Raw genomic sequence first — 115,343 nt, 5'->3', positions numbered from 1 at the left:
CGAAGAAGCGAACGCAAAGATAGCACGGTTCTTCCGGCAGAATCCCATGCTCTTACTCGCAAGAAGTTCGCTGCTTTGAGCACAAGATCGTGGGTGCGTAAACGTTCTACATAACGAGTGCAGGCTCGTCCAAGTCCAAAGAACCGTACTCCGACGATGGCGACCATGAGGTACATAATGGCAGGCTGTTCTGCGGCTCGTACGATGAGCCAGCCAGAAAGTGCCGTCAGCATAATAGAAAATGATAATGCTAGAGCAGACAGGACAATAGGAATGAGGCTCTGTTTAAAAGTGATACCGGTCAGTGAACGAATATCTCTCAACGTTTGAAGGGCAGAACCATATTGTTGCCGGTATGCCCCCGTATCAGGACGGTGAGGCTTTTTCTCTGCTGTTTGCGGGCTCTCGGCGGAATGCTGTCGTAGAGATTCTTTGAAGCTCTCAACGTTCCACCCCATGGAAGTACTACGACTCATGGTCCATGATGTTGCGGTTCCGCGTTCGTCCGTTGTAGCGTCAAGGCGGAAGTCTGTTCGCCGTGCAAGGTCTTCGTCATGGGTGACGATAAGTAAAGTAGCGCCCGTGGTAGCTAAAGCTGCCAATGAAATATTGACGCGGTCTGAGGCGATTGCATCAAGGTGAGCTGTTGGTTCGTCTACAAGTACGGTGACCTTTTCCCCCACACGTTCTAAAGCATCAACACGTGCTAATGCCCGTGCAATGGCTAGACGGCGCATTTGTCCGGCGCTCAAAGATTCTGGTGCAAGGTCGGCGAAATCTTCCAACCCCACAACTCGTAGGTATTGACGGTATCGTTCACGTCCGCGGGCAGATAGAGAAAGTGGTCCGGTTTCGCTCAAGAGTTTGAGTACGGCGGCAAAGTCTTCTTCACTATCAACGACGGCGGGGAATCCGTAAAGTGCAACTTCGTTAATCACTGAGGTTGCGATAAAGGCTGGTGATTGGCTGACCCATACGATGGATCCGGTACCGCTGACTTCACCACTGACCTGTAGGGGTTTGCGAGATCCGGTAGGGATTAGCCCGTCAGCGACAGAACCGTTGATAACCCCCAATAAGGTAGATTTTCCGCAACCAGAAGGTCCGGTAATGCTGACGGTACTTCCATGCGGAACGGTAAAGCTCACGTCGTGTAGAACTTGGCTTCGTCCGGGATATGTGACGCAGACGTTTTGGATGCTTAGTTCTTCTCCGTCAAAGAAGGTTTTCTCTTCGGGGAGAGGACGGTCGATGATACTCTGGGCACGTCGTAGAGCGGCTACGCCATCTTCAGACTGATGGTAGGCGCTACCTACGTCGCGTAATGGCTGATAGCATTCGGGAGCTAAAAGTAATGCTAGTAGTGCTACGTCTAGACCCATATTTCCGTGGACTAGGCGTACGCCGATGAGCACCGCAATGACGGCGATAGAAATGGTGGTGAGCAGTTCAAGCCAGAAAGATGAAAGAAACGCTGAGCGTAGGGTGAATACTGTTGTTTTGCGATAACGCTCCCCTAGTTCTGCTAGAGCTTTTGATTGGGCACGAGCACGTCCAAGTCCAACGAGCACAGGCAATCCTTTGACAAGCTCTACAATATGGTCAGACAGACGCAGTAATTCTTGTTGGGCTTTTTCAGTGTCTTTTTTCGTGGTTTTACCGATGAGTACCATGAAGACTGGAATGAGGGGCAGCGTCGCGATAATGACGATGGCGGAGGTTAAGTCGTAGAAGCCCAGTACACAAAGAATCATGATGGGGGTTACCGCGGTGCTAACAAGTGCGGTAAGAGTTTTGGTGTAGTAGTCGTCGATAGCGTCGAGCCCTCGAGAGATCAGAACTGCTGTTCCGCCAGTACCATCGGGGGTGTCTACTCCTCCAGTGGCAAGGACTCTTTCAACCAGTTGTGCACGGATAGTTGATTTTGTTCCGGTGGCTGCACGTTGCGCGAAATAGCTCAGCGCCCAGTCGCTTGCTGCACGTAATACTAGTGCGATGAAAGCAACGAGTAACAGCATCATAACGGTTGGTTTTTGCCCAAAAGTTGCGAGCCAGATACCGTCTAGGTGGGCTTCAGCGTTGCCACCAAAAACTGCTTGCTGACGGTCATAATCACTGGTGAAGATTTGGTTACGGTGTATCGCAGCATAGGTGAGTCTAGCCATGTAAGCGATAGCTGTACCAAGAACGGCGGCAAATAGTACTGTCGCACTCGTTTTTATGATGGTGATGAGCGCAAAGATGCCGAGGTTAGTTGTGGCGTTGGGCCCCAGTGGAGGACGCTTATCCATAGGTAACGGTGAACTTTCGGGTATGAAGGTATAGACAGATGTTCTTTTGAGTCTACCTTTGAAAAATATATTTTTCTGGTGAATGGGCAGAAGGTTTTATTGTGATGTCAATGATGGGGTGGTAGATGAAAGCGGGTGCGTCTATGGTTGATAGACGCACCCGCTTTTTTGTGAAGGAATGAGATATCTCGTTCCTTCTGAACCAGTGTTTAGTGGCTTCCCTTAGACATAGTTGCTAGCTCGGTAGCATCATGTGCGTCAGGGATATGTTCTACTGTCATGCGTTTGCGGAACATGTAGTATCCCCATGCCTGATACAAAATGATGAAAGGCAACATCAAACATGCTAGCCACGTCATGATAGTCAAGGTATAGGGAGAGCTTGAGGCATTAGCAATATTCAGGCTGTAAGCTGGGTCCAATGTTGAGGGGAAAACATTGGGGTATAACGCTAGGAAGATAGCTAGAGCACCAGTCGTGATGAATAGTGAAGTTCCGACAAAGGTCCAACCTTCACGTCCTGCACGTGCTTTAAGGTATGCAAATGCACAGCTAATGACAGCAAAAATAACCATGGCCCAAGAGAGTATTCCGGAGCTCATGCCGGTGAATTGTAGGTAAAGCACCCAGATAACACAGGGCAGAACACCTAATGGCATGAGCCGTACTAGTGTTTTACTTGCACGGTAACGTACTTCTCCGTCTGTTTTGAGGGCGATAAAGGCAAGCCCCTGTAGATACGAGAAGAGAACAATTCCGAGTCCACCGATATAGGTGAAGGGGTTGAACACCCATGTGAAGGCTCCAACAACGTCGCCGTTCTCATTGATCGGCAAACCGGTGGAGGTAATTCCGAGCAGTGCACCAACGAGGAAGGCAATGAAGAAGGAAGATACGGAGATGGATGCATTCCAGAAGTTGACCCATTTTTCGCTATGGTGTTTTCCGCGGTAATCGATAGCGACGACTCGCAAGATGAGGAATACGAGTGCTAGGGTTAGCGGAATGTAGAGCGCGGAGAAGAGTGAAGCGTACCAGAAGGGGAAAGCTGCAAAGGTTGCGGCACCTCCGGTTACAATCCAGACTTCATTTCCATCCCATACAGGGCCGATGGTGTTGAGAAGAAGTCGTTTTTCTTTTTCATTTTTTGAAAAGACTTTTGACATCATCATGCCGACTCCGAAGTCAAATCCTTCGAGGATGAGGTATCCAATCCAGAATACGCCGATGATGATGAACCATATGGTAGGAAGCAGAGGCTGGTCAGCGAAGATGTTCATAGTGTTCGTCCTCTCTTCTTAGTATGCAAACGCGAGGACGTCGCGTTTTTCATCGTGGTTGGTGTCTTCGTCGTCTTCGAGTAGTTCAGGCATGGATGCCACGATACCGGAACGAACGTATTTGGTGAGCAGGTATATCTCAACGATTGCAAGGACTCCGTAGAGTAGTCCTAGTGTAATCAGTGAGAAAAGAATGGTTCCTGCTGATACTTCTGGTGAGACACCGGCAGCGGTGAACATCATAACAGCGGTGTCGCCTTGGAAGTTTGGTGCAACAACGAATGGTTGACGTCCCATTTCGGTGAAAATCCAGCCAGCTGCATTGCCAAGGAACGGGAACCATAGTGCTACAAGCTGTAGGTTCTTAATACCGTTGGATGCGGGAACTGTGCCGGTACCGTTTTTGCGGGTTATCCATAGCGCGTAGATAGCCATCAATGCGCTCATACCACCGAGGGTGAACATGCCACGGAAGCCGTAGTAGGTAACTTCAACCAGCGGTGTGTATTGAATTTCTTGTCCTGCGTACTCGCCGTAGACTTCTGGCTGGTTAGGGTAGTGAGTTCCTAGCTGTTCGCGGTATTCCTTGAGGAGGGTTTCGACGCCGGGTACTTCTTCTGTGAAGTTTTCGTGAGCAAGGAAGGAAAGCAGACCAGGAATTTTTAGGACAGTATGGATATCTGCACAGTTCTGGCTACCGGGGTTGGTGCTGTAGGAGAAGAGGGAGAACGCTGTGGTGTCTTCGCAGGCGGCTTCTGCAGCTGCCATTTTAAGTGGCTGTTGTTGAATCATCAGCTGGGCTTGTGCGTGGCCGGTAAAGGCGGTTCCGAGGAATCCGACGAGGGCTACGATTGCACCAAAGCGTAGGGCGTAGCGCCAAGCGTGAAAATCTTCTTTGTCGCGAACGCCTTCAGCGCGCTCACCGATGACAACTTTTCCGTCAACGACGGTGTCGATTCCGTCTTTACGGCGTTTCCAAAGATGCCACCAAGAGATACCGACGAGGAAGGCTCCACCGACGAGGAGTGCACCGGTAATAACGTGTGGGACGGTGAGTACCGCGGTGATGTTAAAGAGCACGGCGAGGATGTCGGTCATGACGGGGCGTCCGTCAACCATTTCTACACCGACGGGGTGTTGCATCCAAGAGTTTGCTACAAGGATGAAGTATGCGGAGATCCAGGTACCGATAACGGCGATGGTGATAGTCCATGCGTGAATTTTAGGTGAGAGTTTACCCCAGCCGAAAATCCATAGTCCGATGAAGGTGGATTCGAAGAAGAAAGCAAAGAGGCCTTCCATTGCTAGGGGGGCACCGAAGACGTCGCCGACAAATCGTGAGTAGTTGCTCCATGCCATACCGAATTGGAATTCTTGGACGAGGCCTGTTGCGACGCCCATGGCAAAGTTGATCAGGAAGAGTTTTCCCCAGAATTTGGTGAGACGTTTAAATCGTTCACTTCCAGTTTTGACGTATTTCCAGTGGAAGTACGCGACAAGAGGGCCGAGACCTAGTGTCAGAGGCACCATGAAGAAGTGGTATACGGTGGTGATGCCAAATTGCCACCGTGCTATAAGTAGTGGATCCACTGCTTGTATCCTTTTATAAACCTTAATGTGTGAGCCGTGAGTTGTTGAGACTCACGCTTTATCACATTTAGATTACGGTGTGTTGCAAGGTTTGTCTTATAGTCGTTTACACCCTGTCATTTACTCTTTTAAGTTGGGGACTTGACGTTGCTCTAAAGGTTATTTTCACAGTAAGCACTTTTTATGTTTTGGGCTTTTTTCAACAATTGACAACACTCCCCTAAGTATCAATATTTACCCTAGTCAAATAGCATTATTTGGGTTTTTCAAAAAGTTTTCAGCCAATGAGAAAAAGTAGATTTGAAACTATCTCGTAAAGATTTCTCACCCGTATATTGACACCTTTATATAATCTGTCATGAAACACCATAGAGAATAGTGGTGATTTTTTTCATAAAAATTATTGCACTTTATCTCTACTCAAACACCAGCGTGTCGCAAAGTAAAAGGACGCAAGCACTTATCCACGCGGACCAAGAAGCCCTAAACGAGCAACACTCTCGCGCTCTAAAAATAATTCATCGATAGAACGACGCACATACTCTCTCGAGAACTCATCTTCTAACAATCCCGGAACAATCTGCCATTACCCTCGAGAACACAACACAGGAAAAGAACAACAAGACACTAACTACACATCAATTTGGTCATCAGATAATTTATGGGCACTGTTAATAATAAATTCCTTGCGAGGAGCAACCTCTGAACCCATCAACAAAGAGAAAGCCTGCTCAGCAGCTTGCGCATCTTCAATGCGAATACGACGCAACATTCTATGGCGAGGATCCATCGTCGTCTCCGCGAGCTGGTCAGCATCCATCTCACCCAACCCTTTATATCGTTGAATCGGCTCTTTATAGTTCTTTCCTTCATCTTCTAAACGGCGCAAAAGTTCTTCTAACTCACGTTCAGAATACGTATAAATCATCTCGTTAGCCCGTCCACGATGGATGACTTCAACTCGATGCAAGGGAGGCACCGCAGCATAGACTCGACCGGCTTCAACCATAGGGCGCATATAACGATAGAACAAGGTCAAAAGCAAAGTACGAATATGTGCGCCGTCAACGTCAGCATCCGTCATCATCACAACCTTGCCGTAGCGGATACTTTCGACGTCAAAGGTTCGACCAGAGCCTGCACCAAGAACCTGAATAATTGCGGCACATTCAGCATTAGCTAACATGTCCGTCAGTGAAGCTTTCTGAACGTTCAGAATCTTTCCGCGAATCGGCAAAAGAGCCTGATAACTTGACGAACGAGCCAGACGCGCTGTTCCTAGAGCAGAGTCTCCCTCAACAATAAAAAGTTCAGAACGAGCGACATCGTGAGAACGACAATCCACAAGTTTCGCGGGCATAGAACTGGTTTCTAAAGCATTTTTTCGCCGCTGAGTCTCTTTATGAACTCGCGCTGAGATACGTGATTTCATCTCAGCCACAACTTTTTCGCTTAAGGAATGAGCTTGCTGTTTATCAGCACGAGCTGTCGCTTTAAGTTTCTGGGCTAGTTGAGTACTCACAATTTTCGAGACAATCTGACGTACCGCAGAGGTACCAAGAATCTCTTTTGTTTGTCCTTCAAATTGCGGTTCCGCTAAACGAACAGTGAGTACCGCTGTTAGTCCAGCAAGAATATCGTCTTTTTCAAACTTATCTTGAGCACCAACTTTATATTTTCTGGCATTATCACTCAGATGTTTTCTAAAGGTCTTCAAAAGCCCTTGTTCAAAGCCTGTGAGGTGAGTGCCGCCTTTAGGGGTAGAAATAATGTTAACGAAAGAACGAACAGTTGTGTCATATCCAATCCCCCACCGCAGGGCAATATCAACTTCACATTCACGTTCCACTTCTTGAAGCTGAGAATGCCCTTCTTCATCCAGAACAGGAACAGTTTCAGTAAAGGTGTCACGCCCTTGAAAACGCCAAATATCTGTCACAGATGAATCATGCCCAAGATACTCAACAAATTCAGAGATACCGCCATCATGGTGGAACACTTCTTCGTAGGTGTCGTGTTCGCCTGGAGTGCCAGCTAGCCGACGTTCATCACGAATGGCGATGCGTAGACCCGGAATGAGAAATGAGGTTTGGCGAGCACGCTGAGCAAGTTCCTGATAACTGAACTTTGCATCTGATGTAAAAATCTGTGGATCAGCCCAGTAGCGTACGCGGGTTCCGGTCACACCTCGTTTAGCCTTGCCGATAACAACTAAGGAATCGTTTTCTTTTTGTGAAGGGGTAAAAGAGGCTTGTGGTGTTGGTGTTCGCCCGTCTTTAAACACTCCAGGGATGCCGTGACGGAAACTCATTTGGTAGGTTTTCCCACCACGGTCTACTTGCACATCTAACCGGCTTGATAAAGCATTAACAACGGAAGCGCCGACACCGTGCAGACCACCAGAGGCAGCATAGGAACCTCCACCGAATTTTCCACCAGCATGAAGTTTGGTGTACACCACTTCCACACCGCTCAGTCCGGTGCGAGGCTCGATATCGGTCGGGACACCTCGCCCGTCGTCACGAACTTCTACTGAGCCATCACGGTACAGAACAATGTCGATGGATTGCCCGTATCCGGCAAGAGCTTCGTCTACAGAGTTATCAATAATTTCCCAGAGGCAATGCATTAAACCACGAGAATCGGTTGAACCGATATACATACCGGGGCGTTTACGTACGGCTTCGAGCCCTTCGAGGACGGAAAGGTTTCGAGCGGTATATGAAGAGGTTGCCACGGTGTTCTCCCTAGTTGAGCAGAGTGGTTACTAACCTACCTATTTTAGGTTCTTTATTCTATCTATGCACCTCAAATTTTTTGGGTGTTTCAACGCTATTTGTTCTTTTCTTCAGAGACGCTAAAAGCCGGTGGCCATCTATCTATGAGATAGCCACCGGCTTTTCTCTCAATGAGTTCAAGAGATTTTAGGTGTTCAATGTTGAGGTACTCGATGTTTTAGGACTCTAATATGTTGCTAAAATCCTCGTCATCGTCTTCTTAGTCGAGGTAGTCTCGTAGTACCTGAGAACGTGATGGGTGACGAAGTTTAGACATCGTCTTAGACTCAATCTGGCGGATACGTTCACGGGTTACACCATAAACTTTACCGATTTCATCGAGAGTTTTAGGTTGCCCATCTGTCATACCAAAGCGCATGGCAACTACTCCTGCCTCACGTTCAGACAAAGTGTCTAAGACAGAATGAAGCTGTTCTTGCAATAGTGTAAAGGACACTGCATCAGCAGGTACAACGGCCTCTGAATCTTCAATCAAATCGCCAAACTCTGAGTCTCCGTCCTCACCCAAAGGCGTGTGCAAGGAGATAGGTTCACGTCCGTACTTCTGTACTTCAATAACCTTCTCTGGAGCCATATCGAGTTCTTCACCTAGCTGTTCAGGGGTAGGTTCGTGACCTAAATCCTGAAGCATCTGACGCTGCACACGAGCCAATTTGTTAATGACTTCAACCATGTGCACAGGAATACGAATGGTGCGCGCTTGGTCAGCCATTGCACGGGTAATTGCCTGGCGAATCCACCATGTTGCGTATGTTGAGAATTTAAAACCTTTAGAATAATCAAACTTTTCAACAGCACGGATTAGACCGAGGTTTCCTTCTTGAATCAAGTCCAAGAACAGCATTCCTCGTCCGGTGTAACGTTTCGCTAGAGATACGACCAAACGTAGGTTTGCTTCAAGAAGGTGGTTTTTGGCACGACGTCCGTCGTGGATGACCCAACGAAGTTCTTTTTTAAGCTCACGGTCCATTTGTGGGTTTTCTTTGAGCTTATGTTCTGCGTAAAGTCCAGCTTCAATACGCATCGCAAGGTCTACTTCTTGCTCAGCGTTCAGAAGAGATACTTTACCAATTTGTTTGAGATAATCTTTGACGGGGTCAGCGGTTGCGCCGGGTGCGATAACGCGCTGGGCAGGGGCGTCGTCTTCATCATTTGACGTAAGAACAAAGCCGTTACGTTTAGCAGCAGTTTCTTCGGTCTGCTTCTTTTCTTCTTTTTTGGCGTTCTCTTCATCATCGACGTCCTCATCGAGGTCATCGGTGTCTAAAATTTCATCGCTGACGTCGATGTCGAGTTCTTCGGCTTCGATGTCTTCGTCGAGAATTTCGTCTTCTTCGTTCGCAGCTTTTTTAGAAGTTGCTTTGGTTTTGGTGCTCTTTGTAGTAGAAGTTTTCTTAGTTTTGCGCTGAGCTTTAGGTTGAGTGCCTTCAGTTTCTTCTACAGCAGTAGCTTCGTTAGGTTCTTGAGCAGCCTTAGCAGTTTTAGCGGTTGTTTTAGTCCGAGTAGTTTTTTTCTTTTGAGCAGTAGCGGTTTGTGTAGCGTTTTCTTCCGCTTCATCAACCTTCTTACGTGCAGCAGGTGACACAGAGTACCTTTCTATTTGACAGACTACAGACAGTGGGGGTGTCTTGTAGTCAAAACACCTAAGACCCTGTCAAGTCTGCTTATCACGATAAGCATCATCAGACGAGGGTTCTACCATAGATAACAATGGTCATCTGTAGATTATTCCAACTCGTTGATACTGTCTTATCGCAGACTCGTACGGGGTCAGTAATAGAGTATGTCAGATATTTACGGCTCCTTGCGGTAGGTTATCGGTGTGGCGTTGATTCTGTTTTTCATAATTCGCACCACATAAACTCAGATTTCAGCTCTATTGTCAAGAGTTTTTAACGTTCTTTTAAAATTCTCCGCCTAGCCACGGTGGAAGTTGTTCTATATTTTTGAGAAAAAGTTCTTCCGTGGGAAGTTGTTCCTGCACTTTTCGAAGATATTCACGAGCCTTAGTGCCTTGTCCAATAGCCCAACTCCCCCATGCCAAAAGAACGTAAGCTCGCGCAGTGTCAGGTTTTTCATATGCGCGAAGAATCAGAGCACATAAAATCTCCATGGCAGCAATTCTCTGGGGGTCAGGTTTTATACGATGTTTCCCTAGGAGTACTGACGCAAATTTCTCAAGTGAAAGATTAAGCATATCTCTATCTTGTTGTTGAGATTTTTTAGTCTTTTGTTTCATCATTCTTTTAGCCTGCCTCAGATATTGTTCGTACCCAAGTGGGCAAAGAATCTCATGCGTCGGATAGTTCTTATATGCGCTGGATAATTTCTGGTACAAAGAAGATGTTTCGTCTATGCCTAGAGCTACGGTATATATAACAGATTGTGCGCTAAGTTCAGACGTTAATGTTGCCCCAAGAAAAGCAATAAGGTGTGGGTCTAGTATTTTTCGTATGGCATCAGCAAACTCTGCTGAGTCTGTTCGCTGATATTGGTTTATTGTTTCTATTACGTGGATAAGGGCGTGGTTCCACAAAATATTCTCATAGTATTTTTGAGTTAAAAAATCTTGTGCATAGGCGCTATCTGGCGTTTTAATGTGTTGGAGGTATTCCTTCAGCCATAACACCATTTCTTCCTCCCACCAGTTCTTAGACTCTACATCACGGCTTTTCTCTAGCGAAGGTAAATAGTGTTTCTGTGCTTCTAGCTCACAGGGCGCAACACAAGAACCAGCAAGTAGCAAGTTAAGGTAGACATCGGTTCGTTGCACCTCATCGATGAATCCGCTCAACATCATTTCGTGGGTATCTCGATGAGCTCTCCAATACGAAACTTCTCCAATATATAAGACGTCAAGGAGCGTCTTTTGATGCACCGATGCAACCTCTATACCGACGTGTTGCCAGTAGGCACACAGCGCAGATGCTAATCGATCAGTTTCAATCTCTTCGATACAAGGAGGTTGGTTAAGATTATTTTCTAGTTGTCTTCTACGAGTGGGTGTGTTCGGCCCAAAAACGGCAAGTAAAAAATACGGTAGCTTATCCTCGGTTATGGGTTTTTCGGAAAGCGTCTGAACAAAATGGGTTATCAATGCTATCGATTCTTGGCGAGAACATTCTTGCCTGCTATCGATACGTACTAAAGGCCCGAGCGTTGTGTCAGCAAGAACGAGAACAACGGAGTCTTCAGGCCAATAACCTAGTTGGTGCACGATGTACGACACGGCATGAGCAGGTGAGCCAGGGTGAGGTGCTAAGGATTCGAAAAAATAAGGGTGATGTGAAGATGCCATATCTCCACTGTGCATGAGGATTATGGCTAAAAGTACTGGGTATCAGAAAACTGTGGATAAGACGTGACGAATGAAAGAGGGCAATACCCCAGCTCCTGCAATCATCGAGAAAAGCTACTTGTATTTTTAGGTTAAGGAGAGACTTCATAGGTCTCCAGCAATTAAGTAGGCTCTCATCAGAGTTGTTAGTTCATGATGTCGATAGGTATCGACATCATGAACTACGTTTTATCATCATGAGGTTCTCGGCGAATCAGGTTTATCAGCATTCGATGAGTCAGAAGAAGAGCTTTCCCCTAATTCTTCAAGATATTTTTCAATTTCTTGACCTATCGTCTCGCGATTAAGTAAAGAATCATTTTCCTGAACATCTAGCTCCAGCATGTTGAGAGGATAATGCTTCATATACCTGTCATACTCTTCTTCAAATTTTTTAATAAGGAAGGCAATTTCCTGGTTGTCTTTGAACATCTCGTTAATACTTTTTTGAGCTTGTCCTGAAGCCACCACCATTTTTTCAAGAGGTAGAGACAATTTCGAGACCAACGTAATGTGTTCCAATGCCCGTAATACAGCTTGCGGTAAAAAGTTGTCTCCTAGGTATCGTGGCACATGCACATTAAATTTCACTGTTTTAATGTTCTGACGAGCAAGCATATATTCTAAGAAATCAGTATGTGACTGATGCATCTCAAAAACATGGTTGACGGTACGCAGAGGGGCAACAACTTCCTCATAGGAGCCACGAATCGTCACGACGATAGGGCGAGTATGAGGAAAGGACATCGCGTACCCAGACACAAGCATGACATAAGAGCTTTTAACTTGACGGATGATACGCAGTATAGCTTGGACAAATCGTTGCCACTGATAGTCAGGTTCAGCACCGGCAAGAAGCAAAAATGGCTGTTTGAGGTGATCTTCCATGAGGTACAAGTTCACCTCAGGTAGAGACATCTCGTCAAAGAGGCCTTTACGGAATAAAGAGTGCAAGCTTCGTTCTCTGTAGCGGCATAGCTGGTCAAAATCGAATTCAGCGAGCTTAATATGTTCTAGTTCTTTGCGTAACACGTCGGCTACCCCATAGGCGGTTCCGCCAATATCATGTGGAGGCTCTAGAGACACCAGCAGAGGAAGCCCTTGAATACGCGGATGGCTGAGCATCCCAGATTGTTCCTCATATAAGTCTTCTGGATTGAGCATATTCCCTCCCTCATTTTCTCGTACCGTTATGCTCTTGAGTTCTTGAAACACTCTAGTATATCTACACGTTCAAGAAGGCTGAACCTGTTCTGTATTAGAGCATGTCTTAAGTTAGTGTAATCAGAGAAATCGGCAAACTCTCTGTTTCTTCTCTGTTGTATTAGTTCAAACAGCTGTCTTCTGGTCATGGTGCAAGATAGTATGAGATACAACTCTTATCTATCTCGCCTTTGATTATGTCTCTATAAACGGTAGGAACATTATCGACTTAAAGATCTTTAAGAGTCCAAACACTACCATCTATCTTGATGAGGAGAATAATGTCTGATTCATCCGATCTTACTTTTTCAGTCGCTTCCCCCGACCTTGAAGCTATTGAGGCTCAGATTCTTGTCCTAGGAGTTTATTCTTCTACAGAAGGTCCAGTTCTTGAGCGCGGTCCTTTGGGCGAAGAAACAGCGCAGGGGCTTGAAGCAGTTCTTGAGGATCTGGGAGTAACCGGTGCTGCAGATCAATTACATCGTTTACCTGGTGTCGATGAGACCAATGCTGATGTTCTTGCATTAATCGGTCTAGGAGCACGTCAGGAAGATACTCAAGCACATATTGATGCGTTACGTTACGCCACAGGTTCTGCTATCCGCCAGCTTGCAGGATTCTCAGATGTTGCTCTTGCTCTACCAGCACAGAATGTTGCTGAGGTAGCTGCTATCGCTGAAGGTGCTGCGCTGGGTGCTTTTAGCGATCCACAGTTGCGAGTTCGCACTGCAGATTCTGTTAAGACTGCGGTCGAGAATATCACCATTGTGACCGAAGTAGAATCTGATGCAGCTTCTGATGTTCTCACTCGTGCACTGATTCTTGGTCAAGCGGTGGATTCTACACGTCGTTTGGTGAATACACCCCCATCTTCCCTTTACCCTGAAACGTTTGCTCAGAAAGCTACAGAACGTGTTGCTGACCTCAAAGAGGTAACAGTTAAAGTTTTTGATGAACAAGAACTCAAAGATGGCGGTTTTGGCGGCATTGCAGGCGTAGGACAGGGCTCCGCACGACCTCCACGTATGGTCGAGGTAAAGTACGCTCCCGAAGGCGCTCAAAAACACGTTGCTTTAGTTGGCAAAGGCATCACTTTTGACTCTGGTGGAAACTCCATCAAGCCAGGCAATGCAATGATGACCATGAAAAGCGATATGGCTGGTGCAGCAACCGTACTGAATGTTGTTGCAGCTGCTGCTGAACTTGAACTGCCTGTAGCTGTTACAGCAATTTTGTGCTTGGCAGAGAACATGCCCGGTGGTACAGCTATCCGCCCTGAAGATGTTTTGACGATGCGTGACGGGCAAACTGTTGAGGTTCTCAATACTGACGCAGAGGGACGTCTTGTCATGGCTGATGGTTTAGCATACGCTTCTGAGTCAGCACCTGATGTTCTTATTGATGTTGCAACACTTACGGGAGCTCAACTCGTTGCTCTAGGTGCTCGTTATGCGGCAGTTATGGGCGATGAGAAGGTTCGTGAAGATATTGTTCAGGCTTCACGTCAGGCAGGAGAAACCTTCTGGCCTATGCCTTTACCAGAACATCTTCGCGCAAGCTTGAACTCTCCCGTTGCTGATTTGAAGAATATCGGTGGCCGTTATGGTGGAATGCTAAGCGCTGGGTTGTTCCTCAAAGAGTTTGTTGGCTCTGTTGATGAACAGCAGATTCCTTGGGCACACCTTGATATCGCTGGTCCTTCTTTTAATGAGGAATCTCCTTATGGATTTACCCCTAAGGAAGGCACTGGCATGTCGGTTGCAACACTTTTGACGTTTGTGGAGTCTCTAGTTTCCTAACGTCGTTAAGATAGGTTCAAAGGCGAGGGTCGGGCTTTTTGCACACGCAAAAAGCCCGACTTTGTTAATACATAGAACTTTTTGGGGTGTTTTTAAACGTGACCTCTACCCCAGTGTGATGTGTTCTTCCTAAAACATGTGTAACACTTTCACCTTTGTACACTCCACACATCTGAGTTGCGGTACGGTAGAGAGGAGAGTTCATAGGCTATCTGCGCTCTTTCTGAGAACTTTGTAAGAGAGCAGACTTTTAGGTCGATGAACCGAAACCTTAAGCAAAATGGATTTATTCCAATCTACGCAAGGGAGCGCAAAAGTGCCCGATACGGCAACAGCTCAAGAATTTGATATTCTCATCCTCGGTGGCGGAAGCGCTGGTTATTCAGCAGCTCTTCGCGCAGTTCAGCTAGGATTCACCGTTGGTCTTATCGAGAAAGAAAAACTCGGTGGCACCTGTCTTCACACCGGTTGCATTCCGACCAAAGCGTATTTGCACGCAGCGGAATTAGCTGAGGAATCTCGTGAAGCATCCAAATACGGCGTTAACGCAACCGTGGAATCCATTGATATGGGTAAAGTTCGCGATTACAAAGACGGCATCGTTGCAGGAAAGTTCAAGGGACTTTCTGGTCTTTTGAAGATGAAAAAAGTCACCGTTATTTCTGGTGAAGGTAAACTGACCGCTACCGATACCATCACTGTTGATGGAACTGCTTATAAGGGCAAGCACATCATCTTGGCTTCTGGTTCTGTATCAAAGACTTTTGGCTTAGAGATTCGTGACCGAGTTCTTACCTCCACCGAAGCACTTCAGATGGATTACCTGCCCAAGAGCGCTATCGTTCTTGGTGGCGGCGTCATTGGTTCTGAGTTTGCGTCTATGTGGAACTCCATGGGCGTTGAGGTTACTATCATCGAGGGTCTACCTCACCTCGTACCTAACGAAGATCCTTCCATCATTAAAGTTCTTGAACGTGAGTTCAAGAAGCGTGGCATCAAGTTTAACACCGGAACTCTTTTTGAGAAGGTTGAACAGGATGCTAACGGCGCTAAAGTTACTTTGGCTGACGGAAAAGTCTTTGAAGCAGATATCGTTCTTGTCGCTGTTGGTCGTGGCCCCAACACTGCTGGTTTCGGTTATGAAGAGCAGGGGCTTACCATGGACCGCGGTTTTGTTATCACTAACGAGCGTCTACACACTGGTGTTGGCAATATCTACGCTATTGGTGATATTGTTCCTGGCGTTCAGTTGGCACACCGTGGCTACCAGCAGGGTCGTTTCGTTGCAGAAGAAATTGCTGGTTTGAACCCTCAGATTGTTGAGGATGTTAACATCCCTAAGGTTACTTTCTGCGAACCTGAAATCGCTTCTGTCGGCTATTCTCAGCCTAAGGCTGAAGAAAAGTTCGGTGCTGAAAATATCGAAACTACTGAATACAACTTGGCTGGTAACGGTAAGTCAGCGATTTTGGGTACTGGCGGCATCGTTAAGGTTGTCCGCCAGAAAGATGGCCCTATCGTCGGTGTTCATGCTATTGGTAAGCGCATGGGCGAGCAAATCGGCGAAGCTCAGATGTGGGTTGTTTGGGAAGCTTTCCCTGAGGATGTAGCACAGTTCATTCACGCACATCCAACTCAGAATGAGTCTCTTGGCGAAGCTGCTATGGCACTTGCTGGGGCTCCCCTACACGGCTAATACTTCTCAGTATTTTGTGTTGGCGTATCAGCTAAGGTTGTTACGCCTTCACCTCCACTTTTTTATAATTTCCGAATTCACAAGGAGAACGGGAAGATATGTCCCACACAGTAGAACTGCCCGCATTGGGCGAATCCGTAACCGAGGGTACCGTTACCCGCTGGCTCGTTGAAGTTGGCGATACCGTAGCCGTTGATGATCCCCTTCTCGAAGTTTCTACCGACAAGGTAGATACTGAGGTTCCTTCACCGGTAGCTGGCGTTGTAGAGCAGATTCTTGTTGAAGAAGATGCTGACGTTGAAGTTGGCGCTCCTCTCATCGTGATTGGCGATGGTTCTGGTGTTGCCGCTCCTGCTGCGCCTGCAGCTGCCGCAGAAGAATCTGCTCCTGTTGCTCAGCAGGAAGAAGCTCCTGCTGTACCGGCTGAGCCAGCTGCTACTGGTTCTGCAGAAGGACAGGAAGTTGTTCTTCCTGCACTTGGTGAGTCTGTTTCTTCTGGTACGGTCACTCGTTGGCTCAAAGAAGTAGGCGAGACCGTTGAAGTTGATGAACCACTTCTCGAAGTTTCTACCGATAAGGTTGATACCGAAGTACCTTCCCCTGCTGCAGGTACTCTTCTAGAAATCCGTGTTGAAGAGGACGAAGAAGCTGAGGTTGGTCAGGTTCTTGCTGTTATCGGTAGCGCGTCTAGCGCACCTGCTGCACCAGCTTCTGCACCAGCTTCTGCACCAGCTGAGCCAGCGGCTGAAGCTCCTACAGCTGCTCCTGCTGCTCCTGCTGCTCCTGCTGCTCCTGCTGCTCCTGCTGCTCCTGCGGCGCCTACTGCTGAAGCTCCTACTACTGCACAGGGCGAAGTATACGTCACTCCACTTGTTCGCAAGTTGGCAAAGCAAGAGGGCATTGACCTTTCAACTATTAAGGGCACTGGCGTTGGCGGACGTATCCGTAAGCAGGATATTCAGGCAGCAGTAGAGGCAAAGAAGTCCTCCGCTCCTGCTGCACCTGTTGCTCCTGCTGCACCGGCTCCTGTTGCTGCGACTGCCAGCCCAGCTACCGAACAAAAGAGCGCTTCTGCACCTAAGGTCTCCTCAAAGCGTGGAACAACTGAAAAAGCTCCTCGTATCCGCCAGACCATCGCAAAGCGTATGGTGGAGTCTTTGGCAACTTCTGCTCAGCTCACTCAGGTCGCTGAGGTTGATTTGACTCGTCTTGTTGCTCTTCGCAACAAAGCAAAAGATGGGTTTGCTGCACGTGAAGGTGCTAAGCTCACCTTCTTGCCGTTCTTCACTAAGGCAGTTACTGAGGCTCTTCAGCAGTTCCCTCAGTTCAACGCTTCTATGTCTGAAGACCTCAAGGAAATTACCTACCACAACACTGAGAACATCGGTATTGCTGCAGATACTCCTAAGGGTCTGCTTGTTCCTGTTATTCAGGACGCAGGCAACTTGAACGTAGCTGGCTTGGCAAAGAAGATTGGTGATGTTGCTTCTCGCGCACGTACCGGTCAGATTAACCCTGAAGAACTTTCTGGCTCCACTTTCACCATTTCCAACATTGGTAATACCGGCGGTGTATTCTTCACTCCGATTATTAACCAGCCTAATGTTGCTATTTTGGGTATTGGTGCAACAGTTAAGCGTCCTGCAGTGATTCAAGATGCAGAGGGTAACGATGTCATTGCTATCCGTAGCATGGCTTACCTCTCCTTGACCTATGATCACCGCGTCATTGATGGCGCAGACGCGGGCCGTTTCCTCCACTTCTTGCAGACTCGCCTCGAGGGTGCTGCATTTGAAGCTGAGGTCGGTCTCTAAAAACTAGCGATAGTTTTTATGATTTAGGGTAAAACCTGAGTTATGAGTCGGTGGGTATGAGCCACACACATTGTGTGGTTCATACCCACCATTGTTTATCTGCGTGTTTTTGAGCACTGAACAGAGTTTTACTGTCAATGTGTCTGCAAAATATTTGTTTGTTCCGTAGACTAGAGACATGAGTACGGTCATTGCATTCTTAGTTTTCTTACACATCGTCGGAGCAGCATTAGTCTTTGGAATTTGGGTAGCACATTTTAAACAGGCAATCGTCCTGCCCGGACAATTTCATGCAGCTCTTCTCCAGCTAGCAACAGGTTTTGCCCTGTACTTTATTCAGATGTCCCAGCACGCAGAGTTAAACCATATGAAAATTGGCATCAAAATTCTCTTGGCAATCGTTATCTGCGTAGCCGCTTTTGTGGGCCAACGTCAATATAAAGCAGCACGAGCTGCTGGCACGCTTGAAAAAGCACGCAATATCCCCTTAGCTCACGCTGTTGGTGGACTTGCCCTCATCAATATCGCGCTAGCAACGCTCTGGCACTAAAAATATTTCTACACACAGGTTAGAACGCGCTGTGAGTATCGATGAATAATTCGATGCTCACAGCGCGTTCTTTTATTCTCCATTCAGCGGGAGAGCATCATAGATTTTCCACGTTGTATCATCTGGTAGAAGAGTAAAACGCACTGTTTGTTGCACATGTTCACCCACCGTTTTAATCCCATACCGCTGTTTCTCTTCATCTGTTAAAAGTTTTGCACTGTGAGCAGAAGACACAATATCGGCTTGGACTTCTATACGATTGCTCTCCCCCTGAACCTGCTGTATGTGAGTTAGTTTCACACTTTGTTCTCCAAGTTCTCGCTGAGTATCGCGTTCATGTAAAGCCATATCAGCTAAATATTGTGGAGAGTCCTTCACGGCATATGTATTGACCAATGGATGATTTTGAGAAAAAGATTCCTGACGTTTGTGCAAGAGTTCATCTAAGAGCTCAGCAAGCTCTTCTCCTTCAGGTGGGTCGGGATAAATAGAAGGTGAAGAGTCCTGCTGCGCAGAAGGAGCATCACTATGTTGTGGCAAACTCACCGTTCTTTTATCCTCAGAAGAAGGAGTAGTATGAGTCTTTTCTTGGTGCGGTTCGGCTAAGGGTAATCCAGAGAGCCCACTCACCCCATACATCATCGTTATGATGAATGTGCCGAAGACGGCGACTGCTCCCCATAGAATTTTACGTTGTGACAACAACTGAACAAGGCGTGTTATTTTGCCGGATAAAAACTTTTTCATTCGATGGGATGGTACATCTTGGTTAAGGTCAAGGGCTGAGGGAACCTCTATACTCTTTCGCCCAAAGAATCGCTGAAAAGAAGTTTTCTGTTCAGGGGTAGGCGGGTTCCAAGGGTGCTCAGCAGGTAAGGTTCCATGTGTTTGAGGATGTGCACTAGCGAAAAGATTCACTGGACGAGGAACGAACTCATGTGCCAGTAGGCGATAGATTTCGTGAAGTTGAGGCATCTGTTCACTGTGATCGATAGCGGCTTCTAGACAATACATCAGCTCTTTATTCATCGTCGGATAGAGGAAATGTAGAGGTGTTCGATCACTGGCATTTGCAGGCTCCTCCCCTGTCAAACATCGCCAAATAATAGAGGCAAGAGCTGAAGTATCGTGACGAATATACTCTTCAATAACTGTTTTGGTTGCGCCACGTAACTCTCGTTCTGGAGCATATAGTTTCAGCTTTCCGTTACTGGTAAAACCAATATTTCGAGGGTTTAACGCACGGTATGCCATCTGCTGTTCATGGAGCCAACGTAAACCACGGCAAAGTTGTTCAACCATGCCTGTCACTTCTTCTGGCGTAATTTTTCCTTTTTCACTTAAAAGGTTCTCGAGAGTTCCTGCGTCTGTTTGTTCATACCAGATATATTCGTTGTCTCCTGCCGAGGAAATAGCAAAAACAGTTGCTACGTCTTCGTGGGTAGGTAAAGAACATAGTCTTTCAGCAGGGCGCATTTCAGCTGGGGAGATGTTGAAAATCTCTTCGAGGGCATAATTTCCTTCTGGGATAGAGAGTGGATTATGCCCTTCTTCAGGAAGGTAACTTACCGCCCATAAACTTCGCTGTTGTGTTGCCCCGAGGGAGTATCGGAAAGTAGCGTATTGATCAAGGGAAATGCTACGAGGGTAATTCTCTGGCTGAGTACTCATACCTCTGGTATATCTGATGAAGAATTTTTAGGGCATCAGGTATCCACAAAAGAGCGTTTCGACTAGTCATAAGGCTGTGGACAGAGATGTTATTCGAGAAATATTTCTGTCATATTCATCCAAAAAATTAGGTTATCCTTTGTCTGGTCTCGGACGAATCTCACGTTTGAGGAGTTTCCGAACAGAGAAAAACAAGGATACTGTAGAAGATATGAGCTTAGAGATTAAGCGGGTTGGTTTTGCCCCCGATTACGTAGACTATATTGAAGCACTTTCTTTACAACAGCGCATTCACGATAAAGTCTCCGCTTATGAACAACAAAATACGGTGTTGTTATTAGAACACCAACCTGTTATCACAGCTGGCAAACGCACTGAAGCACACGAATATCCCGCAGCAGATACCAGCACGCCAGTAGTCCCTATTGATAGAGGTGGAAAGCTCACCTGGCACGGCCCAGGGCAATTAGTCGGCTACCCTATCGTACGTCTGCCTGAGCCACTTGACGTTGTACGTTATGTTCGTATCTGTGAAGACATCATGATTAATGTTCTTGCACAACTAGGGATACAGGGGCAAAGAGTTCAAGGGCGCTCTGGTGTGTGGGTTCTCGGAGACGGCAATACTCCAGACCGAAAAATTGCTGCTATTGGTATACGTGTTGCTAAAAATACTACGATGCATGGCTTCGCTATTAACTGTTGCAACGATTTAGCGCCGTTTAGCCAGTTTATTCCCTGTGGAATTAGCGATGCTGGAGTGACGAGCATTAGCGAACAACTTGGCAGACGCTTTACCCCTGAAGAATTATTAGACTCTCTTGAAACTGAGCTTTTACGGTATAGCGACCAATTAGCCGAGTCTTTTGAACCGCGAGCACAATAAACATCACAGACTTCATTGCATCACACACGCAATAAATTATTAATGAATGACCCATATGGCATTAGAATTTCATCAGGTCATTGGAAGAAAAAGGAGCACTAAAGATGAGCGTAGCTACCGAGGGCCGCAAGCTATTGCGCGTGGAAGCACGTAACGCTGAAGTCCCCATCGAGAAAAAACCTCACTGGATTAAAACTAAAGCTAAAGTTGGTCCTGCCTATAAAGACATGATTAACCTCGCTCGTGGCTCTGGTTTGCATACGGTCTGCGAAGAAGCCGGCTGCCCCAATATCTACGAATGTTGGGAAGACCGCGAAGCAACATACCTCATCGGCGGTTCAGAATGTACTCGCCGCTGCGATTTCTGCCAAATTGCCACCGGAAAACCTCTAGCTTTAGACCGTACTGAACCAATTAAAGTTGCGCTATCCGTTAAAAAAATGGGGCTACGTTACACCACCGTAACCGGTGTTGCACGAGATGACCTACCCGATGGTGGCGCATGGCTCTATGCAGAAACCATCCGACAGATTCACAAAGTATCACCGGGAACAGGCGTCGAAATTCTCATCCCTGACTTTAAAGGCACACCAGAAGACGTACAGCAAGTCATCGACGCTAAACCAGAAGTCTTTGCCCATAACCTCGAGACTGTTCCACGAATTTTCCGAAAGATTCGCCCAGCATTCCGCTATGAACGATCCCTTGAAGTGATTCAACAGGGTAAAGAAGCCGGACTCATCACCAAATCGAACCTCATTCTTGGAATGGGCGAAACCGAAGAAGAAATCTACGAAGCCCTTTGCGACCTCTACGATTATGGGTGCGACACTATTACCTTGACACAATACCTACGACCAGGTCCGCTCTTCCACCCCATTGATCGTTGGGTCAAGCCCCAAGAGTTCCTCAAATACTCTGCCATGGCAGAAGAAATCGGTTTCGCTGGAGTTATGGCAGGGCCTATGGTTCGTTCATCTTACCGTGCAGGACGACTCTGGGCACGTGCTATGAAACATCACGGTTACCCTATTCCTCCTGAACTCGCTCACATTGATGACGACGGCGGAGCAATGCAAGAGGCTTCTGCTCTAGTAGCTGCAGGATACTAAGAGAAAACTTATGTCAGTGGCACGTTTTGCTCTGCATATTTTCTTTTTCCAACATCGTCTTAGCCGATACGTCATATAGAATAAATATTTGTACGCTCTCAGCCTGCGTGGTTGGGTGCCCCAGCACATCACCTTAAGCGAAGGACGCACAGTGACTTCATCACGCGACGAAAAGCGCGCACAACAAGAAAAGAAGAAAAAGAATAAAGGTCCTGGCATGTTTGCTCAGATGAAGCAGGTCTATGCTATGACACGCACCTCTGAGCCTCGTATTGGCTGGATTCTTTTCTTCTGGGCAGCAGCTGTTCTTATTGCCTTTGTCCTCATCGGCATCCTCCTGAAAAACTGGATTACTTGGACTATTATCGGTATTCCTTTTGCTCTTCTCGTTGCTGTTATGGTTCTGTCTCGAAAAGCAGAAAAAGCTGCCTTCGGTCAGATTGAAGGTCAGACCGGTGCCTCTGGTGCAGCATTAAATTCTCTACGTCGAGGATGGATTGTAGAACAACAGCCAGTAGCTATTAACCCTCGCACCCAAGACGTTGTATTCCGTGCGCTTGGTCGCCCTGGCATTGTTTTGGTCGCTGAAGGTTCCCCAGCTCGTGTTTCTTCACTTATTAATCAGGAGAAGAAACGCCTTAAGCGAGTGATTCCTAACGTTCCTGTTCATGTGATTCATTCTGGCAACGGTGAAGGACAAACTCCTCTGAAGAAAATTGTTCCTCAGATGAAGAAGCTTCCTAAACAGCTCACCCAGCAAGAAGTTCATGCCGTTAATAATCGGTTGTCTTCATTGCAGAATAATATGTTGCCCATTCCTAAGGGTATTGATCCAAGCCGTATGCGCCCTGACCGTCAGGCAATGCGCGGACGCTAAAAGACCAGTATTAAAAGGGTGGTTGGTGATGTATACATCACCAACCACCCTTATTTAATGTCTGTATCCTCGAAGACATTAACGGATACGTACAAGAATCATATTGCGGACTCTATCGTGAACGCCTCGAGTATCTGCATCCATCATAAAGACAGGAAGAACGAGCATTACTAAGGTAGAACGCAAGATAGCATTTTTAAGACCTACAGGATGACCGTCCACTGTTTGAACCTGCATCCCGCATAAGAAATGCCCTAAGGTATGTCCGTATAATCCGATGGTGATACTTTGATATGCCCAAACAACAAGAAGTACGAATATTTGTAGGTGTGGAACGTTCAAGAGGTATAGCACCGCCCACCACAAGTACCAGTCGATACAAAAAGCAATTATTCTTCGTCCAAAACGGGCGATAGAGCCAGGGCCTTGCTGAGGTCTTCCCATATGTTCGCCCGGGTATTTTTGATCGGTGGGTGGGCCATTAAGCCATGATCCTAAATCTTCACGTTTCATCACGGTTTAAGAGTATCTAACTTTTCACATATGGTCAGAGGAACACCCTAGAGGTGACTTACATCTCTCATTCATGTTACGAACACGAAACATAAAAGATACGTCTGAGCAAAAATATCAGAATATGGTTAACAACAACCACAGGGGATTACCTAAATTTTTACGGTCGCCTCAAAACTCATCTAAGGAGAACAACCGACCATGTTTACCAGCGCACAAGAAGTTCTAGATTTCATCAAGGATGAAGAAGTTGTATTCGTCGACATCCGCTTCTGTGATATGCCCGGCGTGCAACAGCACTTCAACCTTCCTGCTAAATCCATTGATGACGATTTCTTCGTCAACGGACAGCTCTTTGACGGATCTTCTATCCGCGGGTTCCAAGGTATCGCAGAATCTGATATGCAGCTCATCCCCGACGTCAATTCTGCTTACGTAGATCCTTTCCGCGTTGAAAAAACTCTGGTCATCACCTGCTCCATCGTCAACCCACGCACCGGCGAACCATATCACCGTGACCCTCGAGGTGTTGCTGAACGCGCTGAAGAATACCTCAAATCTACAGGTATTGCTGACACCGCGTTCTTCGCATCTGAAGCAGAATTCTTTGTCTTTGAAGACGTCCGATACGACGTCCAGCCTCAAGGCTCCTTCTACGCTGTCGACTCTGACGAAGCGCAGTGGAACACCGGACGCGTTGAAGAAGGCGGAAACCTCGGTAATAAAACCCCCACCAAAGGTGGATATTTCCCCGTATCCCCCGTTGATAAACAAGCAGACCTTCGAGACTCTATCTGTGTAGCACTCGACGAAGTCGGGCTCGAAGTAGAGCGCTCTCACCACGAAGTAGGCGGACCCGGACAGGCAGAGATTAACTACAAGTTCTCTACCCTCACCCAAGCAGCAGACGACCTTCTAAAATTCAAATACGTCGTCAAAAATACCGCTGACGCATACGGTAAGTCTGTGACTTTCATGCCTAAACCAATTTTTGGTGATAACGGTTCCGGTATGCACTGCCACCAGTCACTATGGAACAACGGAGAACCTCTCTTCTACGACGAGCGCGGCTACGCGAACCTCTCCGACACCGCACGCTGGTATATTGGCGGTCTGATTGAGCATTCCTCAGCAGTCCTTGCTTTCACGAACCCCACCGTCAACTCCTATAAGCGTCTAGTCCCCGGCTATGAAGCACCTGTTAACATGGTGTATTCACAGGGTAACCGTTCTGCCGGTATCCGTATCCCTATCACCGGAACCAACCCTAAGGCGAAACGTCTCGAGTTCCGTGCCCCTGACCCCTCCTGTAACCCATACTTCGCTTTTGCTGCTCAACTCATGGCAGGTCTAGACGGTATCCGCAACCGTATTGAACCACCTGCTCCAGTTGATAAAGACCTCTACGAGCTACCTGCAGAAGAAGCTAAAGATATCAAGAAAGCTCCTGCAAGTCTTGCTGAAGCACTTGAAGCTCTTGAAGCAGACCATGAGTTCCTACTCCAAGGTGACGTCTTCACCGAAGACCTCATCAACGCATGGATTGAGTACAAACGAACACAAGAACTTGAGCCTCTCTCTCTTGTTCCTCACCCACTTGAATTCGCCATGTACTACGGTGTCTAACACTCGTATTGCATGAGTATTGAAAGGTCCTCCTCGTTTTATTCGAGGAGGACCTTTCTCGTATTTTTACAGCACTATTCATCGCATAATTCAGTTGCTCTAGAATAAAAAGAACAATATCCTCATTTCTACCCCCCCCGTTGAGAAAGTTAAATCAGCACATGGAATCCGCCTCGAACATCACAACACCTCAATCCTTATTGCGCCCTCACGAAGTATTTCAAACTGGGCTCATGGCACAATTACTCGACGGAGTCTACGAAGGAGAGATGACAGTTGAAGAACTTCTCACACACGGAGATTTTGGCATCGGTACGTTTAACGGGCTTGACGGAGAGATGATTATCCTCGATGGGCAGTGCTACCAGATGCGTCACGACGGTTCTATCAGCCCTGCGCAAATGCACCAAAAGACACCTTTTGCGGTAGTGACTCATTTCAACCCCGTTATCAAACGAGACCTTCCCCACAACATTCTTAGACGTTCAGCAGCTCAGGTACTTGATGATTTCACCGTCTCACAAAACTACATGTACGCCATCAAAATTGTTGGTTCTTTTGAATGGGTTCGCACCAGAACCGTCATTAAACAGTCCAAACCGTACCCCAAGATGGTAGAAGCAACAGAGAACGAAGATATTGTCCAATTCGACCATTGTGAAGGAACCATTGTTGGTTTTAGGACACCAATCTACGAGCAAGGTATCGGTGTCCCTGGGTGCCACGCGCACTTTATTGAAAACAGCTATCAGGCAGGCGGGCACGTTGTCGATTTTAAGCTCAAAGAAGCCCACGTAGAGATATGCCCGGGAACCTCTCTCAAACTACAGTTACCACTCACCCCAGAGTTCTCACAAGCAAACCTGTCTCCAGAAGACCTCGCAGAGCAAATATCTAAAGCTGAAAAACACAGCTCATAAAAGAGGAATCTTCTAGAGCTGGCGAAAATCAGTATCGAAGAAAAGGCGTTCAAAAACTTGTCGAGCTTGCCGCGTCGTCCGTAAATAGTCTTCTTCAAGTTCACGGGTATGCCCTGCAGGGTAAGCACACCAGCGTGCGATTGCTTCTAAATCGGTGCGCATACTGGTCAACACATCAGAAGACCGTCCCGTTCGAAGCACCTGACATCCTCGAATCTTTGTTGCTAGTTTCCAGGCTTGAGCCAAAATATTTGCATCGGAGTCTTTCAAAACTCCAGCTATTCTTGCCTGTTCCAGAGCTTGCAAAGTTCCCGTCACTTGAAGAGCTGGTATTTTAGATGCACAGCAAAGCTGTATCAGTTGGATAACCCATTCCACGTCAGATAAACTACCACGGCCTAATTTGAGTTGCCGGTTTCTATCAGCGCCTTGAGGCATCCTCTCATTCTCAACACGGGCTTTGATACGTCGAATATCCATCATTTGTTGCACCGTCAGTGTTGCAGGGTAACGATACGGACGAATCAACTCCATAAACTTCTGCCCAAGTGTCTGAGAACCGGCAAAAGGACGAGCACGAAGCAACGCCTGATACTCCCATGTATCAGCCCAACGCTCGTAATATTCTCTAAACGATGCCAAAGAACGAACCATCGGCCCTGTTTTACCTTCAGGACGAAGGTTCGCATCAATATCAAGAATTTTTTCTGCTCGCAGAGGTGGTGTACAGGGCTGTTTGAGGATCTGTACCATCCGATGAATAATCTCTGTTGCTTCAGAGGCAGCAACATTTTCATCAATCCCCTCACATGGCTCATGAACGTACATCACATCCACATCTGATCCGTACCCAATCTCAAAGCCGCCATGCCGTCCCATCGCAATGATGCACACTTGAGTTTTCGGTTCTTGTTGAGTATGAGTGTAACGTTCGCGAAGAACAATGTTCAGTGCCGCTTCGACCGTTACTTGGTCAATAGTCGTTAGCGCTTGCATGGTCTGTTCGAGGTTCAAGAAATTGATGGCTTCGCCCATAGCAATACGAAGAATTTCACGGCGACGAATCATCCGCACACTTCGAATTGCGTCAGATGTGTCTTCATGTCGTATCAAGCTGTTGTGAAGAACTTCTTGCAAAGCCTCCACACTACGTGGAAGTAGATCTTCTTGATGATCTAGCCACGCGATAGATTCTGGTGCATCCTCTAGAAGATCCGCAATGAAACGTGAACTCGAGAGAATCTGGCAGACTCGTTCAGCTGCCGCCGGAGAATCTCTGAGCATCCTCAGATACCAAGGTGTTGTGCCCAAAGACTCTGATAATCGACGGAAACCTAATAATCCGGCGTCAGGGTCTACACCTTGTGCGAACCATCCTAAAAGCACTGGCATCAACGTACGTTGTATTTCAGCGCTACGTTTAATACCTTGGGTGAGAGCCTGGATATGTCGCATCGCTGTTCGTGTATCTTTATAGCCTAAAGCTCCAAGACGAGCCTGCGCTTCTTCCGGGGTTAAGGCGACTTCACTTTGAGATAAATGTGAGACAGCCGCCAGAAGAGGGCGGAAGAAAAGACGCTCATGCAAAGAACGAATGGCACGTTTAGTTTTTGTCCAGTCTTTGATGAGTCCTTGTGCTGTCTGCTCACCGATATGTTCAGGAGAAGTGATAGCTCGTGCCAGCACCCGAATATCTTCATCTTTCTCAGGCATGAGGTGTGTCCGTCGCATGTATCGTAGTTGCAGACGGTGTTCCATCAGACGAATCTTCTGATAATGTTCTTCAAAACTCTGTGCGTCAGCACGCCCGATAAAGCTTGCTTTGCTTAATGCTTGTAAAGAATCTGTGGTGGCTTGAGTTCTCACGGAGGGAGTAAAACGCCCGTGGACCAGTTGCAAAAGTTGTACGGTAAATTCAATATCGCGTAGCCCGCCAGGCCCAAGTTTAAGTTGGCGTTCCCGATGCTGTGCAGGAATATTTTCGGTCACGCGAGCGCGCATTTTTTGTACGGAGGAGACGAAGCCTTCTCTATTTGAGGATTCCCAGATGAATCCGGTAATTTTTTGCATCCATCGGTAGCCGAGGTCTGCGTTGCCTGCTATGGGGCGTGCTTTAAGGAGTGCTTGAAATTCCCAGTTTTCTGCCCATCGTTGATAATAGGAGGTATAGGAGTTGATAGTTCTGACGAGTGCTCCGTCTTTTCCTTCAGGTCTGAGGTTTGGATCAAGTTCCCAGAGGGCAGGTTCGCTTGCTGGGGACATAATAACTTTTGAGATGGTTTGAACCATTTCTGAGGCGATTCGTGAGGTGTGTTCTTCGGTAAGTTTTGTCTCAGGCGCTGGTGGGGTTTTGGTGTCGACAACGTACATGACGTCGACGTCAGAGATGTAGTTGAGTTCGCGGGCGCCGCATTTTCCCATACCGATGATGGCTAGTTGTATTTGTTGTGTGTTGTGTGTGCCCCATTTGTTGTTGGCTTCTGCGCGGGCAATAGCGAGTGCTCCGTCGAGGGCGGCAGATGCAAGGTCGGCGAGTTTTCGGCTTACCAGAGGCATAATTTTTTGGGGGTTTTCTGCGGTGAGGTCGCAGATAGCAATTTCGCAGAGGTATCGCCGGTAGAGCGTACGAAGTGTAATATACGCGTTTTTGTCGTAGTTTTCTGCGGTGGGGTTTTCGTCTTCGGGGTTGGCGCCGAGGGTGTTGAGGATAGAACGGCGGTATTGGGTGTCTAGGGGTGCTTGTGGGCAGAGGTGTTCGTGGTCTTTCTCTGGTAATAGTGTGGGTGGGCAGGGTTCTTCTAATAGGTGTTCTTGAGGGGAGGTTAAGACGTCAAGATGTTCTGGGTGTCGGAGTAGAAAATCACCAAGTGCTTCGGAGGCTCCAAGGAGTCGATATATTGCGAGAGGAGTTTGTTCTGCGTTGAGGGTTTTTTCTAGTTGTGGCGCTTTTTCGAGTAGGCGTACGAGGCTTATGAGCGCACTATCTGGTGAGGGGCTGTAGCGTAGTCCCTCAAAGAGTTTTTCTCGGTGAATGTTTTTGAGTTCGGGGGCGTCAAGCCAACGCAGACTTTTTTGGGCATCAAAGAATCCGATGGCGACCATTTGGCTAAGTTGTGCGCGGCGTTCGAGTTCTTCGATGCTCAGTGTTCCTGTTGCCGGTTGTGTCGGTGGCACGGTGTGTCCTTTCCCTGCCCGTTGTTAAAAGGAGGATGCCGGTACTGCTGATAGTGCGAGAAAAATAGGGTAAAGCTAGCATGGGAGTGGTTTTCTGGTGATGCTAGCTCTACCCTATTTTTTAGAGGATTCCTAGATTATTTTTAAGTTCGTATGGGGTTACCTCAGCACGGTATGCTTCCCAGTCGGTGCGTTTGTTCCGTAGGAATTGTTCAAAGACCTGTTCTCCCAGTATTTCTGCCATAAATTCAGATTCTTCTGTTTTATGGATGGCGTCGTGTAGGGAGAACGGTAATGCGTGGTATCCCATTGCACGGCGCTCTGCAGAGCTCATGGCTTGGAGGTCTTCTACTACCGCTGGCCCAAGTTCGTATTCGCCTTCAATACCTTTGAGCCCGGCACCGAGGATAACAGCATACGCAAGGTAGGGGTTGACGGCGGAGTCAATACCACGGTATTCAATGCGCGCTGATTGCATCTTATTAGGTTTATAGAGTGGCACACGCACGAGTGCAGAGCGGTTGTTGTGTCCCCACGATACGTAGCTGGGTGCTTCTCCCCCGCCCCAAAGCCGTTTATAAGAGTTCACGAATTGGTTTGTGACAGAGGTAAATTCTGGTGCGTGTTTGAGGATACCGGCAATAAAGTGCCGTGCAGTACGTGAAAGTTGGTATTCTGCGCCGGCTTCGAAGAAGGCGTTGGTGTCGCCTTCAAAGAGTGAGAAGTGTGTGTGCATGCCAGAACCGGGGTGTTCGGTGAAGGGTTTAGGCATAAATGTTGCGTAGATATTTTGGGAGAGTGCAACTTCTTTGATGACGGTACGGAAACTCATAATGTTGTCTGCAGTTTGTAGTGCATCTGCATGACGGAGGTCGATTTCGTTTTGTCCGGGACCAGCTTCGTGGTGAGAGAACTCGACGGAGATTCCGACTTCTTCTAGCATGGTCACGGCTCTGCGACGAAAGTCTTGGACGACTCCTCCGGGTGTGTGATCGAAATAGGATTCGGAGTCTACTGGTACGGGGAATCCGTTGGGGCCTAGTTCTTTAGATTTAAGGAGGTAGAACTCAATTTCTGGTGAGGTGTAGCAGGTAAAACCCATACTTGCAGCTTTTTCGAGGGTACGTTTGAGGACGCCTCGGGTGTCTGCAGCGCTGGGTTTCCCATCAGGTGTTAGCAGGTCGCAGAACATGCGGGAGGTGGGTTCTTCGTCGCCACGCCATGGAAGAATTTGGAATGTTGCGGGGTCAGGTTGCAAGAGCATATCTGATTCGTAGATACGGGATAGCCCTTCGATAGATGAGCCGTCAAACCCGAGTCCTTCAGCGAAGGCACTTTCGACTTCTGCGGGGGCGAGTGCAACTGATTTGAGTGTGCCGACGACGTCGGTAAACCACATTCGGACAAATCGCACATCGCGTTCTTCGATAGTTCGCAAAACAAATTCTTGTTGGCGGTCCATGGTACTCCTCGTGTTGTTTTCAGTCGTCGGTGACTGTATGGGGTTTCTGTCTACACTGTATAAGCTCTCTCATTTTTTCTCTGCCTTTGAGAGGTGTCATGTCAGAGAATGAGTAGAGTTCTTTCGTTTGGTGTGGGTGGTGGTGTGATGCTTTCTTCACACTCCGCCTCTTGTTATGAGTTTTTGAAGATGTGTTCGGGTCCGGGGTATGTGCCGTCACGAACTTCTTGTCGATAGGTTTTTGCTGCGTCAGTTAGTTCTTCAGCGATATGTGCGTATTGTTTGACAAAGCGCGCCATTTTTCCTTGGCGTAGGCCAAATGCGTCTTGCCAGACGAGGACTTGCCCTGTCGTTGAGGATCCTGCACCGATACCGATGGTGGGGGTGTCTCCTACTGCTTTGTTGACGGCTTCTGCAACGTCTTCTGTCACCATTTCCATGAGGAGGCAGAATGCTCCTGCTTCGGTGAGGGTGAGTGCGTCGTGAAGAATTTTTTCTCGACTATCACCACGCCCTTGGATTCTGAAACCGCCAAGTGCGTGCTCGGATTGTGGGGTGAACCCAATATGTGCCATCACGGGGATACCCGCTTGTGTTATTGCTTTCACGTGTTCGGCGTATGCGGAGCTTGCTTCCATTTTGATGGCGTGTGCACCGCCTTCTTTCATGAATCTGCTAGCAGTCTCAACTGCTTGAGCGGGGGAAGCCTGATATGAGCCGAAGGGTAGGTCTGCAACAACCATTGAGCGCTGTGCTCCACGAGATACAGCAGCAACAAGTGGAATCATCTCATCAACAGTGATAGCTAAGGTAGATTCATATCCGAGGACATTATTTGAAGCTGAATCTCCGACAAGGAGCAATTCGATTCCTGCGGCGTCAAAAATTTGTGCTGTCAGGTAATCGTAGCACGTGAGCATCGCGAATTTTTCGCCAGCTGCTTTCGCCGCATTTAAGTGGACGGTACGAATTTTTCGTACGTTATCGAAGACGCTTGGTGTGTGAGATGTTGGTTCTTCTCGAGGGGAAAGCGTTGTGGTTTCTTGAGCGTTATAGGGCGCGTTTTCTTCAGAAGCAGGTGTAGAACTCATAGATAAAAGTCTACCGCTATCATCGAGTATTTACCTCAGCAGAATCTCAGAATACCTTTCACACTTTAAGTTCAAGCTGGAGGGTACTACCAAGAATCGTTGTTTTCGTCCCATTCTTCGTTACGTTGTTTTGCTTTTTCCATAGCATGTAAGGCTTCCTCATAACTTGGGTAAGGTCCCCACAAATCGGTACCTAAACCGAGGTTTCCTTGTTGTACTTGTTGTGTTCTCAAGTTATACCAGTACTCATTTTCTTCTGGTCCGGGTAAGTAATCTCGACTCATGAGGTCTCTCCTTATAACTCATGCCCCTAGACATTTCTATGACGTCAGAGCCTTATTCTCCACCTGCTGGAGGTATATCTCACAGCCTACCCTAGAACTGTTCTCTAAGATGCCTTATAGATTCTCTATTTTTTTGGCATGAGTAATATTTTCTGCCGTTATTTGCCAAGATACGGCAAAATATCCATTCCTTGAAAGAAGAGCAGAACGGTCAATGAACCTCTTGGACGAGTTAGGATAAACCTATGGCTAAAATTTCCACTTCACATAATCTTCCTGCAACGCCAGGACAAGCACCTATCGGCTGTTTAACCCCTGGAGTAGTTACCCCTATCAGGGCTGTCCCGTCTCATATTGAACGCCCCGAGTATGTGGGAAAGGCCGAAGCTCGTGAAGGCTACGACTCTAATATGTATACGCCTGAAGAGATTGAATTAGTACGTGAGTCTGGCACTATTGCCGCAAATGCTATTGCTGAAGCAGCAAAAGCTGCTGTCCCTGGTGTAACCACCGACGCTCTCGATGTCATTGTTCACGAATACATTTGTGATCATGGAGCGTACCCCTCAACCGTAGAATACCGAGGGTATCCGAAGTCGGTGTGTACGTCACTCAATGAAGTGATTTGCCATGGAATTCCAGATAGCACTGTTTTAGAAGATGGAGATATTCTCAATCTTGATGTCACAGCCTATAAAAATGGGGTACATGGAGACACTAATGTGACATTACTCATCGGTGATGTTGATGAGCAATCACGCCTTCTTGTTGAACGAACTAAAGAATCTCTCGACCGTGCCATCAAGGCCGTCAAACCGGGACGGGAAATTAATGTTATTGGTCGCGTTATTGAAAAATATGCCGCACGTTTTGGGTATGGAGTCGTTCGAGATTTCACCGGACACGGTGTAGGGCGAGAATTTCATTCAGGGCTCATCATCCCTCACTACGATGCTGCACCAGCGTATAACACGGTCATGGAAGTGGGCATGATTTTCACTATTGAGCCGATGCTTACTCTCGGTGGAATTGAGTGGGAGCTTTGGAAAGATGATTGGACTGTCGTCACAAAAGACCGTCAACGTTCTGCACAATTTGAGCATACTCTCGTAGTAACCGAAGACGGTGCGGATATTCTTACCCTTCCTTCTCTTTAGCCCCCCCTCAACCTCTATTAGGAGAATCTATGACTTCAGAGAACACCACAACACACGTATCATGTGAAGATCTCACCATTGGTATTGATATTGGTGGAACCGGTATCAAGGGCGGTATCGTCAACGTTCGTACCGGCGAGCTTGTTTCAGATCGATTCCGTATCCCCACGCCGTCTCCAGCAACGCCAGTAGCTTGTGCAGAAGTTGTTGCTGAGATTGTTCAAGAACTTCAGTCACGTCCTGTAGCGCCGGCTAAGGATTCTCCTATCGGCGTTGATTTTCCAGCTATCGTCAAAAACGGTGTTGCGCTGTCAGCCGCTAATGTAGATAAATCATGGATTGGTGTTAATATCGAACAGCTCATGTCTGAGGCACTTGGCGGACGAACTGTTTATGCCCTCAACGATGCTGATGCGGCCGGACTAGCAGAAGCATACTACGGACAAGGACGAGACAAACAAGGGCTCATCGCTGTTATTACCTTAGGCACAGGTATCGGCTCTGCCCTTATCCTCAATGGACAGCTCATCCCTAACACGGAGTTAGGTCACCTAGAATTAGACGGAGAAAATGCAGAGTCTCGTGCCTCTGCGCGAGCACGTGAACGAGATGACCTTTCATGGAAGAAATACGGTAAACGACTACACCGTTATTTCAGCCACCTCACCTTATTGTTCTCCCCTGACTTGTTTATTATCGGTGGTGGAATCTCTAAAAATCCTGAAAAATTCATGCCATATTTCGAAGATGATCTTGATATCCCGATGGTCATGGCCGCATTACGGAATAACGCTGGCATTGTAGGAGCCGCGCTATGGGCTTTCGGGTTTGTTGAAGGCGAGCGCCAAAGACTAGCAGCTGAACAAGAGAGCTAAAGGCTATCGTTTTCTTCCCCATTCAATGGGGCACATAAAGAACCTTCTGAGGAGACCGCTTTCCTCCTCAGAAGGTTCTTTGTCGTATGTCCTTTATAAAAGGGTTGGTTGTTCTGGTCCCTCGTCTTGTTCGCGGTGATACAAGATATCTTCTGAAGGGTGAGAAGATGTTTCATGTCCCGTAATATCAAGAGTTTGGGGTGTCTCGTCATTGAGTGAGAGGTTAGCAGAATACTTCTTATATGTATCGCGTAGCCCTTCGATAGCTTTCTCAAAATCTTCTAGATTCTCGAAGTTCTGATATACACTCGCAAAACGAAGATAGGCAACAGCATCTAGCCGTGATAGCGGTTCAAGAATAGCTAATCCAACGGTATGAGCTTTTACGCGGTTATCTCCCAAAGAACGAATTTTTTCTTCAACTTCTTGTGAAAGTTTTGCTAAATCGTCTTCGCTTACAGGTCTGCCTTGGCAGGCTTTACGTAAGCCATTCACAATTTTTTCCCGTTTAAAAGGTTCTGTCACTCCCGAACGTTTCACAACAGATATACCCGTTGTTTCATACGTCGTGAAACGGTCTTCACAGTTATCGCATAAACGGCGGCGACGAATCGCGCTGCCGTCTTCAATCACGCGCGAATCAATCACGCGTGATCCTGCCTTATGGCAGTATGGGCAGTTCATCAGAGGCTACCTCCTGATTCAGAAGAATCGCTCGCGCTACGAATGGTAATAGCTTCACCATGCGCAGGGAGATCTTCTTCCTGTGCCAAGGTCACGATGTGGTCGCCAATGTCTTCTAACGCAGGTTGAGAATATTCAATCAGCTGAACAACCTTCATGAAAGTTGAGGTATTGAGACCTGATGCGAAAGAAGCTGTACCAGAGGTTGGTAACACGTGGTTTGACCCCGCAGCATAATCGCCGAGAGGAACTGGAGAATACGGGCCGATAAAAATAGCTCCAGCGTTACGCACACGTTGAGCAACCTCTACAGGATTCTTCGTATGAATCTCAAGGTGTTCAGCAGCGTAAGCGTCAGCAACGCGTATGGATTGTTCTAAAGAATCTGTCAGAATAATTCCTGACTGGGGGCCTTCAAGGGCGGTCTTCACGCGGTCTCGGTGTTTCGTTACCGATGCTTGATGAGCAATAGCTTGAGATACACGTTCAGCGCATTCTGGCGAGTCAGTAATCAAAATAGAGCCAGCATTAGGGTCGTGCTCTGCTTGGGAGATTAAATCTGCAGCTACATATTCTGCGTGAGCAGAATTATCTGCAATCACAGCAATTTCGGTGGTACCTGCTTCACCGTCAACACCGACAACACCTTGTAACGCGCGTTTAGCTAAAGCAACAAAAATATTTCCTGGGCCGGTAATAGTATCAACGCTGATGAGTTCATCGTCAGCATCTTGTATGCCGTAGGCCATGGCTGCGAGAGCCTGAGCACCACCAATAGCCCAAACTTCACGAATTCCTAGAAGCGCAGCAGCCGCCAAAATAGTGGGGTGAGGCAACCCATCAAATTCTTTTTGTGGCGGGCTACATAACACGATAGATTCAACGCCTGCAGCTTGTGCCGGAACAGCGTTCATAATCACCGAAGATGGATAAACCGCTAAGCCACCGGGAACGTATAAACCTACACGTCGAACCGGTGTCCATCGGTTCGTGAGTTGAGCACCGGGAGCCACCTCAATTGTTCTGTCTTGAGGACGTTGTGCTTGAGCGAAAGTGCGGTTACGTTCGATAGAAATCTCTAAAGCTACTCGAACTTTTGGATCTAAGCGTTCTAAGGCATCCTCAAGAGCCGATTCGGGGACACGAAGGGAACTCTGACAAACACCGTCAAAACGTTCTGCCAGTTCACGGATGTATTCTGCGCCGCTGTCTTTAACCCCTGCAATAATCTCTTCAACAGTTTGTTGAGCATTACCAACATACTCTGAGCTTTGACGAGGCATCAAAGCACGAAGCTGCGTATAACTATAATCTTTCCCCCGTACGTCCAAGAGAGAAAGTTTAGGAGGCAAATATTCTTGTTCTTCTGCAGGTCTGCTCATATGCATCATTCTACTGTGTTAGAGCAATAAAACCAGAACAGCGCACAAACAGCACCCATTATTCCAAACAAGTTGGCCCTAAAAGAACTTTTATGTCACCGTAGAAAGACGAATCAGGAGTAACACGCAAGTGGCTACCAAGACGCATCAACGTCTTGCCAGTGCGAGTGCCTAACGCAATACGAACTTCGGCCTCCCCAGGGTGATTCTTAAGAATCTGTTGAAGTTGTAACAAGACTTCTTCAGTTGCTTTATATTCTGGAAGAGAGATGGTCACAGGCCCAACAGCGTCACCGGGGGTAAGTTCAAGGACCTTAATTTCCTGAGCACTAATACTGACAGCGCCATCGTCTCGACGTTGCAAACGACCTTTAACCGTACAAATAAGATCATCGGTCAGGATAGGTGCGATAGGCTCATAAGCGCGTCCAAAGAACATAACTTCGATAGAACCGGTACGGTCCTCAAACTCAACACGAGCATACGGTTTGCCACTCTTTTTTGCCACACGGCGAGTCACAGAAGTTATCATGCCAGCGATAGTGACCATTGAACCGTCTGGTACCGATGATTCTTCATCGAAAAGAGACAGAATTGACGAGCTAGATAAAGCATCAAGCTGGTCTTCTAAACCTCTGAGCGGGTGGTCTGAGATATAGAGTCCCAGCATTTCACGTTCAAAGTTCAGCTTATCCCGCTTCTCCCATTCAGGAATATCGGGGATCTGCAAAATAGATTCGTTTCCTAAGCCCTCTTCTTCAAGTCCTAGGCTACCGAAAAGGTCAAATTGTCCGGTTGCTTCACGACGTTTCACGGAAGCAGCAGAATCTACAGCTTCTTCATGAATCGAAGATAGTGCACGCCGACTCTGCCCAAACTCATCAAACGCCCCAGCCTTAATCAAGGAATCAACGGTACGTTTATTGCACACGGTCAGGGGAACCTTCTTCATAAAATCTTGGAAAGATTCAAAACGTCCGTTTTCAGTTCTTGCACTCACAAGTGCAGCAACTACGGGGGCACCAACGTTACGAATTGCGCCCATTCCAAAGCGGATATCGTCGTTGACAGGAGTAAAGTTCAACTCGGATTCGTTAACGTCTGGAGGCAATACCGTAATGCCCATGTGGCGACATTCGTTGAGATACGAGGCAAGTTTATCTTTATCGTCGCCTACAGAAGTCAGCAAAGCAGCCATATATTCTTGAGGGTAATGTGCTTTCAGATAAGCCGTCCAATAAGAGACTAGACCATAAGCTGCAGTGTGGGATTTATTAAATGCGTAGGCGGAGAAGGGAAGCAGGACATCCCACAACGCTTTAATAGCTTCTTCAGAATACCCATTCGATAGCATTCCTTGATGGAAGCTCTCATACTGCCGGTCAAGTTCTTCTTTTTTCTTCTTACCCATTGCACGACGCAATAAGTCTGCTTCACCCAGAGTGTAGTTTGCTAATTTCTGTGCAATAGCCATAACCTGCTCTTGATACACGATCAAACCGTAGGTGGTATTGAGAATATCAGCCAGCGGCTCATCGAGCTCTGGGTGAATAGGTGTGACTTCTTGTTGTCCGTTCTTACGCAACGCATAGTTTGTGTGAGAGTTTGCGCCCATAGGTCCAGGACGGTACAGAGCCAAAACCGCGGAAATGTCTTCAAAGTTATCCGGCTGCATCATTTTCAGCAAAGAACGCATCGGTCCACCGTCAAGCTGGAATACGCCTAATGTTTCACCGCGCGCTAGCAACTCATAGGATTCTTTATCGTCTAGAGACAACGCATCCAAGTCAAGGAAGAAGTCACGGTTTAGTTTAATGTTTTCAATAGCATCAGAGATGATTGTTAGGTTACGCAGACCCAAGAAGTCCATCTTGATGAGCCCAAGAGTTTCACACGTTGGGTAATCAAATTGGGTGATAATCTGACCGTCCTGTTCACGGCGCATAATAGGAATCAAATCTAGCAAATCATGGCTCGACATGATAACACCTGCAGCGTGTACACCCCACTGACGTTTGAGTCCTTCTAAGCCAAGAGCCGTGTCAAAGACTTTCTGACATTCAGGGTCTTCACGAAGTTGAGTGCGCATATCAGAGGCTTCGCCATAGCGTGCTGACTTCTCATCAATAATTTCTTTCAATGTCATGCCTTTACCCTGAACATCTGGTGGCATTAACTTGGTCAGGCGATCACCCATCGAGAAGGGATAACCCAGCACGCGAGAAGAATCTTTAAGCGCTTGTTTTGCTTTAATCGTTCCGTAGGTAACAATCTGAGCAACTTTATCTTCACCATATTTTTCAGTGACATAGTGAATCACTTCAGAACGGCGACGATCGTCAAAGTCCACGTCGAAGTCAGGCATGCTCACACGCTCAGGATTCAAGAAACGTTCGAAGAGCAAATCATGTTCTAGGGGGTTGAGCTCAGTAATACGCATCGCGTATGCAACCATTGAACCTGCACCAGAACCACGCCCAGGACCAACACGAATACCATTATTTTTAGCCCAGTTAATGAAGTCAGCGACCACCAAGAAGTAGCCCGGGAACCCCATCTTTGAGATGACTTCTACTTCGTATTCTGCTTGTCGGCGCACATCATCGGGTACGCCTTTGGGGAAGCGGAAGTGTAGCCCTTTTTCGACTTCTTTAACGAACCACGATTCTTCGTTCTCTCCCTCGGGAGTAGGGAATGCGGGCATATAGTTTGCTTTTGTGTTGAACTCTACGTTACAACGTTCAGCAATTTCTAGGGTATTATCGCAAGCTTCAGGGAAGTCACGATAGAGTTCTCGCATTTCTTCTGGAGATTTAAGGTAGAAGTTTGAAGCGTCGAACTTAAAACGTTTAGGGTCTTGCAGCGTGGTGCCAGATTGTACGCAGAGCAACGCCGCGTGCGCTTGAGCGTCGTGTTCATGAGTGTAGTGCAAATCGTTGGTAGCCACGAGTGGAAGCTTTAAATCTCGAGCGAGACGCATCAAATCTTCAACAACAACTTTTTCGATGCCGATGCCGTGATCCATAAGCTCACAATAGTAATTCTCAGCACCGAGAATATCTCGAAAATCGGAGGCAGCTTGAAGAGCTTCTTGATATTGTCCAAGACGTAGGCGGGTCTGAACTTCTCCAGAGGGGCACCCTGTTGTCCCAATCAGCCCTTTACCATAAGTTTGCAGAAGTTCACGGTCCATACGAGGCTTATAAAAGTGGCCTTCAAGAGATGCCAAAGAGGACGCTCTAAAGAGATTATGCATACCTTGAGTGGTTTCTGCCCACAAGGTCATATGGGTATATGCACCACCACCAGAAACGTCACCGTATTCAGAGATATTTGGTTCACCCCAACGTACACGGCTACGGTCTGTCCGGTGAGTACCAGGGGTGACGTACGCTTCAAGGCCAATAATGGGTTTAACGCCGGCATCATTTGCTTTTTGCCAAAAGTCAAAAGCCCCAAAGAGAAAACCGTGGTCTGTCGTTGCCATGGCATCCATATTCAGCTCTTTAGCACGGCTAAAGAGTTCGGTCAGGCGCGCTGCACCATCGAGCATAGAATACTCGGTGTGTACGTGTAGATGAGTAAAACCTTTACCGCTCACGTTGTTCTTCTTTCCTCTAGCTTCGATGGTTTATTCTCTTGGAGTAGTCCTAGAACGTTCCTTCTCTTAACGACTCTAAAGCATACTCAAGGTCTTGAGGGTATTCGCTGGTGAATGTCATGTTCTTGCCACTGACCGGATGCTCAAACTCAAGGATATGGGCATGTAGCCATTGGCGAGTAAGCCCTAAATGTGCGCTCAACGAGGGATCTGCGCCGTAGGTCAGGTCTCCGCAACAAGGGTGGTTCAACGCTGAAAAGTGGACACGAATCTGGTGGGTGCGCCCTGTCTCTAAATGTACCTTGACCAAACTCGCACGGCCAAAAGCTTCTAGCACCTGATAGTGAGTAATAGAGTCACGGCCACCTTCAACCACCGCAAAACGCCATTCGTGGCCAGGATGCCTCCCAATAGGAGCGTCAATAGTACCCTCTAATGGATCTGGTATGCCTTGAACTAAGGTGTGGTAGAGCTTTGTGACCGTACGTTCTTTGAAGGCACGTTTGAGAAAACTATATGAATGCTCATTTTTTGCTACCACCATAACACCAGATGTTCCAACATCTAAACGATGGACGATACCTCGTCGTTCAGCAGCTCCAGAAGTTGAGATGCTCACGCCTAATCCCATTAAAGCACTAAGCACGGTAGGCCCGTGCCACCCTGGAGAGGGATGAGCTGCTACCCCAGCAGGTTTATCGATGACGACAATATCTTCATCCTCATAAAGAATAGAAAAACCGTCGACAAGCTGTGGGGTAATATCGCTTAGATCTCGAGGTGCTGGCGCGTCGACCTGTATCTGGTCCCCCAGCGAAAGCTTATAGCTTTTAGCAACTTTGACTCTACGTCCAGAGGCATCAAACACCTGAACATCACCGTTTTTAATCCAAGTTGCAGCTAGAGTCCTTGCCACATCAAGGCTTTCAGATAAAGCAGCGTCAAGACGTAAACCGGCAAACTCTTTAACAACACTCTGGTATGTAATTCTTTGACTCATACGTTGGTTTCGTGACTTTCCTGATCGGTGTTATGTGGGTTCTTCTTCTGAGAATATTCGTACGTTCCGTCAAGACGAACAGAACGAAAATTCTGAAATACAATCAGTGCCATGGCGATGCAGATGCACGAATCAGCGACATTAAAGATGGCAAAGTTTCCGATAGAAATAAAATCTACAACATGTCCAATACCAAATCCTGGCGGGCGAAGAAGCCTATCGGTCAGGTTCCCCAATACGCCACCTAACAATAGTGCTAAGGAGAAAATCCATAGTGTTGATCGTGCTTGGACAAGGCACCATAAGCATATCAGGACGGCAGCTACCATGATGAGGGTAAAAACTAGGGTGTAGCTGGTCCCCAGAGAGAACGCTGCACCAGAGTTAAGAATGTAATACCAACGAAGGAGTCCGGGAATAACTGGAATCTTTTCCCCCAGCGTCATGGTGGTTTCAACGAGATATTTAGTGCCTTGATCTGCTCCGTAAGCAATCAGCACTGTCAGGAATGCTGTCAGTAGTTTGGGGAAGACAGATAAGGTGTGCGCAGATGGATTGGAGTCAGCCGAGTATGAATTCTGCGCATGATGCGTGTGTTCTTCAGACATCCGGTGTTCTTTCCCATCTGCTACAAGTTCTCAAAATGGTTGGTGTGGAGCTTATCCTTATCGGTATCACCGGTTCAAGGTCAGCTCTCATCACTATTTTATATAAACGGACGGGATAGTGAGGCATCATGATGATGCTTCCCACTATCCCGTCAAAAGCTCTAATCTAAGATTTTAGCGCATAAAGGAGCTACCGGTAGGAGTAACTGTTGAGTCAAGTTTGCTCTCAACAGAAGGAGCACTCTCCAAATCCTGAAGTTGCTCTTCGATGTACTTTCGCATACCTTCACGGTATTTCTTCTCGAATCCGCGCAGTTTCTCGACAGTAGCTTCAAGGTTAACTTTATTCTGTTCGAGCTCACCCAGAACTTTGGAACGCTCTTCTTGAGCAGAAGTTAGCAGTCGTGCAGACTCCTCACGTGCTTCAGCAATGAGACGTTCACGCTCTGTCTCACCTTGGAAGACGTAATCATCGTGAAGTTTCTGAGCCATAGCAAGCAATCCAGCCGCACTATTCGTACCCACGCCGAGACCACCACCAGCATTTTCTGCTGCGTCGGTAGCTTCGGGGTCTGTGCTTGCAGCAGGCTGAGGTTCTGCAACTGCTGCAGCAGCAACAGGGGCGTTCTGTTCTTCAGCAGAAGCAACAGCAGAGCCACTTTGAGCTTCTACCTGCTCCAGTTCCTCTTGAGCCTGAGACAAACGACTCTCGACTTCTTCAAGGTTTCGTTTGAGAGTTGCGTTCTCGCTATTGAGACGACGCAATTCAACAACAATTTCGTCAAGGAAGTCGTCGACTTCCTCAGGGTTGTACCCCTCTTTAAATTTGGTTGCCTGGAACCGTTTGTTAATGACGGCTTCTGGTGTAAGTGCCACTAAATATTCACCTCTAAATTCAAGCTTTTGCTGGACTCCCCGACGCAGCGGTGCATCATCCCTAAAACACCGCTACTCTCTGAACATTCTTCCTAGTTTTTTAAACTCAGCAACTAGGATACACGTGAGTTCACGTAAAGTTGCCGTTTTATCGTGGAAAATTCTTCAATTATCCCCAAAAATATGAGAACTATTGTTTTGTACACGACACTCTATCTGCGTTGCACCGTCGTTGGTCTCCGATATTAACGTAGAAGAATCTCGAGCTGAAAACTACCCACCATAAAACATTCCTTGTACTAGATTACTACTCTTATGCCTCAATCAGCTCATCTGCAAAGAGTTTGGTTTAAGAAAACATAAAGATTAATCGGAAAAGGAAGTTATTGATAATCATAATCGCAAAGATAAGAATCAAGAATCCCAAATCTAAGGACATGCCACCCACGCGTAGCGGAGGAACAAGCCGACGCAAAGCCTTCAGTGGAGGGTCCGTTATCGCATACACCGCAGAGGCTACGATAAGGAACACGCCTTGAGGTTTCCAAAAACGTGAAAACATCTGCACCCAGTCAAACACCAAACGTAAAAGCAATGCAAAGTACAGGATGAAGACAAGGATGCTCAGTAAAGCTAAAAGGTAACCAACCATGTGTTTTAGCCTTGGGTAAAGAAGTCGAGAGATTCGCTATCAATCGCCACAGGAACTTCAGTAGCTTTGGAACCGGCAACTTCAACATTTGACGGAGTCAGAAGAAATACTTTTTCGGTTACCCGTTCTAGGCTGCCTTCTAAAGCAAAAGTTAGACCTGCACAAAAATCGATGAGGCGTTTCGCATCAGATTCTGTCATCTCAGTAACATTCATGATAACAGGGATGTTACTACGATAGGTTTCGCCAATGGTCTTAGCGTCGTTATAGGAGCGGGGGTGAACGGTGGTGATGAGGCGCAATTCTTCTTCGCTTTCGTCATTAGGTTGAGTACGCTGAGGAGTACGGCCCACAGCGTTTGAGGATACAAAAGATTTTTCAGTTTTTTGTTCTGAAGGTGTCATATTGTACGTTGGTTCGTACTTTTGTTCAGCTTTCTCTTCATCAGCAAGATATGGGTCTTCTCGCTGGTCAGATACCAAATCATGAGACATGACTCTAGACGCATCCTCTTCTACAGGATACTGGTCGTACTCATCATCAGGGAAATTATAAAGAACATCACGGTTCTGACGGTAGTCATCGTCATACTCTTCTGCATAATCGTCAAAATCATCGTAACGATCTCGTACGCGATCTCGCGCAGGTTCTGCCTGTTCCCCTAAACCAAGGAATGACATCGCCTGATGAAATGTACGCCCTGCCATTTTTCACTCCATCTATAACATCACCGGTTTTAAATAAAGACTCAAAATCCGGCATAGTTGCTTCTTCAATGTTTCACAGTATCAATTCTAGAGTTCTTTAGGGTAGGAAAACGCGCCTAAGAAAGAAAAAGAGAACAATAAACCAACGTGGTTTTTAGTCACTTAAGGACGTGCACCCATAATCTCTGAGCCAACACGAACCCTCGTTGACCCCCAACGAATAGCTTCTTCAAGGTCACTACTCATCCCAGCAGAAATTTCCCGAGCCTGAGGAAAAAACTCTTGCAGCTTCTGAGAAATACCATAAAGTTTCTCAAAACTTTTCTCAGCATCTCCGCCCAAAGGAGCAACTGCCATCACTCCAGAACACGAGAGCCCCTCACATTGTTCAAGACGCTCAGCGATACGAAATATCTCATCACCAGTAGCGCCTCCACGCGAGGAACTATCATCTGCTTCAGACAATAAATTGACTTGTACAAAGCACGATAAAGGACCGGAGACTAAGGATTCTCCCCCATTCTGTTCACATTGAATTTTGGCTTTGTTTAAAGCCTCTACCAAGGAAATCCTGTCAACAGAATGCACTTCATGCGCATAACGAACAACAGACTTCGCTTTATTGCGCTGTAGCTGCCCGATAAAAGACCATCTCAAAGAATCATGCGAATCTAGCATCGGTTCAAGCGTACGAGCTTTCTCATGAGCTTCTTGATCACGGTTCTCACCCACAGAGCGAACCCCCGCATGATAAAGAGCTAAGATATCTTCAGCAGGAAAGAATTTTGTTACAACAGTGAGTTCGACTTTGTGACTTTGAGCAGTTCGGGAGCCAGAATAATCCTGCTCGGCACAGCGGATACGTTCTTGAACACGCATCAGGTTGCTCTTTAACTCTTCTGCACGTTGCATGCTATAGGTTAACACTAGTACCTCTTTCCCTAAGATTTTCAACCCATACAAGACCTGCAAAACGACCTTGAGGTTCACCCCTACGATGAGAGAACAAATGCTGGTTTTCAAAGGTACAACAAGCCATAGATGTGTCAATTTTTATCTCATACGGCAGTTGTCGAAGAGCTTGTTCAGCACCAGCAGGCAAGTCTAAAGCCGTCGTGCCCCAACGAGTCTGAGATCGAACAGCTGAAAGAATTTGAGTAGACTCTTCCTGCATCTTTTCGGGAACTTCATAACATTCACCGCAGATGGATGGGCCTATCCATGCAGTAATTTTTTCTGCTCCTCGGCGCACTAATGATTCCACAGTCTGTTGCAAGACGCCGTCAAGTAGTCCTCTCCGCCCTGCATGTGCAACCGCAGTCAACGGAAAATATGTGGCAGAACATTCAGCAGTAAAAATCACGGGGATACAGTCAGCAACCATAATGGCCAGAGGTTTTCCTTGGGCGGATATCACGGCATCTGCTTGAGGCGCATCAGTAAGGAGGGACTGTGCATACATCAGACGTTCTTGTTCATGGTAAGAATGAGGCATTACCGGTTGAAGATACTGTGTATCAGCGTCGACGATGTCAACACCATGAACCTGATTTACATACGTAAATTGTTCTGAGCCGAGGTTTAAAGACTGTTCAAGGTGTTCACGGTTCTTGAGAACATCTAAAAAATTTTGCCCTACGTGCAACCCTAGATTTCCTGCTGAAGCAGAGCTAAAAGCAATATGGACAGGACGGTCGTGCAATGTTTCAATCGTATGTGCTGCCAGAGGTGAACTCATGGTGTCCTCCAGAAAAAAGAGTGGATATAAAAAGAGCAAAGCTCTTGGCTATAGATACGGTGAGGTTTCTACGCCAAGAGCTTTGCTCTTTTAGATGATTATTTGAGGAAGTCAGGGACGTCCAAAGAATCTTTACGAGGAGCTTCTTCAACAACTGGTGGAAGATCTACATCAAAACCAGCGTTGTGAGGCACGTCGTTACCCTGTGACTGCCAAGAGTTTGCTGCAGGCGCTTGAGAAGGCTGAGCTTTAGCAGTTGCACCAAAAGGTGAGCTCTGCTGTGCAGACTGCTGAACGGATGAGCTATTTCCGTTAGCGTTTGTCTCAGGGTTGACAGAATCAAAGCCAGCTGCAATGACGGTCACACGAGCTTCATCACCGAGTGCATCATCAATAACAGCACCAAAGATGATGTTCGCATCGGGGTGTGCAACTTCCTGAACGAGGCGAGCAGCTTCATTGATTTCGAAGAGACCCAAATCTGAGCCACCCTGGATAGAGAGAAGAACACCGTGTGCACCATCGATAGATGCTTCAAGAAGAGGTGAAGCAATAGCGAGCTCTGCAGCTTTAACAGCGCGGTCTTCACCAGAAGCTGAGCCGATACCCATCAATGCAGAACCTGCTCCTTGCATCACAGACTTGACGTCTGCGAAGTCAAGGTTAATCAAGCCGGGTGTGGTGATGAGGTCGGTAATGCCCTGAACACCAGAGAGAAGCACCTGATCTGCAGATTTGAAGGCGTCTAGCATTGAGACGTTACGATCTGAGATAGAGAGCAAGCGGTCGTTAGGAATAACAATCAAGGTATCAACTTCATCACGCAAAGCTGCGATACCGGTTTCCGCTTGGTTAGAACGACGACGACCTTCAAAGGTGAAGGGGCGTGTTACAACACCAATGGTCAACGCACCCAAAGAACGTGCAATACGAGCAACGACAGGAGCGCCACCGGTACCGGTGCCACCACCTTCACCGGCAGTCACAAACACCATGTCTGCGCCTTTGAGGACCTCTTCGATTTCTTGCTCGTGGTCTTCTGCTGCCTGACGTCCAACCTCGGGGTTAGCGCCTGCACCAAGACCGCGTGTTAGCTCGCGACCAACGTCGAGCTTAACGTCTGCATCAGACATCAACAGCGCTTGTGCGTCAGTATTAATTGCGATGAACTCGACACCGCGAAGACCAACCTCAATCATGCGGTTGACAGCGTTGACACCGCCGCCGCCGATACCGACGACTTTAATGACTGCTAGGTAGTTCTGGGGGGTATTTGCGTCCATGAAGTCCCTCTAACGATTTTAGGAATTATTGATGAATAAATACCAAACCTTCAACTTTATATTGAATGACATTTATTCGATTTATGTGTATTTCAACTAGAAGAGTACCAACACTACGGAGGTTCTGTCGCTTTACATCTCAAAAAAACAGGATATTTTCTCGAAAAAGTAAGAATTGCACCCGAAGTTCAACTTTAAGTTGAACTATCGAGTCGTAGGAACCAAGGGGCTTGAGACATCAAAGACCTTAATCTGCTGATCCTCACCCAAAGCCTTCATAAGTTCAATAAGAACTTTAGCTTTAAGGTCACTGTCTGCTGTTGTCCCCCACAAAACCTGACGATCATCACCCATCATCAATGTAATCGTCGATGTAGAATCAGCTTTCGCCTCAGTCACCATAGACAACAAATCACGAGGCAAAGATTCAAGAACCCGAGTCACCGTTTTAAACTGTGGGGTATTCACAATAGCGCCACCACCAGCAATCAAAGGAACACCACTAGCCTCTAAAGAATCAACGCGAGAAAGCATCACGCCATCACTATCGACTAAAACAAACTCTGAGCCATCGCGAATCGCAGCCACCGGAATACGTTCATGTAGAGTAACAATCAGTTCGTGGGGAGCCCGAGCAGAAATAGAAACACCTCGAAGAATCTGTTGATGACCAATCAAATCAGACACCTCTTGATCACTCACACGAGTTAAAGGAACACCCTCTAAGCCACGTAATTTCTCCTCAACTGACGAACTCGACAACAAAGAAGCACCCTGCACAGTAATCGTTTTAATAGCCAAAAGCGGAGAGTAAAAAACTACACCAACGAATATCGCAGCAATGACCAGAAGACCTAAGAAGGTATAAATCCAGCGTTTAACTGACTCACGAGAAAAAGACCACACGCCAGATGACGAAGAGGAGGATGCCGCAGTATGAACAGCAGAACTGCTCTGTTGCCCTGTAGAAGAGCCTTTCGCCGCAGCGCGATTAGAACGCCATTGAGCAAAACGCCGAGAGTTCGCACTGACCAAAGAATCATCTTCTACAGGCTTCACCTTAGAAGAGTTAATACGAACGACAGGAGCGTCATTCGACGGCTGTCCATCCTTCAAAGTCGAAAGCTGTTCACGATCTTCAGACATACCTATACTTTCGCGCGTTTCGATAGACGCTCAACCAGTTCTGAACCATAAGCTGTTACGTCCCCGGCACCTACCGTCATGATGACGTCGCCAGGGCGAGCTTGAGAAATCATCTTCTCTAAAGCCTCCTCAGGCTGAGCATAATGTACCTCAGAGAAACCCGCCTCAGTAATCAACGCGCTAGTAACACCCTCGATAGGAAGCTCACGAGCCGGATAAATATCCAAAACATACGAGCGGTCTGCAGTCGATAAAGCCTGAGCAAACTCCTGAGCAAACTCCTGAGTGCGAGAAAAAAGATGCGGTTGGAACAACACATAGAGATTATGCCCAGCAGCAACTGTCCGTCCTGCTTCTAGTGCACGAAAAACCTCCGTGGGATGATGCGCATAGTCATCAAAAACTCTAATATCGTTGACAACTCCACGCAGGGTAAAACGACGGTCAGTGCCCTGAAATTGGGTCACTGCTTTGAGACTAGACTCAGCCTCATAACCGGCCAAAACACCGCAAATAAAAGCAGCTAAACCATTTAACTGATTATGTTTACCCGGAACATTGAGCACCAGCTGTCCGGCACCTTGTACGTTTTGCTCCCCTACCATAAAATCCCATGTCACGTGTGAAGAGCAAACGATACCGTCACTGGTAGTTTCGGAAAGACGCACGTGAGCATCTTCAGCCTCACCATAAGTAATCACAGAATAACCGGCTTCACGCGTACATGATGCTAAATCCCGAGCACCTGCATCATCGATACAAGCGATAAGAACACCATCCTCAGGCATCGAAGCAACGAACCGTGCAAAAGCTTCATACACTTTATCTGCTGTTCCATAAAAATCAATGTGGTCAGGTTCAACATTTGTTACCACAGCAATTTGAGGACGATAGCGCACAAAAGAGCCATCAGATTCATCAGCTTCAGCAACAAACCAAGAGCCCTGCTGGTTAGAGCTCAAATGAGCATTCGTACCGTAACCGGCAATCGTGGATCCAACAGCAAAAGAAGGGTCAGCGCCCAAAGCGCCCAGCGTTACAGAAATCATCGAGCTAGTCGTCGTTTTCCCATGAGTTCCAGCTACTGCAACAACTTCAGAAGTACCCATCGTTGCCGCTAAAGCCTCAGAACGGTGAAGTACACGAAGCCCTAGCTCCCGAGCTTTTACAAGTTCTGGATTATCAGCCATAATCGCCGTAGACACCACAACGGTATCAACATTCACAACGTTCTCAGCTGCTTGCGGAGTAAAAATCTCAATACCAAGTTCTCGTAAACTGTCCGTAACCGAAGACTCAGCACGGTCAGATCCAGAAACGCTCACCCCAGCCTGAACCATCAAACGGGCAATTGCAGACATACCGGCTCCGCCGATACCCACAAAGTGAACTTTTCCTAAAGAATCCAGCGATAAACGTTCTGGGAAAGGAGGAGTTAACGGATGTGGAAGATCTAGCTGAAGGTTCATCAAATTGTTAGTCATGCTTTACCGCCTTTAGTACTTCAGTTGCCATCGTAGAAGCCGCATTACGGATTCCTTGAGCATAGGATTTTTCTGACATGTCACGGAGTTTATTCGCATCTGCCAATAAAGCAGGAATATGCTCAACAAACCATTGAGTAGTAAACTCTGCATCTTTGACAAGGACTCCGGCACCGGATTGAATCAAAGAACGAGCGTTAAACTCTTGCTCCCCATTGCCAATAGGCAACGGAACAAAAACAGCGGGAACACCTACAGCAGCGACTTCGCTCACGGTAGCTGCTCCTGAACGAACAACTAAAAGATCCGCAGCAGCATACACATCTTCCATGCTGGTAATAAACTCTCGTTGCACATAACGTGGTGCTTCGAACAACATACCGTCAGGGGTTTTTATTGACTTGTCACGCCCTGTAATATGCAAGATCTGAAAATTCCACTGAGGCAATTCAGAAAGAATACCCTCAACAGTATCGTTTAGGCTCTTAGCTCCCAAAGAACCGCCCGTGACCACTAACGTTGGCAGTGACGGGTCAAGTCCTAAACGCTTTCGAGCGTCTTCTCGTAAGGATTCACGATCTAAAGACTCAATATTCTCACGCATTGGCATACCGACATGTTGCGCTTGAGCAATTTTGGTATCAGGAAAAGCTGTTCCAACAAAAGCAGCTCTCTTCGCTCCAAAAACATTCGCCATTCCTGGTTTTGCGTTAGCCTCATGAATCACGACAGGAACAGAAAGCATTTGAGCAGCAATATACATCGGAGGACACACATATCCGCCAACACCAACCACAACATCAGCCCCCGAAGACATCAGAATCTGACGGGCCTTTTGCACGCCCTGCATAAACTTTACGGGGAACTTCACCGCTGCCAGATTAGGCCTACGAGGAAAAGGAGCACGAGAAATAAAAGCTATCTCATACCCAGCTTGAGGAACGATGTCTGCTTCCAGTCCATCCTCTGTACCGACCATAAGAATTTTTGCGTCAGGTGATTGGCGAGTAACTTCTCGAGCAATAGCCAACATAGGGTTGATATGCCCGGCGGTTCCGCCACCTGCCAAAACAATGGAGGGGCTTATCGTCATGGGTTAAGTCTCCGTTCAATTTGTATGAACTTCAATTCTACGCCGGATCCTCTCACAACCCAAAGATTATTCTTCTCGACGAGTTCTACGGCGAGCTCCTTGAGCAGAACCCTGACGATGATTATTCGTACGTGAAGTCCGTCGTGATGCTTCAAATTCATTTCTACGATCTACGTGAGAACCCCGCTGAGCCCTATGCGATTGTTGTCTGAGATGGAACTGTTCGGACCTATCTCGACGTTGAGGATGCCGGTCTGCCCCACGACTAGCACCAGAGGTTCCTTGACCCACAGGTTTTTCTCGTTGTTCTCGAGACACACGAGGATTGCTCCCCCGACGAGAAGGCTCACCTTGAGGACGTCTCCGTTGAGAGGCCAAAGCCTCCTGGTAGCGACGAGGTTGAGAGCGTTGCGCAGAAGATCGTGAAGGATATTTTGAACCCTGAGGTGACGATGTTGAGACCGCCGCCGGCCCTAAGCCAAAGAAACCTAGTACAGATATAGATTTCTCATAGCGTTCAGTAAAAGGAGCTAACGGTTGGCGAAGACGTCGTTCTTCATCCCGAACGATTCTTCCCAGACGTGCACGACGGCGAGCATCCTTCTCATGAGATTTGGTAGAGAAGAGTTGCTCATTACCCGCTGTAATCGAAAGTAACGGGCTCTGCCGGGCAAAAGCGATAAGTATGCCCACCGCCAAAAGTGAGGTCACCAGTGACGAGCCACCATACGAGATAAAAGGTAGCGGAATACCGATCACGGGGAGGATTCCCGTCACCATAGCAATATTAATAGTTGCTTGGCTTACCAGCCATAGCATAATTCCGCCCGTAGCAAGAATGACGAAACGATCAGCACTACGGAGCATGATACGGACACAGCAGTAAATAAGCCCAAGATATAGAACGATGATCAATAAGGTGCCGACCAGTCCAAGCTCTTCACCAATGACCGCAAAAATATAGTCGTTATGAGCTTCGGGAAGATAATTGTATTTCTGGCGTGAACGGCCTAAGCCGACACCCCAAAAACCGCCCGTTGTCAAAGCTGCCAAACCTGCATCAGACTGATCACAAATTGAGCCTTGGCACTTACCAAAAAGCCCTAAAATACGTTGTAAACGGTTTGAACTCACCAATACTGAAGCAACACCGGAAACAGCAAAAATACCTAGAAGAGTAGCAAAAGACTTGGAAGTAATTCCTGAGAACCACAACATTCCTAAGAAAATAATGGCATAAACAATAACGGTACCGATATCTTTACCTAAGGTAATTGCACCGATAAGAGGCAACCCCCAAAGCACTTTCAAAGGAAAAGGAGATTTAGAATCTTCCGGAGAAAGTCTACGCTGGGATAAGACCCACGCCATCCAGATAACAAAAACAATCTTTGCCAGCTCAGACGGCTGAATTTGAATAAAACCGATATTCAACCAGTTGCGGTTACCACCAATTTCTTTACCAAATTGAGAGGTAAAAAGCTGAATGATTGTCATAATGGCAAGCAAAATATGCAGTATCCAGCCACGACGATAGAGCGTTACTGGTAAGTAAGAGAAAATACTCAAAGCAACGAAGCCAATCACCCCAAAAAGAGCTTGGCGTACCGCTTGGCTAAAAGGTGAAAGTTGAGCAGCAATAGCTTCAACGCTAGAAGCTGAAAGTACCATCATGATGCCAAAGAGTGTTAATCCCACGGCAATCAAAAAAAGCAATAATGCTACGTCACTAATTGAAGAGTTCTCAGCACGTCCACGAACACCCACGTACCAAGAAACTAAACGGTCACGAAAGCTCCTATGAGTGTGCTCTGATAAAGGTTCTGAGGCACCAGAAGAGTGTTCTGGGGTTGTCGTGCTCAAACTATTGTCCCTTCACCTAGCAGTTAACAATCGCTAGGGTTAGTGTTTTCACCTCCGGTTGAGGAAGAAGTGATGTCTTCTTACAAGAACCGGTTTTATTCGTCCTCTGTTGAGCTAAGTTTCTCTACCAGTTGCGTAACGGCCTCAATAAAACAGTCGCCACGGTCTGCATACGACTTAAATTGGTCCATTGAAGCAGCAGCAGGAGCCATGAGCACAGTGTCTTTTTCTGAAGCTAATTCATAAGCTTGAGCAACAGCACGAGACATAATGTCAGCGCCACTAGCAGATTTTTCTAGCTCATCAGTGACATTATAAAGCGGAACGCTGGGAGCATGCTTTGACAAAGCCTCGCGTAAGGAGAGCGTATCTGTACCAATGAGAATCACAGCTTTGAGACGATGTACATGAGAACGTACTAGCTCCTCATAGTCAACACCTTTTGAGAGCCCTCCAGCAATCCAAAGGACTGAATCAAAAGAGCTCAGCGAAGCGTGTGCAGCATGAGGATTAGTAGCTTTTGAATCATTAACCCACAGTACCGAATGGGTGTGAGCTACCGGTTGAATACGATGAGCGCCAGGTTCGAAACTCTTTAAACCGCGTTTAATATCTTGTGGAAGAACGCCAGCAGCACGGCATAAAGCAGCCGCTGCTAAAGCATTCTCAACAGTATGTTTGGTGGGAAGAGCACCAGTATCAGCAATTTCAGCAAGTTCTAAAGCCTCATGTTGACGGTTATCGGTAAACGCACGGTCTACCAATAATCCTTCAACAACGCCTAACATCGAAAGCGCCGGAGAATTTGCGTGGAAGCCGATAGCACGGCACCCTTCGAGAACATCGGCTTCTTCAACCATACGAATAATGTTCTGATGTTCAGCATGGAAAATACACGCCACCTGTGTATTTTCATAGATACGGGCCTTATCCGCAAGATAGTTCTCGTACCCTTCATGCCAATCAACGTGGTCTTCTGCAACGTTAAGCACTACAGAGGCAAGAGGAGACATTGAATGCGACCAATGCAATTGGAAACTAGACAGTTCCACCGCAAAATAATCGTATTCGACAGGATCTCTCAAGGCATCGAGAATAGGTGTTCCCACATTTCCCACAGCAACCGCACGGTACCCTGCCTGCTGAAGGATAGATTCCGTCATGCCCACCGTTGTTGTTTTACCGTTAGTTCCAGTAATACACAACCATTGTGGAGTTTTTCGTCCCTGACGAGTATTCAGACGCCAAGCAAGCTCCACATCACCCCATACCTGAATACCGTGTTCTTGAGCTTCAACGAACAACCCAAGGTTAGGGCGTAGCCCAGGGCTCGTGACAATAAGTTCAGGAAGCTGCCCGTTAACGAGAGGTAGATGATCCATCGCATCTTCAGATAAGAGCGCATCAGCTAGACCAACAATTTTAAGGGTCTGAACTTTTGAACGGTTTTCTTCAGTATCAGCATTATCAATCACTAATACCTCTGCGCCCAGTTCAATCAGAGTATCGGCAACAGAAAATCCTGAAACGCCAAGTCCAGCGACGACGACACGCAGACCTTTCCATGGTGCGTCCCAGCTCGTAAGGTTTTCAAGACGTGAAGATGAGTAGACGGGGTTCTCGTTGGTTGCACGCATAGTTCTAGTTTACTATCCCTCCGTGGCCAATCAGCCAGTCACCATAAAATACGCCAAGACCAAGCATGACAAAGACTCCAGCTATAATCCAAAAACGAATCACAACCTGAACTTCCGGCCATCCACCCAGCTCAAAATGATGTTGCAACGGAGTCATCCGGAAGATACGGTTACCTTTGGTTAGCCTAAAATAAGTTAGCTGCATTATAACGGTCACGGTAATCACGACAAATAGCCCTGCGAGGAGGACAAGAAGCAGCTCAGTTCTTGTCAAGATAGCGAAAGCGGCTAACGCCCCACCAAGCCCTAAGGCTCCGGTGTCTCCCATAAAGATTGAAGCCGGAGAGGTATTCCACCATAAGAATCCGACCAACGCACCGATAAGGGAAGCAGCAATCATCGCTAACTGTTGAGGATCACGAACTTCGTAGCAGACAGATTCGCCCGCTACACCGCTGCACAGGTGCTGGGTCTGCCACAGCGAAATCATCAGATATCCAGAAAACACCAGAATAGAAACACCAGTAGCTAAACCGTCTAAACCGTCGGTAAGGTTCACCGCATTACTCGTGCCGGTGATAATCAAATTGCCCCAAAGGATAAAAAGGAGTATTCCAATAATTGGGCCAAAGGTTAAGAAGTCAAACGCGGTGTCCCTCGTAATAGAAATCGCGCTAGAGGCTGGAGTGCGACCTTGAGCGTTTGGGAAGAGTAGAGCTAGACCGGTGAAGATAGTGCCTACAAGCCCTTGAAGAATAAATTTTTCACGAGGTTTAAGACCTTCAGACTGTTTCTGAGAAATCTTGCGTATATCGTCGATGAGTCCGATTCCTGCCATACCCAACATCAAGAATAAGGCCAATAGCGCGGAGGCAGAAGGTACCCACGAAGATTTGAAAAACACCGCGGTTATCACGAGCGATAGGAAGAATCCCAAAGCAGTTGCCAACATCATCACAAGCCCGCCCATAGTAGGGGTGCCCAGTTTCTTCTGATGCGATTCTGGACCTTCCTCACGGATGAATTGGCCATAACGATGACGGGTTAAATATTTGATGAGTATTGGAGTGCCGAAAATTGAAATCGTCAATCCAAAAGTTGCCGCTAAAAGAATGGGAATCATGCTGTGGTATCGCCTTCCGGCTTGTGTTGCACAAGAGTATTTTCGGTCATGTTCTGAATATCAAAATCTGAGTTTACCTGTTGCGAAGGCTCACCGGCGCTCAACCACTGTGTGGCGTTTGTGTCGCGTTCTTCACTGAGCAACTTCTCAACGGTAGCCACACGTTCTCCCAATTTTCCAAGACCGGCAGAGTGAGAGGATTTAAAGAGAAGAATATCTTCTGGCTGAGCTTCATGACGAATGAGTTGATAGGCCTCTTCTACAGTCGCAACCCACGTTGCCTCTTCTCCCCAGGAGCCTTCAAGGTGTGCTGCATTGTAAATAGGCTGAGCAATATCGCCGACAGCTACAATCTTCGAAATGTTCATCCGTACTGCGTAGCGTCCAAGTTTATCGTGTTCGGCAACAGAGACCTCACCCAGCTCAAGCATGGGCCCAAGAATAGCCCACGTCCGTCGCTGTTGAGTACGACCCAATTGAGCTAAGGCTCGTAAAGCTGCCACCATAGATTCGGGGTTTGCGTTATAAGCATCGTTAATGACGGTAATTCCATCGGGACGGTCCGTACGTTGCATACGCCAACGCGAAACAGCTTGAGAAGTATTAAGGACCTGTGCAATAGCCTCCGTAGAAATTCCTGCCTGATACGCAACACTAGCAGCAGCGAGAAGGTTGTATACGTGGTGCTCACCGATGAGTTGTGAACATACCTTATATGAGGAATGATCGGGGAAGACTAGAGTAAATTCTGGGCACCCATTGTTATTTGTTTGGACGTCTTGAGCGTATACACGCTCATAGTGTTGGTCTGTTTGCTGATTGTTTGTTCCGATACCAAAATAGGTGACGGGTGTTGTGGCTCGTGAGACCATTCGACGTACACGTTGGTCATCATCGTTGAGGCAAAGACTGAGTTTCACGCCTTCAGCAAGTTCGCCTTTAGTCTTTTCGATGTTGTCAACCCCACCAAATTCTCCAGCATGAGCTGTTCCAACTTTGAGGATGACTCCATAATCGGGGCGAACTATATTCGCTAAGTATTCGATATGGCCAAGACCGTCAGCTCCCATTTCAATCACTAAGTAACGGGTGTTCTCATCTGCTCGGAAAACAGTTAGAGGAACCCCAACTTCGCCGTTATAAGAACCAATCGGAGCGATGGTTTCCCCAGCTGTAGCGAAAATCTGAGCGAGAAGATCCTTGGTTGTGGTTTTACCGGCAGAACCGGTAATACCAACCACTGTTAGCTTAGATTTTTCACGCATCTTCTGAACACAGAATTCTGCTAAGCGACCCATTGCGAGCACCATGTCGTTTACCACAATCTGTGGGTATGGGGTACCGTCTTCTTGTTCAATGGGACGTTCAACTAATGCGAGGCTAGCACCGGTTTCAAAAGCAGCGGGAACGAATAGATGTCCGTCGGTCTGTTCTCCGGGCTTTGCAAGAAAGAGTGTGCTTTCTCGTACTTCACGAGAATCGGTTGTTGCAAAGTTGCACGTTATTTGTTGGGCAGCTTCAGTAGAGATTCCTTCTAAGCTACCGTCGGTTGCCTGAGCAATCTCTGTAGCGGTTAACGTAATCATATTGTGTTTATGCCTCCAACATTAGCTGATAGTCAGCAAGTACGCTGTACCCATAGCGGTTAAGTGCCCGAGCTACTTCTACCCTGTCGTCAAGTTCGATATCAACACCAGCAATATCTTGGGCTGTTTCATGTCCACGTCCAGCAATAAGGACAGAGTCCTGTTTGCCAGCTAGCGAAAAGGCATAATCGATTGCGTCAGCTCGAGGGGAAATGTTAAGTATCCGTTGTGCGCGGGCGCCAGATGCTTTTTCTTGTTCTGCGCCATCAACAACAGCTTGACGAATCGGTGTTGGGTCTTCGTCATGAGGGTCGTCGTCAGTGACGATGACAATATCTGCATATTGTGCAGCGATGCTACCCATAATGGGACGTTTTGTTTGGTCGCGGTTTCCGGTGGCACCAAAGACAATAATCACTCGCCCATTCTGTTCAGCAGGGTGTACCGCTTCTAGTGCTCGTTTGAGCGCGTCAGGGTTATGTGCGAAATCAACGATAGCGGTGGGGGCTTCTCCAATCAACTGCATACGTCCTGGAACGACGGGGGTGAGGGTTTGTGCGCATTGCAAAACTTGTTCTAGTTCTGTCGTATTATGGCCTGATTCATAAACCATGACGGCAGCTAATGATGCGTTAGAGACGTTGAAGTCTGCTGGTAATTGTGTTTGTAAGTTCAGTTGGGTTCCATCTGTGCGAACTACGGTAAAACGGTGTCCGATGCCGTGGCGTTCGACGTTGAGAAGTACCCAGTCTTGTGGGTTAAGCCCTGTCGGTGCATGTTCGTATCCTGCGCCGGCATTTGTGTAGAGTGCTACGACGTGGTCAGCTCCCATTGCTTGGCATGCTTGCTGGTAGATGTGTTCACCCCAAGCATCATCAACGGTAATAACGGCCCGAGCTGAACGTTCTGGGGTAAAAAGCTCTGCTTTAGATGCGCAGTAGCTTTCCATATCTCCGTGTAAATCGAGATGGTCTTGAGTCAGGTTAGTAAACCCTGATACGTCGTATCGGATGCCGTCGACACGTCGGTAGTCTAAGGCATGCGAAGAGACTTCCATTGAGGTCGCGCCAATGCCTCGTTCTCTCATTAAGGCAATAAGTGAGTGTACATGTGGGGATTCTGGCGTAGTCAGTTTTGAGGGGATAGATTCTTGTCCTGCAAGAATCTCGATAGTTCCGATAAGACCGGTTGTATTTCCAAGACTTTGCATTATGGAGTTCACCATATATGTTGTGGTGGTTTTTCCATTGGTTCCGGTAACAGCAAAGAGCGTCGGAGCGCTGCCGTCTTGAGGTTGAGATTGGTAGATGTAGCCAGATAATGGTCCGATGAGCTCGCGCAGTTCTTCGCATCGGATAACCCCTAATGTGAGCTCTTGAGCTGACAGATTTTTCGCTTTGAGGATTTCTAGACCTTGTGTATCAGTAAGTATCGCTGAAGCTCCTTGGTTGATTGCGGCTTCAACGAATTTTGCGCCATGAGTTTGAGCTCCGGGGATAGCGACGTAGAGGTCTCCTGATTGGACTTCACGGGAGTCCATTGTGATTCCAGTGATATGTGGTGTATCAGTGAGCAGCTGGGCGGGGTGTCCCACGTTTATTAGGTAATCAACCAATTCTTGTGCGGAGCGTCCGACGATATGTTGCGGTCGGAGGCTCTGAGCGGTTCCTTGACCGGTTGGTTCCTCAGTGCTCATAGTATTCTGCGCTTTCATAATATTCTTATTTTATAAGGTTGCTGGAATTTTCGTGAGTTAAAGACTCTTTTACCCTATCGAGTCTTGTTTTGATTCATCTTTTTCGGCAAATTTTTGGATTTCCACTGGTTCACTGGTTGAGTGCGGAACGTTATAAGTGCTCAGCACTTTTTCCATGATTTGCGAGAACTGTGTAGCAGCACCAGCAAGACCAACGTTATATGCGTTAGCATCTGGACGCTGAATCGTTACGCTGACCAAAAATTGTGGATTTTCTAGGGGTGCTACCCCCACAAAAGAGGTAGTGTACCCGTCGTACCCTGCTTTAGTTTCACTGGGTGCTTCTGCGGTACCAGTTTTTCCGCCCACTCGGTATCCTGCTACTTGGGCACCTTTTGCATTTTGTAGCACCACGTTTTCCATTAGGCTCAGGGTTTCTCGTGCTGCTTTTTCGGAGATGATTCTTTCTCCAGGCTCAATAGGCATCATTTCTTCGGTACCGTCGGCATCGATGATAGCGTCAACAATTCTTGGCTTCAGCTTGATACCTAAATTACCCACAGTTTGGTAAATCAAAGAGGTTTGTAGGGGTGTTTGAGCAACACCTTGGCCAAAGAGTACGGTGTATTGTTGGCGGACATCCCAGTCTTTCCAAGAGGCTACGATTCCTTGGTTTTCGCCGGTTAGCTCAATTCCCGTATATTCGCCCAAACCATATTTCTTAAGCCAGTCATAACGTTGTTCAGGAGTCATTTTCTTTCCCGCAAGAACAGTTCCGGTATTCATAGAGTCGGTAATGATGCCAGAGAATGTGCGTCTCTGGGGAGGATGTTCAAACGAGTCAGTAATGGTCTGCCCATCGATGACGAGTTCGGCAGGTACATCAAATACTGTTGTGGGTGTGACGAGGCCTCTATCAAGTAAGGCTGAGGCTGTAAGAATCTTTTCTGTTGAGCCAGGCTCTGTAGCTTGAGTGATGGCGCGGGGGTTCATGTCAGCGTAAGTGAATTTCTGTGACCCGGGGTCCATAGTACTGGAGTCTGCTAAAGCCAGAATTGAACCATCTGTTACGTTCATAACGACGGCGGTTGCCCATTCAGCTTTAAGTTCGTCGGCTCGTGCTTTTACAACTTGCTGGGCGAAGTATTGGATGTCTTGGTTGATGGTTAGACGCACATTTTTTCCGTTGACGGCGGGGATATTATGTTCGTCGCCAACGGGGATACGCACACCGGTTGCACTAATCTCGAAGCTACGTTCTCCATTTTTTCCGGCTAGAGTTTCGCCGTATACGCGTTCAATACCTACGGAGTTGTTTTGAAGTTCAATCTCATCTGAACCTTCAACTTTAGCTTCAACCATTTGAAAACGTCCAACAACGGAGCCACCTACTGCCCCATTAGGATAAAGGCGCTCAGAGGTAACTTTTCCGTACACAAATGTTGCGCCTAAGTCACTAACAGCGTTATAGACCTCCGGTGTAACGTTGTCTTTAACTACCGAATATTTTCTATCACCGTCAAGTGCAGCTTTAACGTCTGAGTCTGACATTTTTAACAAATCAGCCAGCTCATACACTAATTGGCTCGGAGTAACGAGTTCCGTCTCATTCTGGTCTTTACTGCCTTTAACGTAACGACGAAACGGCGCAACGGCACTCTGATCGACGACAACAGTGTAACGTTGAACGGTTCGAGCAAGAATATTCCCGTTAATATCAAGAATCTGACCTCTTAAGGCCGGAATTTCTTGCGTTCGAATTCTTCGCTCTTTAGCCTTTGCCGCAATACCGTTTGGGTCAAACCCTTGAAGATATAAGAGACGCGCACTGAAAAGACCTAAACCGGCGGTGCCGATTGCACTCGCTAAAAAGGCACGACGGCCGATTGCCCGACGTTCTGTCGGCCGTGAACTAGGTACGGGTTTCCTAGTTTCTTTTTCGTTCATCGCGTTTCCCTTAAACTCTCTCAACCTCTGGTCTTAGCACTACCATAACCGGCTAACACCATACCTATTCTTCCACAGCACTCTCAAGTTCACGCGACAAGTATTTGCCTACTTATAACACGTAGAATCTTTAAACCATCATCCTGCCTGAAAACAACATAGTTGAACCTCTATGACCGTGAGCGAAGGTGTCATATCCCAGTTATTAGTGGTTTGCATCTGGCGCAGAGGGATGAGGGGCAGGCTGTTGTGACGGCGAGGCAGAAGGAGGAGCATTTTCCTGCCGTTCATGCTGCTGACGCTGAGCTTTCTGCTCAGCTTCTTTCTTCTGACGTGCAGCTTCTTCTTTACGTTTCTGTTCTGCACGTTCTTTTTTGAGCTGTTCAGCAGCTCGTTCGCTAGCCTTAGCATACGCTTCGGTGTCATACAAGGCAGGTGGGCTAATCAGATTTTTACGATGGTCTTGACCTTCAACTTTTGCCGCAGGAACAGGAGTTCCGCTCAGCTGCCCTGTTTGCAAGTTCAGTGTTGTTGTCACGTCTGTTGCAACAAGCCCTAGTTGAGATGCACGCACCGCTAAATCTTGAGGTGCTTTATCGTACTCAATTTCTTGAACTAGCGCCTCATTTTTTTCAATCAGACTTTTTTCTTGCGCACGAAGATCGAGAAGTTCGTACTGTCCCTGCGCCGTGAGAATGTTAAGCCATAGGATAATTCCGAGGGCAAAAGGAATAGCAAGGAACCCGAGGATAATCAGCATTCTACGGTTCTTAGGCGCAGCACCTGGAACTAAAGCCGGCCGAGCTTTAGCAGAAGATACACTCACAGAATCAGAGACGAGCCGCAAATGTCGCTTTGACGAAGAATTTTTCATATTCTGCCCTCGACGAGGAAATTGAGGTTCAGCACTCATCTAACGCCCTCCTCCCTGATTCATCTTAACCTTTTCAGCAGCTCGTAATTTTGCACTAGCTGCCCTCGAATTTTCGCTAATTTCTTGTTCACTCGGCGGTTCTGCACCACGAGTAATAATTTTTAGCTCCGGTTTATGTTCTTCAAGCTCAACGGGAAAACCTTTAGGCGCACTAGAAGTCGCTTTTCGTACCATCGCTTTTTTAACAAGCTGATCTTCTAAACTGTGATAGCTCATCGCGACAAGACGCCCACCAAGATTTAGCGCATCGATAGCTGCTGGAATCGCTCGAGATAAAGCATCTAATTCATGGTTAACTTCGATACGCAAGGCTTGAAAAGTTCTTTTTGCAGGGTGCCCGCCCTGACGTTGAGCAGCGACAGGAACAGCACGTTGGATGGCGCTGACAAGCTCTCCTGTTGTTACTAAAGGTTGCTCTTGACGGGTTTTAACAATCTCTGAGGCAATACGTGAGGCGAATTTTTCTTCTCCCCAAGAACGAATGATACGACGTAGCTCTTCAACAGAATATTCATTCACGATACGCTCTGCAGTGAGTTCTTCAGTAGCGTCCATACGCATATCTAATGGTGCATCATAGGAATAAGCAAACCCGCGTTCGCGCTCATCTAGTTGCATAGAAGAAACACCAAGGTCGAAGAGCACACCATCAACAGAACTTAAGCCCAATGATGAAAGAACATCTGGAATTTCATCGTATACAGCGTGGATAGGTTTAAATCGTGAACCAAAGCGTTGGAGTCGCTCCCCCGCGATACGGTGAGCTTCAAGATCACGGTCAATACCAATAACGGTTAGTTTTGGGAAACGTTCAAGCATCGCTTCGGTATGCCCACCCATTCCTAACGTCCCGTCAATAGCATAAGCGTTATCACGGCTGATAGCAGGTGCAAGAAGCTCAAGGCAGCGGCCAAGCATAACGGGGATGTGCCTCTGATGGGCTTCTTTGCCGAGTGCGGCGCCGTCAGTCACTTTTGCTCCTTCACGTTATGACCTATAACGTTTTCATGATGTTGGTGGTTCGTTGAGGCGGTATCTTTAGGTGCTTATAAGATGAAACCTTCTAAAGCTTCTTCATCTGTTGCAGAAAACTCATGTTCCTTCGCTGCAAGGTATGTTTCCCATACTTGAGAATCCCAAATCTCAGCTCTGCTACCGGCACCGATAACAGTTAGTTCTTTCCCCAAACCTGCATACTCGCGCAGGTTCGTGGGAATAGTGACTCTTCCCTGTTTATCAGGTACTTCATCAGAAGCACCCGATAAGAACACACGAATATAGTCACGGGATTGTTTAGATGATATGGGAGCCATCCTCATCCGCTCATGAATTTGTTGAAACTCTTCTAGAGGGAAAACGTAGAGACAACGTTCTTGCCCTCGAGTTAACACGAGCCCATCAGCCAAGGAATCTCTAAAACGTGCAGGGAGGATAATTCTCCCCTTAGCGTCAAGACGAGGTGTATATGTTCCTAAAAACATTAGTACACCTCACATTTCCTTGGTTTCTTCATGCACTTAAAGGATGAAAACTACAACCATGTTGTTTCGCCTTACCCCACTTTACTCCACTTTCCTCCCCAGTCTACCCAAATACCCGCATTTCTCGATGTTTTTAAGAGTTTTCACATATCTTTTGCGACGACACCCAGGTAAGCAACAACAAAGCATCATTCCCCACTCCTACAACACCTCAACACATAAAAAACGGCGGTATGGTCACCCATACCGCCGTTTACTTCAAGAACCTAAGAAAAACTACAATCCACCGTTTTGACGTTTATCCCATTTCTCTTCTAAATCTTTCATAAAACGTGAGGTATTTTTTGAGGAAGAACGCACCTTTGAAGAAGAAGTCTTTACCGCAGCCTTAGAGGAATCTTTTAATGTCGCAACATAAACTCCAACACCGGTAATGACACAACCAAAAACACCAAGAAGAATAAGTTTTGTGCTGACACCAGCCAAGACAATACCAAGCCCAACAAGAGCAATCAAAACACCAAGAACTAAATGCCGAGCAGAATACGTCACAACAGAAGAAGTCTCAGAGGAAGACATGGAGCTTGCAAATTTTGGGTCTTCCGCGTTGAGCTGCTGTTCAAGCTGCGCTAGCAACTGTTGCTCACGTTCCGAAAGTGGCATATTGCTCCCCTGTCTTCATAATTATTGATGGGATACAAGAGACAAAGTATCTCTTTCTCAAACTCTCTCCTCATCATACAGAAGCATTATCTCCAGTGCTATGGATACACCAAGAATAATGAGGGTTATTTTCTTCTCACCCACATCCTACGATGTCTCATCTTTTTCTGAGAGAGAAGAATTCAATAATTTTGCGGGCATGATGCCCTTAACTCCGAAACGTTCATGGATTTGATCCATCATTTCTTCTGTTCGACGCCAGTTGTCTTCCCTTCCGAATGATGTTGAGCCAGAAAGAGAATTCTCGTACTGTGATTCTCGATCAAAGAGAGCGCCTTGAACACCAGTTTCTATATCGCGCAGGTTTTCTGCTCTTACACCAATCAGACGAATCCTTCGATGAGCAATACCGTTACTATCAAAGATAGAAAGCTCCCGCATTTTATCTAAAGCGACAGTATAAATTTTTTGCCCAGAGTTCGTACCTTCTGAAGAAGAGGTGGAACGAGTTACTGTATGAAAATCTGAGTATCGAATTTTAATGGAAATCGTTGATGCGTATTTACGAAGTTTGCGGAGTCGAACACCTAAAGATAAAGATATTTTCAGCAATTCCTGTTGTACCTGCTCGCACGATGAAACATCTTGATAAAAAGTGTGTTCTGCCCCCACTGACTTCTCTGGACGTTGAGGGATAACCTCGCGAGGGTCAAGACCTCGAGCAATATCATAAAGATGAGAGCCTGAACTCGCACCAAAACGTGAAATAAGGAAAGGACGGGAATAATCGCGCAGCTGGGATACAGTGTGCACACCAATATCAGCTAATAGCTGCTGTGTTTTAGCTCCAACTCCCCACAATTTTTCAACCGGCAGAGGATCCAGAAAATCTTGCACCTGATGAGGAGCAATAGCCCATAAACCATGAGGTTTACTTGCAGAAGAAGCCATCTTAGCAATAAATTTTGTAGGACCTATCCCCACCGAACAAGGTAAAGATAATTCACGCATGATTCTTTGCCGAATATGATGAGCAGTACCCACGGGGTGTCCCAAAGTACGAACGGTACCACTCAAGTCGACAAAGGCTTCGTCAATACTTATCTTTTCAACCAGCGAACTATAACTTTTCAGAATATTCATCATCTGATGAGAATAGTGGGCATAATCTGCGCTCGGCGCAAGAATAATAGCCTGCGGACATAACGATTTTGCCCTCAGAAGTGGCATTGCCGATCGGACACCATAAGCACGTGCAGAATATGAGGCAGAAAGCACCACAGAGCGAGCGCTTTCTTTCGCCACAATGACGGGTACATCCGTCGTATAGTTTCGATGAAGCAACTCAGCATTCACGAAAAAAGCGTCCATATCAAGGTGCATAATGATTCTTGAGGGTTTTTCTGTCATCAGAACACCACCTAAATAGAACATATATTCGATATAACGCTACTAAGAGCATATAACTTTTGACAGCTTCTAGGAATCAACACCCGGAGAGTTCTTGTATTACAGTAGATTTTCTTTCAAGACCTCCCCTAAAATGGGGAGAGTTTACTCCCCTCATGCTCAAGGATCACCATTGGCTCATAACGCTCCAAACCAGACGATTGCAGAACAGGTCCGTGTAGAACAAGAAGCTTACCTTCAAGCGGTAGAAGACCATATGCAAGCGTTTTTCACGAGCCAAGAACGGCTTCTTCACAAGATTTCTATTGAGTCGGTTGAACTTCTGAATGCTATCCGTAGGCTCTGCTCAGGAGGAAAGAGAATTCGTGCGCTCCTAAGCTATTGGGGTTATCGTGGCGCAGGTGCACACGATATCTCGAATGAAATTGTTAAAGCAGGCGTGGCCATCGAATTATTCCAAACGGCAGCGCTGATTCACGACGATATTATTGATCGTTCAGATACTCGACGTGGCGCACCATCAGTGCACCGCGGATTTGAATACGAGCATCAGAAGCAACAGTGGCTTACGTCTTCAGAAAATTATGGTACTTCTAGTGCCATTATTGCAGGAGATTTGTGTCTATCGTGGTCCGAGATGATGTTTAGTTCTATCGGAGACAAAGCATTATGGGGTTCTGAAGCTCGACATATCTTTGACCTCATGCGCACTGAAGTGATGGCAGGTCAGTACCTCGATATTTTCAACGAGGTAGTACCGTCAAGAGGTTACCAGCAGTCTTTGCAATATGCCCGCAATATTATCCGTTATAAATCTGCAAAATATTCATGTGAGCACCCGTTATCTTTAGGTGGAGCGCTCGCCTTGAACATTTCTTCGGATGAGTCGAGCTCCTTACTTGAGCAATACCGTTCTTTTGGGTTGCCATTGGGTGAAGGTTATCAGCTTCGAGACGATGTATTAGGTGTCTTTGGAGAGCCACAAGAGACAGGAAAACCTGCCGGTGACGATCTTAAAGAGGGAAAGCGGACGGTACTCATCGCTCTTGTCGAGAAGAACGCTCCTCGAGAACATTGGGAATTATTGAATTCTCAGTTGGGGAACCCCGAGCTGAATGACGATGAGATTTCTCAGCTACGAAAGATTATTACTGATTCTGGTGCGCTTGCAGAGGTCGAAAAAGACATCGAAAGTACCAGAAATGAAGTATTTTCAGCTTTAGAGAGTATGCAGATTGATGAGCTCACTCGCGTTGCTTTAGCTGGCATTGTGTCGAAGATGTTGCATCGACGCTCATAGGCTCTTATGTATCTGGGGGTCCTGTACGACGAGATGGAAAATGGTGGTGTAGCTATCATAGATTCTACGATAGCTACACCACCATATGATGTATCTGATGTTTTTTACACCGTAAGAGGCGTTACCAAGCTAACGCGCTAGCACGACGACGAATCTCGGTTTTCCGTCCTTGATGTAACGCATCAATAGGACGGCCAGGTAGGGATTCATCCTCAGTAAATAGCCATGTGATAGCTTCTTCGTCACTGAACCCAGCGTCTTGAAGAACGATTAACGTTCCTTTAAGAGATTCCAAAACGTGTTCTTCTCGGAAGAAGAATTCTGGGACTTTACGAATCTGAGTTTCTGGGTCGCGAAGAGCTAAAAGCGCACGTTCTGCGATAAGAGAGTGTACGCGAGTTACCTTAATATCAAGTAGCTCAGCGATATCGGGGATAGTGAGCCAATTGCCCACAAGGTCAAAAATCTGTGCAGTAGTTTTTTCTTCAGTCACAGTTAATGAGTCTGCCAGATATTGAGAAATTTTTCCGTGCTTTAGAGCACCTCAAAGGATTTTATTCGCTAAGAATGAAGATATTTTCACCCTATCGACAGTTTTGAGCCTAGTAGTATAGCTACATGAGTAAATCACGTTCTGACGCATGGCTCACTGGAAAAACTTTTGGCCAACGCTATCAACTCGGCAAAAAAATCGGCGAAGGGGGTATGGCAGAGGTTTATTATGCTACGGACGTGTTCTCTCATAATCCTGTGGCTATTAAGGTTTTGTCTGCTCGTTTTTGTTCAGATATTTCACAGCAGCAAAAATTTTTTAGAGAAGAACGTTCTCTTCGCAATATATCTCATGAGCATGTCGTGGGTGTTATTGATTCTGGTGTTCAAGAGGAACAAGGCTATCAGCTGATGTTTCTTGTTCTTGATTATGTGCACGGTTGCACATTGCAAGATTTGTTAAACCATCGTAAGGTTCTCACACCAGCAGAAATGTTTGAGATTATTCTGCCAGTAGTTGAGGGTCTTTCTGAGGTCCATGCACACGATTTGATTCACCGTGACCTCAAACCAAGCAATATTCTTCTCTCTGCAGATTATCGAGACATTAAACTGACAGATTTTGGTTTGACCCGACGTGCTGACCAGACGTGGACAGGTGAGCTGATGGGCACGCCGTCATTTGTTGCCCCAGAGATTGTCACGCCCGGAGCTGAGGTGGGAGTACAAGCAGATATTTTCTCTCTGGGGATTATCATGTACCGTACGCTCAGCGGCAGACTTCCCTTCGCAGAGTGTTCAGATGATCAGCAGGTTATCTACCATAATGTGAAGACGGAACTACCAGACATCAATAAATATGCTCCGCAACTTGATCAGAGCATTTCAGGAATCATCAAATGGTGTACGCGTAAACCGGCGAGAGCGCGCCCGTCTCACGCTACCGAGCTTTTTGAAATTCTCCAACAGGTTCATTCAGATTTATCACCTGATGCGTTGAACTATAGACAGACAGATGATGCACTTCCGAGCAGAAGTCTCTGGGAGGACGTTGCACAGCTGACGGCGGCAGGTCAACCTTTGGAAGAATCGCAGAACCTTATCTTTACTGCTTTTAAAGAAGTCGATAAAAACTTAAAGTTCGCAGACTCTCGCACGTTCGAAGACGCCAAGTCAGAAAATACTTATTATTCTGATAGTTCAGTACGAGACACAACAGCAGAAAATTCCGACGATACGTCCGCCCTAAGCGCTCAATATTATCTTCCACAAGGGCCTGCTGAGTCTTCTCACCCGATAGTGACCCCGCCTCAACAAGCTTTTCATACTCATCCTACAACTCGTCGCAAGCCCCCACAGTCGTGGACTCGAAAGCCTACTCTGCCTGTATGTATAGGAATAATGCTCGTCTTTATTCTCACATACACTATCGCAGGTTTCCTAGGGCAACAGCTAGCGGTGATTCTCATACAATCTCCGCTCATTCCGCATCTCAACGCTTTGCCGGCACTGCCGAGCGAAGGACTTCTCTTTGAAAGCTTTTGATAAAAAGCTCAGACATTAATAGTTGAGGGGCAATAGAATTTTTTCCTACTGCCCCTCAACTATTGAAAATATTATTTTTTAAATACCCTCAATGAGGTTTAGCGTCGTGCAAGATACTCTGCAACCAAGAACGCGATCTCCAAAGATTGGCGGTGGTTAAGCCGTGGATCGCAGAGAGACTCATAACTATCTAAGAACGCTGATTCGTCAACGGGGTCTGAGCCTCCCAAACATTCAGCGACGTCGTCGCCTGTCATCTCGATATGTAGCCCACCGGGGAATGTTCCCAATGCCTCGTGCACTTCAAAGAAACCACGAACTTCATCGACAACATCGTTAAAGCGTCTTGTCTTATATCCTGATGGCACAGAAATAGTGTTACCGTGCATGGGGTCTGTTACCCAGACAATCTTTGAGCCTTCAGATTTAACCGCTTCAACGAGGGGAGGAAGATTTTCTCGAATTTTCTGTGCCCCCATGCGAGTAATGAAGGTCAAACGTCCTGGTTCACGTTCTGGATCTAAAATGTCGATGAGGCGGAGGACTTCTTCCGTAGATGTCGTTGGTCCAAGCTTAACACCGATGGGGTTACGCACCTTAGACAGGAAGTTAACGTGTGCATCGTCTAGTCCTCGGGTTCGTTCACCAATCCAGATGAAGTGTGCAGAGGTGTCATATGGGTTTTGAGTACGTGAATCAATCCGTGTCATGGCACGTTCGTAGTCGAGGAGTAATCCCTCATGCCCGACGTACATTTCGGTTGCTTTAAGAGCTTCAAAATCGGCTCCGCAAGCTTCCATGAATTTAAGTGCACGGTCAATCTCTCGTGCTAAAGATTCGTAGCGTGCGTGTGCAGGGTTAGCGGTAAAGCCTTTATTCCATTGGTTGACTAAACGAAGGTCAGCAAACCCTCCTGTTGTAAAAGCTCGGACAAGGTTAAGCGTTGATGCGGAGGTGTGGTATCCACGTACCATACGTCGAGGATCATGAGCACGAGCTTCTTCCGTGAAGTCAAAGCCGTTAACCATTTCGCCACGGAACGAGGGCAAGGTGATTCCATCACGTGTTTCATCGTTTGAGGAGCGAGGTTTTGAAAATTGTCCTGCCATACGTCCCATTTTGACAACGGGCATAGAGGCACCGTAGGTGAGTACGACAGCCATTTGTAGGAGTGTTTTTACTCGTGCTGAGATTTTATCGGCGGTAGCGTCGTTAAAGGTTTCAGCGCAGTCTCCACCTTGGAGGAAGAAAGCTTTTCCTTCAGCAACGTTCGCGAGTCTTCTGCGCAGACGGTCCACTTCACCGGCAAAGACAAGAGGGGGAAGTGAGCTGAGCTCTTGAATAGACGAAGGATAATCGGGGTGTTCATGCCACGTTGGTTGTTGGTCAATATGTAGATTGCGCCATTCGTCAAGCTCTGGCAGATTGTGGGAGTTCAGCGTCTGACCATGTTGGCTGTTTTCTAGTGACATATTAGGTTTCCTTCGAGAGTACGAAAGTTCTGCGGTATCAGAAAATGGGGTGCTACAACAAGATACCGCGCTTAAGATTGGGTGTTCTTAGAACGGCATTCTTGTGAAGCTACTGCTTAGTAAGCAAGTGACTCATACCCTCTGCAGGGTACGAGTATTTTGGTGAACATTACCGGTATCTTGAGCAGTTTGCAAAAAATTAGGACATTGTGGAATACCTTTTATCAGTAAGCGTTTCTTTTATCTTTCCACCCAGTCGGAAAGCAAAACGTTTAACAGAAAATTTTAGCATGACAAAACTTGCCATATTAAAGTGTCGAGTAAACTAGGTCCACTTCTGCAGAAAAATCACCATAAATCGTAACTTCAAATACTGTTGTGCCCATATATCTAGAGATAAGAAGACCCCGCACCGTATTTTGAAGCTGGGTGCGGGGTGTCCGAAAAGGATGCCTATATCCTCTCATAAAAAGGGCATTATGCCAAGAGATGTGGAGCAGTTTTACTCTGGACTAGGTACGAGACGCGAGCGCTATTTTCTGAGTCACCAAAAGAAAAAATACGGGGTATAAGAAAGAAAAAATACGACTCTGACATTTCAGGTTTTACGGCGAATTAATCTCACAGAACACAGCAGGACCAATTGATGCCTGACGACTCCCGTACTTTCCTACTGGGGATATTTGGTTATCAAGTATCAGTTAGCTTTTTGCTATGGAAGTTTTTATTTTTTGTTCAGTTCTTTGATGACTGTTTCGTATGGGATTCGTACGAATCTTTGACCTTCTGGTCGGTATGCTTCAGCCATGAATCCTTTTTGTGCTGAGCGTTCGTTTTGTAGTGCTTTGACGGAACGGTTCAGTAGTGGTGCTACTTCGCTGATGTAGAAGAATCCTCTGTATTGTGCTAGTTCCATCATTGTTGGGCTGTTCACGTTGGTTTTCCTTTTGTGTTTTTAGGCAGCCATAAGGGGTGTTTCTGGTGACTTTGCGAACCATTCTGCTGGCAACCCTGTCTTGTGCATGAGTAGTACAGCTTCGTTATTTGTGGGGGCGGTTTTGCCTTGTGCCCAGCTTTGTACTGCGTCTGGGTTGAACCCGAGTAGGTTTGCTAGGTCTGCCATGTTGTTTACTCCGTATCGGCTTGCGATGAACCAGAGTGAGTCTGGGTTGAAGATTAGTGGCTTGGTGTTTGCCATTGGTTGTTCACCTCCTTGGTTTCGATGACTCAACCTTACAACACAATTTAGCAATACTGCAAAGCCTTTTTGCGAAAAACTTTTGTGTTCTTGCTGTAAATCCCTGATTGACAAGGTGTTATGTTTGTGAAAAAAATATTAGGAACACGAAATTATTTAGCAAGGTTGCAAAACTTTCGCAATACTGCGATACTTTTCTGTATGGCAATAACTCAATATCTATTAGAAAAAGCTCAAGTTCCCTCAGTGCTACAGCTGGCGTTGAAGACGGGGGTTCCTCATCACAAGTTAAATAACCAGCTAACAGGACGCTCTACTCTCACTCTTGAGACTCTTCGTGACATCTCCCTAGCAACAGGACTAGACTTCCTCGACCTAGCAGTCAAAGCAGAACTCATAACACAACAACACGCAAAAAACATCAGAGCCAAAGGCGCACTACTAAACGCAACAAACAACGAACTAATCAACGAACTAAAACGCCGTCTCGACCAAGGCGAAAACCTCAACCAAGAAACACCCATCTTCTCCACGCCAACACAACTAGCAGAAGACAAACACTGGCGAGAAAACATCCCCACCGCCGAAGACATGCAATACCACATCGGAACAACCACACCAGACGGAACAGAATTCAGACCAGACCTATACACCAACCACAAAATGCTATGGGACAGATACGGTCAACAATGGCAAGAGCACTACACCCTTGCAGCCAAAAAGCAGGAACCATTCGACGACATCGAAGAACAATATGAATAAAGGCAGGACAAAATGTATAACCCGTACCAGCACGCATACGAGCTAGGCGTAAAAGTTCAGTGGGAGAAACTAGACCCGAACGTTAGAGGGCTCTAAGGCAACATATAAAGAACGTCTATCCATGAGACGACCTCGTTATCTCAGCAATAGCTTCTTCTGCTGTGACATGATGTTTTTTCATGCGGTCTTTGACGTCTGCAGCATAAACCGGAACGTATTCTTGTTCGCTAAGTTCACGGATTGCTTCCACAATACGGTCAGCGACAAGGCGTTGAACTTTATGGTCAGATGCACGGTCCCAGTATTCGGAGAAATCTAAGGGTTTTCCAATACGTGTTTCTACGGTAATAGCGGACCCGTCAGCATTTTTGAAACGTACAGCATTTGTTCCAAGTGGTTGGACCCGGTCTGTTCCGATTTGCCCGATAGGAACCACTGGAACGCGAGCGCTCAGGGCAAGTTTTGCAACACCAATTTTTGCTCGGTAGGCTCTGCCGTCGGGGCTTCTTGTTCCTTCTGGGTAGATGCCGAGGTAGCAGCCTTCGTGTAGTTTGTTGATTCCTTGGTTGAGAGAGGCTTGGCTTTTAGCTCCACCAGATCGGTCCATAGGAATTTGTCCAACGCCGCTGAAGAACCAGCGCATGAGGCGTCCTTTGAGTCCGGTTCCGGTAAAGTAATCAGATTTTGCGAGAAAGAATACTTGTCGAGGTACTGACATGGGGATAAAGAGGGAGTCGCAAAATGCTAAGTGGTTGCTGGCAAGAATGGCTCCCCCTGCTGGTAAGTTTTCTTGTCCTTGGACGCTGTGGTGATAGATGCGTCCAAGCAGTGGAGTGCAAACTTTTTTGAGGACCATATATAGGCGGGTGCTTTGGGTATTTTTCATTCTTGTGGGTGTGCCTCTCTACACGAGCGTCGAATGCATTCATAGTTTATCAATAGTGTTCTGTCTGCATCTCGTTTTGGTTGCGTGGCTTGAGAACTGTCATGGCCTAAGTAGTGCAGGTTTATTTTTGCTGGAGTGTTTTTGTGACAGTTGTGTCTTTGATACGAGGTGAATGCTGTTTAGTGACCTTATAATGAGTGGTGTTCGCGTTCCGATGAGGCACCTTCAGGAGATATAGTTTTGGCCGGTATTTTTAACCATCAGCCGATATCTTTTCGTGGTCAAAAGTCTATCGGTGTGCTGGTGTTGCATGGTTTTACGGGTTCGCCGTGGAGCATGCGTCCTTTAGCTGAGCATTTGATGGGGTTGGGATATTCGGTAGAACTTCCTTGTCTGCCGGGTCATGGCACCTCATGGCAGGATATGTCGAGGTTTTCTCGTCATGATTGGTTGGCTGAGGTAGATCAGGCGTATTGGCGTTTACGTTCTCAAGGGTGTGACGTTGTTATTGCGGGTTTGTCGATGGGTGGGGCGTTAGCTCTTTATCAGTCTGCTCGTCGTCCGGTGGTGGGAACAATTGTTATTAATCCTTATGTTGTAGATCCAACCCCGTTGTTGTCTTTGACTCCGTATGCGAAGTTTTTTATCTCAAGTACGTCTTCTATTGCTTCTGATATTGCGTTAGAAGGTGTTGATGAGGGTGCTTATGATAGAGTTCCTACTGCCTCTGCAGCGCAGTTACATTTTTTGGGGCGACAGTTGCGTCCGGTGATACCGCTTTTGTCTGAACCAGTTTTATATTTTCGTTCACGGCAAGATCATGTGGTTTCAGATGCTTCGCACCGTTATTTTCTGAAAAATGCGCTCTGCCCGGTAGAGTTTATTGAGCTTGAGAATAGCTATCATGTGGCAACTCTTGATAATGATGCCCCGTTCATCTTTGAACATGCTACTGTTTTTCTCACATCATGTGAATTGAGCCAGAAAGTTACCTTATGAAGTATGTTTCAGTACCAGAAGCTGTCACCTGTGACCCACAGCTCAACGTTACCGATATTTTGGAACGTAAAGTACAACATAGTGAGAACCCCGTTCTTTACCGTGTCCAGTACTCCCCTGGCAACTGGGTACCTATTCGTGCCACCGAGTTTAAAAAACAGGTAGTAGACCTTGCTAAGGGTATGATTGCTGCAGGCATCGAAATTGGCGATACCGTTGGCATTATGTCCCGCACCCGATATGAGTGGACGCTGATTGACTTTGCAATCTGGTATGCCGGCGCCATTTCAGTTCCTGTCTATGAAACTTCTTCACCTGCTCAAGCCGCTTGGGCGCTTTCGCACTCTCGGGCAAAAGCAGTGTTCGTAGAAACAGAAGCCCTTGCTCACACTGTTGCTGAAGGTGAGCAGTTCGCTCCCCTTGTATTAGACAATACCTGGGTTATTGATCAAGGTGACCTCAAAGAACTGGTCCGCAAAGGTCAGGATATTAGTGATGAGGTAGTTGAACAGCGCCGTTCCTACGCCACTTTAGACTCTATCGCGTCCATTATTTATACGTCTGGCACAACGGGAAAACCTAAGAGTTGTCCTCTCACTCACGGCATGTTTGCGCGTGTTGCAGCCAACATCTTGGTGGGTGAACCAAATGTTTCTAAACCGGGTGGTTCAACAGTGTTGTTCTTGCCTTTAGCTCACGTCATGGCTCGTATCATTCAGATTACGGCGATGGACGCTGGAGTTGTGGTTGGTCATTCTTCTAATATCAAGAATCTAACCTCTGATTTAGGTTCGTTTAAACCAACCTTCTTGTTGGTGGTCCCCCGTCTCTTTGAGAAGATTTATGAGGCGTCAGTGCGTAAGGCAGAGAAAGGCGGAAAAGTTAACGCTAAGCTCTTCCACCGTTCTGTTGACGTAGCAATTCGTTGGTCGAAGGCTTCTATCGCTGGAAAAGTTCCCCGCACGTTAGCGCTACAATACGCATTCTATGACCGTCTCGTTTACTCTCAGTTGCGTAAAGCAATGGGAGGAAACCTCCGATATGCGGTATCTGGTGGAGGCCCCTTAGCTCCTCGGTTAGGCCATTTCTTCCATGCAGTAGGTGTTATGGTCATTGAGGGGTACGGACTAACTGAATGTACCGGTCCTATCTGTGTTGGACGCACCCGCGACTTTGAGGTCGGAAATGTTGGTACGTTGTTACCTGGTGGTGCTGCTCGTCTTGCTGAAGACGGCGAGTTAGAGCTTAAAGGTGTTGGTGTCATTACGGGGTATCTTGATAACCCTGAAGAAAACGCTATCGCTTTCACAGAGGATGGTTGGTTCCGTAGCGGCGACTTAGCTCAAATTGATGAGCGTGGTTTTATTAAGATTGTCGGACGTAAAAAAGAAATTATTGTGACAGCTGGTGGTAAAAACGTTATTCCTTCAGTTGCTGAAGAGCGTCTACGTACTTCCCCACTAGTTTCTAATGCCATGCTTATTGGCGATGAGAAACCGTTTATTGCGGCACTGATTACCCTTGACCCAGACGCTTTACCAGATGAGTTAGAGCATCTTGGTTTACCGCGTGAGATGTCTATTTCTGATGCGGCTATTAACCCTAAAGTTCGTGAGGCTATTCAGAAGTTTATCGATGAGGCAAACACGTTTGTGTCACGAGCGGAATCTATTCGTGAGTTCCGTATTATGAACCGTGATTTTACCGAAGAAGAAGGGCATTTGACTCCGTCACAAAAAATTAAACGTGCTGTAGTTTCGCATGATTTTGCTTCATATATTGAGGATATTTATAACCGTACTAAAGAGTCTGTCAATGAGCAGTCTAAGAAGTTCGAAGAGTTCCGAGCAGAGCGTGCTGAACGTGCTGAAGCTAAACGTGCTGAACGTGCCGAGAAACTTGATGAGTTCCGTCAAGAAACTGGCAATAAACTCATTGAATTAGGTGAGCAGATTAAGGACTACACACCTAAACATAGCGCCGGTCAGGACGAATCCTCCAGCGAATAATAACCTTACCTTGATAAAAAGATGATGGGTGTTGGCTCCTCCCGCTTAAGGGATTGAAGCCAACACCCATCACTCGTTAATGGTGGTACAAACTTTTTAGGAGTGCAAGTCAAGACCTAGAATAGCGTTCTCAACAACTTCTGTGAGTGCTGGATGAATCCAGTACTGTCCGCGAGCTAGAGTTCTTAGGTTTTGTCCAAAGCTCATTGACTGAATGAGGGGCTGAATCAGTAATGATGCTTCAGCGCCCATAATATGTGCCCCTAATAGTTCTGCGGTATCTGTACGAGCGATAAGTTTGACAAAGCCTTCGGTGTCTTCCATCGCCCACCCGTAGGCGGTATCACCATATTTTTGGACTTTAGTAACAATCTCAAAGCCTTCTTTTTCTGCCTGTTGCAGGGCTTGTTTCTCGGTGAGTCCTACGCTAGCGATCTGCGGGTGTGTGAAAACAGCAGCTGGAACGATGTTGTTTTCTGCGCGGTGTAGGTCTTCGCCTTCCCATAGGTTATGTTGTACGGCTCGCATCTGTGCATTAGCGACGTGTTTGAGCATCCACGGTGAACTAATATCTCCTAAGGCGAAAACGCCCTCTACAACTTTTCCGTTCGATAGTGCCCGCTGGTATTCGTCAACTGCGAGGAACCCACCGTCTACCACATCATAACCGGCGTCTTTGAGTTTGAGCGATGCGCTGTTTGGTGTTCGTCCAACAGCCAAGAGAACGAGTTCTGCGTTAAAAGTTTTTTCTTCTCCTTCATGTTTTGCACGAACCGTGACTTGCTGAGTGTTCTCGTCTGTCTCGATGGCATGGACGGGAGTATTAGTGTATACGCTCCATTGTTTACGTGCGTTGTGTTCAAAACGTTCTGAGATGAGTTCGTCAGCACCACGTAGCAGAGTTTCTGAACGGTGTAGCTGAGTGACCTCAGTACCTAAGGAGCTGAAGACGTGTGCAAATTCTGCGGCAATAAACCCTCCACCAATAATGATGAGACTCTTGGGGAGTTCTTCAATGCGCATAATAGTGTCAGAGGTGTGCACTAGTGGGCTATGGGTGCCATCAATATTTTCGGGGATGGTGGTGTGTGAGCCGGCAGCAATCACAATCTTTGGTGCGTGTAGTTGTCGCCCACTATCGGTTTGAAGGGTATGTGTATCAATGAAATGTGCGTACTCTTCGATGACAGTAACGTTATCGAGGGTTTTGCGGTAGTTGAGCCCGCCTTCAGAGATTGCGTCAATGCGTGTAAAGATTCTGTCTCTCATCTGTTTCCATGAAACGTTCACAAGCTCAGCTTGCACGCCAAGGCGTTGCATATGAGTAGTCTCGTAGGCAAGAGTTGCGGGATAAACGTATTGTTTAGTGGGGATACAACCGAAGTTCAGGCAGGTTCCTCCGAACGTTCCGCCATCCACGATGGCAACTTTTTGATGTTCCCAGCGTTCATCGATGAGAGAGTTCCCTGAGCCTGATCCAATAATGATGAGGTCGTATTCTTCGGTCATGTTTCCTCCGTGAAATGAGTGTTCGGGATAGATTCTGCTGACTATAACGGGTTTGATAGTGGTTCTATTCCCTCGTTGACAGCCTTTGATGTGTTTATGCTACGGCGTTGATAAAAGATGAGGTCTTTCTTTAACAAAAAAGAAGTTTTGTTAAAGAAAGACCTCATCACCTAGTGAGTTATGTTTTTATGAGTTGGTGTTAACTACGATGAGCAAGTCTCCACCTGCCACTTGAGTAACATCTTGGTAGACGACTCGTTCCACAACGCCGGCTACGGGTGAGGTGATAGATGCTTCCATCTTCATTGCCTCAATGGTGGCAATTTGTTCTCCGACTTCGACACGGTCTCCTACCGTGGCGGTAATCGTTACCCCACCAGCAAAAGGTGCAGAAACATGACCGGGGTTGGTGGGGTCAGCTTTTTCTGCCTCTTTAACATCAGATTCAATGGAGAGATCTCGTACTTCGACAGTTCGGGATTGTCCGTTAAGCGTGCAGATGACGTGCCGGATACCTTTAGAATCTGGTTCAGAGATTGCTTGAAGGCTGGCGATAAGACGCACTCCTTTTCCTAAGGAGATAACATGTTCTCGGTTTTCGATCATTCCGTAAAGGAAATCTCGAGTATGAAGGATAGAAACGTCACCATAGTCTTGACGGACACGTTCAAATTCTCGTGTCGGGGCAGGGAAAAGTAGCCTGTTTAGTGTTTTACGACGTGTGTCTCCACCTTCTTGTAGAGCTTTTCTGTCCTCTTCAGAGAGTTCATTGACCGTCGGTTTCGCTAGTTTTCGCCCTTCAAGCGCACGGGTTCTAAACGGTTCTGGCCAACCTGCTGGAGGTGTTCCTAATTCTCCATTCAAGAAACCGATAACAGAATCTGGAATGTCGAAGTTCTGTGGGTTTTTCTCAAACTCTTCGGGGTCGACTCCCATACCTACCAGTTGTAAGGCAAGGTCACCAACAACCTTTGAGGAGGGTGTCACCTTGACGATATGCCCCAGCATTTTATCCGCTGCAGCATACATATTCTCAATATCTTCAAAGCGGTCAGCCAAGCCAAGGGCTTTGGCTTGTGCCCTGAGGTTTGAGAGTTGTCCCCCAGGAATTTCGTGATCGTAGACTCGCCCAGTGGGTGAACTCAAACCATTTTCAAAGGGACGGTAGATTGCTCGAATGGCTTCCCAATAAGGTTCTAGAGAAAGTGCCGCGTCAAGGCTTACTTCTGGTTGACGTTCGGTGCCGTCCATCGCTGCGATGAAAGCAGAGAAAGGAGGCTGTGAAGTTGTTCCAGCGAGGGTAGCGGAGGCAAGGTCGACAGCGTCTACCCCTGCTTCTACAGCAGCCAATAACGTTCCGATTTGTCCGCCAGCAGTGTCATGAGTGTGAAGATGTACTGGCAGGTTAAAGCGTTCACGTAAAGCACTCACAAGACGTCGTGCAGCTTCTGGACGTAGTAGCCCTGCCATATCTTTGATAGCAAGGATGTGTGCACCCGCGTCAACAATTTGTTGTGCGAGCTCAAGGTAATATTCAAGAGTGTAGACCTTCTCCTGAGGGTCTAGGAGGTTACCGGCGTAGCACATGGCGACTTCTGCAACGGCTGTTCCGGTTTTCCGTACTGCCTCAATTGCGGGAGTCATTTGTGAGACGTCATTGAGAGCGTCAAAGATACGGAAGATATCGACGCCTGTAGCAGCCGCTTCTTGGACGAAAGCATCGGTTACTTCTACTGGATAAGGAGTGTACCCGACGGTGTTTCGTCCGCGCAAAAGCATCTGGATGGGGATATTTGGCATGGCCGCACGAAGGTGTGCCAAACGTTCCCAAGGGTCTTCTGAAAGGAAGCGTAACGCCACATCATAGGTTGCTCCACCCCATGCTTCTACAGAGAATAGTTCTGGTAGCACGTGTGAGACGGCAGGTGCTGCAGCTAGCAGGTCTCGGGTTCTTAGACGTGTTGCTAGAAGAGACTGGTGGGCGTCTCGGAACGTCGTGTCAGTGATGGCGATAGGTTGGTATTCGCGTAGTGCTTGTGCAAATCCTTCTGGGCCTCGTTCTTGCAGGATATGCCGCCATCCTCGGGGTCGTTCGTGTTCGCCGTGGTCGAAGGGCGAGCGGAAAGGCTCGTCAATTTTGTCCCCGGGGAATCGAGGAAGTTTATGGCGAGGGTCTGGCCCTTCAATACGTGCCCCGTGAGGCTGATTGACGGTCACTTCTGCAAGGTACTGTAAGGCTTTTGTGCCGCGGTCACCCGAGGGACGTTTGCGTAACAGTTCTGGGTGTTCATCGATGAACGGTGTTGAGACGTCTCCAGCTTGGAAGGTGGGGTCTTCAAGTACCGCGTGTAAGAAGGGGATGTTGGTGGCAACTCCGCGGATACGGAATTCTGCTAACGCGCGTTGTGCACGTTGCACCGCTGCCGAGAAGTTTCGTCCACGGCAGGTGAGTTTTACGAGCATGGAGTCAAAGTGTGGTGAGATTTGAGCTCCGGTATAAACGGTTCCGCCATCTAATCGGATGCCAGAACCACCTGCTGATCGGTAGTATGACACTTTTCCGACGTCAGGTCGGAATCCGTTGGCAGGGTCTTCAGTTGTGATGCGACATTGTAAGGCTGAGCCTCGAACGTGCAGTTCTTCTTGTTTAATGCCGAGGTCTTCGAGGGATTCTCCTGAAGCGATACGCATTTGAGCTTGGACGAGGTCTACGTCAGTGACTTCTTCGGTGACGGTGTGTTCGACCTGAATACGTGGATTCATTTCGATGAAGACGTGTTCTCCGGCGCGTTCGCCTGCGGTGTCTACAAGAAATTCTACGGTTCCAGCGTTTTGGTAGCCGAGTTCACGAGCGAATTTGACGGCGTCGCGGAAGAGCGCTTGTCGAATGTTCTCATCGAGTTGTGGTGCCGGTGCAATTTCGACAACTTTTTGGTGTCGCCGTTGCAAGGAGCAGTCACGTTCAAAGAGGTGCACGATGTTCCCTTGTGCATCGGCAAGGATTTGCACTTCGATATGGCGCGGGCGCAGTACTGCTTGTTCGAGGAATACGGTGGGGTCGCCGAAGGCAGTGTCTGCTTCTCTCATTGCTGAGGCGAGCGCGTCGGGTAGGGCTTCTTTGCTTTCGACTCGACGCATTCCGCGTCCACCGCCACCTGCTACTGCTTTGACGAAGATGGGGAACCCAATTTTTTCGGCTTCTGCTAGTAGATATTCGGTGTCTTTGGACGGTTCGGAAGATTTGAGGACGGGTATGCCTGCTGCTCGTGCTGCGCGTAGTGCTTCGACTTTGTTACCGGCTAGTTCTAAGACTTCTGGTGGTGGTCCGATGAAGGTGATTCCTTCTTTTTCTGCGGCACGTGCAAGGTCTGGGTTTTCTGAGAGAAAACCGTATCCTGGGTAGATGGCATCTGCGCCGGCTTCTTTGGCGACGCGGATGATTTCTTTGATATCAAGGTACGCACGAACAGGATGTCCTTCTTCACCGATAGGGTAGGCTTCATCGGCTTGCTGACGGTGAATGGAGTGGCGGTCTTCGTAAGGGAATACGCCAACTGTTTTTGCACCAAGTTCGTAGGCGGCGCGATATGCACGAATGGCAATCTCGCCACGGTTTGCGACAAGAATCTTTTCAAACATGTGTTTAGTTCCAATCTGCCTAGCGTAGGAGGCATTCTTGGTAGAGGTTTTCACGGTGTGTGACTAGCTCTACTATATGCATCATTGCTAGTTTTTGCCCTTTTTTGTTCTTGGTGGAGCCAAGAATACCTAAAGTTTACATAGTTATAGGGCATCTGCTGTGGTTATCTACATTTAAGCCCACAATGCGATATTTTGGTGACCTTTGGCAGGAGTTACCGCTAAAGTTCGGTAGCATTATGTTAACTGTGTAAAAATTGCACGTTAGATTTGTGTTCTGGATTTGGGCGGGGGCCATTTTTTATGCCACTGATTGTGAGTATCAGCAGCCTTAAAGGTGGGGTTGGTAAAACTTCAGTTACTCTTGGTCTTACCTCAGCAGCTCTGCACGCTGGGCAGAAGGTTCTTGTGATTGATTTAGACCCTCATGGTGATGCGAGTACAGGTTTGAATGCTCCTACAACAGGAGCAGATATCGGCAGTATGCTTGCTGATCCAGAACGTTTCTCGTTGAGAGACAATATTGTTCTTTCTGGGTGGAATGCTATTGCTCAAGGACAGAAGAACTCTGATGGAGTTGTTCACGTTGTACGAGGCAGTGCTTCGTCTACTCCATTAGAGCAAGCCCCATTGTCCCAGTATTTATCGCGCCTCTTGAATCTCCTTCAGGGTAACGTTGATGATTATGATGTAGTTTTCATTGATTGCCCTCCAACGTTGGGGGTACTTACGTCTATGGCGTGGGCGGCTTCTGATCGTGTTATTTCGGTAGCTGAGCCTTCTTTGTTTTCGGTTGCTGGTACAGAACGTACCCTCCGAGCTATCACACGTTTTGAAGAAAATAGTCAGTATTCTGTATCTTCTGCCTCGGTTATTTTGAATAAGGTTCGTCCTCACAGTAATGAGCATTCTTATCGTGTCGAAGAAATGAAGGTCTTATTTGGTGATCTTGTTGCTGACCAGTTCTTAGAAGATTTTGAGGAGTTCCAACGCGTTCAGGGTTCTGCCTATCCTATGCATTATTGGCCCAGTGATGATGCTCAACGTTGTGCCGCCGTGTTCTCTGACATTCTTCAGGGGCTCACGTAACTCTTTCGTTTAACAGGCGAGGGGTCTTATACAAAATCTTTTGTATAAGACCCCTCGCTAAAATATTTTAAGAATATTGAGGTTAGCTTCCGTTTGCTTTTTTAGCACGGAGTAAGGAAAGCTCATCTGTTGGTGCGAGCTCTTCATCGTCAGAAATTGCGCAGGTGTTTTCGCCTGGAAGGTTCGCAAGGTTAATTTCGAGTTCACGCCAGACTCGCCCAATAGCAATACCGAAGACACCTTGCCCAGCTTGTACAAGGTCGATTACTTCATGAGGTGAAGTGCACTCGTATACACTTGCGCCATCACTCATTAAGGTGATACCGGAGAGGTCTTCAATTCCGCGGGTCCGTAGATGTTTAACGGAAGTTCTAATCTGTTGGAGAGAAACCCCCGTGTCGAGAAGACGCTTAACAATTTTTAGGACGAGGACATCTCTAAAAGAGTAAAGACGCTGAGAACCGGAACCAGAAGCTGATCGAACGGTAGGTTCTACGAGTTTGGTGCGAGCCCAGTAGTCTAATTGGCGGTAGGTAATTCCTACAGCTTTACATGCTACTGGCCCACGGTATCCGAGGTTTTCGTCGACGAGTGAGACGGAGTCAGTGAAGAGTACGCCCTGCTCACCTTGCTGAGGGGGCTGTTTGGGCATTACTTGCTCAAACCCTAAGATAGGCTGATCCATCGGTATAGTTTCTGAGTTCTGTGTAGCTAGGTTCAAAGGTTGAACCGCAGAACCAGGGCGACGTGTGCCCCCATTCTTGTGAGCTACCATAAGGACTTCCTAACCGTAGATACTTTTTTACTGACCTCTTGACATATTACCGGTAGATACGGCAAAACGTCGTCATTGTCGATAAAGAACAGCTGTTTTTCTTCAGAGATTCCCTGAATATGGACTTAGGACTCGTAATCAGGAATGGAAGAAATAACAAGTGCCATATGTAGGCGAAGGCAAAGATTAGATATTTCCCGAGCACGAGTTTTTGCCAGTGAAAGTGAGTCTTTATCTTTCCTTAAAGCTAAAGGAGCTACCGCATTTTTAACCAGTTCAGCTTCCCGTTCAGCTGTTGCACGGAATTGGCGTAGGTGTCGAGGCTGCAAGCCGTGAGAGGTAAGCTGAGAACAAATCTTGGTGATGGCGACATCATACTCACTATAGTTTCCGTCGACATCTCGAATCAGACCAAAATTGATAAGTTCACGGAGTAAGGGCATGTCTGCACCGGCTGCGGTAGAAAGCTCTCTTAAGCTATAGTTTCTCTCTTGTTCAGGCAGGGGAACAAAACTCGCGACTGCATCTGGCTCTTTTGGGGCAGATTTTTCGTGCGCACTGTCAGAAGTTGCGTCAGGCGTTGTGTCGCCTTGTGTCTTTTCCCGATAGTATTGGTCAAACTCCCCTGCCTGCAGTTTGTCTTTAATAACTTTCAACGGCAGGTATTGGTCTCTCTGCAATAACAGAATGTAGCGTAGCTGTTCAACGTCTCGAGCAGAGTACTTCCGGTAGCCAGTATTGGTACGATGAGGTTGAACTAAACCTTTGTCTTCTAAAAAGCGAATTTTTGAGGCGCTAATACCTTTAAAATCAACATCTAGGGCGCTAAGAACTTGACCGATAGTACGGTCTTTACCTTCACCGTCAGAGAGCTTTTGCGCGGGGGCTGACATTTATTCTCCGACTCCCAAGAAGAACGCAAAAATGTATTTTCCAATCTGGATTTCAGATCCGTTCATCAGGAAAGCGGTATCTACACGATCACCGTTGAGGTATGTGCCGTTGAGTGAATTATTATCTGTAATAGCGAAGGACCCAGCGTTGGGTGTGAAAACAGCGTGCTGACGAGAGACCGTGACATCGTCAAGGAAGACATCAGAGTCTGGGCTACGACCAACGACGATTTGTTTCTCAGCACCGTTTTCGTCAAGCTCAGAGTTGAGCAAGAAACGAGCACCTTCAAGTTCTGTGCTAGTGCAAATGAGCAACCCTGAGCCTCGAGGAATGGTTGCTAAAACGCCCAGTTCTTCCACGGTGGGCTTGTGATGAGCGTTTTCAAATTCTGCAGTAACTTTTGCAGCAATCCGCAACTCTTCTTGGGTGAGGAGATTGAGCGCAGCTGTCGGTGGGTGCGCTTCGTTGTGTTCAGTCATGGGTGGTGTCCTTTGCCGTATGAGTCTTCCCGATAGGTTATTTTTTGACCGTATCTTTACCCTTCACAATGATAACGATTCGGTAAACATTGAACCTACCGTCTAATCTTATAGGCAAGTATAAGAGTTAGCTATATAAAACACGATGGCGTCAAAAAACTCCTCAGCATTTTCTTCATGACGCAGTATCTTCTATAGGAACATCTATACACCATTATTAACGGCATCGGTGTCGGCTTCTCATGTCACGAGAGACCGACACCGACCACTAGAAAGCACTATTTATTCAGCGATTTCTGCAGTATAGGCTTCTGCGTCAAGAAGTGTGGAGAGATCTTCTACGTTATCGGGACGTAGCTCAATGAGCCATCCCTTCTCATAGGGGTCAGTGTTCACCAAAGCGGGGTCTGCTTCAATCTCTTCATTGATAGCAACAACTTCACCACTAACGGGCGCAAATAAATCTGAGACAGATTTTGTAGATTCGATTTCTCCGAAAGTTTCTGAGCCAACAACGCTCTCCCCTACCTCAGGAAGGTCAACATACACGACGTCGCCAAGAGCTTGTTGCGCGTGATCGGTAATACCTATTTTTACGGTACCTTCTGCGGTTACGGCAGTAACCCATTCATGTTCTGAGGTATATAGCAGATTTGCGGGTACGTCACTCATAGTGGCTTTCCTTTCGTGCGTGTGGCGCTACGACCACCAAGATGCCCGGGGTTCTGACCCCAGAAAAATAAACCATGTTCACCAACGGGTAGAACAATAACGTGTGTGATGTTCTTAGGGCGAGGAGATTCTGTAAGAGACATCTTCTCCTGCGTTTCACCCGTCACATTCTATAGTATTCCACATCTCATTAAGATGGCTTCATCAACAGCCCATTCTCAAGAATTATTCTCTATCAAAAGAACCAACCATTGATGATTCATCAACATCATGACTCTCTACAAACAAAGTAGTGCCGCAGAAAAACATTTCTACGGCACTACCCTCTATCAAAGGCGTTAGATTACATGTTCAGAGAATCTATTGGGGTTACCAAAACGGTGCGCAGTAATAGAGACAGCTTGTTCTTTGACGAACGGAAGCATCTCAATACGTCCAGCTTCCGTGACTACAGCCGTGTAAATTCCGATATCAGGGCGGCCGTTCAACGCTTCGAAGATGCTTGTCGGCTGGTCCCCGATGTAACGGATACGGCTACCTTCTAACGGAGTGCCTTGTAGGTCTGCTGTGCTCTTGGATGCGTAAGCTCCAAGCCATTGACGGTATTCCTCATCGCTTTGAAGAGCAATCTTCACCCCGTGGTTTTCAAGTGTGCCGGCCACCGCTACCGGTAGCTGTCGCGCCGTTGAGAGATAAATAGGTGCACCAGCTGCCAAACCGGCTAGGATAACACGTAAAGTATCAGCGACGTCTGCAGAAGAATCCGCACGAACTTGCACAGCCTGTGGAACATAACGCAAGATGTTACGCTCAACTCCTAGCTGGGAAGGGTCATGAGCAATACCAAATTCACTGTTATAGGCTTCAGCGTCAGAAGATGCAGAACGAACTAAGAATTCTAGTTTCTCTTGATCTACAGCAGTTGGCTGACGGGTAGCAGCTAAAGTCTCTCGCACAGCACGAGAGGTTGGCATAGCAGTAGCTGTCGAAGGAGTGCTCTCCCAATCGCTAAGGGCTACTAAGTAGTTAGGCCCTCCAGCTTTAGTTCCGCTACCTACTGTGGATTTCTTCCAACCGCCAAAGGGCTGACGGCGAACAATTGCACCAGTAATTCCACGGTTCACATAAAGGTTTCCTGCTTCGACACGAGATAGCCACAGCGCTAATTCGTCAGAGTCTAGTGAGTGCAGCCCTGCAGTAAGACCGTAGTCGGTTGCATTTTGCAATTCGATCGCTTCTTCGAGGGTTTCAGCAACCATGATTCCAAGAATTGGGCCAAAGTATTCAGTGAGGTGGTATTCGCTTCCGGGTTTGACTCCTACACGTACACCTGGTGACCAGAGTTTGCCACTCTCATCAAGCTTTTTAGGTTCAATTAGCCAGCTTTCGCCGTTTCCAAGAGTGGTTAGTCCGCTGAGCAGTTTGCCTTCTGCCGGCGCGATAATTGGCCCCATCTGAGATTCGATATCTTGCGGGTAGGCTACGTGCAAGGAAGATACAGCATCGACGAGCTGATTCTTGAAACGTTCAGATTGTGCGACAGTTCCAACGAGAATCACTGTTGATGCTGCAGAACATTTTTGTCCAGCATGCCCAAATGCAGAATAGACAACGTCCTTAACCGCTAAATCAAGGTCGGCGTTAGGCGTAACGATGATGGAGTTTTTGCCAGAGGTCTCACCAAATAATGGTAAGTCTTGACGCCATGAACGGAAAGTTTCTGCTGTTTCGTATCCGCCCGTGAGAATCAGTCGGTCTACTGCAGGGTGAGAGATAAGCTCTTTTCCGGCCTGACGGTCTGTGATTTTGATGAGCTTGAGTAGTTCACGAGGAACACCTGCTTCCCAAAGAATCTCAGCAATCAAAGCACCCGTTCTTGCGGTGTTCGTTGCAGGTTTGAAAATGACACCAGACCCGGCAGCCAGTGCAGCAAGAACACCACCTGCGGGGATAGCCGTTGGGAAGTTCCACGGTGGCACTACTAGTGTGAGGTGAACAGGCACGGGGGTCGCCCCGTCAATGTGTTCAATGTTTTCTGCCAAAGTTGCGTAGTAGTTTGCAAAGTCGATAGCTTCTGAAACCTCAGTATCGCCTTGGTCAAGTGTTTTTCCTGCTTCTGCTGCCATGACTTCAAGTAGTTTTGCTCGGTTAACGCCCAAAGCAATACCTGCTTGACGAAGAATCTGAGCCCGTTCAGCTCCGCTACGTTCTGCCCATGCTTTCGACGCTTCAACCACAGAGTCGATTAATGGTTGCACTTCGCCACTAGAGCTAAGCTTTGAAGCTTCCAATGTGTTGATGCCAAGGGTAGTTGTTTTTGAACGTTCGAGAATTTCTCGTCCCCATTGGCGGTTTGCAGCAAGCGAAGGGTCAGTATCTGGTGCGTTTTCAAATCCTTGACGGGGTCGGAAAACGTTATCGACGGTTTCTGTCTGACGGTTTTGCTGACGTTTGGGCTCAGGTACTTCATCGGTAACAGAGTTGAGCGAGCGCATGAATCGTTGTTCTTCTCGTTCGAAGAGTTCAGCGTTGTCGTGCAGGTCGAATACTGCTGACATGAAGTTTTCGCTCGAAGCATTTTCTTCAAGCCGTCGAACGAGATAGGAAATTGCTACGTCGAATTCTTCGGGGCGAACGACTGGAGTGTAGAGCAGGAGGTGCCCGACACGTCGGCGGATGACTTCTGCCTGTTGTGCGGCCATACCGATGAGCATTTCAAATTCGATATCGTCTTTGACTCCGCGTTCTTCGCTCAAGAGTAGCGCGAATGCTACGTCGAAGAGGTTATGTCCGGCGACGCCTAGTCGAATGTTTTTGGTGTGTTCGGGGCGTAGCGCGTATTCGAGGACTCGTTTGTAGTTGGTGTCGCTGAGCTGTTTGGAATCCCAGGTGGTCAGTTCCCAACCGTGGGTGAGGGCTTCAACGATTTCCATGGAGAGGTTGGCGCCTTTGACCAGTCGCACTTTAATGCGTGCTCCGCCGGAGGCTACGCGGTTGCTAGCCCATTGCTGGAGTTTTTGCATTGCTGCGAGGGTGTCGGGCAAGTATGCCTGTAGAACGATTCCTGCTTCGAGGTCTTTGAGCTGTGGTTGGTCGAGAATTTTGGTAAAGACGTCGATGGTCATGTCGAGGTCTTTGTACTCTTCCATGTCGAGGTTGATGAACTTCTTTTCAGGGGAATGTGCTGCAAGTTCATAAAGTGGGGTGAGTCGTTGTACTGCTTCTTCGACGACTTCGTCGAAGGCCCAGTGAGAGTGTGGGCCGGAGACAGCAGAGACTTTGATGGAGACGTAATCGACGTCGTCTCGTGCGAGGAGGCGTTTGGTTTCGTTGAGTCGTCGTTCTGCTTCTTTGTCACCGAGGACGGCTTCGCCAAGGAGGTTGACGTTAAGTTTGTTGCCGGTTTTGGTGAGGTGTTCAATGGCTGGGCCAAGTTTTTCGTCGCGGGCGTCTACGATGAGGTGTCCGACCATTTCGCGGAGGACTCGTCGTGCGATACCGACAGTGGGCCATGATGCTTTGCTAGCAATTTTTCCGCCGGCGGCTACTGCACTTTTCATGTACCACGGGAGGAAGGATGGTACCAGGGGTGCGATTTTTGCGAGGTTGGCTCCAGCAACATTATTATCTTCAGGGCGAACGACGGTGTCGACGAATCCGACGGTGAAGTCTAACCCGTTAGGGTCTTTGAGGACACCTGCGAGCATTTGTGCGGAGGAGTCTGCGGGGACGTCTTGGGCTTCGGTAAGCCATTGGCGTACGAGGGTTCGTGCTTCTTGGGCAAGTTCTTGGTAGCGTTCTGCGGCAAAGGGATTGGTTGTCATTCCTGTGCTCCCATCTTCTGTGTTTGTGTGAACTGGCACTCATTGTGCTTTTGTTCTATTTGACCACGTTATGGTTCTGAACACACTATTAGTAAAAATAACTATTTCTCAGCATAATAGTTAAGAAAAACTTAACCGCCTGTGATGAGGTTTAGCACAATGTACGACATTCACCGACTCCGCATTCTCCTTGAAATCCATGAACGAGGCTCCCTTGCGGCGGCTTCAAGAACACTACACCTCACCTCTTCTGCTATCTCACAACAGATGACAGCACTCGAAAAAGAAGCTGGAGCTCCCCTCATTCGCAGATCAGGACGTTCGGTACGACTGACCGACGAAGGACTTATCCTCGTCCACGGTGCACGAGCTATCCTCAGAGAGATGGATAAGACTGCCACTCGCATTGCACAGTTTTCTGGCGAACCGCTAGGCACCGTAAGGCTAGCAATTTTTCAGTCAGCAGCGATGGCGCTCTTACCCACAGCACTATCGTATTTAGAGCAGAATGCACCACAACTCATTTTAGAAGTTGTGCAGATAGACCCCGAAACAGGTTTAGAACTCACCAGAAGCAGACAATTCGACCTTGCTATTACAGAGTCCTATCCGCACCATTTTGTACCTGAACATGAAGACCTTCACCTTGAACTACTCACAGCAGACCCAATTCACCTTGTCTTAGCACAAGACTCTCCCTACACAACCCTCACTGAAGCAAAATCTCTACCATGGGTTTTTGAACGAGAACACAATACCAGCCGTATTTGGGGTATTAATCAATGCCGCCAGGCAGGCTTCGAACCGTACGTTCGCTACAGTATCGAAGATTTACTCACTCATGTACGTCTTGCAGAACAAGGTTATGCAGCAGCTATTCTGCCCGGTTTTGTCACATCTTCCACGCACCACAAGACCTCTATTAAACTCATCTGTTTACCCGAACACCCCGAACGTCAAATTTTTACTGCATCTAGAATTGACAGTGCAGGACAACCCAACATTGCCATGGTCAGAAGGGCACTATCATATGCAGCCGACGCCCTTAAACATCATCAAGAGAGCATGTGCCCTAGCGATAGCATCTAAAAATTTTAGGGGCAATCCATCAACGCTTCAGCAAGTTGAGTATCTATCACCACATCTGTAATAGCACCAGTGCGCAGTGCACCTCGTAAAGCAAGGACTCGGTGATTGCCAGAAACTACCGCAATCCGACGACGAATCCGTGCCAATTCTGTTGCGGTTGGCCCCGTTGCACGTTGATTCACGGCAAGGTCTTGATAGCTTCCATCTTCACGAAGAAGTACCGTACACATATCTCCGACAACACCGTTTGCACGCAATTCACGTTGTTCTTGAGCATCAAAATAGCCTCCGTTATACACGTGAGAAGGAATAGCGCCCCCAAAAGCCCCAATCCCAAACACCGCAACGTCAGCTTTACGCTGTGTAGCAAGAACTCCCATAATGCTCCGTTCACGCCACATTGCTTCTTTCGTCTCAGAATGGTCAAAGAAAGCAGGAACGGGAAAATGCACCATCTGCGCATCGTATGCGGCAGTAATCTGCCCAAGAATCGACCCCGAGTAAGGTATACCTGTATGCCGAGCGTTACCGGCTCCGTTAAGTTGTACTACCACCACATCTTTGAGCGGACGATACGGCAGATGTTTGGCTAGTTCTGTCACCGTTGACCCCCAAGCAACACCTAATGAGGTGCCTTCTTCAACGCAGGAGTCCACAAGAATTGCTCCACGCTTAGCGACTTTTTCCATACGGGAAATAGCAGATTGTTCTTTTGAGGTTTTAACTAGGTGTACACGGACTCTGTACTTATCCCCTAGTTTTTGGGCAAGATCTGTTTGCGGTTTGCTATTTTCGTTGAGCCGAATCTGCACAATTCCGGTGTCTCGAGCAGTTTTGAGTAGGCGTGATACCGTTGCGCGTGAAGTGTATAGATGTTGCGCAATTTGTTCCATGGTGAGGTTTTCCATGTAATACAGATACGCTGCCTCGTATGCGGTGTCGTGACGTTCGTTCATTCAAATTTCCCCCTTCTGAAAAAACGTTCAAATGTTTTGGTCATAGTAACTACAACTACGTCAGAATGTATATCAAGCACCCGTAGTAGAAAGGGACAGGAACTATGGCCAACACACAATTCGCTCAGAAGTCTCAGCTTACCGCATCTTCTCGCACTGAAGCTCTCAAAGAAATGAGCACAGAAGAAGGCGTAGACATTCTCGTCATTGGTGGCGGCGTCACCGGCACCGGTATCGCCTTAGACGCAGCAACCCGCGGACTCAAAACCGCTATCGTCGAAGCAGGCGACTGGGCAGCAGGAACTTCAGCATGGTCATCAAAACTTGTCCACGGCGGACTCCGATACCTCTACAACCTTGACTTTAAACTCGTAGCAGAAGCACTCAAAGAACGTGGCCTACTCCTTGAAAAAATTGCGCCACACCTCGTTAAAGCACAGCCTTTCCTATGGCCCCTCAAAACACCAGTCATCGAACGCGCCTATTCCGCTATCGGAATTGGAATGTACGACACTCTTGCATTCATTGGGGCTCGTGGCAAAAAAACTGTACCGCCACAACACCACTTCTCAAAACAAGGTACCAAAACCGTATTCCCCGATATTAAAGATTCAGCTTTTACCGGAGCCATCCAGTTCTACGATGCACGCGTTGATGATGCACGCCTCGTCGTTGACCTTGTACGCACCGCAGCAGGATACGGTGCCTTAGCGGCATCTCGCACACAAGTCACCCGAGTACTCAAAGACGCTCAAGGAAAAGTTACCGGAGCAGTCATCCGAGACCTTGAAAACGGACAAGAACACACGGTTCGCACCCAACACATCATTAACGCTACCGGCGTATGGACCGAAGAGTCTGAGTCCATGGCCAATAAGGATGCCGGGCTTAAAGTTCTTGCGTCCAAAGGCATTCACATCATCGTTCCACGAGACCGCATTAACGCCTCCAGCGGCATCTTCACCAAAACCGAAAAATCTGTACTCTTCATCATCCCTTGGCAGCGTTACTGGATTATCGGAACAACCGACACCCCATACACCGAAGACATCGCGCACCCTGTAGCAACGTCCCAAGACATTGACTATGTACTTGAACAAGCCAATAAGCTCCTTGCACGTGAGTTAACCCGTGATGACATCATCGGAACTTACGCAGGTCTACGTCCGCTACTACAGCCAAAACTTAAAGAAGGCTCCGAAGCGGCGTCTACCAAAGTTTCCCGTGAACATACCGTCACCGAAGTAGCCCCCGGAATGAGCGCTATCGCGGGTGGAAAACTCACCACCTACCGTGTTATGGCAGCTGACGCCGTAGACTTTGCACTCAAAGAACGAGCACAAGAACAACCTTCTGTTACCGAAAATATTCAGCTTGTCGGTGCAGCCGGTTTCTCTGCAGCACAAGCATCTTCCCCACGTCTCGCACAACGATTCGGCTGGGACGAAGACCGCATGGAACACCTGCTCGAACGTTACGGTGCAGACGTTACGGAACTCGTAGCCCTCATTGATGAAGCACCAGAGTTAGCGCAGCCCTTGGCAAAAGCTCCACAATTCCTCAGAGCAGACATCCTCTTTGCAGTACGTTACGAAGGTGCCCTTCACTTAGAAGACGTACTCATCCGCCGTTGCCGTCTAGACCTTGAACAGCGTGACCGTGGCTTAAGCGCAGCCGAAGAAGTCCTCCAAGTAATGGCGCCAGAACTCGGTTGGAGCGAAGCTGAAGCAGAGAAAGAGCTAGAACTCTACCGCAAACGAGTAGAAGCAATCGCTCAAGCAGAAGAAAAAACTTCTGACGCTCAAGCAGCTCAATGCATCACATCTATCGAGCATGTATGCCCCCGCGTACCATTGAGCTAATATTCACTAAGTTTCCCCATAGAAAACTTCACATGAAAGGTATAGGTACAACACTCCCCTACATATAAAAATACTGATGTTCATGAAAGGGGCAGAAACTTTCCCCCACTACGACGTTTCTGCCACCTTTCATATCAGGCACATATCAAACATGTCATAGTGCCTCTCAAATCTTTTTCTTGTCGTATATTTGAGGATTCTTCCCTCAAAAATGTTTGTGTAAAAGCAACGGTTGCTTTTACTCCTTCCCCCACCACAATGCTGTGTTGAAAGGAAAAATACATGCAGACTATTTTGGCTGAGGGCGCATCTGCCCTCGTAGGAGCGGATGGAGTACCTACTGCATTAGGATTATTCTCCTCCGAATTTTTGGGAACCTTTATCCTCATTCTTCTTGGCGGTGGCGTTTGCGCTGCTTGTTCGCTACCAAAATCTATCGCTAAAGATGCAGGCTGGGTAGCTATTGCCTTGGGCTGGGGTATGGCAGTTTTTGCTGCAGTGTACCTATCTGGCCCATCTGGTGCGCACCTTAACCCTGCCGTCACCATCGGATTGTGGGCTGCCGGCGAAAACCTTGTCGGCGAAGTACCTGCAACAGCAGCAAATATGATGATTTACTTTGCGGGTCAATTTACGGGTGCCTTTACCGGTGCTGTCATGGTATTTCTCACCTATAAGAAACACTTTGATGAGGACACCGAACCAGGTGTCAAACTTGGTATTTTCTCTACCGGGCCAGCAATTCGTTCCTACGGTTGGAACGTATTTACTGAAGCAGTTGGAACCTTTGTACTCATCGGGTTCGTTGTAGCCTCAGGGCAAACTCCTTCCGGTCTTGGACCTTTGGCTGTTGCCCTCATCGTTGTCGGTATTGGTTTCTCTCTCGGTGGTGCAACCGGTTACGCTATCAACCCTGCTCGTGACCTTGGTCCACGTATTGCTCACGCAGTGCTACCTATCAAGGGTAAAGGCGATTCCAATTGGTCCTATGCTTGGGTTCCAGTTGTTGGCCCCATCATCGGATCTGTTGCAGCAGCAATTCTCGTTCCTATGTTCCTCGGAATCTAATTCGAGTTTGTAGGGTTTCTCATCACCGCACCGTTATTGCATTTTTCCATCATCTACTATTTGAGGTACACATTGACTCAACACAAGTTCTCCTTGGGTATTCTCAATGCCCCACCAGCAGCCAAACGTATCCCCGAAAGCGAAGTTCCGCAGCGTTACCGTCGTCTGCGTCTGAGCGTTTTTATGGGAATCTTCATCGGCTATGCAGGGTTCTATCTCATCCGTAATAACGTTTCACTTGTCTCAGCAGTACTCAAAGAGCACGATATCCTCAACGCTGTTGGTATCGGTATCGTTGCAAACGCGGTACTCTTCTCCTACGGGTTATCAAAGTTCTTCATGGCAATGCTCTCCGATAGAGCTAACGCCCGTTACTTTATGCCCCTAGGTCTAGCGCTTTCTGCAATCATCAATCTGATGATCGCCTTCATTCCAGCGCTATCAGCTACCGTCATGATTTTTGCTTTGACCATGTTCGTCAACGGCTGGGTACAAGGCATGGGATGGCCGCCCTCAGGACGTGTTCTCGTCCACTGGTTCTCAACCAACGAACGAGGATGGAAGACCTCCATTTGGAACTGTGCTCATAACGTCGGTGGTGCAGCTGTTGGTGTTATCTCAGCGTGGGCGCTCGATCACTACGCTCAGTCTGAGGCCGACTGGCGACCAGCGTTCTGGGCACCAGCTATTGTTGCACTCGTTGTCGCTTTCATTGCGTTCCTTCTAATTCGTGACCGTCCTGAAGCGGTTGGTTTGCCACCTATCGAAGAGTATCGTAACGACCCTCCTAAGGTTGCTTCTGAGGCTCAAGTTCCGTGGAAAGAGATGCTATTCAAGCATGTTTTGAAAAACAAAGTGATCGTGCTTTTAGCAATCACAAACGTCTTTGTTTACACTCTGCGATACGGAGTTCTTAACTGGATTCCGATTTATCTCACCGATAAGATTCACGGAACAAACGTCAAAGAAGGCATCCTCGGCTTTGCAATCTATGAGCTTGCAGGAATCATCGGCACACTCTTGTGCGGTTGGCTATCCGATAAAGTCTTCAAGGGTTGGCGTTCTGGCGCGGGGATGGTATTCCTTGCCGGTGTCGGTCTAGCTCTAGCAACGTATGCTTTGCTACCGGCAACTGCACCAATCGGAGTTTTCTACCTGCTCATCGCTATCATTGGTGGACTCATCTACGGCCCTGTGATGCTCATCGGCTTGCAGGCTATCGACCTCTCACCTCGTAATGTTGCAGGAACAGCCGCCGGTTTTACTGGGCTTTTCGGTTACCTACTTGGCGCTTCACTGGCATCTACCGGTGTAGGTCTACTCATCCACTATTTTGGTTGGGGCGTAGCCTATAGCGCACTGCTTGGAATTGTTGTTCTCGCACTCATCTTCATGTGGATTATCGGGCGCAAAGAACGTGAACTTCTCCAACAACGCGAGCTAGCAGACAACAACTAATTTTTCTCGTACGAGATATCTTTTGTCCATTATCAAAACATCAAACTTCACGAGGAAGTGACATTATGACTACCACCCTCCCCGAGCGTAAGAAGTACATTCTTTCCATCGACCAGGGAACAACCAGCTCTCGCGCGATTCTCTTCAACAAGAGCGGCGAGATTAAATCTATCGGACAGCTTGAGCACGAACAGATTTTCCCAAAGGCTGGATGGGTAGAACACAACCCTATGGAAATCTGGGAGAACGTCCGCCAAGCAGTTGGTCAGTGCATGACCAAAGCTGAGGTCAACCACCACGAAATTGCAGCGGTAGGTATCACCAACCAGCGTGAAACTGCTGTTGTATGGGATAAGACCACCGGTAAACCTGTATACAACGCTATTGTGTGGCAGGATACCCGCACTCAAAAAATTTGTGATGAGCTAGGCGGCGAAGCTGGCCCTGGCAAATACCACGATATTGTTGGTCTCAATTTGGCCACCTATTTCTCTGGACCTAAGGTCAAGTGGATTCTCGACAATGTCGAAGGTGCACGCGAAAAAGCAGAAGCCGGCGATTTGCTCTTTGGCAACACCGATACGTGGGTTCTCTGGAACCTGACCGGCGGTGTCGATGGAGGCGTCCACGTTACTGACGTCACCAATGCCTCCCGTACTCTGCTCATGAACATTCGCACCCTTGAGTGGGACGAAAACATTGCAGCAGATATGGGCATCCCCATGTCTATGCTCCCCGAAATTAAGTCTTCCTCCGAGGTGTACGGATACGGTCGTTCCCAGGGACTTCTCAACGGCACCCCTATTGCAGGTATTCTTGGCGACCAGCAGGCAGCAACTTTCGGTCAGGCATGCTTTGAAAAAGGTATGGCGAAAAATACCTACGGAACCGGTAACTTCATGTTGATGAACACCGGCGAAGAACCTGTTATCTCTGAGAATGGTTTGCTCACAACCGTTGCTTATAAGATTGGCGACCAAGCACCTGTCTACGCGTTGGAAGGCTCTGTTGCTGTTTCTGGTTCACTCATCCAGTGGCTTCGCGATAACCTGAAGATGATTGATAACGCGGCAGATTCCGAAGCTCTTGCTACAAGCGTTGAAGATTCTGGTGGATGCTACGTTGTTCCGGCGTTCTCTGGTCTCTTTGCACCACATTGGCGTCCAGATGCACGTGGCGTTATCGTTGGTCTGACCCGCTATGTTAACCGTGCACATATTGTTCGTGCTGCTCTTGAGTCTACCGCTTGGCAGACTCGTGAGGTTCTCGACGCAATGAACGCTGATGCACAGGCTGCAGGAACTAACGTTGATCTTTCTGAGCTACGTGTTGATGGTGGAATGACGGCAAACGAGTTCCTCATGCAATTCCAGGCAGATATTCTGGGGGTACCGGTTATTCGTCCTAAGGTCATTGAAACCACTGCATTGGGTGCCGCTTATGCTGCAGGTATCGCTGTGGGCTTCTGGACGGGAGAAGAAGACGTGACCGCAAACTGGTCTGAGGATCAGCGTTGGACTCCTCAGATGCCAACTGAAGAAGTGGAACGTCAATACCGCCTCTGGAAGAAGGCCGTAGCCAAGACTCTAGACTGGGTCGATGAGGACGTAGACCAAGACTAAAGCTATTGTCATTTTCACTTCTCGATAGCTGAATTCACTAACGCTGAGTCGTAGGTGTTGTTATTACTCCAACGTGAGTATTTATGACGCTTACGGCTCAGCGTTAGGCTTAATAGCAGATTTTTATGCTGGTTTTTGAGAGGGTGAAAATATGAGCATTACTTATCTTTCGTATCAGAATATTCTCGACCATTTTTCCCCTGCACAAGCGGTACACGCGCTGAGGAATACTTTAAGAAATGGCTATGATCCAAGTAATGATTACCCTCGTCAAAGAATGGATATGCCCTATGCGCAGCTACTCATGATGCCATCCTACACTTCTCATAGTTTCGGAATGAAAATACTCAGCTGTGCAGATACCTCTGCACGCCCTGACGTCCCTTTGATTCAGGGCTCTTATCTTCTCTTTAACGCACAGACTTTAGCCCCAACACATGTTCTTGATGGCGTGGCACTAACTGATATCCGCACGTCAGCGGTTTCTATTGCCGGTGTTTACCCTTATATTTCTGATTCTTCAGAACCACTAAAAACCGTCATTTTTGGTTGTGGCGCACAAGGACGCGCCCATCTTAAGACCCTCGAAAATACGCTCGAGGCAATACGTCCAGTAGAGCATACTTTTATCAGCCGTACCCAGCCAGAAGATATAACACAGTGGGTTCAGGCTGGTTCTCAGGACGCTACTCATGTCCTCAAACAGGCAGAGCTCATTCTTTGTACCACGACTTCGTCCACGCCCCTCTTTGAGGTAGAAGATATTAACCCTCACGCTATTATCGTTGCGGTAGGTTCCCATACTCCGCAGGCACGAGAAGTAAGTTCTTCGGTGATGGAAGTTGCTGAGGTGATTGTTGAAGATCGGGCAACTGCTCTTCGCGAATGTGGTGATGTCATCTGCGCTATTGAAGATGGTGTGTTATCAGAAGAAGAATTGTATTCTCTGTGTGATGTTGTTTCAGAACGTGTGAAGGTGCAGGCTGGTTGTCCTATTGTTTTTAAAACATCAGGTATGGGTTGGGAAGATTTAACATTGGCAGAAGCCATCGTAGCTGCTGTTCAACCCTAAGATAGCGGTATCCTAGAGTTATTATTACGTATCTTCTCAAGGCGCCATCATGATATATGGTGCGAAAGGTGTTCCTCATGCCTGAGTCTTTATCCAGTACGGTTGAAGAAAGAGCAGATGATGTGCAACCACGTTTCTATACCACCTGTTCTACACAGATTGGTACTATTTTTCTCTGTGCTGAGGAGGATGCGTTAGTTGGTGCTTGGTTAGAGGGCCAGAAGTATTTTCCTGATGAGAATCATCTTGGAACATTGATTTCAGCGGACGAGCATACTGTTCTTTCTCAGGCAGTCAAAGAGTTAGAAGAATATTTTCAGGGGCAACGTATTGTTTTTGAAGTTCCTCTTCGGCCAGAAGGAACAGATTTCCAGCTAGCGGTGTGGAATCTTGTCTCGGATATTCGTTATGGGTACACCAATACCTATGGTGCGATTAGTCGTATTGTCGGTCCTGGGGCGCCAGCTCAAGCCGTGGGTCAGGCGGTAGGACGTAATCCCTGTATTATTTTTATCCCATGTCATAGGGTTCTTGGGGCAGGCGGGAAAATGACCGGTTATGCCGGTGGCCTTTCGGCAAAACAGTGGCTATTAGAGTTAGAACGTTCTCGAGAGCTAGCTGGTGAGCGTCTTTTCTAGAGAATAAGAGTAGAGGAACAAGTAAAGCCGTGATAAAAACAATAAGTTTTTATCACGGCTTTTATATGTCGGGTTGACAGGATTTGAACCTGCGACCCCTTGACCCCCAGTCAAGTGCGCTACCAAGCTGCGCCACAACCCGAAATGCTCTATAGAAAGCCTTAGGCTTTCTAGCACCTAGACAACTATACAGCACCCATGAGAATGAATACAAACTCACAACCTAAAAAGTTTGGAGTCTTAGCTCACATTGATACTGTGTTGCGTCAGTTCATGAGATACACCATACGCAACACAGCATCACACAATAGATACTATTTAGCGGCGAGAGCCTTTAGAAGACTGACGCTTCTTATCAAGTTGACGGCGTTCACGCACACGCATCGAAATTTCAAGAGGAGTACCCGTATATTCGAAGGTCTCACGCAAACGACGCATAATGAACCGACGATATCCAGGGTCCAAGAAACCAGTTGTGAAGAGAACAAACTTTGGAGGGCGAGAAGACACCTGTGTACCAAACAGGATACGAGGCTGCTTACCACCACGTAGCGGATGCGGATGAGCAGCAACAATCTCACCCAAGAAAGCGTTAAGACGACCTGTAGGAATACGAGAATCCCATGATTCAAGAGCTGTTTCCAAAGCAGGAACAAGTTTGTCCTTGTGCCATCCCGTACGTGCAGAAATATTGACGCGAGGAGCCCACGCAACATGGGCAAGGTCACGATCAATTTCACGTTCTAGCTGGTCTCGACGTTCTTCATTAAGAGCGTCCCACTTGTTAAAGGCCAGCACGAGAGCGCGCCCAGAATCAACAACTTGCTGAATAATACGAATGTCCTGTTCAGAGATAGTCTCAGAAACATCGAGTAGAACAACACACACTTCAGAACGTTCAATAGCAGTCTGCGTCCTCAAAGAAGCATAGAAGTCCGCTCCCTTTGCCATATGCACACGGCGACGGATACCTGCGGTATCAACAAAACGCCAAGGGCGGTCCCCTAGCTCCACAATCTCGTCTACAGGGTCACGCGTTGTGCCAGCAAGGTCGTTCACCACAGCTCGTTCTTCACCAGCAAGTTTGTTCAACAGCGATGATTTACCCACGTTGGGACGACCTACAAGAGCTACACGACGAGGACCACCTAACGCTTCTGGCTCAGCATACTGAGAATGTTCAGGCATCACTTCGTACAACGCATCGAGAAGGTCGGCAAGTCCACGACCGTGCAAACCAGACACCGGATAAGGCTGTCCCATACCCAAAGACCACAGGTTATGAATTTCTGCCTCTTGATGTTCAGCATCCACCTTGTTAGCAATCAGCAAAAGAGGCTTATCAATGCGACGTAGCATACGAACAATTGCTTCATCCGTTGCAGAAATACCAACCATTGCATCTACTACTAATAGCACGACGTCAGCATGAGCTACAGCAATTTCGGCTTGAGCAGCAACCTGTGCATCGATGCCTTTAGCATCAGCTTCCCATCCGCCGGTGTCAACAAGAGTGAAATCTTTTCCGTTCCACTCTGCTTTATAAGAGACACGGTCACGAGTTACACCCGGCTTGTCTTCTACAACAGCCTCACGGCGCCCCAAAATACGGTTAATAATAGTGGATTTACCGACGTTTGGACGGCCGACAATAGCAACAACGGGGTCAGCTTCTTCGGTCTCGTCCTCGTTAGTGTCGAAGCCCCATGCGCCAAGTAGCTGGCGGTCTTCATCTTCTAGAGCGTAGTCTTCAAGACCTGCACGTAACGCTTCAGCACGCTGTTCAGCGGTCTCGTCATCAATCTGCGCTAAACGTTCTGATACGTTGTCGTTACCGTCGCCTAGATATTTTTTCTCATATTCATCGCGCTCTGGCGTAGTATTCTCTACCATAGAAATTCTTTTCTCTTCGCTCTTATTCTATTTAGTTCAAGTCTAATGCACTATTGGATTGAATCTGCTCTTCGATGGCTTGACGCACAGCAAGAATCGTCTGTTCAAAATCTAGTTCAGACGAATCCACCAAAGCGACGCCTTCAGCAGCTTCCATAAAGTTATTAACTTGGGAATCTTTGGCGTCACGTTCAGCAACCTGTTTTTGTAGCTGCTGCTGGTTCTGTGTTCCTCCAAGCTGAATACCACGACGAGCCATTCGAACCTCTTCAGAAGCTGTCAGCAGTACACGCGCATGAGCATCCGGCGCTACAACAGTTGTAATATCTCGACCTTCAACGACGATACGCCGTCCGCAGTCTTCGATGATTTGACGCTGTTGGGCAACCAGTAAAGACCGCACTTCGGGGATGGAAGCAACAGCAGAAACAGACTCTGAAATGCGCGGGGAACGAATCTGCTCAGATACTTCTACACCGTCCACTTTCAAGAACTTCTCATCAACGGTGGTACTTTGTTCTAGCGGGAAACGCTGTGTTGCCTCAATAATTGCTGATGGACGGTTAAGATCTATATTTTCTTCTAAGCAATACCAAGTCAGGGCACGGTACATCGCTCCAGTGTCTAGGTACGCCAACTGGTAGTGCCGTGCAATCTGCTCAGAGACTGAGGATTTTCCAGAACCAGAAGGTCCATCAATCGCGATTACAAGTTCTTTCATCGTCTTGTCTTCCTTCATCTTTATCGAACGACTTTCCAGCCGGCGTTCGTCAAATCTTCAACTAGTTTTTCATGCTCATTAGGGTTGACCGAAAGCTCTACCATGCCAACCGGCTGCCCTGGAGAATGTTCAAGACGTAAGTCCTCAATGTTCACACCCAACTCACCAATTTCTTGTAAGAGTTGAGCGATAGTCCCAGGAGTGTCTTCAACCAATACTACAATCTGTGAGAACGCAGAAGGCGCACCCCCATGTTTTCCGGGGATACGTGCCACACCAGCATTACCATCACGAATCATCTGCGCGATACTCAAGCGAGCGCCCTGCACCTGAGGGTTTTCAAGACTACAAATGATTCGGTCTAGTTCTTGACGTATCTCGTGCAGTGTTTCACGGACAGGCTCAGCGTTAGCTGCCAGAATCTGCGTCCATAAGGTTGGTTCAGACCCTGCGATACGAACGGTGTCTCGTAAGCCTTGTCCTGCTAAAGATAGTGCGTGTAGGGGTGTTTCCTGTAGTCGGGAAGCAAGTAGAGAACTCATGACCTGCGGCACGTGTGAAATACGTGCCACAGCGCGGTCGTGTTCTTGAGCGTCCATGGTTGTCACGATGGAGCCAAGCTCTGCACCTAAGTAGTGAGCAATTCTGATAGATTCTTCGGAAGAATCTTGATGTGGGCAGATGACAAAGGGGCGTGAGGTAAAGAGTTCTGCACGTGCAGCAACAGGCCCTGAACGTTCTCGTCCTGCCATGGGGTGTGCGCCCACATAACGGTGTGCCTCTGTCGAAGAGGCAAGAACGGCTTGGGCAATAGGTGCTTTGACAGAGGCAAGGTCTATTACCGTTGCGTCAGGCCATTGTTGTAGTTGTTCGATGACGATGTGTGCTACGACATCGGGCGGAGCAGCGACCACCACAAGTTGTGGTGCTTCAGGTAGCAGTTGTGCAAGTTCTGAGCTCTCAAGTCCGCGTTCTTGAGCACGTTTGTGAACAGATATTCCTGCGCCGATGTCTTCAGCAATGGCTTCTACCGTAGGAGAGATGTCTACGAGGTAGACGTCTCTGCCTTGAGTACGAAGGCAGAGCCCTACGGAGGCCCCCAGCAGTCCGGTTCCGATAATAAGAACTGGCGGCTGTGGGTACGTCCCGGTATGAGGTGATATGCTCATCGTTTTTTCTCTTGTTTAGAGGCCTACGGAAGCGAGGAGCTGGCCAATTTCGACTTTGGAGAGGTTGCGGATCGTTCCTTGTTTTTGGGAGCCGATACGTACGGGGCCCATTTGTACACGAACGAGTTTCTCTACTGGGTATCCTGCGGCGTCGAATAGACGGCGTACGATACGGTTTTTACCGGAGTGGATTGTTACTTCAATGAGGACGTGTCCGGGGGTAGAGTCTACAAGTTTGAAGCTATCTACTCGTGAGACGCCGTCTTCAAGACGAATGCCCTTTTTCATGTGTGCGCCCACGCCAGGTTCTACAGGTCCATGAACTTGCACCAAATAGGTTTTAGGAATCTCATAGCTAGGATGTGTCAGACGGTTTGTTAGTTCACCGTCGTTGGTCAGCAGTAAGAGCCCTTCAGTTTCTACGTCAAGACGGCCAACATGGAATACGCGTTGGCTCATCGAGGAGCGTAGGAAGTCATTGATGCAGGGGCGACCGTCAGGGTCTTCCATGGTAGAAACAACACCGGCGGGTTTGTTTAATGCCATGTAGATTTTACGTTCGTCAGTTTGAATGGTAATTCCGTCAACGCGGATGCTAACTTCTTCAGGATTGACGCGCACGCCGAGTTCGGTCACGAGTTCGTCGTTGACGGTGACACGGCCTTCAGTAATCATTTGTTCGCAGACGCGACGGCTTGCAACGCCGGCTTGAGCCATCACTTTTTGTAGTCGTACGCCGTCTTGTTCGTAAAATTCGTAGTGGTCTACGGGTTCTGCACGGGGACGGCGGGGGCGGTGGGGTCCGGCGTAGTTGGAGTTATTACGTTGTGGTCTGTATTCTCCACGTTCTTGTGCGAACGGTTTTCCAGAACGGAAACGTTTTCCGCCGTTGCCTTTACCGCCTTTGGGGATTCCACCTTTGCGGTGGGTGGTTCCCCGATTATTTTTAGCGCCGGATCGGTTCTGTGAACGGCCGGATGGTTTCTGTGTACTCATGTGTTTTCTCCTGTTTGTGCTGTAGTAGCACGTAGTGTGTTGAGTTTTTCTGTTCGAGTTGAAGAGTCTTTATCCGTGTTGAGGTAGGAGTCTGTTCTGCTCGTTAAAAGTTTTTTGTTGCTATTTCTAGGTCGTCTTCATCGGGTAAGTATGGGGCGAGGGGTGGTAATTCGTCCAAAGAATCTAGTCCAAGTTTTTCAAGGAAAAGTTCTGTGGTGATGTATTGTTGCGCCCGTGTGTGAGGTTCTGGTGTTGTTTCGACGATAAGCTCTCGTTGGAGAAGGGTTCGCACTGCAGAATCAGCGTTAGCTCCTCGAACACTTGTAATGTACGCTCGTGTAACAGGCTGTTGATAGGCGATGACTGCAAGTGTTTCCATCACGGCTTTAGGCAATTTTGAGTTTGCTTTTGAGCCGATAAAACGCCCTACCCAAGGGCTAAAATCTGCGCGTGAGTAGATACGCCATCCTCCTGCTACACGTCGGAGTTCTAGCCCGCGAGGTTCGTGTACGATATCTTGTTCAACATAACCATTATATTCTCGATATAGCTGGTCTAAAGCGTTATCTATAGCGTCTTCCGGTAAGAGTAAAGCTTCTGATAGTTCTCGAGTTCGTACCGGTTTTTGTGCGATGAGGAGGATAGCTTCGATGGCAGCTTTAGCGCCTCCCGGTTGAAGTTCAACGCGTGGGATGTCCTCATCGTTGAGAATAACAACAGGTTTCTGTTGGGTTTTTTGTGTTGCGTATTCTTCAGCTTTTTCAGGTTCTTCCCACGGGTTTTCAGGAGCTTCAACGCTCTTTTGAGTATCTGAAAAGTTGTATTGTTCTTCTTCATGGTCTTGGTCGTCTTCGGGGTTCCATGCACCAGAATTGAGAAGTTCAAGGTCGGAGGCAGTGTAATCGTATTCTTCTGGGTATTCAGACATTTTCATTGCTCCTGCGCTATGGGTGTGCACGTTGTTTTTTCGCGGGTGTATTGCGCTGTTACACGAATCGTTCCTAGAGGTTTTTCTTGGTGTAGAGCAATGGCTCCTTGCTGGTATAGCCCAAGAAGAGCCAGAAAACGAACGATAGCTATCTCATAGACATTGGTACCTTGTAAAAGTTCGAGGAAAGATATTTCTTCGCCGTCTTGTAGGCGTTCTTTAATATGTTCTTCTTCTGCGGCAATGGTCGTGAGAGGTTCTTGTAAATGTTCGGTGTTGACGGTTGGTTCTGGTGTATGAACTGTTTCTAACTCTTTGAGCTTTAATGCTCGAGCAGCAATGCGCGCAAATTCTTCGATGCCAGTGTTAAAAACAAGTTCGGGGAGAACCTTTACAAGATGAGGTTCGAGGGCGACTTCTCGAGCAAAGCGGTGTGATTCTTGCTCGTATCTGGTGTTCAAGTATTCTGAGACTTCTCGATAGGCACGGTATTGCAAGAGTCGTGCGAAGAGTAAGTCTCGAGCTTCTAATAAGGCTGCATCATAGTTATTTTCAGCGGTGGTATCGCGTGGTAATAGTCGGGAAGCTTTGAGCTCTAGAAGTGTTGCTGCAGTAACCAAAAAATCGCTGGCGGTATCTAACGCCTGAGGATGGTGTTGCTGATAAAGAGCCGAAATATACTCCATAAATTCATCGGTCACTTCAGATAAAGCAATATCTGTGATGTCGAGTTTACGGCGAGTAATCAGGGAGAGTAAAAGGTCAAACGGCCCTTCAAAGTTCTCAAGAGTAAGGTTGAAGGGTGTTGGTGTTCTCTCGTCTGAGGTAGTGGATGTCGGTGCCATCACGGCAGCGACCGGCTCTGTCGTCATAGATGTAGCAGGTCCTTCTTAAAAAGATATAGGTTGATGTCCTTACCACGATTCTGCCGTAGAACAGAAGAAAAGTGCAAGGGTATGAGCGGGTAGCTTTGCCCACGTTTAGGCGGCACCACCACGGCTGATCAGTTCACGTGCTAATTGGCGGTAGGCTTCTGCCCCCGGATGGGTCGCAGCATACGACAAAATAGGTTCTGCAGAAACGCTTGCATCAGGGAATTTAACGGTTCGTTTAATGACGGTATCGAAAACTTTGTCTCCAAAGGCGTCAATAATACGAGCGAGCACTTCTTTAGAATGCAAGGTACGCGAATCAAACATAGTTGCGAGAACACCGTCAATTTGAAGTTTAGGATTGAGGCGCTCTTGCACTTTCTCGATAGAATCCACCAATAAGGCGACCGCGCGCAGGGCGAAGAACTCACAAATAAGAGGAATGATGACGCCGTCACTAGCTGTAAGCGCATTGACAGTTAAAAGACCAAGAGAAGGCTGACAATCAATCAGAATAACATCGTATTTATGAGCCACTTTGCGTAGAGCACTAGCTAAGACTTGTTCACGAGCGACTTCGTTCACGAGCTGAACTTCAGCCGCAGAAAGGTCAATATTTGCAGGGAGTAAGTCAATATTTTCGACGTTGGTGCTTTGAATAACCTCGCGAATATCAACGTTACGGTCCATCATGACGTTATATACCGTTAGGTCTAGCTCGTGTGGGTTAGCACCAAAACCGGCTGATAGTGCGCCTTGTGGGTCAAAATCAACGAGTAGGACGCGTCGCCCGCATTCGGCAAGAGCCGCGCCAAGGTTAATAGTTGAGGTGGTTTTACCAACCCCACCTTTTTGGTTCACCATAGAAATAATACGAGCTGGGCCGTGGGTTTGCAGTGGCGCAGGATCAGGGTATGTCCGCAAAGGACGACCTGTTGGACCAGTCTGTGAATGATCATCAAAAGATTTATTCATGTGCATTACCTTTATGAAACCGAAAATTGTTCTCTCTCTAGAGTACAGCCTAGAGTCAAATTATCTCTGGTTAAAGAGCTCGTGGATGAGTTGCAGCGAAGACTTCGCGTAACGTTTCTGCCGTAACTTTAGTGTAAATCTGGGTTGTTGTCAGTGAAGCATGACCTAAAAGTTCTTGAACAACACGGATATCTGCTCCACCTTCTAACAGATGCGTAGCATAAGAATGTCTGAGTGTGTGCGGAGAAATATCTGAGACGATACCCGAGCGTTCTGCAGCGCTCTTAATCATGAGCCATGCTCCTTGACGCCCTAAACGTCCACCGCGAGCGTTCAAAAATAGTGCGGGGGTTCCTTTGCCCTGCTGAGCAAGTATGGGGCGAGCGCGCACCAAATATTCTTCTATGGCTTGTACGGCATACGAACCAACAGGAACGATTCTTTCTTTCGATCCTTTGCCCCATAGCCTTACCATGCCAGTACGCTGTTTCTGTTCAGAAGTATCTACAGTGGGCTCTTGCAGAGAAATATCGTCGAGGTCAAGGGCAAGGACCTCCGAGATACGTGCCCCTGTGGAATATAGAAACTCTAAGACGGCGCGGTCACGAAGACCTGTGGTGGACTGTTTATCGGGGCTTTCTAGAAGAGCTTTAACTTCTTCATAAGAAATACCTTTAGGTAGTCTTGACGCGATTTTAGGTGGTTGAATATGAGATGCGGGGTCGTCTTTTGTGGTGTTTTCTTTAAACCAAAAACGGTGTAGTCCTCTCACCGCAACAACAGCTCTTGCTACGCTACGTACGCTGAGCGGTTTCTGTTCTGGAGAGTCTCTGGTTGCAAGCTCGGTGACAAAATCACGGATGTGTTTTGAGGTGATGGCGTGAGGAGAAATGATTGCGTTCTGCGTCAAAAATGTTTCGTATCGTTGTAGATCACGCCGATAGGACTCCACCGTATTTTTACTCAGGGATCGTTCGATAGTGAGAAATTGCAGATATTGTTCTATGCCACGATGTACAGCTGTTGGTGTTGAAGGTGTTGTCATAGAAATATAATCTTATGATTTTTCTGCTGGGCTGATAGGCCCGATGTAATCTTTTGTTCTGTACCGAGGATGCGCTTCAAATGGTGCGTGAGCAGAATAAAGATGAGCAAAATTCTGTTGATGGGCTACATAGGTAGCAAGAATCGCGTTGGTCGCACTAGGATTGTGTATTCTGCCGGAGAGGACGGCCGTAACCGCGTCATCAAGGTTGACCCAACGCATCACAATCTCAGATTCTTCATCTTCTCGAATATGCTGGTGTTCTTGATCAATAGGGGTAATATCTCGTGCTAAGAATACTCGGCAGGTTTCGGTACTTCCTCCTGGAGAATTATAGAACTCCATTAACGTATCCCATTGTTTGGCTCTCAGAAAAGCTTCTTCAGCGAGTTCTCGTTGTGCCGCTTCGAGAGGAGTTTCTCCTGCCACATCTAATAGTCCAGCAGGTATTTCCCAAAGGTTCGCACGCACGGGGTGACGGTATTGACGAATCAGAAGAATTTGCTGTTCTTCATTCAATACTGCAATCGCAACAGCACCTGGGTGGTCTAAGAAGTCCCGTTCAAAGGGTTTTGATTCTTCGGTGAGAGAGACGCTTTCTCTCACAACATCCCAGATACGACCACCGCAGAGGAGTTCTCGCCGGTGCAGGGGGCGTGGATCGATATCATCGGTCAGCTCTTCTGACGAGAGATGCATGATGGAACCTTCCTGATATTGTCTCAAACATATATCAGTCTACAACCGAGGTATACGGTACAACTATCGATAATAGACAAGATACAGAAAGTCGGGTGCCAGAGTGTTTTTCTCCAGTACCCGACTTTCTTACCTCAGGTTTTTTATTACCCCGTTATTTTGCACGTTGTGCAAGCGCTGCCCTAATTAGACCAACAAACAATGGGTGTGGTCGTGTTGGGCGAGAACGGTATTCGGGGTGTGCCTGCGTTGCGACGTAATAAGGATGTACATCTTCAGGGAGTTCAACGTATTCTACGAGATTTCCGTCAGGAGATACACCACTGATAACAAGTCCAGCCTTTTCTAGCTGTTCACGATATTCGTTGTTAACTTCGTAACGGTGGCGGTGACGTTCTGAAACTTCAGTAGCACCGTAGGTCTTCGCTACGACAGAATCAGCGTTTAAAGTTGCGGGGTAAAGGCCAAGGCGCATCGTTCCGCCAAGGTCTCCGGCGCCCTCAACAAATTGTTGTTGTTCTTTGATAGTGGCGATGAGCGGTGATGGTGTTTCAGGATCAAATTCTGTTGATGATGCATCACGAATTTCTAGCACATTGCGCGCGTATTCAATCACCATTGACTGTAGACCTAGGCAAATGCCTAATGTTGGAATGTGATGTTCACGCGCATATTTGAGTGCCCCAATTTTACCGTCAAGACCACGAATACCAAAACCACCAGGAACGAGGACTGCGTCCATCTCACGTAGTTGGTGTGCAGCATCTTCGTCAGTGGCGCAGAGGTCAGCCGCTACCCATTTGACGTTCACTTTAGCGTTGTTTGCAAAGCCTCCAGCACGTAAGGCCTCAGAGACAGAAAGATACGCGTCAGGTAGGTCAATATATTTTCCGACGAGGGCAACATTAACCTCAGATTGCGGCTGGTGTACAGCGGTGAGAACTTTGTTCCATTCGGCAAAGTCAGCCTCTTGATAGTCAAGACCAAGATAATCAAGGATATAGGTGTCTAGCCCTTGGCTGTGAAGAGTTTTAGGGATGTCATAGATGCTAGGCGCATCAGCGCAAGAGATAACTGCTTCAGGGTCAACATCGCAAGCGTTCCCAATTTTCTTCTTATGAGATTCTGGAACTTCTCGTTCGCATCGAAGGACGAGCCCATCAGGAATAATACCCAAACCACGAAGCGCAGCAACTGAATGCTGAGTAGGTTTAGTTTTGAGCTCTCCGGAAGGCCCAATAAAAGGCACTAAGGACACGTGTAGGAAGAAGACATTATTTCGTCCGACGTCTCGGCGAACTTGTCGGGCAGCTTCAAGGAACGGCTGAGATTCAATATCACCAACAGTTCCACCAATTTCAGTAATGATAATATCGGGTGCATCTTCGCGTGTTGCAGGTACTCTCATACGACGTTTAATTTCATCAGTGATATGAGGAATAACCTGAACGGTATCGCCAAGGTATTCACCGCGACGCTCTTTAGCGATAACAGTAGAATAGACTTGTCCGGTTGTTACGTTGGAAGACTGGTCGAGATTTTCGTCAAGGAAACGTTCGTAGTGACCGATGTCAAGGTCTGTTTCTGCCCCATCATCTGTTACAAAAACTTCTCCATGTTGGAAGGGGTTCATCGTACCGGGGTCTACGTTGAGGTAGGGGTCAAACTTTTGCATCGTCACGGATAGACCACGAGAGCGTAGTAGACGCCCTAGAGAAGATGCTGAAAGTCCTTTACCGAGGGATGAAGCTACACCACCAGTCACAAAAATCTGATGTGTTACTTTGCCGTTATCTGAAGTCTTTTTTTCATTCGCCACGGAATTCCACCTTATCATTGATATTCTTCTGAGCCAACACCACTCACCTATTGCACGTGAGCAGGTCGTGAGATGTTCTTCCCATTTTTCAGCAGTTCTCTTGCATGTTCTTGAGCAGAGAGAGATTCGTCATGTCCGGCTAGCATACGAGCTAACTCTACGACACGTTCTTGTTCATCAAGCACTTTAACCTTCGATAGCGAAGCATCATCATTCTTCATCACAAGAATATGTTGATCAGCAAAAGCCGCAACTTGAGGCAAATGTGTGACCACCAGAACCTGAACATGTTGAGCGAGCATCGCTAGTCTCCGACCAATCTCAACAGCAGCTTTACCGCCTACCCCAGAGTCTACCTCGTCAAAAATAAAAGTAGGGACGGGGTCAACTTCTGCCAAAACAACTTCAAGCGCTAACATCACACGAGAAAGCTCACCACCAGAAGCACCTTTTCCTAAGGGACGAGCCGTAGCCTTCTCATGCGGTTTAAGTAAAAACTCAATAGTGTCTTTGCCAGAAGGCGTGAACTTTGCGCTCTCTTGAACGTCAACAACAAGTTCGGCATGAGGCATAGCTAAAGCGCTCAATTCCTCAGACACAGCATGAGCAAGTTTCTTCGCTGTACGCTGCCTGATCTGCAACATCTGTTCAGCTTGCCGTTGAAGACGTTCTCGAAGGTCTTGCAGTTCGTCTTCAAGCTCTTCAATGCGGTGTGGATCATCGTTCAACGTCAAAAGACGTTCTTGAGATTCTTCTGCCCATTGAAGCACTTCAGCAATATCTGAACCATATTTGCGAGTAAGAGTCTTCAGCTGAGCTAAGCGCTCTTGAACTTGTGCTAAACGCTGGGGGCCTTCACTATCTAAATTCGAGGTATAGGACGATAGCTCTTCAGCAATATCCGTAATCTGTATCAGCGCGTCATTGAGTCGTTGCACTAGCGCCGCCAGTTGCTCGTCTGAAGAAGATTCCACCTCTAAAGCAGAACGAGCTGTATCTAATAAGGCAAGGACGTTAGCGCTCTCAGCTTCGAGGTATTCTGCTCCTGTTAAAGCTGCTAAAGCTGTCTGCGCGGCAGAACGTAAAGACTCAATATTTGTTAGTCTTAAACTTTCTTGAGCTAATTTTTCATCTTCACCAAGAAGAGGTTCTATTGCGTTAATTTCGTTTAAAGCGCTTTCTAATGTTTGCGCTTCAAGAGCTCTCTCACGAGTATTCTCGCGCACTTGACGTAGCTCCGTTGCAATATGGCGATAACGCTCATAATGCTGCTGATAATCGCGTTGTATATTGGACAGCTCATCACCAGCATAAGAGTCAAGGGCTCGTCGTTGCTCTGCAGAAGATTTCAAACGAATCTGGTCCGATTGTCCGTGCACCGCCACAAGGGTTTGACCAATTTCCGCTAATTTTCCGATAGGTGCAGAACAACCGCCAACATGAGCACGTGAACGTCCTTGAGCAGAGACAGTACGAGCCAATAACAATTCGCACTGGTTTTGATCAATATGGTCGAAACTACCTCCAGCGTCTTCTGCTAGAGCAAGAGCTTTATGGTTTTTAGGCAAACGCATCACGGCTTCAGCTAAAGCGTTCTTCGCACCGCTTCGTACCGTTCCAGCGTCACTACGTGCACCAAGTAACATGCCGAGGGCAGTAACAACCATTGTTTTACCGGCTCCAGTTTCGCCAGTCAACACAGAAAACCCCGGTTCTAGCGGCAGGCGAGCATCAGTAATAACACCCACGTCACGCAGATGAATCTCTTCAATCATAAAATAGTGTCTCTCTTATTCTTGGGATGCTTTTTCATCATGGATTGCGTTATAGGGTCCACGCCAACCGCGAATAGGAAGTTCAAATTTTGCGACAAGACGTTCGGAGAATGGTGCTGTATGTATTCGTGCTAGACGAACGTACTTATCTGATCGTGATACTTCGACTCGTGCACCAGCGGGTAAGTCAATAGTTCGGCGTCCATCACACCACAATACGCCGGTCACCCCATTATGAGGTAACAGTTCAACGGCAAGCAAAGAAGTCGGCGCGGTCACGAGAGGACGGGAGAAAAGAGCATGTGCAGATAACGGTACGATAAGCATTGCTTCCACTTCTGGCCATACGATAGGTCCGCCACCAGAGAAAGCATAAGCTGTTGAGCCGGTTGGTGTTGCCATAACAACCCCGTCACACCCAAAGGTGCTCAACGGACGTTTGTCGACTTCGATAACTACCTCAATCATTTTTGCGCGGTTACTTTTTTCAACACTTGCTTCGTTCAGAGCCCATGTTTCGACTAATTTTTGATGCCCGTGCCATGCTTTTACCTCAATAGCCATGCGTTCTTCGACGGTGTAGTTATTTTCAACGATGCATTGCACGGTCTCTTGAAGATCAGATTCTTCAGATTCGGCTAGAAAGCCAACGTGCCCGAGGTTAACACCAACGAGGGGAATATCTGTATGACGTACTTTTTCTGCTGCACGCAGAATAGAGCCGTCGCCACCAAGGACAATCCCTAGTTCAACGTCAACGAGTGCTACTGCTTCACGAGCAACCGCGACGGGTACGGGGTCTTGCCACCCCTCAACGAGACATTCGAGGTCGCTACGTTCAAGGACGGGAATTAGCCCCGATTCGTGTAGCTGAGTGCATACGGTACGTGCCGCCCGTCGGGCTTCTTCACGTCCGGTATGTGCAAAGACGAGAATTTTTCGAGAAAAAGAGTTCTTTTGTGTTGAGGTGCTCACCTTATAAATCTTATGGCACTTTTGCGTTGAGGTTGAGCTAGCCTGCACTATTTAGTACACCAAAGGAAAAATTCTTGATTTCCGTCTTGTCCCGGTAATGGACTTTTTTCAAGACCGGCAATGTTAAGTCCGCAGCTTTTAGCGCTCAAAGAGACTTTTTCGATAGCTTCTTGGTGTGCTGTTGGATCGCTGACGACTCCCCCACGCCCAATTTTATGTTGGCCCACTTCAAATTGGGGTTTAATCATCAGCAGGAGGTCTCCACCCATTTTAGTTGCTTGGGCTAATGCGTCCATGACCAGGGTTAAAGAGATAAAAGAGAGGTCAGAAACAGTAAGATCTACTGCTCCTCCGATATCTTTTAAACGTAAATATCTAACGTTCATCCCCTCATAGACACTAACGCGTGGGTCTTCTCGTAGTTCAGGAACGAGCTGGTCATGTCCTACGTCAACTGCGGCAACGTGCGCTGCACCTTGTTGGAGTAAGACATCTGTAAATCCTCCGGTAGAGGCCCCAGCATCAAGACAGTATTTGCCAGTGACTCTAACGTCAGAGAAGATTTTTAATGCGCCCATCAGTTTATGTCCTGCTCGGGACACATATTGGGTATGCTCACTATCGTGCACCGTAAGAGTGTCCTGAAGTAGCACGTCGTAGGAACTTTTTGTGACGATGACGCCGTTGACCGACACGAAACTATCGTGAATGAGTTTCTGAGCGAGAGTCCGTGATCGAGCTAAGTTACGGTTCACGAGTTCTTTATCGAGTCTCACTCTAAAGAGTCACCCTTTTGAAGATAGTCCTCTAACCCGTTGATCAGGGACCAAAGTTCTTGAGTTTTTTGGTCCATGGTATCTAGAGTCTCGGCCTGTTCTAGCTGATAGATAAAATGTTCTACGTAGGAAGAATCTAATCTTTCAGCTTCTTCCTCTGAGGAAAGTTTGTCGCGTGCATTATCGTTTGTCACGAATAATTTCTTCCGGTTGGCAGCTTTCTTTTTGTTGTGGATGCGCTGCCCACCATGCAGCACAAGCTACTCGCCATGCGTTAAGTTCTTCTCCACGACCGGTCACGGTGAGGGTCTTACCCTCGGTTACGGCAGAGTATCCTGCACCGTCAGCCCTGTAGAGGCCCTCGGTAACGTTAATATTTATTGTTGGATATTCTGTGAAGAAGTCGTTTAATGTGGCCAGAATATAGTCTGGACGGTCTTGAACTGGCGCCTGCAGAATACTTTGATAGCTTTCTACGCCGGTCAGAACGCAAGCAGTTGCCATACCGGCTTTATTTCCACCGCGAATATCGGTGTCAAGACGGTCTCCTACAACAACTGGTGCGCTACTCTTGAGTTTTTGAGCTCCAGTTCTGAAGATTGCGGCTTCTGGTTTCCCTGCAATATATGGTGTTCTACCCGTTGCTTTAGCAACGGCATAGACTAGTGTGCCGTTGCCGGGGGCCATTCCACGGGCTTGTGGAATAGTCCAGTCAGTGTTGGTTGCAATCCACAGAATTTCTGGGTCCGCTAGGGTAAAGGATGCTTCGGCTAAGTTTTCCCATACCATTTTTGGGTTAAAACCTTGAACAACAGCTTGAGGATTTTCTGTCTGGTGGTAAACCGCTTTAAAACCTGCTGCTTCAACACAGTCTGCAAGATCTTGAGTTCCTGTAATCAGAACTTTTGCCCCTGTTTTAAGGTGTTCTCGTAAGAGTTCTGCTGCAGCTTGTGCAGAGCTAACAATACGTTCTGCTGAGGTGTCTACCCCTAGAGAACGTAAGTGTTCTGCAATGGTTTCGACGCTTCGTGAAGCATTATTTGTCACAAATGCGACAGGTACACCTTCGTATTCTGCACGGTTAAGCGCTTGAGGTGCGCCGTCAATTGCATGCAGGCCAGCGTAGACGACGCCGTCAAGGTCGCTCAGAATAGCATCATGTTTTTTGATTAACATACTATGCTTCTTTGGATGTTTTATCGGTAGTTTTCTCGTCGGCTACAGAAGATTCTTCTTCAGCCGGTGATTCTTCAGTAGATGCTGAGTCAGTCTCTTCTATAGTGTCTTCTTCAGTAGGTGCTTGTGATGTCGAGTTTTCAGCTTGAGACTCTAATTCACTAATATCTACTGAAGGTTCTTCTGGTTCAAGGAGTTCTTCTTCAGCGAAAATATCAAAAATTTCAGGCTCTACGAAGTTTCCTTGGCCTAAAGCTGCTTCGGTCATGAAAGCAAGACGGTTCCAACGTGCTGCTTCTTTACCGCGTCCAGCTTCTTCGAGAAGATTCGCGTATGCGGAGAAGAGACGTGGACTGTATTCGAATCCACGTTTGCTGTTCAGCTCGGGGATTTCTAGTGCTTTCATTGCATCTTGCAAGTTGCCTTGATCATGATGAATACCTGAAAGTACAAGAGCGATTTCGACGCGAGTTGCAGGTTGTAAGTCTTGGTCGAAGCGGAATTGTTCTGCCATTTCTAGGGCTTTATCGATACGTCCTAGAGCTCGTTCGCTGTCGATTAGTAACGCTAAATGTTGGTTGGAACCGCTGATACGACGGTGTGTGCGAAGTTCACGAAGGCATAAGTCATAGTTTTCAGCAACATATGCGGCGACTCCTGCTGCTTCACGCACTGTTCCAATACGTCCTGCACGGCGAGTAGCGGCAACGGCGTGTTCTAACGCGAATTGTGGATCAAGTTCGAGGTATCGTCCTGCCATAACAAGATGTTTTGCCACAACTTCGGCGTTATCTTTTTCGAGAGCTCGTAGCTCACGAAGGATGTATCCTTCAAGTTCACGACCGGTCACATCAGTGTCTAGCTCTGGAGCTTGTGGGCGTGCCGGACGGTAGCCTTCTTTACGGGCAAAACGCTCTTCACGCTGTTCTACTCCTCCACGGCGATGTCCACCTTGAGGTTTATTTTCGTTGTTATAGCGTCGTCCGCCTTTGTTACGGTCTTGGTAGGAACGTTCAGAGCGGTTATTATCGCGGGAAGGGCGACGGGCTGAAGAAGAACGTTCTGTATCTTTTGAGTAGCGTTTTTCTCCGTCACGACCACGGTCATTAAACTTTTTGTGGTTGCCAAAGCTCTTTGTGTATTCTCCACGAGAAGCAGAACGCTGACGGTCAGGTCGTTGAGCTTTTCCTCCTTGATCTTTTCGATCGTTGTTCTGGCGCGCGTCACGGCGGGAGTAGTCAGACAAATTATGCTCCTCTATTATTGTGAAGATGATTCACGTTATGGCGTTGAATATATAGTTTATCGAGGTATTTCAGGATGAGCTATCGACACATCAAAAGTGTTGATGCGTTTTCTCTTACACGTTACTCAATATAGGTAACAAAAAAGGAGGATTTCTACCAGTTTTACCTGGAAGAAATCCCCCTTCAAATAATAATGCGGCAACAACCTACTCTCCCACACCGTCCCCAGTGCAGTACCATCGGCTCGGTAGGTCTTAGCTTCCGGGTTCGGGATGGAACCGGGCGTTTCCCCTACGATATAATCACCGCAAATCTATTTAATAATCAATACCTGCAAAAGTTTTATAACTCTTGTGGTTTGTTATTAG

At 47.4% G+C, this 115,343-nt stretch carries 92 protein-coding genes, 1 tRNA gene and 1 rRNA gene (1 of these 94 running past the window's edge); 24 read left to right on the top strand and 70 right to left on the bottom strand.

The features are described from left to right. The 7 genes from cydC to ACN081_RS02440 form a co-directional block, all read right to left on the bottom strand. Positions 1-2,291: the 5' portion of a thiol reductant ABC exporter subunit CydC gene (gene cydC, locus ACN081_RS02470; RefSeq protein ID WP_419106850.1), read on the bottom strand. It extends 1,372 nt beyond the left edge of the window; only the first 2,291 of its 3,663 coding nucleotides appear in the window; its start codon is at positions 2,289-2,291; the stop codon falls past the left edge of the window. Positions 2,292-2,500: 209 nt separating this feature from the next. After that, entirely contained in the window at positions 2,501-3,571 is a 1,071-nt protein-coding gene (gene cydB / locus ACN081_RS02465; protein ID WP_419106849.1) for a cytochrome d ubiquinol oxidase subunit II, read from the bottom strand. 18 nt (positions 3,572-3,589) lie between these two features. Continuing rightward, positions 3,590-5,161, bottom strand: a complete 1,572-nt coding sequence (locus ACN081_RS02460; RefSeq protein WP_419103044.1) for a cytochrome ubiquinol oxidase subunit I — start codon at positions 5,159-5,161, stop codon at positions 3,590-3,592. Between the two features lie 631 nt (positions 5,162-5,792). After that, entirely contained in the window at positions 5,793-7,898 is a 2,106-nt protein-coding gene (locus ACN081_RS02455) for a DNA gyrase/topoisomerase IV subunit B (RefSeq protein WP_419106848.1), read from the bottom strand. A gap of 260 nt (positions 7,899-8,158) precedes the next feature. Continuing rightward, positions 8,159-9,544 (bottom strand): RNA polymerase sigma factor, encoded by a 1,386-nt coding sequence (locus ACN081_RS02450; protein WP_419106847.1) that lies wholly within the window; start codon positions 9,542-9,544, stop codon positions 8,159-8,161. 318 nt (positions 9,545-9,862) lie between these two features. Beyond that, entirely contained in the window at positions 9,863-11,257 is a 1,395-nt protein-coding gene (locus ACN081_RS02445) for a hypothetical protein (protein WP_419106846.1), read from the bottom strand. A 234-nt stretch (positions 11,258-11,491) separates the two neighbouring features. Next, on the bottom strand, positions 11,492-12,460 hold the full coding sequence (locus ACN081_RS02440; protein WP_419106845.1) for a PAC2 family protein: 969 nt from the start codon (positions 12,458-12,460) through the stop codon (positions 11,492-11,494). A gap of 320 nt (positions 12,461-12,780) precedes the next feature. Here ACN081_RS02440 and ACN081_RS02435 point away from each other — a divergent pair, with 320 nt between their 5' ends. The 4 genes from ACN081_RS02435 (at position 12,781) to ACN081_RS02420 (ending at position 18,358) form a co-directional block, all read left to right on the top strand. Continuing rightward, positions 12,781-14,298 carry a leucyl aminopeptidase gene (locus ACN081_RS02435; protein WP_419106844.1) on the top strand — a complete coding sequence of 506 codons (1,518 nt, stop codon included), beginning with the start codon at positions 12,781-12,783 and terminating at the stop codon, positions 14,296-14,298. Positions 14,299-14,614: 316 nt separating this feature from the next. After that, entirely contained in the window at positions 14,615-15,994 is a 1,380-nt protein-coding gene (lpdA, locus tag ACN081_RS02430) for a dihydrolipoyl dehydrogenase (RefSeq protein WP_419106331.1), read from the top strand. A 98-nt stretch (positions 15,995-16,092) separates the two neighbouring features. Next, the gene (gene sucB, locus ACN081_RS02425) at positions 16,093-17,808 is read left to right on the top strand and encodes a 2-oxoglutarate dehydrogenase, E2 component, dihydrolipoamide succinyltransferase (RefSeq protein ID WP_419106843.1); all 1,716 of its coding nucleotides are present in this window, start codon (positions 16,093-16,095) and stop codon (positions 17,806-17,808) included. A gap of 178 nt (positions 17,809-17,986) precedes the next feature. Beyond that, positions 17,987-18,358: a hypothetical protein gene (locus ACN081_RS02420; RefSeq protein WP_419106842.1), complete on the top strand. Its 372-nt coding sequence runs from the start codon at positions 17,987-17,989 to the stop codon at positions 18,356-18,358. A 72-nt stretch (positions 18,359-18,430) separates the two neighbouring features. Here the strand turns inward: ACN081_RS02420 and ACN081_RS02415 are convergent, their stop codons facing one another. Then, the gene (locus tag ACN081_RS02415; RefSeq protein WP_419106841.1) at positions 18,431-20,029 is read right to left on the bottom strand and encodes a protein kinase domain-containing protein; all 1,599 of its coding nucleotides are present in this window, start codon (positions 20,027-20,029) and stop codon (positions 18,431-18,433) included. Positions 20,030-20,240: 211 nt separating this feature from the next. Here ACN081_RS02415 and lipB point away from each other — a divergent pair, with 211 nt between their 5' ends. The 3 genes from lipB (at position 20,241) to ACN081_RS02400 (ending at position 22,904) form a co-directional block, all read left to right on the top strand. Next, on the top strand, positions 20,241-20,915 hold the full coding sequence (gene lipB / locus ACN081_RS02410) for a lipoyl(octanoyl) transferase LipB (RefSeq protein WP_419106840.1): 675 nt from the start codon (positions 20,241-20,243) through the stop codon (positions 20,913-20,915). Between the two features lie 104 nt (positions 20,916-21,019). Beyond that, positions 21,020-22,027, top strand: coding sequence for a lipoyl synthase (gene lipA, locus ACN081_RS02405; RefSeq protein ID WP_419103033.1), 1,008 nt, complete (start codon positions 21,020-21,022; stop codon positions 22,025-22,027). 151 nt (positions 22,028-22,178) lie between these two features. Next, entirely contained in the window at positions 22,179-22,904 is a 726-nt protein-coding gene (locus ACN081_RS02400; protein WP_419103032.1) for a DUF4191 domain-containing protein, read from the top strand. A gap of 78 nt (positions 22,905-22,982) precedes the next feature. Here ACN081_RS02400 and ACN081_RS02395 read toward each other — a convergent pair whose 3' ends face one another. Next, entirely contained in the window at positions 22,983-23,417 is a 435-nt protein-coding gene (locus ACN081_RS02395) for an RDD family protein (RefSeq protein WP_419103097.1), read from the bottom strand. A 201-nt stretch (positions 23,418-23,618) separates the two neighbouring features. Here ACN081_RS02395 and glnA (ACN081_RS02390) point away from each other — a divergent pair, with 201 nt between their 5' ends. Further along, a complete protein-coding gene (gene glnA / locus ACN081_RS02390; RefSeq protein WP_419103031.1) occupies positions 23,619-25,043 on the top strand; it encodes a type I glutamate--ammonia ligase in 1,425 nt (474 codons plus the stop codon). Positions 25,044-25,204: 161 nt separating this feature from the next. Further along, complete coding sequence (budA, locus tag ACN081_RS02385) at positions 25,205-25,963, top strand: acetolactate decarboxylase (protein ID WP_419106839.1); 759 nt, start codon at positions 25,205-25,207, stop codon at positions 25,961-25,963. 12 nt (positions 25,964-25,975) lie between these two features. Here the strand turns inward: budA and ACN081_RS02380 are convergent, their stop codons facing one another. From ACN081_RS02380 to ACN081_RS02365, 4 genes are all read right to left on the bottom strand, one after another. After that, on the bottom strand, positions 25,976-29,137 hold the full coding sequence (locus ACN081_RS02380; protein ID WP_419106838.1) for a bifunctional [glutamine synthetase] adenylyltransferase/[glutamine synthetase]-adenylyl-L-tyrosine phosphorylase: 3,162 nt from the start codon (positions 29,135-29,137) through the stop codon (positions 25,976-25,978). Positions 29,138-29,258: 121 nt separating this feature from the next. Then, a complete protein-coding gene (gene glnA / locus ACN081_RS02375) occupies positions 29,259-30,599 on the bottom strand; it encodes a type I glutamate--ammonia ligase (RefSeq protein ID WP_419106837.1) in 1,341 nt (446 codons plus the stop codon). Between the two features lie 173 nt (positions 30,600-30,772). Continuing rightward, a complete protein-coding gene (gene panB / locus ACN081_RS02370; protein ID WP_419103027.1) occupies positions 30,773-31,690 on the bottom strand; it encodes a 3-methyl-2-oxobutanoate hydroxymethyltransferase in 918 nt (305 codons plus the stop codon). 86 nt (positions 31,691-31,776) lie between these two features. Beyond that, entirely contained in the window at positions 31,777-31,974 is a 198-nt protein-coding gene (locus tag ACN081_RS02365; protein ID WP_419103026.1) for an SPOR domain-containing protein, read from the bottom strand. A gap of 245 nt (positions 31,975-32,219) precedes the next feature. On the opposite strand from ACN081_RS02365, the gene map reads away from it, so the two are divergent. Both map and ppgK read left to right on the top strand, forming a co-directional pair. After that, complete coding sequence (gene map / locus ACN081_RS02360) at positions 32,220-33,131, top strand: type I methionyl aminopeptidase (protein WP_419103025.1); 912 nt, start codon at positions 32,220-32,222, stop codon at positions 33,129-33,131. A 29-nt stretch (positions 33,132-33,160) separates the two neighbouring features. Beyond that, entirely contained in the window at positions 33,161-34,006 is an 846-nt protein-coding gene (gene ppgK / locus ACN081_RS02355) for a polyphosphate--glucose phosphotransferase (protein WP_419106836.1), read from the top strand. A 93-nt stretch (positions 34,007-34,099) separates the two neighbouring features. Here the strand turns inward: ppgK and nrdR are convergent, their stop codons facing one another. The 25 genes from nrdR to dinB form a co-directional block, all read right to left on the bottom strand. Then, positions 34,100-34,690 (bottom strand): transcriptional regulator NrdR, encoded by a 591-nt coding sequence (gene nrdR, locus ACN081_RS02350; protein WP_419106835.1) that lies wholly within the window; start codon positions 34,688-34,690, stop codon positions 34,100-34,102. Next, positions 34,690-36,072 (bottom strand): histidinol dehydrogenase, encoded by a 1,383-nt coding sequence (gene hisD / locus ACN081_RS02345; protein WP_419106834.1) that lies wholly within the window; start codon positions 36,070-36,072, stop codon positions 34,690-34,692. The genes nrdR and hisD overlap by 1 nt, the downstream gene beginning before the upstream one ends. A 58-nt stretch (positions 36,073-36,130) precedes the next feature. Continuing rightward, a complete protein-coding gene (gene dnaE, locus ACN081_RS02340; protein WP_419103021.1) occupies positions 36,131-39,673 on the bottom strand; it encodes a DNA polymerase III subunit alpha in 3,543 nt (1,180 codons plus the stop codon). Positions 39,674-39,722: 49 nt separating this feature from the next. Beyond that, positions 39,723-40,673, bottom strand: a complete 951-nt coding sequence (locus ACN081_RS02335) for an RluA family pseudouridine synthase (protein WP_419106833.1) — start codon at positions 40,671-40,673, stop codon at positions 39,723-39,725. Next, positions 40,670-41,281, bottom strand: a complete 612-nt coding sequence (gene lspA, locus ACN081_RS02330) for a signal peptidase II (protein ID WP_419106832.1) — start codon at positions 41,279-41,281, stop codon at positions 40,670-40,672. Before lspA ends, ACN081_RS02335 begins: the two co-directional genes overlap by 4 nt. A 174-nt stretch (positions 41,282-41,455) precedes the next feature. Next, positions 41,456-42,157: a DivIVA domain-containing protein gene (locus tag ACN081_RS02325; RefSeq protein WP_419103018.1), complete on the bottom strand. Its 702-nt coding sequence runs from the start codon at positions 42,155-42,157 to the stop codon at positions 41,456-41,458. 349 nt (positions 42,158-42,506) lie between these two features. Beyond that, the gene (locus tag ACN081_RS02320) at positions 42,507-42,809 is read right to left on the bottom strand and encodes a YggT family protein (protein WP_419103017.1); all 303 of its coding nucleotides are present in this window, start codon (positions 42,807-42,809) and stop codon (positions 42,507-42,509) included. 5 nt (positions 42,810-42,814) lie between these two features. Further along, complete coding sequence (locus tag ACN081_RS02315; RefSeq protein WP_419106831.1) at positions 42,815-43,516, bottom strand: cell division protein SepF; 702 nt, start codon at positions 43,514-43,516, stop codon at positions 42,815-42,817. A gap of 162 nt (positions 43,517-43,678) precedes the next feature. Continuing rightward, the gene (locus ACN081_RS02310) at positions 43,679-44,443 is read right to left on the bottom strand and encodes a YggS family pyridoxal phosphate-dependent enzyme (RefSeq protein WP_419106830.1); all 765 of its coding nucleotides are present in this window, start codon (positions 44,441-44,443) and stop codon (positions 43,679-43,681) included. Next, a complete protein-coding gene (locus tag ACN081_RS02305; protein WP_419106829.1) occupies positions 44,430-45,254 on the bottom strand; it encodes a polyphenol oxidase family protein in 825 nt (274 codons plus the stop codon). Before ACN081_RS02305 ends, ACN081_RS02310 begins: the two co-directional genes overlap by 14 nt. A gap of 98 nt (positions 45,255-45,352) precedes the next feature. Next, positions 45,353-46,537 (bottom strand): cell division protein FtsZ, encoded by a 1,185-nt coding sequence (ftsZ, locus tag ACN081_RS02300; RefSeq protein ID WP_419106828.1) that lies wholly within the window; start codon positions 46,535-46,537, stop codon positions 45,353-45,355. Positions 46,538-46,741: 204 nt separating this feature from the next. Next, on the bottom strand, positions 46,742-47,683 hold the full coding sequence (locus tag ACN081_RS02295) for a cell division protein FtsQ/DivIB (RefSeq protein ID WP_419106827.1): 942 nt from the start codon (positions 47,681-47,683) through the stop codon (positions 46,742-46,744). A gap of 2 nt (positions 47,684-47,685) precedes the next feature. Then, positions 47,686-49,167 (bottom strand): UDP-N-acetylmuramate--L-alanine ligase, encoded by a 1,482-nt coding sequence (murC, locus tag ACN081_RS02290; RefSeq protein ID WP_419106826.1) that lies wholly within the window; start codon positions 49,165-49,167, stop codon positions 47,686-47,688. Beyond that, positions 49,160-50,260, bottom strand: coding sequence for an undecaprenyldiphospho-muramoylpentapeptide beta-N-acetylglucosaminyltransferase (gene murG / locus ACN081_RS02285; protein WP_419106825.1), 1,101 nt, complete (start codon positions 50,258-50,260; stop codon positions 49,160-49,162). The genes murC and murG overlap by 8 nt, the downstream gene beginning before the upstream one ends. A gap of 66 nt (positions 50,261-50,326) precedes the next feature. Beyond that, on the bottom strand, positions 50,327-52,123 hold the full coding sequence (locus tag ACN081_RS02280; RefSeq protein ID WP_419106824.1) for an FtsW/RodA/SpoVE family cell cycle protein: 1,797 nt from the start codon (positions 52,121-52,123) through the stop codon (positions 50,327-50,329). 95 nt (positions 52,124-52,218) lie between these two features. After that, positions 52,219-53,760, bottom strand: a complete 1,542-nt coding sequence (gene murD / locus ACN081_RS02275; RefSeq protein ID WP_419106823.1) for a UDP-N-acetylmuramoyl-L-alanine--D-glutamate ligase — start codon at positions 53,758-53,760, stop codon at positions 52,219-52,221. A gap of 4 nt (positions 53,761-53,764) precedes the next feature. Then, positions 53,765-54,883 carry a phospho-N-acetylmuramoyl-pentapeptide-transferase gene (mraY, locus tag ACN081_RS02270; protein ID WP_419103007.1) on the bottom strand — a complete coding sequence of 373 codons (1,119 nt, stop codon included), beginning with the start codon at positions 54,881-54,883 and terminating at the stop codon, positions 53,765-53,767. Then, positions 54,880-56,469, bottom strand: coding sequence for a UDP-N-acetylmuramoyl-tripeptide--D-alanyl-D-alanine ligase (locus ACN081_RS02265; RefSeq protein WP_419106822.1), 1,590 nt, complete (start codon positions 56,467-56,469; stop codon positions 54,880-54,882). The genes mraY and ACN081_RS02265 overlap by 4 nt, the downstream gene beginning before the upstream one ends. Before the next feature lie 7 nt (positions 56,470-56,476). Next, a complete protein-coding gene (locus ACN081_RS02260; RefSeq protein WP_419106821.1) occupies positions 56,477-58,165 on the bottom strand; it encodes a UDP-N-acetylmuramoyl-L-alanyl-D-glutamate--2,6-diaminopimelate ligase in 1,689 nt (562 codons plus the stop codon). Positions 58,166-58,234: 69 nt separating this feature from the next. Further along, complete coding sequence (locus ACN081_RS02255; protein WP_419103004.1) at positions 58,235-60,112, bottom strand: peptidoglycan D,D-transpeptidase FtsI family protein; 1,878 nt, start codon at positions 60,110-60,112, stop codon at positions 58,235-58,237. Between the two features lie 205 nt (positions 60,113-60,317). Then, positions 60,318-61,025, bottom strand: a complete 708-nt coding sequence (locus ACN081_RS02250; protein ID WP_419103003.1) for a hypothetical protein — start codon at positions 61,023-61,025, stop codon at positions 60,318-60,320. Next, positions 61,026-62,018: a 16S rRNA (cytosine(1402)-N(4))-methyltransferase RsmH gene (gene rsmH / locus ACN081_RS02245; protein ID WP_419106820.1), complete on the bottom strand. Its 993-nt coding sequence runs from the start codon at positions 62,016-62,018 to the stop codon at positions 61,026-61,028. Positions 62,019-62,092: 74 nt separating this feature from the next. Beyond that, positions 62,093-62,527: a division/cell wall cluster transcriptional repressor MraZ gene (mraZ, locus tag ACN081_RS02240; RefSeq protein WP_419106819.1), complete on the bottom strand. Its 435-nt coding sequence runs from the start codon at positions 62,525-62,527 to the stop codon at positions 62,093-62,095. Between the two features lie 276 nt (positions 62,528-62,803). Further along, the gene (locus ACN081_RS02235; protein WP_419106818.1) at positions 62,804-63,190 is read right to left on the bottom strand and encodes a DUF3040 domain-containing protein; all 387 of its coding nucleotides are present in this window, start codon (positions 63,188-63,190) and stop codon (positions 62,804-62,806) included. A gap of 147 nt (positions 63,191-63,337) precedes the next feature. Beyond that, on the bottom strand, positions 63,338-64,600 hold the full coding sequence (gene dinB / locus ACN081_RS02230; protein WP_419106817.1) for a DNA polymerase IV: 1,263 nt from the start codon (positions 64,598-64,600) through the stop codon (positions 63,338-63,340). A 172-nt stretch (positions 64,601-64,772) separates the two neighbouring features. Here dinB and ACN081_RS02225 point away from each other — a divergent pair, with 172 nt between their 5' ends. Continuing rightward, the gene (locus tag ACN081_RS02225) at positions 64,773-65,900 is read left to right on the top strand and encodes a polyprenyl synthetase family protein (protein WP_419106816.1); all 1,128 of its coding nucleotides are present in this window, start codon (positions 64,773-64,775) and stop codon (positions 65,898-65,900) included. Between the two features lie 121 nt (positions 65,901-66,021). Here ACN081_RS02225 and ACN081_RS02220 read toward each other — a convergent pair whose 3' ends face one another. Next, positions 66,022-66,354: an Rv2175c family DNA-binding protein gene (locus ACN081_RS02220; protein WP_419103096.1), complete on the bottom strand. Its 333-nt coding sequence runs from the start codon at positions 66,352-66,354 to the stop codon at positions 66,022-66,024. Between the two features lie 164 nt (positions 66,355-66,518). Here ACN081_RS02220 and ACN081_RS02215 point away from each other — a divergent pair, with 164 nt between their 5' ends. Next, complete coding sequence (locus ACN081_RS02215; protein WP_419106815.1) at positions 66,519-67,937, top strand: serine/threonine protein kinase; 1,419 nt, start codon at positions 66,519-66,521, stop codon at positions 67,935-67,937. 98 nt (positions 67,938-68,035) lie between these two features. Here the strand turns inward: ACN081_RS02215 and ACN081_RS02210 are convergent, their stop codons facing one another. From ACN081_RS02210 to ACN081_RS02200, 3 genes are all read right to left on the bottom strand, one after another. After that, complete coding sequence (locus tag ACN081_RS02210; protein WP_419106814.1) at positions 68,036-69,409, bottom strand: class II 3-deoxy-7-phosphoheptulonate synthase; 1,374 nt, start codon at positions 69,407-69,409, stop codon at positions 68,036-68,038. A 724-nt stretch (positions 69,410-70,133) separates the two neighbouring features. Continuing rightward, the gene (locus ACN081_RS02205; protein ID WP_419106813.1) at positions 70,134-70,343 is read right to left on the bottom strand and encodes a hypothetical protein; all 210 of its coding nucleotides are present in this window, start codon (positions 70,341-70,343) and stop codon (positions 70,134-70,136) included. A gap of 21 nt (positions 70,344-70,364) precedes the next feature. Further along, on the bottom strand, positions 70,365-70,607 hold the full coding sequence (locus tag ACN081_RS02200; RefSeq protein WP_419106812.1) for a hypothetical protein: 243 nt from the start codon (positions 70,605-70,607) through the stop codon (positions 70,365-70,367). 201 nt (positions 70,608-70,808) lie between these two features. Between ACN081_RS02200 and ACN081_RS02195 the strand changes: the two genes are divergently transcribed. Then, positions 70,809-71,369: a hypothetical protein gene (locus tag ACN081_RS02195; protein ID WP_419106811.1), complete on the top strand. Its 561-nt coding sequence runs from the start codon at positions 70,809-70,811 to the stop codon at positions 71,367-71,369. Positions 71,370-71,484: 115 nt separating this feature from the next. Here the strand turns inward: ACN081_RS02195 and ACN081_RS02190 are convergent, their stop codons facing one another. Further along, the gene (locus ACN081_RS02190; protein ID WP_419106810.1) at positions 71,485-72,255 is read right to left on the bottom strand and encodes a lysophospholipid acyltransferase family protein; all 771 of its coding nucleotides are present in this window, start codon (positions 72,253-72,255) and stop codon (positions 71,485-71,487) included. 240 nt (positions 72,256-72,495) lie between these two features. Between ACN081_RS02190 and ACN081_RS02185 the strand changes: the two genes are divergently transcribed. Further along, positions 72,496-73,254, top strand: a complete 759-nt coding sequence (locus tag ACN081_RS02185; protein ID WP_419106809.1) for an alpha/beta hydrolase — start codon at positions 72,496-72,498, stop codon at positions 73,252-73,254. Beyond that, on the top strand, positions 73,251-75,263 hold the full coding sequence (locus tag ACN081_RS02180) for an AMP-dependent synthetase/ligase (RefSeq protein ID WP_419106808.1): 2,013 nt from the start codon (positions 73,251-73,253) through the stop codon (positions 75,261-75,263). Before ACN081_RS02185 ends, ACN081_RS02180 begins: the two co-directional genes overlap by 4 nt. Before the next feature lie 96 nt (positions 75,264-75,359). Here ACN081_RS02180 and ACN081_RS02175 read toward each other — a convergent pair whose 3' ends face one another. Together ACN081_RS02175 and ACN081_RS02170 are read right to left on the bottom strand one after the other, a co-directional pair. Then, on the bottom strand, positions 75,360-76,772 hold the full coding sequence (locus ACN081_RS02175; RefSeq protein ID WP_419106807.1) for a mycothione reductase: 1,413 nt from the start codon (positions 76,770-76,772) through the stop codon (positions 75,360-75,362). Between the two features lie 186 nt (positions 76,773-76,958). Continuing rightward, a complete protein-coding gene (locus ACN081_RS02170) occupies positions 76,959-80,411 on the bottom strand; it encodes a pyruvate carboxylase (RefSeq protein ID WP_419106806.1) in 3,453 nt (1,150 codons plus the stop codon). A gap of 315 nt (positions 80,412-80,726) precedes the next feature. Here ACN081_RS02170 and ACN081_RS02165 point away from each other — a divergent pair, with 315 nt between their 5' ends. Further along, the gene (locus tag ACN081_RS02165; protein WP_419106805.1) at positions 80,727-81,500 is read left to right on the top strand and encodes a ParA family protein; all 774 of its coding nucleotides are present in this window, start codon (positions 80,727-80,729) and stop codon (positions 81,498-81,500) included. An 82-nt stretch (positions 81,501-81,582) separates the two neighbouring features. Here ACN081_RS02165 and ACN081_RS02160 read toward each other — a convergent pair whose 3' ends face one another. The 6 genes from ACN081_RS02160 to ACN081_RS02135 all read right to left on the bottom strand — a co-directional run bounded on the left by ACN081_RS02160 (position 81,583) and on the right by ACN081_RS02135 (position 88,144). Next, on the bottom strand, positions 81,583-82,185 hold the full coding sequence (locus tag ACN081_RS02160; protein ID WP_419103094.1) for a MerR family transcriptional regulator: 603 nt from the start codon (positions 82,183-82,185) through the stop codon (positions 81,583-81,585). A 215-nt stretch (positions 82,186-82,400) separates the two neighbouring features. Next, positions 82,401-83,168 (bottom strand): MerR family transcriptional regulator, encoded by a 768-nt coding sequence (locus ACN081_RS02155; RefSeq protein WP_419102990.1) that lies wholly within the window; start codon positions 83,166-83,168, stop codon positions 82,401-82,403. Further along, on the bottom strand, positions 83,169-83,648 hold the full coding sequence (locus tag ACN081_RS02150) for an FHA domain-containing protein (RefSeq protein WP_419102989.1): 480 nt from the start codon (positions 83,646-83,648) through the stop codon (positions 83,169-83,171). A gap of 282 nt (positions 83,649-83,930) precedes the next feature. Beyond that, positions 83,931-84,320: a glycine cleavage system protein GcvH gene (gcvH, locus tag ACN081_RS02145; RefSeq protein WP_419106804.1), complete on the bottom strand. Its 390-nt coding sequence runs from the start codon at positions 84,318-84,320 to the stop codon at positions 83,931-83,933. Beyond that, positions 84,317-84,487: a hypothetical protein gene (locus ACN081_RS02140; protein ID WP_419106803.1), complete on the bottom strand. Its 171-nt coding sequence runs from the start codon at positions 84,485-84,487 to the stop codon at positions 84,317-84,319. Before ACN081_RS02140 ends, gcvH begins: the two co-directional genes overlap by 4 nt. A 171-nt stretch (positions 84,488-84,658) precedes the next feature. Further along, positions 84,659-88,144 (bottom strand): bifunctional proline dehydrogenase/L-glutamate gamma-semialdehyde dehydrogenase, encoded by a 3,486-nt coding sequence (locus ACN081_RS02135; RefSeq protein WP_419106802.1) that lies wholly within the window; start codon positions 88,142-88,144, stop codon positions 84,659-84,661. A 159-nt stretch (positions 88,145-88,303) separates the two neighbouring features. Here ACN081_RS02135 and ACN081_RS02130 point away from each other — a divergent pair, with 159 nt between their 5' ends. After that, entirely contained in the window at positions 88,304-89,233 is a 930-nt protein-coding gene (locus ACN081_RS02130) for a LysR family transcriptional regulator (protein WP_419106801.1), read from the top strand. A 5-nt stretch (positions 89,234-89,238) separates the two neighbouring features. Here ACN081_RS02130 and ACN081_RS02125 read toward each other — a convergent pair whose 3' ends face one another. Continuing rightward, a complete protein-coding gene (locus ACN081_RS02125; RefSeq protein WP_419102984.1) occupies positions 89,239-90,189 on the bottom strand; it encodes a sugar-binding transcriptional regulator in 951 nt (316 codons plus the stop codon). Positions 90,190-90,293: 104 nt separating this feature from the next. On the opposite strand from ACN081_RS02125, the gene ACN081_RS02120 reads away from it, so the two are divergent. The 6 genes from ACN081_RS02120 to ACN081_RS02095 all read left to right on the top strand — a co-directional run bounded on the left by ACN081_RS02120 (position 90,294) and on the right by ACN081_RS02095 (position 97,909). After that, entirely contained in the window at positions 90,294-92,051 is a 1,758-nt protein-coding gene (locus tag ACN081_RS02120; protein ID WP_419106800.1) for a glycerol-3-phosphate dehydrogenase/oxidase, read from the top strand. 282 nt (positions 92,052-92,333) lie between these two features. Continuing rightward, positions 92,334-93,119 (top strand): MIP/aquaporin family protein, encoded by a 786-nt coding sequence (locus ACN081_RS02115; RefSeq protein WP_419106799.1) that lies wholly within the window; start codon positions 92,334-92,336, stop codon positions 93,117-93,119. A 72-nt stretch (positions 93,120-93,191) separates the two neighbouring features. Further along, complete coding sequence (locus tag ACN081_RS02110; RefSeq protein ID WP_419102981.1) at positions 93,192-94,577, top strand: MFS transporter; 1,386 nt, start codon at positions 93,192-93,194, stop codon at positions 94,575-94,577. Between the two features lie 65 nt (positions 94,578-94,642). After that, entirely contained in the window at positions 94,643-96,199 is a 1,557-nt protein-coding gene (gene glpK / locus ACN081_RS02105; protein ID WP_419106798.1) for a glycerol kinase GlpK, read from the top strand. 151 nt (positions 96,200-96,350) lie between these two features. Then, positions 96,351-97,271: an ornithine cyclodeaminase family protein gene (locus tag ACN081_RS02100; protein WP_419106797.1), complete on the top strand. Its 921-nt coding sequence runs from the start codon at positions 96,351-96,353 to the stop codon at positions 97,269-97,271. 77 nt (positions 97,272-97,348) lie between these two features. Continuing rightward, positions 97,349-97,909, top strand: a complete 561-nt coding sequence (locus ACN081_RS02095; RefSeq protein WP_419102978.1) for a methylated-DNA--[protein]-cysteine S-methyltransferase — start codon at positions 97,349-97,351, stop codon at positions 97,907-97,909. Between the two features lie 68 nt (positions 97,910-97,977). Here ACN081_RS02095 and ACN081_RS02090 read toward each other — a convergent pair. The 18 genes from ACN081_RS02090 to rrf all read right to left on the bottom strand — a co-directional run bounded on the left by ACN081_RS02090 (position 97,978) and on the right by rrf (position 115,285). Then, positions 97,978-98,051, bottom strand: a tRNA-Pro gene (locus ACN081_RS02090). A gap of 176 nt (positions 98,052-98,227) precedes the next feature. Continuing rightward, positions 98,228-99,802: a ribosome biogenesis GTPase Der gene (der, locus tag ACN081_RS02085; RefSeq protein ID WP_419106796.1), complete on the bottom strand. Its 1,575-nt coding sequence runs from the start codon at positions 99,800-99,802 to the stop codon at positions 98,228-98,230. A 31-nt stretch (positions 99,803-99,833) separates the two neighbouring features. Further along, the gene (cmk, locus tag ACN081_RS02080; RefSeq protein ID WP_419106795.1) at positions 99,834-100,523 is read right to left on the bottom strand and encodes a (d)CMP kinase; all 690 of its coding nucleotides are present in this window, start codon (positions 100,521-100,523) and stop codon (positions 99,834-99,836) included. A 20-nt stretch (positions 100,524-100,543) separates the two neighbouring features. Further along, the gene (locus ACN081_RS02075) at positions 100,544-101,692 is read right to left on the bottom strand and encodes a prephenate dehydrogenase (RefSeq protein ID WP_419106794.1); all 1,149 of its coding nucleotides are present in this window, start codon (positions 101,690-101,692) and stop codon (positions 100,544-100,546) included. A gap of 15 nt (positions 101,693-101,707) precedes the next feature. Then, positions 101,708-102,688, bottom strand: a complete 981-nt coding sequence (locus tag ACN081_RS02070) for a pseudouridine synthase (protein WP_419106793.1) — start codon at positions 102,686-102,688, stop codon at positions 101,708-101,710. Between the two features lie 103 nt (positions 102,689-102,791). Next, positions 102,792-103,616, bottom strand: coding sequence for an SMC-Scp complex subunit ScpB (gene scpB, locus ACN081_RS02065; protein WP_419106792.1), 825 nt, complete (start codon positions 103,614-103,616; stop codon positions 102,792-102,794). 2 nt (positions 103,617-103,618) lie between these two features. Then, the gene (locus tag ACN081_RS02060) at positions 103,619-104,488 is read right to left on the bottom strand and encodes a segregation and condensation protein A (RefSeq protein ID WP_419106791.1); all 870 of its coding nucleotides are present in this window, start codon (positions 104,486-104,488) and stop codon (positions 103,619-103,621) included. A 108-nt stretch (positions 104,489-104,596) separates the two neighbouring features. Further along, positions 104,597-105,463, bottom strand: coding sequence for a ParA family protein (locus ACN081_RS02055; RefSeq protein ID WP_419106790.1), 867 nt, complete (start codon positions 105,461-105,463; stop codon positions 104,597-104,599). Positions 105,464-105,533: 70 nt separating this feature from the next. Continuing rightward, positions 105,534-106,508 carry a site-specific tyrosine recombinase XerD gene (gene xerD / locus ACN081_RS02050; protein ID WP_419106789.1) on the bottom strand — a complete coding sequence of 325 codons (975 nt, stop codon included), beginning with the start codon at positions 106,506-106,508 and terminating at the stop codon, positions 105,534-105,536. Positions 106,509-106,520: 12 nt separating this feature from the next. Continuing rightward, entirely contained in the window at positions 106,521-107,207 is a 687-nt protein-coding gene (locus tag ACN081_RS02045; RefSeq protein WP_419106788.1) for an NUDIX domain-containing protein, read from the bottom strand. Positions 107,208-107,361: 154 nt separating this feature from the next. Then, the gene (locus ACN081_RS02040; protein WP_419102968.1) at positions 107,362-109,044 is read right to left on the bottom strand and encodes a CTP synthase; all 1,683 of its coding nucleotides are present in this window, start codon (positions 109,042-109,044) and stop codon (positions 107,362-107,364) included. 29 nt (positions 109,045-109,073) lie between these two features. Further along, the gene (gene recN / locus ACN081_RS02035; protein WP_419106787.1) at positions 109,074-110,801 is read right to left on the bottom strand and encodes a DNA repair protein RecN; all 1,728 of its coding nucleotides are present in this window, start codon (positions 110,799-110,801) and stop codon (positions 109,074-109,076) included. A gap of 15 nt (positions 110,802-110,816) precedes the next feature. Then, positions 110,817-111,776: an NAD kinase gene (locus ACN081_RS02030; RefSeq protein WP_419102966.1), complete on the bottom strand. Its 960-nt coding sequence runs from the start codon at positions 111,774-111,776 to the stop codon at positions 110,817-110,819. 47 nt (positions 111,777-111,823) lie between these two features. Continuing rightward, a complete protein-coding gene (locus ACN081_RS02025; protein ID WP_419106786.1) occupies positions 111,824-112,552 on the bottom strand; it encodes a TlyA family RNA methyltransferase in 729 nt (242 codons plus the stop codon). Next, on the bottom strand, positions 112,549-112,746 hold the full coding sequence (locus ACN081_RS02020; RefSeq protein ID WP_419106785.1) for a hypothetical protein: 198 nt from the start codon (positions 112,744-112,746) through the stop codon (positions 112,549-112,551). Before ACN081_RS02020 ends, ACN081_RS02025 begins: the two co-directional genes overlap by 4 nt. Beyond that, positions 112,733-113,728 carry an HAD-IIA family hydrolase gene (locus ACN081_RS02015; RefSeq protein ID WP_419106784.1) on the bottom strand — a complete coding sequence of 332 codons (996 nt, stop codon included), beginning with the start codon at positions 113,726-113,728 and terminating at the stop codon, positions 112,733-112,735. The genes ACN081_RS02020 and ACN081_RS02015 overlap by 14 nt, the downstream gene beginning before the upstream one ends. 1 nt (position 113,729) lies before the next feature. Next, positions 113,730-114,974, bottom strand: a complete 1,245-nt coding sequence (locus ACN081_RS02010) for a hypothetical protein (RefSeq protein ID WP_419106783.1) — start codon at positions 114,972-114,974, stop codon at positions 113,730-113,732. Positions 114,975-115,168: 194 nt separating this feature from the next. After that, positions 115,169-115,285 (bottom strand): 5S ribosomal RNA (gene rrf, locus ACN081_RS02005). Positions 115,286-115,343 lie beyond the last annotated feature (58 nt).

The sequence above is a fragment of the Rothia sp. P13129 genome, from assembly GCF_048512865.1.
Classification (GTDB): Bacteria; Actinomycetota; Actinomycetes; order Actinomycetales; family Micrococcaceae; genus Rothia.
Note: the sequence above shows the minus strand (reverse complement) of the source record. Positions and strands in the feature narration are given on the sequence as shown.

What these genes read in the sequence shown, in the direction of transcription:
- ACN081_RS02315 (WP_419106831.1), bottom strand. Translation starts at nt 43,516, where the DNA reads ATGGCAGGGCGTACATTTCATCAGGCGATGTCATTCCTTGGTTTAGGG.
- cydB (WP_419106849.1), bottom strand. Translation starts at nt 3,571, where the DNA reads ATGAACATCTTCGCTGACCAGCCTCTGCTTCCTACCATATGGTTCATC.
- panB (WP_419103027.1), bottom strand. Translation starts at nt 31,690, where the DNA reads ATGAGTTCTACACCTGCTTCTGAAGAAAACGCGCCCTATAACGCTCAA.
- ACN081_RS02115 (WP_419106799.1), top strand. Translation starts at nt 92,334, where the DNA reads ATGCAGACTATTTTGGCTGAGGGCGCATCTGCCCTCGTAGGAGCGGAT.
- lipA (WP_419103033.1), top strand. Translation starts at nt 21,020, where the DNA reads ATGAGCGTAGCTACCGAGGGCCGCAAGCTATTGCGCGTGGAAGCACGT.
- dinB (WP_419106817.1), bottom strand. Translation starts at nt 64,600, where the DNA reads ATGACAGAAAAACCCTCAAGAATCATTATGCACCTTGATATGGACGCT.
- ACN081_RS02170 (WP_419106806.1), bottom strand. Translation starts at nt 80,411, where the DNA reads ATGTTTGAAAAGATTCTTGTCGCAAACCGTGGCGAGATTGCCATTCGT.
- murG (WP_419106825.1), bottom strand. Translation starts at nt 50,260, where the DNA reads ATGACGATAAGCCCCTCCATTGTTTTGGCAGGTGGCGGAACCGCCGGG.
- ACN081_RS02045 (WP_419106788.1), bottom strand. Translation starts at nt 107,207, where the DNA reads ATGCATCTCTCGTCAGAAGAGCTGACCGATGATATCGATCCACGCCCC.
- ACN081_RS02150 (WP_419102989.1), bottom strand. Translation starts at nt 83,648, where the DNA reads ATGACTGAACACAACGAAGCGCACCCACCGACAGCTGCGCTCAATCTC.
- ACN081_RS02055 (WP_419106790.1), bottom strand. Translation starts at nt 105,463, where the DNA reads ATGAATAAATCTTTTGATGATCATTCACAGACTGGTCCAACAGGTCGT.
- ACN081_RS02250 (WP_419103003.1), bottom strand. Translation starts at nt 61,025, where the DNA reads ATGAGTGCTGAACCTCAATTTCCTCGTCGAGGGCAGAATATGAAAAAT.
- ACN081_RS02155 (WP_419102990.1), bottom strand. Translation starts at nt 83,168, where the DNA reads ATGTCAGCCCCCGCGCAAAAGCTCTCTGACGGTGAAGGTAAAGACCGT.
- ppgK (WP_419106836.1), top strand. Translation starts at nt 33,161, where the DNA reads ATGACTTCAGAGAACACCACAACACACGTATCATGTGAAGATCTCACC.
- murC (WP_419106826.1), bottom strand. Translation starts at nt 49,167, where the DNA reads ATGACTAACAATTTGATGAACCTTCAGCTAGATCTTCCACATCCGTTA.
- ACN081_RS02305 (WP_419106829.1), bottom strand. Translation starts at nt 45,254, where the DNA reads ATGAGTTCACCTCTGGCAGCACATACGATTGAAACATTGCACGACCGT.
- ACN081_RS02435 (WP_419106844.1), top strand. Translation starts at nt 12,781, where the DNA reads ATGTCTGATTCATCCGATCTTACTTTTTCAGTCGCTTCCCCCGACCTT.
- ACN081_RS02195 (WP_419106811.1), top strand. Translation starts at nt 70,809, where the DNA reads ATGGCAATAACTCAATATCTATTAGAAAAAGCTCAAGTTCCCTCAGTG.
- xerD (WP_419106789.1), bottom strand. Translation starts at nt 106,508, where the DNA reads ATGACAACACCTTCAACACCAACAGCTGTACATCGTGGCATAGAACAA.
- ACN081_RS02075 (WP_419106794.1), bottom strand. Translation starts at nt 101,692, where the DNA reads ATGAGCATATCACCTCATACCGGGACGTACCCACAGCCGCCAGTTCTT.
- ACN081_RS02235 (WP_419106818.1), bottom strand. Translation starts at nt 63,190, where the DNA reads ATGCCACTTTCGGAACGTGAGCAACAGTTGCTAGCGCAGCTTGAACAG.
- glnA (WP_419106837.1), bottom strand. Translation starts at nt 30,599, where the DNA reads ATGGACCGCCAACAAGAATTTGTTTTGCGAACTATCGAAGAACGCGAT.
- ACN081_RS02060 (WP_419106791.1), bottom strand. Translation starts at nt 104,488, where the DNA reads ATGACGACAGAGCCGGTCGCTGCCGTGATGGCACCGACATCCACTACC.
- ACN081_RS02125 (WP_419102984.1), bottom strand. Translation starts at nt 90,189, where the DNA reads ATGAACGAACGTCACGACACCGCATACGAGGCAGCGTATCTGTATTAC.
- ACN081_RS02160 (WP_419103094.1), bottom strand. Translation starts at nt 82,185, where the DNA reads ATGGATCAGCCTATCTTAGGGTTTGAGCAAGTAATGCCCAAACAGCCC.
- ACN081_RS02295 (WP_419106827.1), bottom strand. Translation starts at nt 47,683, where the DNA reads ATGTCTGAAGATCGTGAACAGCTTTCGACTTTGAAGGATGGACAGCCG.
- map (WP_419103025.1), top strand. Translation starts at nt 32,220, where the DNA reads ATGGCTAAAATTTCCACTTCACATAATCTTCCTGCAACGCCAGGACAA.
- ACN081_RS02265 (WP_419106822.1), bottom strand. Translation starts at nt 56,469, where the DNA reads ATGATTACGTTAACCGCTACAGAGATTGCTCAGGCAACCGACGGTAGC.
- cmk (WP_419106795.1), bottom strand. Translation starts at nt 100,523, where the DNA reads ATGAAAGAACTTGTAATCGCGATTGATGGACCTTCTGGTTCTGGAAAA.
- der (WP_419106796.1), bottom strand. Translation starts at nt 99,802, where the DNA reads ATGGTAGAGAATACTACGCCAGAGCGCGATGAATATGAGAAAAAATAT.
- mraY (WP_419103007.1), bottom strand. Translation starts at nt 54,883, where the DNA reads ATGATTCCCATTCTTTTAGCGGCAACTTTTGGATTGACGATTTCAATT.
- nrdR (WP_419106835.1), bottom strand. Translation starts at nt 34,690, where the DNA reads ATGAACTGCCCATACTGCCATAAGGCAGGATCACGCGTGATTGATTCG.
- ACN081_RS02440 (WP_419106845.1), bottom strand. Translation starts at nt 12,460, where the DNA reads ATGCTCAATCCAGAAGACTTATATGAGGAACAATCTGGGATGCTCAGC.
- ACN081_RS02130 (WP_419106801.1), top strand. Translation starts at nt 88,304, where the DNA reads ATGTACGACATTCACCGACTCCGCATTCTCCTTGAAATCCATGAACGA.
- gcvH (WP_419106804.1), bottom strand. Translation starts at nt 84,320, where the DNA reads ATGAGTGACGTACCCGCAAATCTGCTATATACCTCAGAACATGAATGG.
- ACN081_RS02320 (WP_419103017.1), bottom strand. Translation starts at nt 42,809, where the DNA reads ATGGTTGGTTACCTTTTAGCTTTACTGAGCATCCTTGTCTTCATCCTG.
- scpB (WP_419106792.1), bottom strand. Translation starts at nt 103,616, where the DNA reads ATGTCTGAATACCCAGAAGAATACGATTACACTGCCTCCGACCTTGAA.
- ACN081_RS02210 (WP_419106814.1), bottom strand. Translation starts at nt 69,409, where the DNA reads ATGTCACTAGAAAACAGCCAACATGGTCAGACGCTGAACTCCCACAAT.
- glpK (WP_419106798.1), top strand. Translation starts at nt 94,643, where the DNA reads ATGACTACCACCCTCCCCGAGCGTAAGAAGTACATTCTTTCCATCGAC.
- sucB (WP_419106843.1), top strand. Translation starts at nt 16,093, where the DNA reads ATGTCCCACACAGTAGAACTGCCCGCATTGGGCGAATCCGTAACCGAG.
- ACN081_RS02190 (WP_419106810.1), bottom strand. Translation starts at nt 72,255, where the DNA reads ATGAAAAATACCCAAAGCACCCGCCTATATATGGTCCTCAAAAAAGTT.
- ACN081_RS02335 (WP_419106833.1), bottom strand. Translation starts at nt 40,673, where the DNA reads ATGAGTCAAAGAATTACATACCAGAGTGTTGTTAAAGAGTTTGCCGGT.
- ACN081_RS02095 (WP_419102978.1), top strand. Translation starts at nt 97,349, where the DNA reads ATGCCTGAGTCTTTATCCAGTACGGTTGAAGAAAGAGCAGATGATGTG.
- recN (WP_419106787.1), bottom strand. Translation starts at nt 110,801, where the DNA reads ATGATTGAAGAGATTCATCTGCGTGACGTGGGTGTTATTACTGATGCT.
- ftsZ (WP_419106828.1), bottom strand. Translation starts at nt 46,537, where the DNA reads ATGGACGCAAATACCCCCCAGAACTACCTAGCAGTCATTAAAGTCGTC.
- budA (WP_419106839.1), top strand. Translation starts at nt 25,205, where the DNA reads ATGGAATCCGCCTCGAACATCACAACACCTCAATCCTTATTGCGCCCT.
- hisD (WP_419106834.1), bottom strand. Translation starts at nt 36,072, where the DNA reads ATGAGCAGACCTGCAGAAGAACAAGAATATTTGCCTCCTAAACTTTCT.
- ACN081_RS02255 (WP_419103004.1), bottom strand. Translation starts at nt 60,112, where the DNA reads ATGAACGAAAAAGAAACTAGGAAACCCGTACCTAGTTCACGGCCGACA.
- ACN081_RS02015 (WP_419106784.1), bottom strand. Translation starts at nt 113,728, where the DNA reads ATGTTAATCAAAAAACATGATGCTATTCTGAGCGACCTTGACGGCGTC.
- lipB (WP_419106840.1), top strand. Translation starts at nt 20,241, where the DNA reads ATGAGCTTAGAGATTAAGCGGGTTGGTTTTGCCCCCGATTACGTAGAC.
- ACN081_RS02200 (WP_419106812.1), bottom strand. Translation starts at nt 70,607, where the DNA reads ATGGCAAACACCAAGCCACTAATCTTCAACCCAGACTCACTCTGGTTC.
- mraZ (WP_419106819.1), bottom strand. Translation starts at nt 62,527, where the DNA reads ATGTTTTTAGGAACATATACACCTCGTCTTGACGCTAAGGGGAGAATT.
- glnA (WP_419103031.1), top strand. Translation starts at nt 23,619, where the DNA reads ATGTTTACCAGCGCACAAGAAGTTCTAGATTTCATCAAGGATGAAGAA.
- ACN081_RS02415 (WP_419106841.1), bottom strand. Translation starts at nt 20,029, where the DNA reads ATGAGTACTCAGCCAGAGAATTACCCTCGTAGCATTTCCCTTGATCAA.
- ACN081_RS02260 (WP_419106821.1), bottom strand. Translation starts at nt 58,165, where the DNA reads ATGAGCACTGAGGAACCAACCGGTCAAGGAACCGCTCAGAGCCTCCGA.
- ACN081_RS02120 (WP_419106800.1), top strand. Translation starts at nt 90,294, where the DNA reads ATGGCCAACACACAATTCGCTCAGAAGTCTCAGCTTACCGCATCTTCT.
- ACN081_RS02180 (WP_419106808.1), top strand. Translation starts at nt 73,251, where the DNA reads ATGAAGTATGTTTCAGTACCAGAAGCTGTCACCTGTGACCCACAGCTC.
- ACN081_RS02420 (WP_419106842.1), top strand. Translation starts at nt 17,987, where the DNA reads ATGAGTACGGTCATTGCATTCTTAGTTTTCTTACACATCGTCGGAGCA.
- ACN081_RS02395 (WP_419103097.1), bottom strand. Translation starts at nt 23,417, where the DNA reads ATGAAACGTGAAGATTTAGGATCATGGCTTAATGGCCCACCCACCGAT.
- lspA (WP_419106832.1), bottom strand. Translation starts at nt 41,281, where the DNA reads ATGTCTGAAGAACACACGCATCATGCGCAGAATTCATACTCGGCTGAC.
- ACN081_RS02070 (WP_419106793.1), bottom strand. Translation starts at nt 102,688, where the DNA reads ATGAGTACACAGAAACCATCCGGCCGTTCACAGAACCGATCCGGCGCT.
- ACN081_RS02135 (WP_419106802.1), bottom strand. Translation starts at nt 88,144, where the DNA reads ATGACAACCAATCCCTTTGCCGCAGAACGCTACCAAGAACTTGCCCAA.
- ACN081_RS02215 (WP_419106815.1), top strand. Translation starts at nt 66,519, where the DNA reads ATGAGTAAATCACGTTCTGACGCATGGCTCACTGGAAAAACTTTTGGC.
- ACN081_RS02100 (WP_419106797.1), top strand. Translation starts at nt 96,351, where the DNA reads ATGAGCATTACTTATCTTTCGTATCAGAATATTCTCGACCATTTTTCC.
- ACN081_RS02445 (WP_419106846.1), bottom strand. Translation starts at nt 11,257, where the DNA reads ATGGCATCTTCACATCACCCTTATTTTTTCGAATCCTTAGCACCTCAC.
- ACN081_RS02175 (WP_419106807.1), bottom strand. Translation starts at nt 76,772, where the DNA reads ATGACCGAAGAATACGACCTCATCATTATTGGATCAGGCTCAGGGAAC.
- ACN081_RS02365 (WP_419103026.1), bottom strand. Translation starts at nt 31,974, where the DNA reads ATGAGTCGAGATTACTTACCCGGACCAGAAGAAAATGAGTACTGGTAT.
- ACN081_RS02040 (WP_419102968.1), bottom strand. Translation starts at nt 109,044, where the DNA reads ATGATAAGGTGGAATTCCGTGGCGAATGAAAAAAAGACTTCAGATAAC.
- murD (WP_419106823.1), bottom strand. Translation starts at nt 53,760, where the DNA reads ATGCGTGCAACCAACGAGAACCCCGTCTACTCATCTTCACGTCTTGAA.